This is a genomic window from Phyllobacterium myrsinacearum (genome assembly GCF_002980555.1).
Classification (GTDB): Bacteria; Pseudomonadota; Alphaproteobacteria; order Rhizobiales; family Rhizobiaceae; genus Phyllobacterium; species Phyllobacterium myrsinacearum.
The window spans coordinates 111,862-215,255 of sequence record NZ_PVBT01000010.1 but is presented as its reverse complement, the minus strand read 5'-3'; the positions used below and the strand labels follow the sequence as shown (position 1 = coordinate 215,255).

Genomic DNA, 103,394 nt, shown 5'->3' with positions numbered 1-103,394 from the left:
GGGGGTGAGAACACGATCCAATCTCAGCATGGCAGCATCACGTCCGGGTGAACCGCATCATCCAGTTGGTTTCCCAGGTTTCGCCGCCATCGCGGGAAAATGCCTGTTCCCAGCATGGGGTGTGCTGGCAGGGTTCCCAGAGAAACCGCACGCGCACCGGCCTGCCGTCATCGGTGTCGTCGCCGTAGAACAGGCCTTCATCCTGGTCGAACCGGCCGATAACCGGCGCAAACAGGCGGTTGCTCCGGCTGTCCGCCCAGTGCAGCGACCACGAGCCGTCGCGCGGGTTGAACAGGCGCAGCGTGATCCCGGCAAAGCCCTTGGCCGGAATGTCCATCTCTTCCAGATTGGCCGTGTCCTGCAACAGTTTGCGCACGCGCGACGTGGCGGGAAATTCATCCCAGTCGTCGCAACCGGCAAACCGCCGTTTCAGCCGCAGATTGCGGATGGTCCAGTCGCCGATGAGAAAATCGAAATCCGCTGCGCTGCCGGTTATCTGTTCCCTGCTTTCCATGATGCCCTCCCTCGCGCCTGTCTGCCGGGCGCGCGGTATAGCGCAGGGCTGCTGACAACCTTCTGTCAGGAGCAACCCTTGCCACGCCCGCAATTGCGTCTGGCTGTTGAGAGAGGAGAATGACGGGCGGTCCTTGGAACGCGGGTCTTGGGGTATGCTGTATGCGATGCTTGCGATCCAAGGACCACCCGCCCCGGCGTTTTCAGGTTTTTGCCCGATGGTCCACCACTGAGCCAAACCTCCCCGACCGCACGAGGTTTTTTCCCTCGTGAAGCCAAAGCGCCGATCCTTTCCCGACTTTCGAAGGTTTCCGGAAGCATTCCCGCCGGAAAGGACGAGGAGAAGGATAAGCGAGGTTGGGAGAACGTGGATAAGTTTTATCCAAATGACATTTCACCCCCCTCTGGGCTGCCGCCCATCTCCCCCACAAGGGGGGAGATCACATTGGCATCAACGGCTTTCCGTTGTCTTCAATGTTGAAGATTAGCTGAAGCAGCAATGACAGCTGATCTCCCCCCTTGTGGGGGAGATGTCCGGCAGGACAGAGGGGGGTGAAACCTATCCAACAGCATCCCAACACAACAGCTTACATCCCCAAGCGGAAATGCTAAGAAGCTCGGCATGACAACGAAACCGCGCATCACCATCCTTTACTGCACCCAATGCAGCTGGCTCCTCCGCTCCGCCTGGATGGCGCAGGAGCTGCTGTCCACCTTTGGCGCCGATCTCGGCGAGGTGGCCCTGATCCCCGGCACCGGCGGCGTGTTCGAAATCCGCGTCGAGGATGACCTGATCTGGGAGCGCAAGCGCGATGGCGGTTTCCCCGAAGCCAAGGTGCTCAAGCAGAAGGTGCGCGACATCGTCTGGCCCGAGCGCGATCTCGGCCATTCCGACGGGCACAAGACCGCTGTCGCCAGCGAAGCGCTTAAGGGCGGGGCAGATAATGGGGTCCCCGCCAGCAACGAGCGGAGCGAGGCGCTTAAGGGCGGGGCAGATAATTGAGTAAGCCGGAGATTACCACATCAAGGCTGGACGATGCGGCGCGGGCCGGCTGGCTCTATTACGTCGCCGGTAACACCCAGGACGAGATTGCCGCCAAGCTTGGCATTTCGCGCCAGTCGGCGCAGCGCATGGTGTCGCTGGCCGTGTCGGAAGGGCTGGTCAAGGTGCGGCTCGACCATCCCATCGCCCACTGCCTCGACCTTGCCGCGCAGTTGAAAAAGCGTTTCGGCCTCAAGATGGTGGAAGTGGTGCCGACCGATCCGGGCTCGACCTCTACCACGCTCGGCGTGGCCGATGCGGCGGCGGATGAAATGACCCGCTGGCTGAAATCCGAGGCGCCGATCGTCCTCGGCATCGGCACCGGCCGTACGCTGAAGGCCGCTATCGAGCGGCTGTCGCCGATCGAATGTCCGCAGCACAAGGTGGTGTCGCTCACCGGCAATATTTCACCGGATGGTTCTGCTGCGTATTACAACGTCATCTTCAACATCGCCGACAAGATCAAGGCGCGCTCTTTCCCGATGCCGCTGCCTGTCATCGCCTCCTCGCCGGAGGAGCGCGAGCTTTTGCATGCGCAGGCGATGATCCGCCCGGTGCTGGAATTGTCGGCCAAGGCCAATGTCGCCTTTCTCGGCATCGGCGACCTTGAGGACGACGCGCCGCTCTTCGTCGACGGCTTCATTTCACGCGATGAACTCCTGGCTTTGCGCCGGGCCGGTGCGGTGTGCGAGATCGTCGGGCGGGCGTTCGACCGCAACGGCGTGCCCATCGAGGGCCTCACCAATGATCGTGTGGCCAGTGCGCATATTCCCTCGCGCGAGACGGCGACGGTGATCGCCATCGCCATGGGCGCCAAGAAGCTGCCCGGTATTGTCGCTGCGATAAAGGGCAGTCTTATCAATGGCTTGATCACGGACGAACGAACCGCCGAGGCGCTGTTGGGGATAGTGAATAGAAAGTAGTCAGTTGTGAGTAGTTCGTTGTTGACCTGGCGTCCTGCCTGAAATCCACCACTCACCACTCACCACTCACCACTCACCACTCACCACTCACCACTCACCACTCACCACTCACCACTCACCACTCACCACTCACCACTCAATGCTGCAGCGCAGCATCGATTGCCTCTTGACTTGCTTCGGGATTGTGTGAGTATTTGCTCATAAGATAAGCAATTGCTCAAAACATTCACGGGAGGAATGAGATGTTAACGAGAACGCTTCTGCTCGGCGCTGCGTCAGCTCTGGCTATGGTAAGTTTTGCCAATGCTGAAACGCTGACCATTGCCACGGTCAACAATGGCGACATGGTTCGCATGCAGAAACTGACCGACGACTTCACCAAGAAAAATCCCGACATCAAGCTGGAATGGGTCACGCTCGAAGAAAACGTGCTGCGCCAGCGTGTCACCACCGATATCGCCACCAAGGGCGGCCAGTACGACATCATGACCATCGGCACCTATGAAGTGCCGATCTGGGCCAAGCAGGGCTGGCTGTTGCCGCTTGATGGCCTTGCCAAGGATTACAACAAGGACGATCTGCTGCCGGCGATCCGCGATGCGGTTTCGGTTGACGGCAAGCTCTATGCCTCGCCCTTCTACGGCGAAAGCGCCATGGTCATGTACCGCAAGGACCTGGCTGAAAAGGCTGGCGTGACCATTCCGGAAAAGCCGACCTGGGACCAGATCGCCGAAGCGGCGAAGAAGATGACCGATAAGTCCACAGAGACCTATGGCATCTGCCTGCGCGGCAAGGCCGGCTGGGGCGAGAACATGGCGCTCCTGACCGCAACTGCCAATTCCTTCGGCGCGCGCTGGTTCGACGAGAAGTGGCATCCGCAGTTCGACCAGCCGGAATGGAAGCATGCGCTGAAGTTCTATGTCGACCTGATGAAGGAAGCCGGACCTCCCGGTGCATCCTCCAACGGCTTCAATGAAAACCTCGCGCTGTTCCAGACCGGCAAGTGCGGCATCTGGATCGATGCGACGGTGGCCGCGTCCTTCGTGACCAACCCGAAGGAATCCAAGGTTGCCGACAAGGTGGGCTATGCGCTCTTCCCGACCGGCGGCGTTGAAAACCATGGCAACTGGCTGTGGGCCTGGAACCTCGGCGTTCCCGCCGGCACCAAGAAGGCGGAAGCCGCGCAGAAGTTCATCTCCTGGGCGACCGACAAGGCCTATACGGAACTCGTTGCATCCAAGGAAGGCTGGGCCAACGTTCCTCCGGGCACGCGCACCTCGCTCTATGCCAATGCCGAGTACCAGAAGGCCGCGCCTTTCGCCAAGATCACGCTCGATGCGATGACCGCCGCGAACACCAGCAAGCCGACCGTCAAGCCGGTGCCCTATACGGGCGGCCAGTTCGTCGCCATCCCTGAATTCCAGGGCATCGGCACCGCCGTGGGCCAGCAGTTCTCCGCTGCGCTCGCCGGTTCGATGAGCGTCGACCAGGCCCTGCAGGGCGCCCAGGCGCTGACCACCCGCGAGATGACAAAGGGCGGCTACATCAAGTAGAATCCTCCTGGCTCCGGACGGCATCCGACGCGAATGCCGGATGCCGCCCGGGCCTCCTTTTGCATTATCGTTTTTGATAATTACCGTATCGGAACCTGACCATGGCTACGCTTCAGACACGTGCAACGGCCCGTATCATGATGTCGCCCGCCGTCATCCTGCTCTTCCTGTGGATGATCGTGCCGCTTGTCATGACGCTGTACTTCTCGTTCCTGCGCTACAATCTGCTGATGCCGGGAACCGAGGAATATATCGGCTTTCTCAACTACCAGTATTTTCTGACCGACCCCGCCTTCTTCACCGCGCTGGCCAATACGCTCATTCTGGTGGGCGGCACGCTGCTCATCACCGTTATCGGCGGCATTCTTCTGGCGCTGGTGCTGGATCAGCCGTTCTTCGGCCAGGGCATCGTGCGGCTTCTGGTCATCGCGCCGTTCTTCGTCATGCCGACGGTGTCGGCGCTGGTGTGGAAGAACATGCTGATGCATCCGGTCAACGGCCTCTTCGCCTGGATTGCCCGCCTGTTCGGCTTCCAGCCGATCGACTGGTTCGCGCAGATGCCGCTGTTTTCGATCATTCTCATTGTCGCCTGGCAATGGCTGCCCTTCGCCACGCTCATTCTTTTGACCGCCCTGCAATCGCTCGACGGCGAGCAGAAGGAAGCCGCCGAAATGGATGGCGCCGGGGCGATCTCGCGCTTCATCTATCTGGTGCTGCCGCATCTGTCGCGGGCGATCACCGTTGTTATCCTGATCCAGACGATCTTCCTGCTCAGCGTCTTCGCCGAAATTCTGGTGACGACCAATGGCGGGCCGGGCATCCAGACGACCAATATCACCTATCTCATCTACATGCAGGCACTCCTGCAGTTCGATGTGGGCGGCGCATCCGCCGGCGGTATCGTCGCGGTGGTCCTTGCCAATATCGTCGCCTTCTTCCTCATTCGCCTCATCGGCAAGAACCTGGAGAGGTAGGATTATGGCCCGCGCAACCACGACACGCAGCAAAGTCATCTTCACCGTCATTGGCTGGACCATCGGTTTCCTGATCTTCTTTCCGATCCTGTGGACGTTCCTCACCAGCTTCAAGTCGGAGGGAGCCGCGGTGGCAACGCCGCCGCAGTTCCTGTTCTTTGACTGGACGCTGGAAAACTACCGCGAGGTGCAGAGCCGCTCCGACTACTTCAAGCATTTCACCAATTCCGTGGTGATTTCGGTGGGCTCCACCCTGATCGGCCTGGCGCTGGCCATTCCCGCCGCCTGGGCCATGGCCTTCTCGCCGACCAAGCGCACCAAGGACATCCTGATGTGGATGCTGTCCACCAAGATGATGCCGGCGGTCGGCGTGCTGGTGCCGCTCTATCTGATTTTCCGCGACTGGGGCCTGCTCGACACGCGTCTTGGCCTTGTCGCCGTGCTGACCATGATCAACCTGCCGATCATCGTCTGGATGCTCTACACCTATTTCAAGGAAATCCCCGGCGAGATTCTTGAAGCGGCGCGCATGGATGGCGCATCGCTGATGAAGGAGATCGTCTATGTGCTCACGCCCATGGCCGTTCCCGGCATCGCCTCGACCATGCTGCTCAACATCATCCTGGCATGGAACGAGGCCTTCTGGACACTGAACCTGACCGCCGCCAACGCCGCGCCGCTCACCGCCTTCATCGCATCCTATTCAAGTCCCGAGGGCTTGTTCTGGGCCAAACTCTCCGCCGCATCCACCATGGCCATTGCGCCCATCCTGATCATGGGCTGGTTCTCGCAAAAGCAGCTGGTGCGCGGCCTGACCTTCGGCGCAGTGAAATAGGTTTCAGCCTTTGGCGCAGCCAAAAGAGATGGGAAGAATATTATGGGAAGCATTACACTCGAAAAAGTATCCAAGTCATTTGGAACCACCTCGGTCATTCCTGAAATCGATCTTGAAATCAACGATGGCGAATTCGTCGTCTTTGTCGGCCCGTCCGGCTGCGGCAAGTCCACGCTGCTGCGCATGATCGCCGGTCTTGAGGATTTGAGCGGCGGGCGCATCATCATCGATGGCAAGGACATGTCGAGCGAGGCGCCGGCCAAGCGCGGTCTGTCCATGGTCTTTCAGTCCTATGCGCTCTATCCGCATATGACGGTCTACGGCAACATCGCCTTTCCCCTGAAAATGGACGGACAGGAAAAATCTGCCATCGACAAGAAGGTCAAGGACGCCGCGCATATCCTTAACCTCACCAATTATCTCGACCGGCGTCCGGGCCAGCTCTCCGGCGGTCAGCGCCAGCGCGTTGCCATCGGCCGGGCGATCGTGCGCCAGCCCAAGGCGTTCCTCTTCGACGAGCCGCTGTCCAATCTGGATGCGGCGCTGCGCGGCAATATGCGGCTGGAGATCAGCGACCTGCACCACCAGCTGAAGACGACGATGATCTACGTCACCCACGATCAGGTGGAAGCCATGACCATGGCCGACAAGATCGTGGTGCTGAATGCCGGGCGCATCGAACAGGTGGGCTCGCCCATGGAACTCTACCGCAGCCCGAAGAATGTATTTGTTGCCGGCTTCATCGGCTCGCCGCGCATGAACCTCATCGAAGGCGCGGAAGCCGCCAAGCACAATGCAACGACCCTCGGTGTCCGCCCGGAACATATCCGCATTTCCGCAACGGAAGGTGCCTGGACGGGCAAGGTCGGCGTCACCGAACATCTCGGTTCCGACACCTTCATCCATACCCAGGTCGACGGCATCGGTCAGGTGACTGTGCGCACCGACGGGGACTTTGACACGAAACATGGCCAGCCGATTTTCCTGACGCCGGATCCGGCGCGGCTGCATCGATTTGGCGCGGACGGACAGGTGATTTGACATGAGCAGACTGGCAGGCAAGACGGCATTCATCACAGGATCGGCACGGGGTATCGGCCGCGCCTTCGCGGAGGCCTATCTCAAGGAAGGCGCGGCCCATGTGGTGATTGCCGATATCGATCTGGCGCGGGCGCAGCAGACCGCGGCGGAACTCGGCAAGGGCGCGCATGCGGTCAAGCTGGATGTGACGGATCAGGCTTCCATCGACGCCGCGGTCAAGGAGGCGGTCGATCTGTTCGGCGGCATCGATATCCTCGTCAACAATGCGGCGCTGTTCGATATGGCGCCCACTGTCGAAATCACCCGCGCCAGCTATGAAAAACTGTTCGCCGTGAATTTTTCCGGCACGCTGTTCACGTTGCAGGCCGTGGCCAAAACCATGATCGCACGCGGCAAGGGTGGCAAGATCATCAATATGGCGAGCCAGGCCGGGCGCCGGGGCGAGGCGCTGGTTGCCATCTATTGCGCCACCAAGGCCGCCGTGATCAGCCTGACCCAGTCCACGGGCCAGGACCTGATCAAGCACGGGATCAACGTCAATGCGATTGCACCGGGTGTTGTCGATGGCGAGCACTGGGCCGGGGTCGACGCGCTCTTTGCCAAATACGAGAACCGGCCGCTTGGCGAGAAGAAGCGTCTGGTCGGCGAGGCGGTTCCCTATGGCCGCATGGGCACGGCGGAAGACCTGACCGGCATGGCGGTGTTCCTCGCCAGCAGCGACAGCGATTACGTGGTGGCGCAGACATACAATGTCGATGGCGGCAACTGGATGAGCTGAGCGAAAGCCCGGCTCCTGCTGCGCCCTGAAAACGGGCGCAGACGCAGCTTCATTTGAAAAAAGGGGTTAGGCCCGATGACTGTTAAACTTTCCAAAAGCGCGCTGTCGCAGCTTCCCGCCAATGTCGCCGTGCCGGGCTACAGGCAGGACGATCTGAAGGCCGGTATCATTCATTTCGGCATCGGCAATTTCCATCGCGCCCATCAGGCCGTCTATCTCGACGATCTTTTCAACGCGGGCAGCGATCATGACTGGGCCATTGTCGGCGCTGGCGTTCTGGCCTCTGACGAGACCATGCGCCAGAAGCTGAAGGAACAGGACTGGCTGACCACGGTGGTCGAACAGGACAGCGGCCATCGCACGGCGCGGGTGACCGCGTCGATGATCGACTATCTCAAGCCGGGCGAGACCGGAAACACCATCGCCCGCCTGGCCGATCCGAACATCCGCATCGTGTCGCTGACCATCACCGAAGGCGGCTATTTCATCGATCCGGCCTCCGGCGTCTTCAACCCGCAGCATCCAGCGATTGTGGCTGACGCCGCTGATATCGGCGATCCCAGGACCGTGTTCGGTCTCATTCTCGCCGGGCTGATGCGCCGCCGCGCGGAGGGCACCGCGCCTTTCACGGTGATGTCCTGCGACAACATTCCCGGCAACGGGCATGTCACCAGCGACGCCGTCAGCGGCCTTGCGGCGCTTGTCGATGCGGACCTGGCCAAATGGGTGAAGGACAATGTCGCCTTTCCCAACAGCATGGTCGACCGCATCACGCCCGCAACCTCCGACCGCGAGCGCGGCATGCTTGCCAGCGATTTCGGCGTCGAGGACAATTGGCCGGTGTTCTGCGAGCCGTTCAAGCAGTGGGTGCTCGAGGATCATTTCCCGACCGGCCGCCCGGCCCTGGAAAAGGTCGGCGTCACCTTCGTGCAGGACGTTGCGCCCTATGAGCTGATGAAAATCCGCATTCTCAATGGCGGCCATGCGACCATTGCCTATCCCGCGGCGCTGATGGACATTCACTTCGTGCATGAAGCCATGGAGGAACCGCTGATCCGTGGCTTTCTCGGCAAGCTCGAGCGCGAAGAAATCATCCCGGTTCTCCCGCCGGTGCCCGGCATCACCTTCGAGGAATATTATGATCTGATCGACCGGCGTTTCTCCAACCCGAAGATCGGCGATACCATCCAGCGCCTGTGTCAGGACGGGTCCAACCGCCAGCCGAAATTCATCCTGCCGACCACGGCAGACCGTTTGAGGGCGGGCAAGGGTATCACCGGCCTGTCGCTGGTTTCCGCACTCTGGTGCCGGTTCTGCGAGGGGACGACCGATAGTGGTAAGCCGACGAATTATCTTGACGCCAACGCCGAGCGGTTGAAGGTGGAAGCGGTGAAAGCCAGGAGCGATCCCCGGGCATTCCTGGCGATGGGCGATATTTTCGGCGACGTCGGCACGTCGCCTGTCTTCGCTGAATCCTTCTCGCGAATCTTGAAAACCCTTTGGGACAAGGGCACGCGCGAGACCTTGACACTTTACCTCGCAGACAAGCTCTGACGCCATGACCAAGCCCGCTCTTGTCATTTTCGATTGCGATGGTGTCCTCGTCGACAGCGAGCCGATCTCCATCGCGGTCCTGCTCGACATGATCGCCCGCAGCGGCACGACGCTGTCCGAGGAAGAAGCATATGAGATGTTTCTCGGGCGCAGCATGGCGACGATCAGCAAAATCCTGCATGAGGACTATGGTTTTGCCGCCAGCGCGGCCGACCTGGAAGACATGCGCGCCAATCTCTATGCGCGCTTCCGCGCCGACCTGAAGCCCATTCCCGGCATAGCCGAGACATTGCACCAGCTCGATCTGCCGCGCTGTGTTGCCTCGTCGAGCCAGCCGGACCGGATTCGGCTGTCGCTCAAGCTGACGGGGCTGCTTGATCTGCTGGAGCCGAATATTTTCAGCGCCACCATGGTCAAGCACGGCAAGCCGGCGCCGGACCTGTTCCTGTATGCGGCACAGGTCATGAACACGCCGCCGGAAGATTGCGTGGTCATCGAAGACAGCCCTGCGGGCATTGAAGCCGCCAAACGGGCGGGCATGCGTGTCTTCGCCTTCACCGGTGGCACCCATGCGCGCGGCGGCCGGCTGGAAGCGGCGCTTGCGTCTCTCGAGCCAGACCTTATATTCGGCGACATGCTGGAATTGCCAGGCCTGTTGTCATCGCTGCAGGCCCGAACAAACGTTCATTAGAGCGTTCCGGTTCACGACAAGCCGGAAGGTTCGAATGCCAGATTTCGTATGTGCTGTGGATGTGGGAACGGGAAGCGCCCGGGCGGGCATTCTTGATACCAGGGGCAATCTTTTGGGGCGGGTGGAACACCCGATCCTGATGAACCGCCCGCTGCCTGACCATGCCGAACACGATTCAGAAGACATCTGGAAATCGGTCTGCATCGCGGTGCAGGGAGCTATCGCGGCGTCCAAGGTCGATCCCTCCGATATTGTCGGCATCAGCTTTGATGCCACCTGCTCGCTGGTGGTACGCGACAGGGATGGCAAGCCGCTGACTGTCTCGACGGGGGGCGACAACCGCTGGGACACGATCGTCTGGCTGGATCACCGGGCGCTCAACGAGGCGGATGAATGCACGGCAACGGGCCACGACGTGCTCAAATATCTCGGCGGTGTCATGTCGCCGGAAATGCAGACGCCAAAGCTGATGTGGCTCAAGCGGCATCTGCCCAACTCCTGGGACAAAGCCGGATATTTTTTCGACCTTGCCGATTTCCTCAGCTGGAAGGCGTCGGGATCGCTCGCACGGTCGCAATGCACGATCACCTGCAAATGGACGTACCTCGCGCATGAAGAGCCGGGCTGGCAGAGCGATTATCTCAAGGACGTCGGCATCGCCGACATGGTGGAACGCGGCCATCTGCCGGAACGGGCAAGCCCGGTGGGCACCGATGTCGGACCGCTGACGCCCGAGGCTGCAAAGGCTCTTGGGCTCACCACCCGTTGCCGTGTCGGCGCCGGACTGATCGACGCCTATGCGGGCGCACTCGGTGTCCTCGGCGGCTTTGCCGGCGATCTCTCTGAAATCGACCGCCATCTGGCTTTGATTGCCGGGACCTCCAGCTGCCTGATGGCGCTGTCACTGGAGCCGATCTCGTTCAACGGCGTCTGGGGACCCTATTTCGGTGCGGCTTTGCCGGATTGCTGGCTGAGCGAGGGCGGGCAGTCGGTTTCCGGCGCGCTTCTCGATCATATCATCCGCTGGCACGGGGCTGCGGGCGAACCCAACGCTGCCCTGCACAAGAAGATCACCGACCGCGTCATGGAGCTGCGGGAAAAGGAGGGGCTTGATCTGGCCGGGCGCCTGCATGTCCTGCCGGATTTTCATGGCAACCGCTCGCCGCTGGCTGATCCGCATGCGGTCGGCGTCATCAGCGGGCTGACGCTGGACGCCTCCTTTGACAGCCTGTGCCGCCTCTACTGGCGCACCTCCGTCGGCATTGCGCTTGGCGTGCGGCATGTTCTCGATGCGCTGAACGAGCGCGGCTATGCCATCGACACCATGCATGTGACGGGCGGCCACACCAAAAACCCGCTGTTGATGGAACTTTATGCCGATGCGACGGGCTGCACGGTCATCACGTCGGCGGCCGAAGATGCCGTGCTTCTCGGCACGGCGATGGTGGCGGCAACGGCAGCCGGGCTTTATCCCGATCTGCCGGCCGCCAGCATGGCGATGAAGCAGGGCGGGCGGCCGCGCCAGCCCGAGCCAAAGGCGCGCCAGCGCTTCGACCGGGATTACCGCATTTTCCTCGAAATGCATGCCCAGCGCAAAGTGCTGGACACGCTGCAATAAGCCGAGGCTCCCGTCCTAGTGCGCTTCGTCCCAGTTGTTGGCGGCGCGCGCATCCACCTGCAGCGGCACGGACAGCGAAATTGCCGGCATCGCCGCATTTTCCATGACGTCGCGAATGATCGGAATGGTTGCGTCGACTTCGCCGTCGGCGGTTTCAAAGATCAACTCGTCATGCACCTGCAACAGCATGCGGGCCGACAGCTTTGCCGCGTTGAGCGCCGGTTCCATGCGCACCATGGCGCGGCGGATGATATCGGCGGCCGAACCCTGGATCGGCGCATTGATCGATGCACGTTCATTGAAAGCGCGCACCTGCGGGTTGGACGAGCGGATTTCAGGATAATGCGCCCGCCGCCCGAAGATGGTTTCGACATAACCGTTCTGCCGGGCAAAGGCCTTGGTCGCCTCCATATAGTCCTTGATGCCGGGAAAGCGCTCGAAATAGGTGCGGATATACTGGCTCGCTTCTTCGCGCGGAATTGACAGCTGGTTGGCAAGGCCAAAGGCGGAAATGCCGTAGATGATGCCGAAATTGATCGCCTTGGCGCGGCGGCGCACTTCCGAGGGCATGTCCTTGACCGGAACGCCGAACATTTCCGATGCGGTCATGGCATGAATGTCGATGCCATCGGCAAAAGCCTGGGTGAGCTGGGGAATCTCGGCGACATGCGCCAGGACCCGCAACTCGATCTGGCTGTAATCGGCGGAAATCAGCTTGTTGCCCGGTGCGGCGATGAAGGCTGTGCGGATCTTGCGGCCTTCGCTGGTGCGCACGGGAATGTTCTGCAGGTTCGGTTCCGACGAGGACAGCCGCCCCGTGGAGGTCGCGGCCATGGCGTAGGACGTGTGCACCCGCTTGGTATCGGGGTGGATATAGCCGGGCAGGGCGTCGGTATAGGTGGATTTGAGCTTGGTCAGCTGGCGCCAGTCGACGATCTTGCGCGGCAGTTCATGACCTTCCGCGGCGAGGTCTTCCAGCACCTGCGCCGATGTCGACCATTGCCCGGTCTTGGTCTTTGAGCCGCCGGGAAGGCTCATCTTGCCGAACAGGATGTCGCCCAGCTGTTTGGGCGAACCGATGTTGAGCTTTTCCCCGGCAAGCTGGTAAATTTCATGCTCGATGGCTGCCGCCGCCTGGGCCAGGTCGCCGGAAAGCCGTGACAGGATCTGCCGGTCGACGGAAATACCACGTTCTTCCATCCGCGCCAGTACCGCGACAAGCGGGCGCTCCAGCCGTTCATAGACCGAGACAAGCCCATCCTCGACCAGACGCGGCTTGAGCAGGCGCCACAGGCGCAGGGTCACATCCGCATCCTCGGCGGCGTAGGCGGTGGCGCGGTCGATATCGACCATGTCGAATGTAACCGATGACTTACCACTACCCGCCACGTCCTTGTAGGCGATGGGCGTATGGCCCAGCCAGCGCTCGGACAGGGCATCCATGCCATGGGTGCCTTCACCGGCGTCAAGCACGTAGGAGATCAGCATCGTATCGTCGAACGGGTGCGGATCGATGCCGTAGCGGTGCATGACCAGCCAGTCATATTTCATGTTGTGCGCAATCTTGAGCACCGAACGGTTCTCGAGCAGCGGCTTCAACACGCGCAAGGCGTCGTCGAGCGGGATCTGGCCTTCGACGGTGCCGCCGCCGAGGAGATCGCCATTGCCTGACTTGTGGTTGAGCGGGACATAGGCGGCATGGCCCGGCCGGATGGCCAGGGAGAAGCCCACCAGCTCGGTCTGCATCGGATCGAGCGACGTCGTTTCCGTGTCGAACGCCACCAGTCCGGCTTCCATTGCCTCGTCGATCCACAGTTGCAGCGTGGCAAGATCGCGGATGCAGGTATAGGCCGTCGTGTCGATCTTCGACGCCAGCGCTTCGTCGGCGCGTGCCTTGACCAGATCGGCGGGCAGCATGACACCACCATCTGGTTTGTTCTGTGGCTTTTCGGCCGTGGCAGCGGGAGCAGTTCCATCCGGGATTTCAACATCCGGTCCGTGTGCCTCGGCAACCGTGTCCACGGCTACCTCGGATGGTTCGATCGCGGCGGCATCGATGCCGGTCGCTTCCGCAGCGCGCCGGGTAAGGGAGGTGAACTCCATGGCCTTGAGAAAGGCGACGAGCTTCGGTCCATCCTGTGGCTCAAGCCCGAAATCGTCAAGCCCGGTATCGACGGGGGTGTCGGTCTTCAGCGTGACGAGCTGGCGCGAAATGCGCGCCTGTTCGGCAAATTCGATGATGTTTTCGCGGCGTTTCTGCTGCTTGATTTCACCGGCGCGTGACAGCAGCGTATCGAGATCGCCGAACTCTTCCAGAAGCTGTGCGGCGGTCTTCGGGCCGATGCCGGGGATGCCGGGCACATTGTCGGTGGAATCGCCGGTCAAGGCCTGCAGGTCGATCATCTTTTCCGGCGGCACACCCCATTTCTCGATGACGTCGGGAATGCCGATCTGCTTGTCCTTCATGCTGTCATACATCGACACAAGCGGAGTGACGAGCTGCATCAGGTCCTTGTCGGAGGAGATGATGGTGACTTCCGCGCCCACGGCTTCCGCCATGCGGGCATAGGTGGCGATGAGATCGTCCGCCTCGTAGCCTTCCTTTTCGATGCAGGGAAGGTTGAAGGCCTTGGTGGCCTGGCGGATCAGGCCGAACTGCGGAATGAGATCCTCCGGCGGGGCCGAGCGGTTTGCCTTGTATTCCGGATAGATTTCCTTGCGGAACGTGTTCGACGAATAATCGAAGATGACGGCGAAATGCGTCGGCGTCACCCGGACCGAGGTGTCCCTGGCTTCGCGCAGCAGCTTCCACAGCATGTTGCAGAAACCCGATACCGCACCAACCGGCAGACCATCCGACTTGCGGGTGAGGGGCGGCAGCGCATGATAGGCCCGGAAGATATAGCCGGAGCCGTCGACGAGAAAGAGATGATCACCTTTTTTCATGGTGCCTACGATTAAATGATCATCCATAAAAAGGAAATGATCTGTCTTTCCCATGCACCGAAAGATCGCGGGATAGCCGACTCCTCCTGACAAATCCGCCGGGCGGCCGCCGCTTACCGGGAGGGCTTGGCCTTCTGCGGATGGATGGTTTCACCGCGCGCCAGCATGGCCACGAATTTTTCAATGCGCTGCAGGCGCGTCTCGGGCTTCTTGGCGTCGTTGACACGGTAGATGATGGCGTAGCGGTTGACGCTGCTCAATGTCCCGAACATCTGCTTTGCTTCGGCGTTCGCATCGAGGGCCGCCTGCAGATCAGCGGGTATCATGGCCTTGCCTTGCGAAAGATAGGCCTTGTCCCAGCGTCCGTCGGCCTTGGCCTTCTCGATTTCCGCAAGGCCGGCCGGCGTCATGCGATCCTGGTCGATCAGCTCGAGGGCGCGCTTGCGATTGATGTCGGACCAGCGGCTTGCGGCCTTGCGCGATGTGAAGCGGATGAGCCAGTAGTCTTCATCGAATGCGTCGATCTGGCCGTCGATCCAGCCGTGGCAGAGCGCGCCATCGATCGCATCCTGTTTGGACAGGCTTTTGATGGTCGCCGTCTTCTTGGAAAATTTGAGCCATACGCCCGGCGATGCCGCGTGATTGGCCGCCAGCCAGGCTTCCCAGTCGGCGCCTGCCGGAAAGAACAGGACCGGCAATTCTATCGCTGCTTTCGTCATCGGATTCGCCTCCGTTCGAGAACGCTCTATGCCAGATCGGACGGGTCTTGAACATGTCACCTGCCCATCACGCGTTTGTTACAAAGATGTAATGTTCCGTGCCCTTGAATTGCCATGGTTTGAGACCCAAATCCACCTTGTCGACGTTAGATCGATGTCCGGGATTTCAGGCTCGTCCCCCGCCTGCCCCGGACTTGCGGTGGCCTCATCCCCCCTCTCCGGGTCGCCGCATCTGAGTGTAGTGATCTGGTCGCCTGTGGTCCCCCCGCCACGGCGGCCATTTCTTTTCCGGCTCCACTTTTTTTCTGCCGCTTTGCCGAAAATGGGCTAAGAAGAATTCCCTTCACGAATCCCGGTCCAACAAATTCAGGAATTACCATGTCAGCGCTTGAACCTGTCTTGAATGCCCTTGATGCCAATCTCGATAAAAGCCTGGAGCGTCTGTTCGAACTGTTGAAGATCAAATCCATCTCGACCGATCCGGCATTCAAGGCCGAATGCCGCAAGGCCGCCGAATGGCTGGTTGCCGATTTGAAAACCATCGGTTTCGACGCCAGCGTGCGCGACACGCCGGGTCATCCGATGGTGGTGGCCCATCATGAAGGTCCGAGTGCCGATGCACCCCATGTCCTTTTCTATGGCCATTACGACGTGCAGCCGGTTGATCCGCTCGAACTGTGGGAGAACGACCCCTTTGCCCCTGCCATCAAGGATATGGGCAATGGCCGCAAGATTCTGACCGGCCGCGGAACGGCCGATGACAAGGGCCAGCTGATGACCTTCGTCGAAGCCTGCCGCGCCTACAAGGACGTGCATGGCAAGCTGCCGGTCAAGATTTCCATCCTGTTTGAAGGAGAAGAAGAGTCGGGATCGCCATCGCTGAAGCCTTTCCTCGATGCCTGCAAGGACGAGCTGAAGGCCGACTTCGCCCTCGTGTGCGATACCGGCATGTGGGACAGGCAGACCCCGGCGATTTCCGTCGGCCTGCGCGGGCTGGTCGGCGAGGAAATCGTCATCAAGGCCGCCGATCGCGACCTGCACTCCGGTTCCTTCGGCGGTGCGGCGGCAAACCCGATCCACATTCTCACGAAGATTCTGGCCGACCTGCACGACGAAACCGGTGCCGTGACCATTCCCGGCTTCTATGACGGTGTCGAGGAAACCCCGACGCAGATCCTGCAGACCTGGAACGGGCTTGGCTGCACGCCGGAAAACTTTCTCGGTCCCATCGGTCTTTCCATTCCTTCGGGTGAAAAAGGCCGCTCCATCCTGGAACTGGTCTGGGCCCGCCCGACCGCCGAGATCAACGGCGTGATCGGCGGCTATACCGGGCAGGGCTTCAAGACCGTTATTGCCGCGCAGGCATCGGCCAAAGTGTCGTTCCGCCTCGTGCACAAGCAGAACCCCGCCAAGATCCGTGAAGCCTTCCGCGCCTTTGTCCGGGAACGCGTCCCTGCCGATTGCTCGGTGGAGTTCCATGAGCATGGCGGCTCGCCCGCCATCCAGCTGTCCTATGACTCGCCGCTTTTGGCCAAGGCCAAGACGGCCTTGAGCGACGAATGGCCAAAACCCGCCGTGCTGATCGCCATGGGCGGATCGATCCCGATTGTCGGCGACTTCCAGAACATGCTTGGCATGGAATCGCTGCTCGTCGGCTTCGGCCTCGAGGACGACCGCATCCATTCGCCCAACGAAAAATACGAGCTGAGTTCCTTTCACAAGGGCCAGCGTTCCTGGGCACGCATTCTTGACGTGCTGACGAAATAAACCGGAGAGATTTGATGACCATCCGCTTTCACCGCAATGATCTGCCCGACCTTGCAAACTATCAGGTCAATGCCGTTGCCATTGATACGGAGACGCTGGGGCTGAACCCCCATCGCGACCGGCTGTGCGTCGTGCAGATTTCACCCGGTGACGGTTCGGCCGATGTCATCCAGATCGACAAGGGGCAGACATCTGCCCCCAATCTGGTGAAACTTCTTGGTGATGCGGCCATCACCAAGATTTTCCATTTTGGCCGGTTTGATCTTGCGGTGCTCTACCACGCCTTCGGTGTGATGCCGCAACCGGTCTTCTGCACCAAGATCGCCTCGCGCCTGACCCGCACCTATACGGACCGGCATGGCCTGAAGGAGATCTGCAGCGAATTGCTGGATATCAACCTGTCCAAGCAGCAGCAGTCCTCGGACTGGGCGGCGCCGGAACTGTCGCAGGCTCAGCTGGAATATGCGGCATCCGACGTTCTCTACCTGCACCGGCTGAGCGCCATTCTGATCGAGCGCCTGAAGCGGGACGGGCGGGCGGAGGAAGCCGCCGCCTGTTTCCAGTTTCTGCCGACACGGGCCAAGCTCGATCTGATGGGCTGGGAGGAACAGGATATTTTTGCTCACAGCTAAACGGCAAAGCAGCCTCTGTTATTCGGCTGATGCCAGCGCGCCCCTGCCATGCGGTGTGGGCGCGCGGTCAATATGGGCCCATTGCGGCCGTTTGAACAGGAACCGGCCATAGCCGGTCCATTGCACCAGCCCATACAGGATCACCGGCCCCAGGACCCCGCTGACGACGGTCAGCAACGATATCGTGCCGATATCCGTGATGACACCTGATTTGAGCAGAATGGTTCGCGCCACGGCCATGGGCAGGAAGAACGCCAGATAAACCACAATGGAATGGCCGCCGAGCCAGCGCAGGGCGTGCACGGCCGAGCGGGCGACGGGCACCGAACCCAGCCGGGCGAGCAGCGCCGAGACGGAAACAATGGCCAATGCCCCGGCAAAACCGGCAAGCAGCGAGATGACGGGCACATTGCTCCAGCCGCCAAGACCGCCTGACGTATAGGCCTCCAGCGGTATCCAGGCGGCAAAGGGTTGCGACGCCGGGTGAAACACCAGCCAGCCATTGGCGAGCGCCCAGGCGCCGAGGATGGCAAGGGCGGTGCGCGGTCGCTGCCGCAGCCACTGAGCCAGGTCAAAAATAACAGGCGCAAAGGCATAGCCGGCAAAGAAGAAGACATAGCGGCTGCAGAATTCATCAAGGACCAGCCATCCCGTATGGATCGGGACGGTTTCAAGAGCGGCGGCGATGGCTAGGATGATCCAGACATTGACGGAGCGGACCAGCCGCGTGACAACAAAGAACACCGGCAGCAGGTAGATGAACCACAGGGTGCCGAAAGGCTGGACAAGGGCGAGGAGATAGGCGCTGAGAGCGCCGCCGGGGCCGCTTTCTGCGATAATGCCGGGTGCCTTGAACAGGAACTGGATCGTCAGCCACAGCAGGTAGAAATAGGCGAAATGGATGATTTTGCGGTCGGCGTAGCGCAGCCACGGCCGATCGATCACCAGTCCAAGGAACAGGCCCGAGATCAGGAAGAAGTCCGGCATGCGGAACGGTTGGGCGAAGGATACAACCGGGTGCATCCAGCCGCGGGCGCCGGCATCCTCTTCGACGCCAAGCACCGAATGCATCATGACCACGAAAATAATGCAGATGCCCTTGGCGATATCGACCCAATCGACACGTGTTTTTTCGCCCGTGCTCATCGTTGTGTTGTTTCCCCGCGTTTTACTCTCTTTGATACGCGATATTTCAAAACGGGAAGTAAAATTCAGGTGATGGGCTGCAAAAATGCCGCCTTGCCGCACGCGGATACAAAAATGCCGGGCAGGAGCCCGGCGAATTGTGAACGCAAATGCGTCCAGAGGGGAACACGTAACGAGCGAAAAAATGGGAGGAGAACCGCTCGTTACGCAACACCAAAATATGCCTGCTGTGTTCAATTTTCAAGGGCGCAAGAATAATAATCTTTTCGCGCGCCAAGATTTGACAGAAAACGACAGCGGCTTTGCGGCGGTTGCAAGCGCGGCGTCAGTTGACGGCGGCACCCGCCGCGACAGGAGCGCCTGTTGCATCGAGGGGTTCCTTGCACGTTCCGTGACCGCGCAGCTGGCAGCCGCCGAGGCGATATTGCGCTTCGGATTCAGGCGCGGGATTCAGTCTGGCAATGGCGCCGCCGCCACAGCCGCTGAGTATGATCGCAGTGCAGGCAAGGACCACAAATCGCATCTTCCACTCCATTTTCGACGAATGGGAAGCTAGCGGCCCGGCGCGGAATTCTCAAGCGTGAACCGCGCACGGTCACGCATGCGTCAGTTCGGTTCCATCGGCGGAATTTAACCGCACCTTAAATCGCCGCATTTACCCTGCAACGCGTCGCAAAAGATTTCGCGGCACCGATTGGGGCGGGTATTTCAGTCAATGGCACGACGTGACAAGGGCAGGCAACGCATCGAGCCGGGGTTCAGTTCGGACCGCCGTTCGGATGACGATGACATGCGTGCCGACCCGGAGGACAGACCCGTGCGAAGCCAGAAGCGCCGGACCTCATCGCGCAAGCCTGCCAAATCGCGGCGCGGCCGCTCCAGCCGCAGGCAGGGCGGCGGTCTCCTGGGCCTCATCCGCCGCGCCGTGTACTGGTCGTTTGTCCTGTGCATCTGGGGTGGTATCGCCGTGGCGGGCACGGTGATCTATTTCGCCGCCAAGATGCCGCAGACAACCACCTGGACCATCCCCGACCGGCCGCCCAACGTCAAAATTGTTTCGGTCGAAGGCGATCTCATCGCCAATCGCGGCGCCACCGGCGGCGAGGCGATCGGTCTGCATCAGATGTCGCCCTATCTGCCGCAGGCGGTGGTGGCGATCGAAGACCGCCGCTTCTACTCCCACTTTGGCGTCGATCCCGTCGGCTTCGTCCGCGCCATGGCGACCAACGTGATCTCGGGGCGCCTGGTACAGGGCGGCTCGACCATCACGCAGCAGCTGGCGAAGAACCTGTTCCTGACGCCGGACCGCACGCTGGAGCGCAAGGTCCAGGAAGTCCTGCTCGCCCTCTGGCTGGAGCAAAAATATTCGAAAGACCAGATTCTGGAAATGTATCTGAACCGGGTTTATCTCGGTTCGGGTTCCTACGGCGTAGCCGCGGCCTCGCGGCGCTATTTCAACAAATCGGCGCACGACGTCACGCTGTCGGAAGCCGCTGTCATCGCCGGTCTGCTCAAGGCGCCGTCGCGTCTGTCGCCTGCCCGCGATCCGAAAGCCGCCATCGAGCGTTCTCAGCTGGTGCTTGCAGCTATGCGCGACCAAGGCATGATCGGTGACAAGGAGCTGACCTTTGCCATGAAGCAGCCGGCGACCCGCGCGGCCGCCTATTGGAGCGGCTCCGAGCATTATGTCGCCGACCGGGTGATGGAGGAATTGCCCGAGCTGATCGGTGATGTGCGGGCGGATGTGGTTGTCGACACCACCGTCGATCTTGGCCTGCAGAAGTTGGGCGAGGCCTCGATCCGCGATCTGATCCAGAAAAACGGCGACCGGCTCAATGTATCGCAGGGTGCGCTGGTCTCCATCGACGGAACCGGCGCGGTGCGCGCGCTGGTGGGCGGTTATGACTATGCCAACAGCCAGTTCGACCGCGCCAGCGAAGCCAAGCGCCAGCCCGGCTCCACCTTCAAGCCTTTCGTGTACTTGTCGGCGCTGGAGCAGGGACGCACGCCGGAGACGGTGCGCAACGATGCGCCGATCCGGATCGGCAACTGGACGCCGGGCAACTACAACGGCAAATATTTCGGCAAGGTGACGCTGGCGGAGGCGCTGGCCCGGTCGCTCAATTCGGTCTCCGCCCAATTGGTCATGGAAGTCGGCCCCGGCACCGTTGTCGATACGGCCCATCGCCTGGGGATCGTTTCGACCCTCAACGCCAATGCCTCGCTGGCGCTTGGGACCTCGGAAGTGACGCTGCTGGAACTCACCGATTCCTTCGTGCCCTTTGCCAATGACGGCTACAAGGCGCCGGTCCATCTGGTTCGCCGCGTCACCACGCATGAGGGCAAGGTGCTGTATGAATACAAGAATCCCAAGCAGGAGCGGGTGATCAGCGAGCGCAATGTCGGCATGATGAATGCCATGCTGCGCCAGACCGTCGACAGCGGCACGGCGACGAAAGCCAAATTCGGCTGGCCCGCTGCCGGCAAAACCGGCACCAGCCAGAACTTCCGCGATGCCTGGTTCATCGGCTACACCTCGAACCTGACCACGGGCGTGTGGTTCGGCAATGATGACGGCAAGCCGACCAAGAAGGTGACCGGCGGGGCGCTGCCCGCACTGGCCTGGAAGGAATTCATGGTCGCCGCACACAAGGGTGTGCCGGTGGCCGAGCTTCCCGGCAATTACCGTGTCAATGAACCCGTCATCGATGGCAACGATGCCTTGCCCGGCGCGGATGTTCCGGCCGCTGAAGGTGTTCCGTCGGCCCAGCTCAATCCGGGCGGGCCGGTGGGGCTGGACGATCAAACCGGATCGACCCATCCGACGCCGCCGGCCGGCGTAGGCGGCAATGGCCAGAAGCCGCGCAAGACCACGCTCTTCGACCTGATCATGGGAAACTGACCGGCAAGCCGCCCGGTCCGTGCTTCCCCTCGCGCCCATACAGCTTCTGAAAACCCCCTGACGCGGCGATTCCAAATGTCGCTTGACAAGTCGCGGCTCTTGTCCTCGTATTATAAAAATCCATTATTAGATATTCTATTCTATAATAATGGATTAAACCATAATATTCGCTTGACGGATAGGGGAACGAAAAATGTCTAAAGGATTTTACGCGGCGGCCGTTGTGGCCGCGCTGCTCGCATTGCCGTTCAATCAGGCTGCCGCGCAGGACAGCAAAAGCAAGCTCGATGAGGTTCTGGCCCGCGGCCATCTGGTTGTCGGCACCGGCAGCACCAATGCGCCATGGCACTTCAAGGGCGCTGACGACACGCTGCAGGGTTTTGATATCGACATGGGTCATATCATCGCCAAGGCGCTGTTCAGCGATCCGAACAAGGTCGAGTTCGTCAACCAGTCGTCCGATGCCCGCATTCCCAACATCACCACCAACAAGGTGGATATCACCTGCCAGTTCATGACGGTCACGGGTGAGAGGGCACAGCAGATCGCCTTCACCATACCGTATTACCGGGAAGGTGTCGGGCTGATGCTGAAGGCCGACAGCAAATATGCCGACTACGCCGCACTCAAGGCGGCGGGTTCCGCGGTGACAATCTCGGTGCTGCAGAATGTCTATGCCGAATCGATGGTGCATGCGGCCCTGCCGGAGGCCAAGGTCGACCAGTATGAATCGGTCGATCTGATTTATCAGGCGCTGGAATCCGGCCGCGCCGATGCGGTCGCCACGGATCAGTCGTCGCTTGCCTGGTACATGACCCAGAACAAGGGCCGCTACAAGGATGCCGGCTATGGCTGGAATCCGCAGACCTATGCCTGCGGCGTCAAGCGCGGCGATCAGGATTGGCTGAATTTCGTCAACACGGCACTGCATGAAGCCATGACCGGCGTCGAGTTCGATACCTATGCGAAATCGTTCAAGACCTGGTTCGGCAAGGATCTGACGCCGCCGCAGATCGGCTTCCCCGTCGAATACAAATAGTCAAAGGGCGGCTCCAGATAATCTGGAGCCGTTTCGCCTTGTCTTGCGATCACGGGGACATTGTTCATGGGCTATACGCTGAATTTTGCTGCCGTCTGGCGCAGCTTCGATGATCTGCTGTTGGGGCTGGCGCTCAGCCTTGCTCTTGCCTTCGGCGCCATCCTCATCGGCGCGGTCATCGGGCTGTGCACGGCTTTTGGCCTGATATCCAGAAACGGCCTGATAAAGCGTCCGGCCGGGGCCTACGTCTCCATCATCCGCAACACGCCGATCCTCGTGCTCGTGCTGTTCACCTATTTCGCGCTGCCGCAATGGGGACTGCGTCTTGGCAAGATTGAAAGTTTTGTCTTCACGCTCGCTCTCTATTCCGGCGCCTATCTGGCCGAGGTGTTCCGGGCCGGACTGCTGTCGATCCCGGCCGGGCTGCGCGAGGCTGGTCTTGCCATCGGCCTGACGGAAATGCAGATACGCACGTCGATCATCGCGCCGCTGATGTTCCGCAATATCCTGCCGTCGCTCAGCAGCACGATCATCTCGCTGCTCAAGGATACGTCGCTGGCCGCGGCCATTGCCGTGCCGGAACTGACGTTTGAAACGCGCAAGATCAATGTCGAAACCTTTCGCGTCATCGAGACATGGATGGTGGCAAGCTGCCTCTATGTCTTTACCTGTTCGATCCTCGCCGCGTTGATGCGCATCGTCGAACGCCGTCTGGCCCTGCCGAGGTGATGTGATGGATATTGTTCATTTTGCCGATGTACTCTGGCTGGCGCGCTGGCCGATCCTCAAAGGTATCGGCGTCACCCTGTCGATTTCGCTGCTGGCGATCTGCTGCGGCACGCTGCTCGGGGTCGGCGTCGGTCTGGCCCTGACCTATGCCAGGGCACCGCTGCGCTGGATCGTGCGCGGTTATACGGATTTCATCCGCGGCACGCCGGTTCTGGTTCTGGTTCTCGCCAGCTATTACGTGCTCGGCACCATCGGCCTCGACCTCGGGCCGTTCCAGGCGGGCATTCTGGCGCTCGCCGTGTTCTGCAGTTCGCATGTGGGGGAAATTGTCCGGGGCGCATTGCAATCCATTCCGAAGGGGCAAACGGAAGCCGCCAAGGCCATCGGCCTGACCTTTCCGCAGACCTTCGCCTATGTGCTCGGTCCGCAGGCGCTGCGCCAGGTGCTGCCGGCCTGGGTCAACACCTCAGCCGAAATGGTCAAGGCCTCGACCCTTTTGTCCATCATCGGCGTGGCCGAACTGCTGCTGCGCACGCAGGAACTGATTTCCAGAACCTTCATGAGCCTCGAATTCTATTTCTTCGCCGGCTTCCTGTATTTCGTCATCAATTACGCCATCGAGCGTTTCGGCCGCTATGTCGAACGCAAGATGGCGGTTCCATCCTAAGGAGATTCCGGGATGCCAGACAATCTTCTTGAAATCCGCAACCTGCACAAAAGCTATGGCGAGGTGGAAGTCCTCAAAGGCGTCGACTGCAGCATGAAGCAGGGCGACGTGGTCAGCATCATCGGGTCGAGCGGCTCCGGCAAGACCACCATGCTGCGCTGCATCAACATGCTGGAAGAGTTCCAGGGCGGGTCGATCAGCATAGACGGTCAGGAGATCGGTTATGAGATGGCCGGCGGTCAGCGCCGGCGCAAGAAGGAGAAGGAAATCGCCCGCCAGCGCGCCCTGACCGGCATGGCTTTCCAGCAATTCAACCTGTTCCCGCATATGAGTGCCGTTCACAATGTCATGCTTGGCCTGGTCAAGGTGAAGAAGCTGGACAGGGACGAGGCGCGCACCATTGCGCTGAAATGGCTGGATCGTGTCGGCCTGCTCGCCCGTGCCGATCATTTCCCGGGGCAATTGTCCGGCGGCCAGCAGCAGCGTGTCGCCATTGCCCGTGCCATTGCCATGAATCCCCGGTTGATGCTGTTCGACGAAGTCACCTCGGCGCTCGATCCGGAACTGGTGAACGAGGTGCTGCAGGTGATCAAGACATTGGCGCAGGACGGCATGAGCATGCTGCTTGTCACCCATGAGATGCGCTTTGCCTACGAGGTCTCCAACCGGGTGATTTTCATGAACCAGGGGCTTATCGGCGAGGAAGGCAATCCGCGCGACATGTTCCACAAGCCGCAGAGCGAGCGCCTGGCCGAGTTTTTGAAGACGTCGGGTTTTTCCTGAAGTCCGGAATGTCCGTTTGCGGCACACGTCAAAATACCGGCGTGAACAGTTCCCTTTGGGCGGCGCTTGCTCTATGGCTCTAGTGGTCCGATTCTGACATTTGCACCCCGTTGATACAGGCCATTCAGGCAAATGTCAGAATCAAAGGACCACTAGCAACTATAAGATTCTAGTGGAACTTTGAATTTGACATTCGCATGCTGCGCGTCATGTCAAATGGGATGCGAATGTCAAATTCGTTCCACTTGCAAACGGAGTTTTCCCATGAGCAGCGATGAAGCACGCAAAGTCCTTGTCTTGACTGGCGCAAGCCGTGGCATCGGCCACGCCACGGTCAAGCGGTTTTCCCGCGCTGGCTGGCGCGTCATCACCTGTTCGCGCCAGGATTTTTCCGATGATTGTCCCTGGCCGGCCGGTCCCGACGATCATATCAAGGTGGATCTCGCCGATCCCGCCGATGTCGACCATGCCGTCCTGGAAATTCGCCAGAGGCTGGAGATCGAAGGCGGCAGGCTGCATGCCCTGATCAACAATGCCGGTATCTCGCCCAAGAATCCGGGCGGTGACCGGCTGGATTCGATCGAGACACCCATGCACACATGGTCGACCGTGTTTCAGGTGAATTTCTTCGCGCCCATCATGCTGGCGCGCGGCCTGTTCAAGGAGCTGGAAGCGGGCAAGGGCTCGATTGTCAACGTCACCTCCATCGCCGGAAGCCGCGTGCATCCCTTTGCCGGAACGGCCTATGCAACGTCAAAGGCCGCATTGGCATCCCTGACCCGGGAAATGGCCTCGGATTTCGGCCCGCACGGTATTCGCGTCAACGCGATCGCGCCCGGAGAGATCGATACGGCGATCCTGTCGCCGGGCACCGACAAGCTGGTGGAACAGCTGCCGCTGCGCCGTCTCGGCAAAACCGCTGAGGTTGCCGAGACGATATATTTCCTGTGCTCCGAGGCATCGTCCTATGTGACGGGCTCGGAAATCCACATCAATGGCGGCCAGCACGTCTGATGTTTGAGGGGGGCTTTGAACACCCCCCTCTGTCCTACCGGACATCTCCCCCACAAGGGGGGAGATCACATCGACATCGACATTTTTGCTTACTTTGCGATGTCTCAGAACTGGTCGAAATCTTAATGCAGGCTGATCTCCCCCCTTGTGGGGGAGATGGGCGGTAGCCCAGAGGGGGGTAAAAACTCTCCTCTAAACGTAGCGGTTGACCACGTTCTCCAGATATTCCTGGCGACCGGAGCGCGGCTGCGGCTGGATCTTCTTGTCCTCGACATGTTTGGCAATGTCTTCGAGCGACAGTTTGCCCGATAGCATGGCTTGCGCGTCCGGCTTAGCCCAGCCCGCATAGCGCTCGTCGACAAAGCCGGTGAGGGCCTTGTCCTCGACCATCTTCGCCGCTGCCTTGAGGCCGCGGGCACATGTATCCATGCCGCCGATGTGAGCGATCAGCAGGTCCTGCGGATCGAGTGACTGGCGGCGCAGTTTCGAGTCGAAATTGGTGCCGCCCGTGGTGAAGCCGCCTGCCTTGAGGATTTCGTAGTAGGCCAGCGCCACCTCGGGCACGTTGTTGGGGAACTGATCCGTATCCCAGCCGGACTGGTAGTCGTTGCGGTTCATGTCGATGGAACCGAAAATCCCGAGTGCCGCAGCGGTTGCCAGCTCATGTTCGAAGGAGTGACCGGCAAGAATGGCGTGGCCCTGCTCGAGATTGACCTTGACCTCGTTCTCCAGGCCAAAACGCTTGAGGAAGCCATAGACCGTCGCCGCATCGTAGTCATACTGGTGCTTGGTCGGCTCCTGCGGCTTCGGCTCGATGAGGATAGCGCCCTTGAAGCCGATCTTGTGCTTGTAGTCGACGACGAGGCTGAGGAAACGGCCCATCTGGTCGAGCTCGCGCTTCATGTCGGTGTTGAGCAGGGTTTCGTAGCCTTCGCGGCCGCCCCAGAGCACATAGTTTTCGCCCTTCAGCTTCTGCGTGACATCGATACAGGTTTTGACTGTCGCTGCCGCATAGGCGAAGACATCGGGATCGGGATTGGTGGCAGCTCCGGCCATGTAACGCCGGTTTGAGAACAGATTGGCGGTGCCCCAGAGCAGTTTTGTTCCGGTCTTTTCCATCTTGCCCGCGAAATAGTCCGCAATCTCGTAAAGGCGCTTGTTGCTTTCGGCAAGAGTCTCGCCCTCCGGGCGAACATCCGCATCGTGGAAGCAGAAATAGGGCGCGCCCAGCAGCGAGAACATCTCGAAAGCCACGTCGGCTTTCAGCTTCGCGCCCTGCATCGAGTCATTGAACCACGGGCGTTCGAAGGTCTGGCCGCCGAAGGGATCGCCACCCGGCCAGGTGAAGGAATGCCAGTAGGCCACGGCAAAGCGCAGGTGGTCTTCCATGCGCTTGCCGTTGATCAGCTCTTCGGGATTGTAAAAGCGATAGGCAAGCGGATTGGTGCTGTCCGGCCCCTCATATTTGACTGGTTTGATGTCACCAAAAAATCCGCTGCTCATGATTGAACTCCCTTTAATGCTGGATAGAGGTTGTGGTAGCGCCGGTAGGCGGCGTCAAAATCGGCAGTGAGTCCCTTGTCGGGCTCGATGGTCTTTTCCGTTGCGGGCTGCGTGCAGATGGCGCGCGGATCGGCGTTTTCCGCCGCGATCAATCCCAGCCTCGCGGCACCGAAGGCTGCGCCGAAATCCCCATCGGCAGGAATGTCGACGGGGATGCCGAGAGCCGTGGCGATGGTTTTCAGCCAGTAGATGGAGCGCGAACCGCCGCCGACGGCAGTCACCCGGTCAAGCCTGGTGCCGGCGCTGGCCAGTGCATGCAGGCAGTCGCGGAAGGCAAAGGCGACGCCTTCGAGGACGGCCTGGGTCAGGCTTGCCCTGTCGCTCGCATGCTCCAGTCCCTGGAACGAGCCGCGGATGGCGGAATCGTTGTGCGGGGTGCGTTCGCCGGAGAGGTAAGGCAGGAAGGTGACGCCGGAAGGGGCCCGCAGCGTATCGCCCAGCTCGCCGGTCAGTTCCGCCGGCTTGCGCGCGGTGATGCCCGCATACCAGTTGAGTGCATCGGTGGCGGAGAGGATCACGCCCATCTGGTGCCATGTATCGGGGAGGGCATGGCAGAACGTGTGAACGGCACTGGCCGGGTTGGGCAGATACGCATTGTTGGCAGCAAACAGCACGCCGGATGTGCCGAGCGAGACGAAGGCATGGCCTTCCGCCACGGTGCCCATGCCGCAGGCGGAAGCGGCATTGTCCCCGGCGCCCCCGGCAACAACCACCCCGTTGCCCATGCCCCAGCGCGCGGCCAGACCGGCTTTCAGCGTGCCGGAAACAGCGGTTCCCTCGACGAGGGACGGCATGTGGCTTCTGTCCAGTCCGGATGCGCCGAGCAGCTCGTCCGACCAGGCGCGTTTGCCGACATCCAGCCAGGAGGTTCCCGCCGCATCGGACATTTCGGAGACGTGCTCGCCGGTCAGCCAGAGCCGCAGATAATCCTTCGGCAGCAACACCCGCCGGAGTTTTGCGAAAATCTCCGGTTCGTTGTTCTTCACCCACATCACTTTCGGGGCGGTAAAGCCGGGAAAAACAATGTTGCCGCTGAGCGCGCGAAAGATCGGGTTGCCGTCGAGTTCGGCTGCTTCCGCATGGCTGCGCGTGTCGTTCCACAACATGCAGGGCCGCAGCACGCCGTCATTGCCGTCAAGCAGCGTTGCGCCATGCATCTGGCCGGAAAGACCGATGCCTTTCACAGCAGCCAATTCTTTGGGATGACTGGCCTTCAGTGCGGCAATGGCATCTTCCGTTGCGCCGATCCAGTGCGCCGGGTCCTGTTCCGACCAGCCGGAATGCGGCCGCGAGACGTCCAGCGATCCCGTGCCGGAACCGATGACGGATTGCTTGTCGTCAATCAACAGCGCCTTGACGCCGGATGTGCCTAGATCGAGACCGAGATACATGGAATATCCTTTGAAATATGGAGGCTAGATCGCACGCCGCAGCGGTGCTTCCCGCAGATCGCCGGGGGCGAAAAGCTGGGTATCGAGGTGCAGCAGGGAAGTCATCATGCAGCCCTGCAGGATGAGCGGATGCTCGTCGGGATAGCAGCGGATGGTCAGGTCGGGCTTGCCGCCCCAGCCGGTCGTGCCCGATACGATTTCCCGCAAATCCGGCTCGATGAGGTCGAAGACACCGGCACCGGGCCCGACAAGCGCGATGGGCACGGGGTCGATCAGCGAGAAAAGGCTGCGCAGACCGGAACCGATGGCCTGCCCTGCCTTGCGGAATGCCGCCCGCTCCGCGCCGTCGCGGCTGCGGGCACGGTCGGCAACGGCGTTGAACGACGCGGCGTCGACATCCTGGGCCGGCTGGGCCTGTTCATCCTCGCCGGCTGTGCGGCGCAGGATGGCATAGTCGCTGGCATAGGCCTCGATGCAGCCGTGGCGGCCGCAGCGGCACAGCGCGCCATTGGGAACATGCAGCATATGGCCGAATTCGGCACCGGAAGACTGGACGCCGAGAAACGGCTTACCCTTGAGATAAAGGCCCATGCCGATGCCGTGCGACAGGAGAATGGCGGCAAAGTCTTCGGTGTAGTGTTCCGGATCGGTCCAGCGCAGCGCCTCGGCGATCATGCTGCAATCATTGGCAACGGCAACGCTGACGCCATAGCGGGCGCAGAGGATGTCGCCGAATGCCACGTTGATGTCGGGTGTGATCGGCGACCAGAGCATGGTCGCGCTGGCGGCATCGGTGACACCCTGGACGCCCATGGAGATGTGCATGAGCCGGCCCGCGCTGCCCGGCATGCCGGCGAGCAGGCCGTCAAGCATTTCGCAGATCGCCCGGGTCAAGTCGCCGGCGGTTGCATCGAGCGTCGGGATGCGGCGGATTTCCTGCGCGATCACCTGTCCCTTGTAGTCGAACAGCACCGTGTGGGCGAGGTTGAGTGCCAGTTCAACCGTGGCGATTGTCGCAATTTCCGGGTTGAGCGTCAGCGCCACCTGCGGACGGCCTCGGCGATTGGCGGTAACATCGCCGTCGCGGCTTTCATTGACAATACCTTCGGCGATGAGTGCCGTGGTGATGGCCGAAACCGTCGATGCGCTGAGGCCGGTTTGCGCCACGATATCGGTGCGCGAGAGAAGATCATGGCCGCGCAATGCGGCCAAAACCAGCCTGCGATTCTGGCGCCGGACGTCGTCCGGACGGGCTATCTCGTCAACCAACAATCGATCTCCTCCCGAAGTCTTTTTTGATGCGATGCAAAAATATTGTTGCATCGCAATAACTTAGCAGATCAGATTCTATGTTGACATGGAAATCAAATTAAGTCACTATTTTTTTCGAGCCTCGAAATAAAGAGGTTTGGGTGCCTGGCTGGAGGTGAAAGGCCAGACATCTGACGGGATCAACGTGCCATGTGCACTGGGAGGATTATCATGAAAAAATACGCAACCGCTTTGGCGGGTGTTGCCCTTGCCGTTTCTTTGGCTGGCCCGGCGCTGGCGAAAGACAAGATCATTGGCGTATCCTGGTCCAACTTTCAGGAAGAGCGCTGGAAGACCGATGAAGCCGCCATCAAGAAGGCGCTTGAAGCCAATGGCGACAAGTATATTTCCGCCGATGCGCAGTCTTCCGCTTCCAAGCAGCTCACCGACGTTGAAAGCCTGATCTCGCAGGGCGCCAATGCCCTGATCATCCTTGCCCAGGATTCGAGCGCAATCGGACCTGCCGTTGAAAAGGCCGTGGCTGAAGGTATTCCGGTCGTCGGCTATGACCGCCTCATCGAAAACAAGGATGCGTTCTACATCACCTTCGACAACAAGGAAGTTGGCCGCATGCAGGCGCGCGGTGTCCTCGCCGTGAAGCCGGAAGGCAACTACGCCTTCATCAAGGGCAGCTCGGCTGATCCGAACGCCGATTTCCTCTTCTCCGGCGCGCAGGAAGTTCTGAAGGACGCCATTGCGTCCGGCAAGATCAAGAATGTCGGCGAAGCCTATACGGACGGCTGGCTGCCAGCCAATGCGCAGAAGAACATGGAACAGTTCCTGACCAAGAACGACAACAAGATAGACGCTGTCGTTGCCGCCAATGACGGCACGGCCGGTGGCGCCATCGCTGCCCTGCAGGCCCAGGGGCTTGCCGGTACGGTTCCCGTTTCCGGCCAGGATGCGGACTTTGCGGCGCTGAACCGCATCGCGCTCGGTACCCAGACCGTTTCGGTCTGGAAAGACTCGCGTGAGCTGGGCAAGGAAGCCGCCGGTATTGCCGCTGCTCTCGCCGACGGCAAGAAGATGACCGACATTCCCAAGGTCCAGAAATTTGCTGGCGGTGCCAACAAGGTCGAGGTCAATGCCGTGTTCCTGACGCCGGTTCCGATCACCAAGGACAACCTCAACGTCATCATCGACGCGGGTTGGGTGAAGAAGGATGTTGTCTGCCAGGGCGTCAAGGCCGGTTCGGTCGCGGCCTGCAAGTAAGTCCTGAATAATCTGCTAAACTTGAGCGCCGCTGGTCCACTGGATCGGCGGCGTTTTAAAAAGAACCTGAAACTGGGGAGAGATAAATGAGTGATCCGGCAGTCAGTCTTGACCGGGCCCGCGCCTCCGAACTTGGCTTTGTTGCCCGCTTCTTCAGAGCCACCGAACTTGATACCCGGCTTCTGGGCATGATCGGTGCGCTGGTTGTCATCTGGATCGCTTTCCAGATTCTCTCCGGCGGTCAGTTCCTCACACCGCGCAACCTGTGGAATCTTTCCGTCCAGACCTCATCCGTTGCCGTCATGGCGACCGGGATGGTGCTGATCATCGTGACGCGCAACATCGACCTGTCGGTCGGCTCGCTGCTCGGTTTCATCGGCATGATCATGGGTGTCATGCAGACGGAAATGCTGCCGAAACTCATCGGTTTCGAACATCCCGCCACCTGGATCATCGCGCTGGGCATCGGCATTGTCGCCGGTGCCGTCATCGGCGGCTTTCAGGGTTTTATCATTGCCTTCCTCGGGGTTCCCGCCTTTATCGTGACCCTTGGCGGTCTGCTCGTCTGGCGCGGCGCCGCCTGGTGGGTCACATCGGGCCGCACGGTTGCCCCGATGGACTCGACCTTCCGCCTGATGGGCGGCGGCCCGGAAGGATCCATCGGCTCCATGTGGAGCTGGATTCTCGGTATTCTCGCCTGCATTGCCATCGTCATCATGGTGGCCAACAGCCGCCGCCAGCGCCAGCGGTTCAATTTTCCGCGCCGTCCTGTCTGGGCCGAAGTGTTCATGGCCGCCATCAGCTGCGGTCTGGTGCTTGGGGCTGTCGCGATTGCCAATGCCTATTACTGGCCCATCGGCATCGTGCGTAAATATGCCGAGGCCAACAACATCACCATTCCCGACGGCGGCCTGTTCATCTCGCATGGCATTGCCATTCCGGTGCTGATTGCCGTGGCAACCGGGATCATCATGACATTCGTGACCACGCGCACGCGCTTTGGCCGCTATGTCTTCGCCATGGGCGGCAATCCCGAGGCTGCCGATCTCGCCGGTATCAACACACGCTGGGTTACCATGAAGATTTTCATCATCATGGGCATTCTCTGCGCCATCGCCGGTGCGGTCTCCACCGCCCGCCTCAACGCGGCAACCAATGCCCAGGGCACGCTGGACGAGCTTCTGACCATTGCTGCCGCGGTGATTGGCGGAACATCGCTGGCCGGCGGCGTCGGCACCATTGCCGGTGCGATGATCGGCGCGCTGCTCATGCAGTCACTGAGTTCGGGCATGGTGCTTCTCGGCCTCGATACGCCGCTGCAGAATATCGTTGTCGGTATCGTTCTGGTGATCGCCGTCTGGCTCGACACCATCTATCGCCGCCGCACCGCGTGAGGGAGGAAAGATCATGACCACTGCACAGACACCCCTCATCGACATGGACAATATTTCGATCGCATTCGGCGGTATCCGCGCGGTCGACGGTGCGTCCGTCAATCTCTACCCCGGCGAAGTCGTGGCCCTGCTCGGCCACAACGGCGCCGGCAAATCGACACTGATCAAGATCCTGTCCGGCGCCTACAAGCGCGACAGCGGCACGATCAAGGTCAATGGCGAGGAAGCCTCGATCGGCAATCCGCGCGATGCCAAGGCCTATGGCATCGAGACGATCTACCAGACGCTGGCGCTGGCCGACAATGTCGATACGGCCGCCAATCTCTATCTCGGGCGTGAACTGATGACGCCGTGGGGCACGCTCGATGACGTGGCCATGGAGCACAGCGCGCGCGAAGTGATGGGGCGGCTCAATCCACGCTTCCAGCGCTTCAAGGATCCGGTCAAGGCCCTGTCCGGCGGGCAGCGCCAGTCCGTGGCCATCGCCCGGGCGATCCTGTTCAACGCCCGCATCCTGATCATGGACGAGCCGACGGCGGCGCTTGGGCCGCAGGAAACCGCGCAGGTGGGCGAGCTGATCAAGCAGCTGAAGAGCGAAGGCATCGGCATCTTCCTGATCAGTCATGACATCCACGATGTCTTTCATCTCGCCGACCGGGTGGCCGTCATGAAAAACGGCCAGGTGGTTGGTACCGCCAAGGTAGGGGATGTCACCGAGGATGAAGTGCTTGGGATGATCATCCTCGGCAAATGCCCGCCCGGCGCGATACCCGGACCCGGCGCCGTCAACTGACAATTGCAACCGCTATAGGTGAATAATGAAAAGGCCGCATCAAGCGGCCTTTTCATTATCAATATCGGGAAGCGCGTTAGATCGCTTCGACCTGTTGAACTTCGGGCACGAAATGCTTCAGGAGGTTCTGGATGCCGTGTTTCAACGTTGCGGTTGACGACGGGCAGCCGGAGCAGGCGCCCTTCATGTGCAGGTAAACCGTGCCGTTCTCGAAGCCGCGGAACGTGATGTCACCGCCATCCTGCGCCACGGCAGGGCGTACGCGGGTCTCCAGCAGTTCCTTGATCGTATCGACGATCTCGGTGTCCGCCGTGTCGAAGAACTCGCCGTCGCCTTCGAGCTGGGCTGTCGCCGCAACCGATGTCGCGCTTGCCATGACAGGCGCGCCGGACATGAAGTGTTCCATGATCGCGCCGAGGATGGCAGGCTTCAGATGCTGCCATTCCGGGCCTTCGGCCTTGGTGACGGTAACGAAATCATAACCGAAGAACACGCCGGTTACGCCGGGAACGGCAAAAATCTTGGCGGCAAGCTGCGACGCTTCCGAAGCGGTTGCCGCATCGCGGAAGTCCGCCGTGCCTTCCTCAAGCACAACCTTGCCAGGCAGGAATTTCAAGGTCGCCGGGTTGGGCGTTGCTTCTGTCTGAATGAACATGGCGGATATCTCGCGTGTCTAGTTTAGAACGGTTCAAAGGCATATAGGCCTTTCGGCCAGTCTCTTCAAGGCAAGAGTGTATCACGGTTTCAAGATGCAATCATGTGATTGCATCAATATCCTCGTTTGAGAGATTGTAGGGCACAACGGTGACCGGAATGGAGAAGGATTCACGCCCGGCCAGGGTCTGGACCAGCGGGCCCGGGCCCTCCTTGCCGGAACCGGCCGCCAGAACCAGAATGGCGATATCCTGGTCTTCCTCGATGAGCTTCTGGATCTGTTCGGAGGTAATGCCTTCCCGCACCACAAGCTCGGATTCGATATTGATGGTTTCCCGCACCGAAGCGGCAAACTTGCTCAGTGTCGAATGCGCCCGTTCCTCGGCTTCCGCCCGCATGATCTGCTCGACCCCGAGAAACTGCTGGAAGTCGGCGGAATCGATGACAAACAGCAGGACCAGCACGCCGTTCGTGGTCTTGGCGCGGCGCGAGGCATAGGCAACCGCCCGCTCGCATTCCGGCGTTTCGTCGATGATCGCCAGAAACTTGCGGCGATGTCCTGCTTCGCGGCTGAGACGTCTTGATACCATCTGTTCAACCTGCCCTGACTGTTGAGCCTAATCCTGAAGGAATCCGACAATATCACGCACATTGCGCATCGTCTTCTCCGCCAATATAGCTGCACGCTCGCCGCCATCCTTGAGGACGGAATCGATATAGGCGGTATCGGCCGACAGACGGCGCATCTCGCTGGCAATCGGCGCGAGCTTCGCCACGGCCAGATCGGCCAGCGCCGGCTTGAACACGGAGAACTGCTGGCCACCGAAATCGCGGATGACGCCGGCCTTGTCCGTATCGGTCAGGGCGGCATAGATTCCGACGAGATTGTCGGCTTCCGGGCGGTCGTTCAGCCCCTCGATATCGGATGGCAAGGGCTCGGAATCCGTCTTTGCCTTGCGGATTTTTTTCGAAATCGTGTCCTCGTCGTCGGTCAGGTTGATGCGCGACAGGTCAGACGGATCGGATTTCGACATCTTCTTCGTGCCGTCGCGCAGGCTCATCACCCGCGCCGCCGGACCGCCGATGACCGGCTCGGTCAGCGGGAAAAAGCTGCGGATCGTTTCATCGCCGGACTGGGTCTCGATGCCAAGGCCGAGTTCCGCAATGCGATCGGAGAAGTCCGTGTTGAACTTCTGGGCGATGTCGCGCGTCAGCTCCAGATGCTGCTTCTGGTCTTCGCCCACCGGCACATGGGTGGCGCGGTAGACGAGAATATCAGCCGCCATCAGGTTGGGGTAGGCGAAGAGGCCGACCGAGGCGTTCTCGCGGTCCTTGCCTGCCTTGTCCTTGAACTGGGTCATGCGGTTCAGCCAGCCCATGCGCGCGACGCAATTGAACACCCAGGCAAGCTCGGCATGCTGACGCACGCGGCTCTGATTGAAGACAATATGCTTCCTGGCATCGATGCCGGCGGCAAGGAACGCGGCGGTTACTTCGCGCGTGTTGCGCTGCAGTTCAGCCGGGCCGCCCCAGACGGAAACCGCCTGCGTGATGGCATGCTGGTCGACCACGCAGTAAATGCAATTGTTGTTTTCCTGCAAGGCAACCCAACGCCGCACCGCTCCCAGATAATTACCGAGATGCAGATTACCGGTTGGCTGGACACCGGAAAAGACGAGCGGCTCAAACGTGCTCATGAACAGTCCTTGATCGTTCGGGGACCAGGCCGTTCCGGCCCGGTGGCAATGGAGAGGAGGTTTTGGCAGAGCAGGGCGCTCTATTCAAGCCCTATCGGGGCGGCGAAGGCTATTTGAGCTGCAAGAGATCCCAGGTGTTGCCATAAAGATCTTCAAACACCGCGACGCTGCCATAGGTCTCATGGCGCGGTTCCTCGAGAAAATGCACGCCGGCCCTGACCATCGCGGCGTGATCTGCGGCGAAATCGTCCGTATGGAGAAACAGCGCAACCCGGCCGCCGGTCTGATTGCCGATGCTGGCGGTTTGCGCAGGGTTATCGGCCCGTGCAAGCAGGATTTTTGCCCCGTCTTTTTCCGGCGCCACGACAACCCAGCGCTTGGCCGGGGACAGGGCGGTGTCGCTGATCAGGGAAAAGCCGAGTACCCCGGTGTACCAGGCAATCGCCTCGTCGTAATCGCGCACGACAAGCGTGACCATGCCGATGTGGCGGCTCATGCTGCGGGGCCCTCCGGCGGCGGTGGCGGCGCCTTGGAACCGCGTTTCACATTGCGGCGGATCATGCCGAAACTGGCGCCGCCGGTTGCAAAGGCCAACGCGAAGTAGACGACCATCGACAGAAGGATCAGGCCGAAGACGACCGGCGCCTGGATATGCACCGGCGTATGCGATGCGAGATAGGGTGCTGCCCAATGGATGGCGTAATACAGGGCAAAAGCCATGGCGCCCGCCGAAAAGATCAGGCGCGGAATACGCGTGAGCAGCGGAATATCGCGGCCCCAGTGCCCCCGCCACACCAGTGTTGCGAAGAGAAGAACGGCGTTGACCCACCCGGCCGTCACCTCAGCCGTGGCAATGCCGGTTTCGGCCATCAGCGGAAACAGCGTCAGTGCCATGCCGACATTGATCACCACGGAAACCGCCGCGTAGATCATCGGTGTCTTGGTGTCTTCGCGGGCAAAGAAGCCGGGAATGAACGCCTTGATCAGCACGAAGGCAGGCAGGCCAAGGCCATAGACGGCGAGAATGTTGGACACGCGCCGCGTCGATTCGGCGGTGAACTCGCCGCGCTCGAGCAGCAGGCGGATGATCGGTTCGGACATGACAAGCAGCGCCGCCGCCGCAGGGAGTGTCAGAAACAGGATGAACTCCACCGACCGGTTCTGCAGGCTGCCGGCCTCCCTGAGATTGCCGGAGCGCAATGCACGGGCAAGCTCGGGCAGCAGCACCGTTGCAACGGCAATGCCCACCACGCCGAGGGGCAACTGATAGACGCGGTCCGCATTGGCGAGCGAGGTTACCGCACCCTCCTTGCCGGAGGCGATGTTGGTGTTCACCAGAAGATTGATCTGGGTAATGCCGCCGGTGATGGCGGCGGGCAGGGCCAGCACCAAGAGGCGCCGCACATTCGGCGTGAAGTGCGGCAGCCGGAAGCCGATGGAAATGCCGGCATTGCGCACGGCAAACCAGACGATTGCCAGCTGCACCAGTCCGGCAGCCATGACGCCCCAGGACAGGCCGTAACCGATCTTGATGCCGTCATGGCCCTTGTACCAGGCATAGGCAAGCACGCCGATCAGGATGACATTGAGGAAAACCGGCGCGACGGCGGCTGCAAAATAGCGGTGCAGCGAATTCAGCATGCCGCTCATCATGGCTGCCAGCGACATGCAGGCGAGATAGGGAAACATGATGATCGCCATCGATACCGTATTGCCGAACTTCAGCGGGTCGTCGAGGAAGCCCGGCGCGATCACCGTGCGCACGATCAGCGGCATCGACAATTCCATCAGAATGGTCAGTGCCATCAGGACGGTGAACAGGACGCCGAACACTTCTTCGGAAAAGCGCTTTGCGCCTTCCATGCCGTTGGCTTCGATCTCCTTTGCAAACAGCGGGACGAAGGCGGCGTTGAACGCGCCTTCGGCAAACAGGCGGCGAAAGGTGTTGGGGAAACGGAAGGCGGCGTTGAAGGCATCGGCGACGGGGCCGGTGCCAAGGGCCGCTGCCATCAGCATTTCACGCGTCAGCCCGAAGACACGGCTCATCAGGGTGCCGGAGGCCACCGTCGCGAATTTTTTGACCAGACTCATATCTGTTCCAGATTCCGAATAAACATGGGTGCTGAACCTATTCTGCCGACATCAGGATGTTATGCCGCTGTGGCTGGGCCGTGGTGATATCGCCTTCGCCGAACAGGGCGAGCAGCTTCTTGCGGATGCGGTTCTGCCGCGCCCCATTGGTGACCTGGTGGCCGACAAGATCGGTCACGTAGAACACGTCGATGACCTTTTCGCCGAATGTCGTCACATGCGCCGAGGCGATGTCGAGCGACAGATCGGAAATGACGCCTGTTATCTCGGAGAGCAGGCCCGGACGGTCCAGCCCTTCGACCTCGATGACGGTAAACTTGTTCGACAGCGTGTTGTTGATTTCGACGCGTGGCGTGATGCGGAACGCCTTGACCGCGCGTTTCGGCTTGGTGCGCGACGCCAGCATCTCCGGCAGGTAGGATTTGCCGGACAGCACATCCTCGATCAGGCGCCCCACCCGCATGGCGCGGCGGCGCTCGTCGTCGTCGGTCGGAAATTCGCGGCTGATCAGGATCGTATCGAGCGCACGGCCATCACTGGTGGTGAAAATCTGCGCGTCGACAATATTAGCGCCGGCCGCAGCGCAGGCACCGGCAATGATCGACAGAAGGCGCGGATGGTCGGGCGAAAGCACGGTGATTTCGGTAACGCCCTCGAAGTCATGGGTTTTGACCATGGTCGCCAGCGTCTTTTCCGAACTGTCGGATTCGCGCACGAAAGTGGCATGGCGAATCTGGTCATCAAGACTGACCGTCAGCAAATAGTTCTGATAATGCAGGGCAAGATAGGACTGGCGCTCGACCTGCGGCCAGGATGACAGGGCGTGCTCCAACTGTGCACGGGCGTGGTCGGTGCGTTCCTTGCGCGACACTTCCGAGAAGCCGCCGGTCAGCATCAGTTCGGTTTCGTAGAACAGGGTGCGCAGCAGCTGGCCCTTCCAACCGTTCCACACGCCCGGCCCGACCGCCTTGATATCGCAGACGGTGAGGATCAGGAGCAGTTTCATCCGGTCAAGCGTCTGGACGATTTCAGCAAAGTCCTCAATGGTCTTGCGGTCGTTGAGATCGCGCGACTGGGCGACCATGCTCATGGTCAGGTGCTGTTCGACCAGCCACGACACGGTTTCCGTGTCGGACTTGGACAGGCCCAGGCGCGGACAGATGCGTTTGGCGATGCGCGCACCGGCGAGGGAGTGGTCTTCCGGCCGGCCCTTGGCGATATCGTGCAGCAGCAGGGCGACATAGAGGAGTTTGCGGTCCTTTTTCAGCGCCGGCATGATCTGGTTGGCCAGCGGATGTTCATTGCTGAGGTCGCCGTGATCAATCTCCGAAAGCACGGCGATGCAGCGCAAGAGATGCTCGTCGACCGTGTAGTGATGATACATGTTGAACTGCATCATCGCGACGACCTTGCCGAAATCCGGGATGAACTTGCCGAGAACACCGGATTCATTCATGCGCCGCAGGATAAGCTCCGGGTTGCGCTCGGAGGTCAGGATTTCAAGGAACAGGCGGTTGGCCTCGGGATTTTCGCGCAAATCCGCCTTGATCAGCGACAGGGACCGGGTCACCAGCTGCATCGCATCGGGATGAAGCTCAAGGCCATGCAGGTCGGCCAGATGAAACAGGCGGATAAGGTTGACCGGGTCTTTCTGGAAAACACCGTCATTGGCAATGGTGATGCGGTGGTTGTCGACGACGAAATCCGACGTTCCCGGCAGTTTGCGCTTGCGGCGCGAGAAGGTGAGGAAAATCCGGTTGAAACCGGGAACATGTTTTGCCTGCTCTTCTTCGAGCGCGGCGCAGATGATGCGTGTGAGGTCGCCCACTTCCTTGGCGACGAGGAAATAGTGCTTCATGAAGCGCTCGACATCGCGCTGGCCCGGATGTGCCGTATAGCCGAGCCGCTGGGCAATCTCGCTCTGGATGTCGAAGGACAAGCGCTCCTCTGCCTTGCCCGTGTAGAAGTGCATATGGCAGCGCACGGCCCATAAGAGGTCTTCGGCCTTGCGGAAAATATTGTGCTCGGCGCGCGACAGCACCCCGAGCTTGACCAGTTCGTCGCTGGTCTTGACGTGGTAATAATATTTGGCGATCCAGAAAAGCGTGTGCAGGTCACGCTGGCCGCCCTTGCCTTCCTTGACGTTCGGTTCGACGAGATAGCGGGTCGCACCGGCCTTGCGGTGCCGTTCGTTGCGCTCGGTCAGCTTGGCCTCGATGAAGGCCGGTCCCGTTCCCTTGACGACTTCCGTATCGAAGCGGCGCACCAATGTGGTGAAAAGCTCGTCATTGCCGCAGACATAGCGTGCTTCAAGGATGCTGGTGCGGATGGTCATGTCGGCGAGCGACTGGCGGATGGATTCATCGACATTGCGTGTGGCATGCCCGACCTTCAGGCCCATATCCCACAGCATGTAGAGGATATACTCGACCACCTGCTCACCCCACGGGGTCTGCTTGTAGGGCAGCAGGAACAAAAGGTCGATATCGGAACCGGGCGCCAGTCCACCGCGGCCGTAGCCGCCAACGGCCACCACGGTCATCCGTTCCGCCGTGGATGGATTGACCGAATGATAGACATGGGTGATCGCAAAATCGTAGAGCGCCGAAATGATCTGATCCATGAGATAGGACAGGCGCACGGAGCAGCGTGTGCCGCCGCCGTCCTTTTTCAGCATCTCCTCGGCGGTCTTGCGACCCGAACCAAGCGTCTCTTTCAGGAGCTGCAGCACGTCATTGCGATTGACGGAAGCGGCGCCTTGTGTCTTTGCCGCCTTGACCAGGTCTTCAAACTGACGATGAAGTTTGGCCGGACTGACGATCTGTTCCAGTTTCAGGTCTGCGCTCATGAACACGACTTTATGAATGATGGCCGCACGCTATAGCCTGTATTTGCCATAAACGAAATGCTTACCTTTGAAGACACTGTGTCCGCCAGGGGCAAGTGTGCCCCCAATACGTTCAGGATGTCGGGTTTGTGGCGAGGCCTTTCAACCGGTAGAGCGCATCAAGCGCTTCGCGCGGCGTCATTTCATCGGGATTGACTGTCGAAAGGGCCGCCAGCAGCGCGCTGTCCTTGCCCTTGGCAGGCGCTTTCGCCTCGTGTTTGACCTCAACCGAGAACAGCGGCAGGTCATCGATCAGCTTGTCGGCCTTCCCCGATGTCTCTCCGGCTTCCAGCTGATGCAGAACGTCGCGGGCACGATTGACCACGGCTTCCGGCAATCCGGCCAGCCGGGCCACCTGCACGCCGTAGGAGCGGTCAGCGGCGCCCTTGGCCACCTCATGCAGGAAGACGACGTCGCCGTCCCATTCCTTGACCCGCATGGTGACATTGCTCAGGCGCGTCAGCTTTTCCGAGAGTGAGGTCATTTCGTGGAAATGCGTGGCAAAAATCGCCCGGCACTGGTTCTTTTCGTGCAGATATTCCACCGCTGCCCAGGCGATGGAAAGACCGTCGAAGGTGGCCGTGCCGCGGCCGATCTCATCGAGAATGACCAGGGAATGGTCGCTGGCCTGATTGAGGATGGCAGCGGTTTCCACCATCTCCACCATGAAGGTCGAACGGCCGCGCGCCAGATCATCCGATGCGCCGACACGCGAGAACAGGCGGTCGACAATGCCGATATGGGCGGAACCGGCCGGAACGAACGACCCCATTTGCGCCAGAATGGCAATCAGCGCGTTCTGGCGCAGGAATGTCGATTTACCGCCCATGTTCGGGCCGGTCAGGAGCCAGATGGCCCCCTTGGCTGCACCCTCGGGCGTGAGATTGCAGTCATTGGCAACGAACGGGTTGGCGGCCTGACGGCGCAGCGACTGTTCGACAACGGGGTGACGCCCGGCAACGATCTCGAAGGCAAGACTGTTGTCGACCAGCGGGCAGCAATAGCCCTGCTCTTCGGCAAGGGCGGCGAGGCCCGCCGAGACATCGAGGGTTGCCAGCGCGGCGGCACCGGCGCGGATTGCATCGGCATTGGCAACCGTTTCCCCGGTCAGCACGTCGAAAATGCCAAGCTCGATCGACAGCGCCCGTTCGGCGGCATTGGCGATCTTGGTTTCAAGTTCGGCGAGCTCCGTCGTGGTAAACCGCATCGCATTGGCGATGGTCTGACGATGGATGAACTTGCCCTTGGCCTCGTCCGTGCCGGTCATCACGGATGCATTGTTCGCCGTGACCTCGATGAAATAGCCCAGCACATTGTTGTGCTTGATCTTGAGCGAGCGGATGCCCGTCAGGTCCATGTAATCGGCCTGGAGCCCGGCAATGATGCGGCGGGAGTGGTCGCGCAACGCGCGCATCTCATCGAGTTCAGCGTGATAGCCGGGCCGCACGAAGCCGCCGTCACGCTTGAGCAGAGGCAGTTCATCGTCGAGTGCGCGGTCCAGATGGCTGGCAAAATCGCCCGGCAGGCCGGCAAGACAATCGCGAACGGCAGAGAGTTCAGCAGGAAGCACTTCCCTGCCTAGGAATGAAGCGATCTGCGCTGCGGCTTCAAGGCCGCGTGCCAGCGCGCCGAGATCACGCGGGCCGCCGCGTCCCACGGCAAGACGCGACAGGGCGCGGGGCATGTCCGGCACGCCCTTCAACGCTTCGCGGGTCAGATCGGCGAGGGATTGGCCCGCGAGAAAGCAGGAGACAGAATCGAGCCGCTCGGCGATGGCGGCAGGATTTGTCAGCGGCGAGGTCAGCCGCTCGGCCAGCAGCCGCGCACCGCCGCCGGTAACCGTGCGGTCAATGGATTTGAGCAGGCTGCCGTCGCGATTGCCCGACAAGGTGCGCAGCATTTCCAGATTGGCGCGGGTGGCAGGGTCGATGAAAAGCGTGGAGCCTTCCGATTCCCGCTCGGGCCGCATCAGTGGCGGGCGTTCGGAAATCTGGGTCTTTTCCACATAGGCGATAGCGCCTGATATGGCGGACAGTTCGGCGCGCGAAAAGTGACCGAAGCCGTCGAGCGTGGCCACGTCGAAATAGCGCTGTATGCGGTTTTCCGCTGTGGCGCTGTCGAAAAGGCTTGGCGGCTGCGGGCTGACCGAGCGCCCGATGACATCAAATACCGGGCGCAGGTCCGGATCATGAAACACCGGATCGGCGACAATCAGTTCCCGCGGATCGACGCGCAGAATATCAGCCAGAAGCCGCGACGGATCGGTTTCGCTGACCCGGAAGGTGCCGGTGGAAATATCGATCCAGGCGAGGGCGAACTGCCCCTGCGCCGCGCCTTTCACCCGGCCCAGCGTCATGAGATAGTTCGCTTCGGAGGGGTCGAGCAGCTTTTCCTCAGTGAGCGTGCCGGGGGTGACCAGCCGCACGACATCGCGCTTCACCACGGATTTCGACCCGCGCTTGCGTGCTTCGGCCGGGTCTTCCACCTGTTCGCAGACCGCCACCCGGAAGCCGCGCATGATCAGCTTCTGCAGATAATCGTCCGCCGCGTGCACCGGCACGCCGCACATGGGGATATCTTCGCCCAGATGCTTGCCGCGCTTGGTCAGCGTGATTCCGAGTGCACGCGACGCAGCAATCGCATCGTCGAAGAACAGCTCGTAGAAATCGCCCATCCGGTAAAACAGCAGGCTGTCCGGATTGGTCGCCTTGATCTCGATATATTGCTCCATCATCGGCGTTGGGCGCGCCGGGCTGTCAGGCTCAAAGGATGGTGTTTCTGCGGTGAATGGCATGTCGGCCAAGACGTTCTCCTGATTTTGACCGATTCCGATCAGAAGACCAATCTATGCGCTATCGGAAATTTTACACACCGTGCAGGCGCATCATCGGCGGTTTTCTCCACAGATGATGTTCGTTCCGTATGAGGCGAAAGGAGAATTTCAGTCGAAACGCTTGGCGTTCGAGATGTAGTGGCTGACGTAGCGGGTGGAAATACGGCTGACCGGCAGAATGATCAGCACATCGGTGGTGCCGAAATCATGATCCACCACGGCACCGTCGCCAATCATGGCGCCAAGGCGCAGATAGCCCTTGATCAGGGGCGGCATGGCGAACAGGGCAACCTTCGGATTGACCGCTTCGCTGGGAACAAGATCCATCGGCTGATACAGCGAGGGCAGGGCCTTGACGTCCCAGTCCGGCGTTGCGCGGCAATTGTGATGCAGGAATGACAATGGCAGGGCATGCGCTGCTGGCACCGTTCCCTGGAAGGATGCGCAGCCGAACATCACATCGATGGAGTGATAACGGCAATAGCTCCAGATGCCCTGCCAGAGCAGTTCGACCGTGCGCTTCGAACGGTATTCCGGCAAAACACAGGACCGGCCCAGCTCAAGAAAGTGCATCTGCGGCTTGGCTGCCACCAGACTGTCGATCGTATATTCGCTAGCCGAGTAAAAGCCGCCAGTCTTGTGTGCAACTTCCGAACGCATCAACCGGTAAGTGCCGACGATCTGCTTGTGCTTGGGGCCGATGATCGAGGTGTCATAAACCAGGAGGTGATCGCATACGGGATCGAAGCGGTCTGCGTCGCGTTGTTCCAGGGAAGCCGAGCCCTTGGCGCCGAGTTCATCGAAAAATACCTTGAAACGCAGCTGCTGGGCAGAGACGATTTCGGCTTCGGTCTGCGCAAGGCAAACCTCCATCGTCCCAATGCGTCCAAGCACCGCGACAAGGTGTGGCGCCGTAAACGGCGAGGGTGTTGAATCAACCTGCGACATCGTGTGCTGATCTTTAAAGATAGACGCAGGTTCAAGCAAGGCGAAGCTCATAACGATTCGCTCTCATCATGGTTGATCGGCAATCACTAGATGCTTGAATACAACAATTGGATGACGAGCACATGACGCGGGACATGCCGCGGATGCTGGGTTTTCCTCAGTTTTCCCCAGCTTGCCCCTTCGGTGTCTTGCGCTCGCGCAGCCAGACAAAAATTTCTTCGAGCACCACCAGCGCTGCGCCGACGGAAATGTAGGCATCCGCCAGATTGAAGACGGCAAATGACCATGATGGCAGATGGAAAAGAATATAATCAACGACATAGCCAAGCAGGCTGCGATCGATCAGATTGCCGATGGCACCGCCGATGATCAGCGCAAAGCCGATGCGGGAGATCCAGCGTGCCGGTACGGTGCTCCACCAGAGATAGCTGACAAAAGCGATGACGACGACGGTCAGGCCGATCAGGGCGAGGTCGTGCATACCGCTGAGCATCGAAAATGCGATGCCATTATTGTGAACGCGGAACAGCGCCAGAAATGGCAGCAGATCAATCTGCTGCTGATAGTCCATGCCGGTCTCGACGAGATATTTGATGATCTGGTCGCTCGCCACGGCAAGCACCACGATTGCAAGCAGGCCGAAGAAGGATTTGCTTTTCATAGGGGTCATTTGTCCTGTTTGCCGCCATCGAGTGTCAACGCCTCGCGGCGGATCTCAAACAGCATGACGCCGGTGGCTATGGCGAGATTGAGCGAATCCGCCCGGCCTTCCTGGGGAATGCGGGCCAGCTTATCACAGGTTGATGCCAGCGTGTCGGGGAGGCCTTGCTGCTCATTGCCCATCAGCAGAATGACGGGCTTGCCCCCGTAGGGGATCGTCCGGTAGTCGACAGCGCCTTTCAGGTGCGTGCCGACGATGAGCCCCGAAAATCCCTTTCGCCAGGAAAGGAATTCCGTTTCGCTCGTGCGTATCAACGGCACGGCAAAAACCGAACCCATGGTGGCGCGCACGGTTTCGAGCGAAAACGGGTCCGTCGTGTCGCCGATCAGGATGATGCCTTTTGCGCCGGCCGCGTCGGCCGTGCGGATGATGGTGCCGAGATTGCCCGGATCGCGCACCCGGTCGAGTGCCACGTAAACGTCGTTGCCTTGCGCTCGCGTGGCCGACAGGGGCTGCAGCTGCTGTTCGAACACGCCGACGACCATTTGCGGGTTGTCGCGCCTCGTGATGGCGGAAATCACCTTCTCATTGACCTCAAGCACGTCGCCGCCCTTGGCAATCGTGCGGGCCGCCACCTGCTCGACAAGGGAATTGCCCTTGCCGGCCTTGGAATAGACCAGAGTCTTGATAACCCAGCCGAGATCGAGCGCATCGATGACGAGTTTGAGGCCTTCCGCCAGGAACACGCCCTGCTGGTCGCGGAACTTCTTGAGCGCCAGGGACCGCAGATCCTTGACGATCGGATTGGTCAGGCTGGTGACTTCCTTGACCTTGCCGGGGCGGGCGATGGAGCTGCCGTGCTGGCGGTCGTCATGTCTGGTCATTTGGCACCCCAGCGGCTGAACAGGGACGTGGAAAGGGCGCGCCCGGAAGACCGTTCGCGCAGGATCAGTTCACCCGACTGCACTTCGCCGCCAAGGCCGGTAAAGGCGTCGCGCATCAGCTCGTGAATGGCGAAGAACGATGCACGGATGGAGTAGGCGGTCAGCACCACGGCGAGCGGATCGGGTGTGAGGATCGACCGGCACAGATCGACCATGTCGGGCAGATTGTCGAACAGCTGCCAGACCTCGCCATTCGGGCCGCGGCCATAGGCGGGCGGATCCAGCAGGATGATGTCATAACCGCTGCCGCGCCGCTCTTCGCGGGCGACGAATTTCATCGCATCCTCGCAAATCCAGCGGATGGGCTTGCCGGAAAGGCCGGCCATTTCCTGGTTTTCGCGTGCCCAGACAATGGCCTTTTTCGAGGCATCGACATGGGTCACCTCGGCGCCAGCGCGGGCGGCAACGAGGGAGGCGACGCCGGTATAGCCGAAAAGATTGAGCACCTTCACCGGGCGCTTCGCGCTGCGAATAAGCGCATCCATATGCGACCAGTGCGTTCCCTGTTCGGGAAACACGCCCACATGCCGGAAGGAGGTGAAACGGCCGAAGAAGGGAATGCCGTCATAGGCCATCGGCCATGTCTCGCCGAGCGGTACGTTGGGGAAATGCCAGCGGCCGACACCTTCTTCGTCCGTATTGCCGGTGAAAATGGCGTCCGCCTTGTCCCATTCCGCCTTGCTCCAGGCCGGGAGCCAGATAGCCTGGCCTTCCGGGCGGATGATCCGGTAGGGGCCGTACTGTTCGAGTTTCAGGCCATTGCCGCTGTCAAGCAGGGCGTAGTCATCGGAAGGCAGCGTTTCGAGGATGAGCCCGGTCTTTTCCGCCGGGCGCGCGCCAGTCCGTCTGGTCAGGACCCGCTTGGGCAGCGGTTCGGAACGCGGTGCTGGCTTTACGCGCGCGTCACTGTCCGCCGGGGTGGAGGGCTTGGCAAATTGCGGGCGGGGCTTTGTTGCCTGCTGCCTGTGCGGCGCAGCTTTTGGTCCTGCGCCTTTCGGGCCAGTGCCCTTGGCCTTCCTGATTTTTCCGCCAGACGATTTCAAACCGTTATGCCCTCATATGCCCTTGGCCATCGTTCAATGGTGGTTTCCTATGCCAAGATGAGGAAAGGCGAAAGCAAAAACACTCAGGCAGAGGCTGCAATCGCCTTTTCATAGATCAGAATGCCTCCGGCCAGGTCTTCGAGCGCCGCACCGACCGACTTGAACAGGGTGATTTCATCGGGCGACTCGCGCCCTTTCACCGTTCCGCGGGTGAGATCGAAGAGGTCGCCGATCACGTGGCTGTCGCTGATCACGCCTGCCTTGATTGGCTGGACGAGATCGCCGCCTTCCTTCAGCGCACCATCCCTGGTGTCGACAAACACCCGCGCGCGCTTGACGCACTCATCGTCGCTTTCCCGCATGGTGGGGGTAAAGGCACCGATGAGATCGACATGGGCGCCCTTCTTCAGATGTCTGCCAAGAATGAGCGGTTCGGTCGAAAGTGTGCCCGCGGCGACAATGTCGGCATCGGCGATGGCCGCGTCCTTGTCGGTGACGGCCTTGGCATTGAAGCCATCGGCAACAAGGTCCGCCGCTACTTTGCGCGCATTGTCGATGTTGCGGTTCCAGATGGAAATCTCGCGGATCGGCCTGACGGCGCTGTGCGCGCGGGCGAGGAAACCCGAGAGCGCGCCGGCGCCGAGGATAACGAGTTTGGAGGCATCGTCGCGGGCGAGATAGCGGGCGGCAAGAGCGGACGCGCCTGCGGTGCGCCATGTGGTCAAACGCTGGCCATCGATGAGAGCCTTGGGTTCCCCGGTCTTGCCGTCGAGCAGCAGATAGACGCCCATGACAGCCGGTTTCGCAATGGCTCCATTGTCAGGCGATACCGTGACGATCTTGACGCCCATATAGCCTTTCGACGAATCGCCGAGCGCGTCGAAATCCGACCAGGCTGGCATCAGCAGAAGCGTCGATGCGGCGCCATCGGGGCGATCGACCGTGTGATGGTGGCGCACCGGCTGGATAACACCCTGACGGAACGCCGTTTCAATAGCGTTGATCATGTCCGGCCAGTTCAGCAGCCCGTCGACATCAGCCGGAGAGACCAGTTTCATTGCAAATCCTTGAAAATATGCCGCTTAATGCAGGGATGGGAGATTGGGAGTGGACTGTGTGGCTGCCGATTTCCGCGCCTCCATGCGCAGAAGCTCGGTTTCCTGCTTGCGCTGGCGTGCCAGCTTGCGGTGCCTGCCCTGGTTGATCCAGGTGGCGAAACTGCCAAGGATCAGCCCGACGAAGAGGGCAAGAAACAGCCAGACGAAGAGGGGCGCGGCATAGGAGAGGCCGGGATTGCCCGGATTGAACGGATCAATCGTAAAGGTCACCAGCCCGCGATTGGCCACGGACAACGCAATCAGGATGACTGCCAGCGGCACGAGAATGAGGACGACAACGACGCGATTGATCATATCTCTCTCCAGGGTAACGGCACTTCATGTATCATCAGGCTATGAAGCCGCCCCGGCTTGTGACAGCGCTCAGTCGGCGTTCAGCCGGTCGCGCAATTCCTTGCCGGTCTTGAAAAATGGCACCCACTTTTCCTCGACCTCGACACTGTCGCCGGTGCGGGGATTGCGGCCGCTGCGGGCGGGACGGTTTTTCACCGAGAAAGCCCCGAAGCCCCGAAGCTCGACCCGGTTTCCTTCCGCAAGGGCGTCGGTGATCTCGTCAAAAATGGCGCCGACGATATTCTCGACATCGCGTTGAAACAGGTGCGGATTGCGGTTGGCAATGATCTGGACGAGCTCTGATTTGATCACGGCATAATCCCTTCTGGTTCAGGTTCGAGCGACACGGCCATCATGACTATGTCACTGATCCTGTAAGCTTAAATATTCTATTGCGCCCCTACCGGCCTGCCGTCAACGTGCCAAACAGAAACGAGCCCGTCAAGGAAGATGCGATCACCGGTCAAATCGCGCAGCAACCCCGTGCTTTCCTGCGGAATACCGAGATATTGTGCCAGCATTTTCAATGCGGATTGGGACAGAAGCGAGCTGAAGGCTGTCTTTTGTGCGGGTTTCCATTCAATGACCGGTAATTTCTCATCAATTCCCTTGGTTTTCAGCCAGGCAATCGACTTGTCTTCCCCGCCAAGTTCATCAATGAGTTTGTTGGCCAGGGCCTGCCTGCCGGTGAAAACCGATCCATCCGCCAGGGCAAGCGTCTGTTCGCGGGTGAATTTCCGCCGTTCCTGAACGATACCGACAAACCAGTCATAGGAATCCATGATCATGCGATGGATCATGGCTTTGGCTTCGTCGCTGGCGGGGTTGAAAAAGTTCGGTTCGGCCTTCAGCGGGCTGGATTTGATGGTTTCCACCTTGACGCCGACCTTTGTCAGCAGCTCCGAAATATCGGGATACTGGAACAGCACGCCGATGGACCCGACGATGGAGGATTGGCGTGCGACAATATGGTCTGAACCGCTGGCAATCATGTAGCCTGCCGAGGCTGCCAGTGTTCCAACCTGTGCAACGACAGGCTTTTTCATCGCAATCTTGCGCACAGCCTCATAGATGGCTTCCCCGCCCGCCGTGGTGCCGCCGGGTGAATCCACCGAAAGAATAACGCCTTTCACCGCGGTGGAATCGGCGACCTCGCCCAGACGCTTGATGAGTTCGTCGTTCTCGAAAATCGTGCCTTCGACGCGGATCTTGGCAATATGCGCCGCGGTTTTGCCGGAAAGACGGTCGGAACCGGCGAGAAATCCGTAAAGCCCGATCAGGGCAAGCGCCACAACCAGAAGGGAAAGGATACGCCAGAACGTCAGCTTGCGCCGGAGACGCCGCCTGTCGATGATTGCGTCAGCTGTGTTTGCCATCGTATCGTCCATTTCCTGTCCAATTCAGTGCAAGCATTCTTCTGCGGCAACATTCAGACGAAGTCCAGACCCCTGGGCTTCAACACATGACCCCCATATAGGCAATCGGCACTGCACCTTGTATATGGGGGGATGACGGCATATTTGTTCGGTCAAATGCAACTTGTCCCAGGGGCTCTGGTTCATTTCATCGAAAAATAACCATATTGGCGTTTAACTAACAGGGCGCCAACAGATCGTAATCGGTAGCATAGCCAATACATGTCCATTGAATTGAAACATTCGCATCCAAACGGTGATGCAACAGCGGCTGCTGCGCAGCATGCGGAAGTTGCGCGGCAATTTTCTGCCACCGAGAAGGATTCGCACGTTTTTCGCGCAGCGGAACGCCATTCGCGGCGCGTGCGCTTCATGAAATTTGCCCTGCCTGCCGTCGCCGTCATCGGTGCTGCGGTTTTCTCGTGGTTCACGTTTTTCTCCACGACGAACATCCCGAGCAATATCACGTTGGACAGTGCCGGCATTCAGGATGGCAAGCTGGTCATGACCAATCCCAAGCTGGACGGCTTTACCAAGGATAAGCTCCCCTACAAGATGAGTGCGGAACGGGCATTGCAGGATGTCGGCAACAGCTCGCTGATCACGCTGGAGAACATCAGCGCGGAAATTCCGGTTGGCCAGGATCTGCGGGCGCAGGTCAAAGCCAAGGGCGGCCTTTACGACAATGCCAACCGTCAGTTGAAGCTGGACAATGACATAACGCTGACAACCTCGGACGGCATGAAAGCACAGTTGAAATCTGCGGATATCAATATACAAGAAAATTCGGTATCGAGCGATCAGCCGGTCAGGATCGAGAATAGCAGCGCCAGTATCGTCGCAGACAGTATGAAAATTACTCAGAGTGGCAAAGTAATGGTCTTTGAAAAGGGTGTCAGGCTTGTCATTCAGCCCGCAAAGCTGCATGAAGGTCGCAACGAAGCCAAATCACCGCAGTGATTGCCGGCCAGGTGGGGATATCCCGGATTTAGGAGATTGAGACAATGTCGCGCGGGACAAGACTGATCAGCATTTCGACTGTTGCATTGGGTATTTGGGCATCCTCCATGATTGGTCCTGTCGCAGCGCAGGATGCGAGCAAGGCCGGCGCCCTGAACAACGGCATGAAACTGTCGAGTGATCAGCCCATTCAGATCGATTCCGATCGCCTCGACGTGCATAACGATGTGGGAACCGCCACCTTCACCGGCAATGTAACGGTCACCCAGGGAACGACGCTGATGAAGGCGGGTTCCATGATCGTCTACTACGTCAAGAAGCCGGAAAAGACCGACGCGGAAAAAGCCGCCGACAAGGCCGCTGCCAAAACGGAGGCCAAGTCAGCCGGACCTGCCGGGGCAGGCGCCCAGGACATCGACCACATCGAGGTCAACGACAAGGTTTACGTAAAGTCCGAAGATCAGGTTGCCACCGGCGACCACGGTACCTTCGACATGAAGACGCAGGTTCTGGTCCTGACCGGCAGCAAGGTTGTTCTCTCGCAGGGCGATAATGTTGGTGTTGGCTGCAAGCTGACTGTCCAGATGAAGAGCGGCCAGGCACAGCTGGAAAGCTGCAAGAACGGACAGACAGGCCGTGTCTCTATCGTTGTTGCGCCAAAGAGCGCTCCGAAGAACTAGGCCGGCGGTATACGTGTCCCTGTTTTCCCGTCGATCCACCAAGACTCCCACGTCGCCAGACGCGCGCATTTCGCAGGAGATGCGCGCCGCCGACCCGTTGGCAACGGACCGGATGAAAGGCACGCTGGTCGCCCGCGGTATCACCAAGAGCTATAATGGCCGCCAGGTGGTCAATGGCGTTTCCTTCGGCGTGCGCGCCGGCGAGGCGGTTGGTATTCTCGGCCCCAACGGTGCCGGCAAGACCACCTGTTTCTACATGGTCACCGGCCTGGTGCCGGTCGACAAGGGCAATATCGAAATCGATGGCTTTGACGTGACGACGATGCCGATGTATCGCCGCTCGCGCCTCGGCATCGGCTATCTGCCACAGGAAGCGTCGATTTTCCGCGGCCTGTCCGTGGAAAACAACATCAAGGCCGTGCTCGAAGTGGTCGAGAAGGACCGCACCGCACGGGCGCAGGAACTCGATTCCCTCCTGGAAGAATTCCATATCGCCCATCTGCGCAAGGCTCCGGCGCTTTCGCTCTCCGGCGGTGAACGCCGACGGCTGGAAATTGCCCGGGCTTTGGCCTCGCGGCCCAATTTCATGCTGCTCGACGAACCGTTTGCCGGCGTTGATCCCATTGCGGTCTCCGACATCCAGCAGCTCGTCCGTCATCTGACCAGCCGCGGCATCGGCGTGCTGATCACGGACCACAATGTGCGCGAAACGCTGAAGCTGATCGATCGCGCCTACATCATTCATGCAGGGCAGGTCCTGACCCACGGCCGTCCGGACGAGATTATTGCCAATCCGGATGTCCGGCGTCTCTACCTCGGTGACCAGTTCAAACTGTGATTTTGTCAATTTCTGGCAAGTTTTTGCCAGAAATTGCTTTCCCTCCGTTCAATCCAGATGAATCTTGCCCAAAAGAGTCGTTTTTTGCCCTGCTGGAATTGACAAGCAAGGATTGGGCCATTTCTGTACATTGAGAAGAATTTCGTACAGGAGTACCCGCGTTCACCATGGCCCTGTCGCCAAAACTCGATTTGAGACAAACCCAGTCTCTGGTGATGACGCCGCTGCTCATGCAGTCGATTCGGCTGCTGCAATTGTCCCATGTCGAACTTGAGCAATTCATCGAACAGGAGATAGAAAAGAATCCGCTGCTGGAACGCGACGAAGCGTCGGGAGACGGTTTTTCCTTTGAGGGCAGGGATATTTCCGATGGGCGCGGGCCGGTGGATGGTGGCGATTTCCCTCGCAATGCCGGCATTGATGACGGCCCGGACGATTCGGGCGGCAATGAACAGAACGACCATTGGCTTGTCAGCGGCGAGTCGACCAGTTCCGGCTCCATGTCCGAGACGTTCGACAGCTCGCTGGAAAACATTTTCCCGGACGATCCGGGAACGCATGACTTCATTGCCGGCGATCTTGCCTCGCAATGGAAGTCTTCCTCGGGCGATGGCTATGTGTCGACCGGCGGCGAGGGCTTCAATCTTGAACAGGTGACCGCATCGCCATTGACGCTGCGCGATCATGTCGGCGAGCAGATCATTTTCGCCTTCGAAAATGCCGCGGACCGCCTGATTGCCGCGGAGCTTGCCGATCATCTCGACGAGATGGGCTATCTGCGCGTCGATGCTGATGAGATTGCCACGCGGCTTGGCACCGATACGGCCCATATCGGGAGGCTGATTGCCGTGTTGCAGACGTTCGAACCGGCGGGCCTGTTTGCCCGTGATCTGGCTGAATGCCTGGCTCTGCAGCTGCGCGCGAAAGACCGGCTTGATCCGGCAATGGCGATGCTTCTGCAGAATCTGGAGCTCCTGGCGAAGCGTGATTTTCAGAGCCTGAGAAAGCTGTGCCGCGTCGGCGATACCGATCTTCTCGATATGCTGCAGGAGATTCGCCTGCTTGATCCAAAGCCCGGAACGGCCTTCTCCTCGGGTGTGGCCGACAGCATCATCCCGGACGTGCATGTCGATAGGGCGCCGGACGGGACGTGGAATATCGAGCTTAATCCGGATGCGCTGCCGCGGGTCCTCGTCAACAACATCTATTATGCGACCATTGCAAAGGTAACGGCATCCCCCGCCGAAAAGGGGTTTCTCAGCGAATGCCTGCAAAACGCCAACTGGCTGACGCGCAGCCTGGATCAGCGCGCCCAGACGATCCTGAAGGTGGCGACGGAAATCGTGCGCCAGCAGGCGGAGTTCCTGCAGCTCGGCGTCGCCCATCTGAAACCGCTCAATTTAAGGAATGTGGCCGACGCCATCGGCATGCACGAATCGACCGTCAGCCGCGTCACCGCCAACAAATACATGCTGACGAAGCGCGGTGTGTTCGAGTTGCGCTATTTTTTCAACGCGGCGATTTCGGCCACCGAAGGTGGCGAGCAGCACTCTTCGCAGTCTGTACGGCATCAGATCAAGCTGCTGATCGACAATGAAAAGCCGGACGATGTTTTATCGGATGACACGATCGTGGATCTTTTGAAGGGCCAGGGCGTTGATATTGCACGGCGCACCGTCGCCAAGTACCGCGAGGCGATGAACATCGCGTCCTCAGTGCAAAGGCGCCGGGAGAAAAAAGCGGAGGCTTCTGCTCGCAAGGGCGACGGAAACTCTGGATTCATCCGGCGCACAGGTGTAGAATCCGGGCGAGTGGGTAAATGAACCGGGCCATAGAAGCTTGGTCAAGGGAGAGTGAAGCGCCGGTAATTTGCATCGATTGAAGCGAAAGCGCGCCTTTGGAGATGAAGAATCAGAAAGTGAAATGTGATGGATCGCTCGCATGGAATGTGCGGGATGTCTTTGCTCGTCTCTCAACAACAGTGTAGATTGGCTCGGGCAATGAAAAGTCACAACGAAGGTGAGGTATCATGAGTCTGCGTGTATCTGGGAAACATATGGACATTGGTGACGCTTTCCGCATTCGCATTGACGAACGGATCGGTGAGATGGTGACCAAGTATTTCGATGGCGGATATACAGGCCACGTCACAGTGGAGAAACAGGGGTCGCGCTTTATCGCCGATTGCCTGATCCGTCTCGATACCGGCACGGTGCTGCAGGCGGCGGGCGAGGCACAGGATCCTCAGCTTGCTTTTGATGCAGCCGGAGAACGCGTGGACAAGCGCCTTCGCCGTTACAAGCGGCGTCTGAAATCGCATCAGGCGCCCGGCTCGAACGGTGTTTTCGACGATATTTCCTACCGGGTCGTAGCCCCTGTACCGGATGAAGATGAGGATATTCCGGAGGATTACGCGCCGACAATCGTGGCCGAGACATCGATGGCGCTCAGGAGCATGAGTGTCGCATCCGCTGTGGTTGAGCTCGATCTGAAAGATAGTCCAGTGGTTGTCTTCCGCAACTCTGGCAGTACGCAGGTGAATATCGTATACCGCCGCGCTGACGGCAACATCGGCTGGATCGATCCATCGGCCGTGGCCGGTCAGAACGGCGCCGGGTCTTAGGCGAAATTTGAACTACCGTCCGCGCCCCCAAAAGCGCGGACGGTAACAGGAAGGAAGAGAATAATGGATCTGGGTGACCTCATTCAGCCCGACGCTGTCCTGCCCGCATTGAAAGTCAATTCCAAAAAGCAGCTTTTGCAGATCATGTCGGAGAAGGCTGCCGCCTTGACCGGTTTGACGGAGCGGGAGGTGTTCGACACCGTCCTGCAGCGCGAACGCCTTGGTTCGACTGGCGTTGGCAATGGCATTGCCATTCCGCATGGCAAGATCAACAGCGTCAAACGCATCACCGGGGTCTTTGCGCAGCTCGAAACCCCCGTGGATTTCGAAGCGCTGGACGATCAGCCCGTTGATATTGTTTTTCTTCTGCTGGCGCCGGAGAATGCTGGCGCCGATCATCTGAAGGCCTTGTCGCGGATTGCCCGCATGCTGCGCGATCCCGAGCGGATTGCCAAACTGCGCACCGCCCATGATGCGACCCTTATCTATGAATTGCTGACGGCGCAGCCGGCTTCCAACGCCGCCTGATTCTTTTGCATCCTTTGACGAAAGAGCCGCCTCCGGGCGGCTTTTTCATGTGTTGGGGGAGTCAGGCCGGCGAAGTCCGCCGCCAGGGAATCTGCCATCCGAGCCGCACGCCCAGCGTCCCGCAGGCAATCAGCAGCATGCCGGCGGCTTGCGCCATTCCCAGGGGATGCGCGTAAATCGCCCAGTCCACGATGATGGCGACGATGGGGTAAATGAAGGTCAGGACGCCGATGACCGGTGTCGACAGGCGGGGATAGGCGGAATAGATCAGGATATAGGCAATGCCCGTGTGGAGGATGCCGATACTGGCCAGCCAGCCCCAGGACGCCAGCGGCACGGGCTCCGCCCAATTGGCAAAGGGCGCGAGCATGACGATGCCGACGATGGTCTGGCAGAGCACCGTGATTTCCGGCCGTTGCTCGCCGAGGCCCTTGGCGAGAATAGTAGCGGCGGCATAAAGCACCGCTGCGCCGAGCGACATGACGATCCCAAGAACCCATAGCGTGCTGACCGGTGCCGCCGCGCCGACAAGGCCGCTGGCCAGGACGACGCCGAGAAAGGCGCCGAGCATCCAGATGATCTGATCGACGGTGATGCGCTCCTTCAAAAGGGTCGCGCCGATGAGAACAACGAAGAACGGCTGGATGTGGTAGATGATGGTGGTGGTCGCAATCGACGTCATGCGGAAGCCGGCAAAAAACGACACCCAGCTGAGCACCATGCAGATGCCGCCGAGCGCTGCCCGGCCCAGCCGCGGCCAGGAGAGCGTCCGGTCGGGGAGATAACCGCGCAGGAAACACCATGCGGCGAGGAAGACCGTGCCGAAAACACAGCGCCAGAAGACGATCGTGACCGGATCGAGCCGGGTCTCCGTTGCAAAGGCACCGACGGTCCCGATGATGGCCATGGCAACGGCCAGCCGTGCTGCCGGAAAACGTTCCGAAATGGGTTCGGTCATGCGGGCGTCCCTGTATGTAAAGAGCATTCAGTTAGCGCCATTGATTGCCAGCAAACAAACGAATAGATTTGGAATGAACTATTCGCTATGTTGATGGCATTATGGCTGCACCCCTCGACCTCGATCTCTTGCGGACGTTTGTAACCGTCATTGAAACCGGCAGCCTGTCGGCTGCCGCCCCGCGCGTCGGCCGCAGCCAGTCGGCCGTCAGCATGCAGATGCAGCGGCTGGAACAGGCGGTGGGCAAACAGCTCCTCATTCGCAATCCCCGCTCCGTCGAGCCGAATCTGGCCGGTGAGAATTTTCTCAATTATGCGCGGCGGTTGCTGCGGTTGTCCGATGAGGCCTGGGCCAATGTCACTCGCCCCGAGGAAACTGGCAGTGTGCGGCTTGGTGTGCCCGATGACTATGCGGCGTTCCTGCTGCCGCCTGTTCTGTCGCGGTTTGCCGAGGAGCATCCGCTGGTCACTGTCGAACTGGTCTGCGAGCAATCGACTTCGCTGGTCAAGGCGATCGATGAGGACCGTGTCAACCTGGCGATTGTCACCCGCGGGGCCACCCAGCCGCTGGAGGTGATCCGCCGGGAGCGTTTGATCTGGGTTGCATCGCCAACCCACGTTGCCTGGGAAAACGATCCGCTGCGCATTGCCCTGTTTGAGCCCGGTTGTGCCGCGCGCATGAATGTGCTGGACGCGCTGGGGGATGCGGATCGCAGCTATCGCTGCACCTATTCCAGCGCCAGCCTGCTCGGATTAATCGCTGTGGTGCAGGCCGGGCTGGCTGTGGCAGCGCTTGCCGCCTGCAGCGTGCCGTCGACCCTGCGCATTATCGGTGAGAATGAGGGCCTGCCGCCGCTGCGTGATCTGGAAATCGGCATCATGCGCAGCCCGGTGTCGTCCAGCCCGGCCATTGACCGGCTGAACGATTTTCTGCGCCGCGAATTGGCACAGATTGCGTAAGAGCTGTTAGACCCACACGTCGTTCTGTGCTGTCCGCTCACCGCCCTCATGGCCGGTATTGAGAACCCCGCGCGGCTCAATCAGCATCAGTCTGACTTCCGTTTCGGCATAGGGCTTGTGCGCAACCCCTTTGGGGACGACATACATTTCACCCGGCTTGATCGTCACGAACCCGTCGCGGAAATCGATGCGCAGTTCCCCGTCCAGGACAATGAATGCCTCATCGGTTTCCGGATGATCGTGCCAGACGAAGTCGCCTTCGATGCGGACGATCTTGAATTGATAATCGTTGAGTTCCGCCACCACTTTGGGTGTCCACTGTTCAGAAAACAGCTTGAACTTTTCGGAGAAATTGATGGCCTTGTAGGATTTCGATTGGACCGTTTGCATGCATAACTCCCTCGGGCAAATGCCAGCGGAAGTTATGCTTCACGCGAAAGCAGACGTCTTGGACGTTTGTGCGCAAAGATGCCAGCTATTCCGGCCGCTTGGATTTCCGCCCATAAAGTTCGAGCCGGTGATGGATGATGTCATAGCCAAGCGCGCGGGCAATCTCTTCCTGCAGCTTTTCGATCTTGTCCGACTGGAATTCGATCACATCTCCCGTATCGACGTCGATCAGGTGGTCGTGATGCTCGCCATGCGCCTGTTCGAAGCGCGACGGGCCGCCATTGAAGGCGTGGCGATGAATGGCGCCCATTTCTTCGAGGAGATTCATGGTCCGGTAGACGGTCGAGAGCGAAATGCTGTCATCGATCTCGATGGCGCGATGGAAAATCTTCATCGCATCCGGGTGGTCTTCCGTGGAGGTCAGAATATCGAGAATGATTCGGCGCGGACGGGTGATGCGAACGCCTGCCTTGCGCAGTTCCTTCTCGTAATCCGGCTTCTGATTGAGAGCATGTTTCATAGACGGGATTATGCGCCAGAACGCGCTCAGTTGCAAAGATTCTCAACTGGCCTCGGGAAATACGCGCATTGGTACACAGAATTTCAGCGCCGGACCTTCCGCATACTGCGGGAAACCGGAATGGATTTCTTTTTGCAAATCATTCGCATTTGCATTGACGCGCCTCCCGCGAGCCGTTATGGAGTAACAATGGTGACGAAAAAGCTCACCATTTTCCCGGTTTGCTGGAGGCGATATGAGATTTTCCCGACTGTTGATTGCTGTTTTTGCTCTATTGACGATCCTTGGCCCGGCGTCCGCCGCCGATGGCAAGAAATTCAAGGTGGTCACGACCTTTACGATCATCGCCGACATGGCCCGCAATGTTGCGGGGGACGCGGCGAATGTGGATTCGATCACCAAGCCCAATGCGGAAATTCATGATTATCAGCCGACACCCGGTGACATCCTGAAGGCGCAGGATGCCAATCTTGTCCTGTGGAACGGCCTGGGTCTGGAACGCTGGTTCGAGAAATTTTTCGGCAACGTCAAGAATGTTCCGAGCGCCATCGTCAGCGAGGGTGTGGAGCCGATGGGCATTTCGGAAGGCCCCTACGAGGGCAAGCCGAACCCGCATGCCTGGATGTCGCCCAATGCCGCGCTGGTGTACGTGGAAAATATCCGCAAGGCGCTTGGCAAATATGATCCGGCCAATGCCGCCATCTATGACCGCAATGCCGCCGCCTATGCGGAAAAGATCCGGGCAACGGTTGCGCCTATCCGCGAAAGCCTGGCGGCTGTTCCCGCAGAGCGCCGCTGGCTGGTGACAAGTGAAGGCGCCTTCAGCTATCTCGCGCGCGATTTCGACATGAAGGAGCTTTATCTCTGGCCGATCAATGCCGATCAGCAGGGTACACCCCAGCAGGTTCGTAAAGTGATCGACAAGGTTCGCGCCGAGAAAATCCCGGTGGTTTTCAGTGAAAGCACGATTTCCGCTTCGCCCGCCAAACAGGTCGCCCGCGAGACCGGTGCCAAATATGGCGGTGTTCTCTATGTCGATTCGCTCAGCGATCCCGATGGTCCGGTGCCCACCTACCTCGATCTCCTGCGCGTCACGGCACAAACCGTTGCCAAAGGCTTTACCCAGTGAGCGCGTCCTCCCAAGCGCTCGCCGGCCCCTCCGCTGCAAAGCGGGGGGCTGGTCTTTCCGTGCATGACGTGACCGTGACCTATCGCAATGGCCACACGGCCCTGCGCAATGCCAGCTTCGATATCCCGCGCGGGTCCATAACCGCGCTGGTCGGCGTCAACGGCAGCGGCAAGTCCACCCTGTTCAAGGCCATCATGGGTTTCGTGCCCCTCGCCAGGGGATCGGTGTCGATTCTGGGTGAACAGGCGGGACGGGCGCTCAAACGCAATGTGGTGGCCTATGTGCCGCAGAGCGAGGATGTCGACTGGAATTTTCCGGTTCTGGTCGAAGACGTCGTGATGATGGGACGATATGGCCATATGAATTTTCTGCGCATGCCGAAAAAGCGCGACCAGCACATGGTGACGGCCGCGCTGGAGCGGGTCGGCATGACGGATTTCCGCAAGCGCCAGATCGGCGAGCTTTCGGGCGGTCAGAAGAAGCGTGTCTTCCTTGCCCGCGCGTTGGCGCAGGAAGGCGATATCATTCTTCTGGATGAGCCTTTCACCGGCGTCGACGTGCGCACGGAGGAGGCCATTATCGGCCTTTTGCGATCCCTGCGCGATGACGGCAAGGTCATGCTGGTCTCCACCCACAATCTCGGCAGCGTGCCCGAATTCTGTGACCGGGCCGTGCTGGTCAACCGTACCGTCCTGGCTTCCGGTCCGACCGCGGAGGTATTCACGCAGGCCAATCTGGAAATGACCTTCGGCGGCGTGCTGCGGCACTTCATCCTCGGTGGCGTTGATCTGCATGCCGACGCGGATCCGCGCAGCGTGACGGTGCTCAGCGACGATGAACGCCCCTTCGTGATCTATGGCGAACCCAAGGGGAAAGGTAAGCCGCAATCATGATGCAGCTGCTTCTCGAACCCTTTTCCTACAGCTACATGATCAATGCCATGTGGGTCAGTGCGCTGGTCGGCGGCGTCTGCGCCTTCCTGTCGGCTTATCTGATGCTGAAGGGCTGGTCGCTGATCGGCGATGCGCTCTCCCATTCCATCGTGCCCGGTGTTGCCGGCGCCTACATGCTCGGCCTGCCGTTTTCCATCGGCGCGTTCTTTTCCGGCGGTCTCGCCGCAGTCGCCATGCTGTTTCTCAACCAGCGGACAAAGCTGAAGGAGGACGCCATCATCGGCCTGATCTTCACCTCCTTCTTCGGGCTCGGCCTGTTCATGATGTCGCTGTCCCCCGCCTCGGTGAATATCCAGACCATCGTGCTCGGCAATATCCTGGCGATCACGCCGGAGGATACGCTGCAGCTGGTAATTATTTGCGGGGTGTCGCTGGCCGTCCTCCTGGTCAAATGGAAGGATTTGATGGTGACATTCTTCGACGAAAATCATGCCCGTTCCATCGGGCTCAATCCGCCATTTTTGAAAATCCTGTTCTTTACGCTGCTCAGCGCGTCGACGGTGGCTGCCATGCAGACGGTGGGGGCGTTTCTGGTGGTGGCGATGGTCGTCACCCCCGGCGCAACAGCCTACCTCCTGCATGACCGTTTTCCACGCCTGATCCAGACCAGTGTGCTGATCGGTACCTCGACCAGTTTCATCGGCGCCTATCTCAGCTATTTTCTCGACGGGGCGACGGGCGGCATCATCGTGGTGCTGCAGACGCTCGTCTTTCTCACCGCCTTTGTTTTCGCGCCCAAGCACGGAACGCTCGCCGCGCGCCGCCGCGCCCGCCTGGCACTGGAGGAGGGACTATGAGCGACCTGATCCAGCTTTTGCTGCAGCCGTTCAGCTTCGGCTTCATGCAGCAGGCCTTTGTCATCACGCTTCTCGTGGCAATTCCCATGGGTCTGCTCTCGCCCTTTCTCGTCCTGAAGGGCTGGTCGCTGATGGGAGATGCGATCTCGCATGCGGTGCTGCCCGGCGTGGTGCTCGCCTATATCGCGGGTATCCCATTGGCCATCGGGGCCTTTGCGGCAGGCATGATCTGTGCGCTCGCCACCGGCTTCCTCAAGCAGAACAGCCGGGTGAAGGAAGACACGGTCATGGGCGTAGTGTTTTCCGGCATGTTCGGCCTTGGCATTGTGCTCTACACCAAAATCCAGTCCGACGTGCATCTCGACCACATCCTGTTCGGCGATATGCTCGGCGTGGCATGGCGCGATGTCGCCGAAACCGGGGCGATAGCAGCCGTGACCTTGCTGGCACTTGGCATCTGGCGGCGGGATTTGCTGTTGCATGCCTTTGATCCGCAGCACGCGCAGGCCATCGGTCTGCCGGTCAAATTCCTGCATTATGGCCTGCTGTGCATCCTGTCGCTGACCATCGTCGGCGCGCTCAAGGCCGTTGGCATCATCCTTGCCGTCGCCATGCTGATTGCGCCAGGCTCCATCGCCTTCCTCTTGACCAAACGGTTCGAGCGGATGCTGCTGGTCTCGGCACTTGTCGCGGTGGCAACCTCCCTGGCCGGCATCTATCTGAGTTTCTTCCTCGACAGCGCCCCGGCGCCGACCATCGTGCTTTTGCTGACGGCAAGCTTCATCCTGGCCTTTGTCTTCTCCAGAAAAGCAACCGCCGCCAGCGCGCAAGCACAGGCGGCGGAATAAGATGGCTTATTCAGTCAGCGGCCAGTTCGCCGCTGGCTATTTTCCCGGAACGACCTCGACGAGCACCGTGTGTTCGCCCGATGTCTCGAGCGGAATGCCCGCATCGGCCTTGGCCAGTTTCTTGCCGTCGACAGTGATCTTCCTGCCGCCCTTGGCGGCCGGTTTCACCTCGACGGTATAGCGCGCCTTGCCGTTGCGCAGCACGAAGCTGAAGCCGCCGGTCCACGCAGTGGGCAGGGCAGGATCGACGAACAGCCGGTCATTCCTGCGGCTGATGCCGAGAATGCCTTCCGTTGCCACGCGGTAGAGCCAGCCGGCAGAACCCGTGTACCAGGTCCAGCCGCCGCGCCCGCGCATCGGATCAACCGAATAGACATCAGCAGCAACCACATAGGGCTCAACCCGGTAGGACTCGGCCTTGCCGGCATCCAGTGAATGGTTCACCGGATTGAGCTTGCTGAACCAGCGATAGGCTTCGTCGGCATTGCCAAGCTTGGCCATGGCCAGCACGGCCCAGGTTGCCGCGTGGGTATATTGCCCGCCATTCTCACGCACACCCGGCGGATAGCCCTTGATGTAACCGGGCTCATGCCGCGTTTTGTTGAACGGCGGTGTGAACAGTTTGATGATATCAACCTCGTCATCGACGAGATGCGTCGCCACGGACTGCATGGCCTGCTTGGCGCGATCAGGATCACCATAGCCGGAGAGAACGCTCCAGGACTGGGCGATGGAGTCGATCCGGCACTCGTCGCTGGTCTTGGAGCCCAGCGGCGACCCGTCGTCGAAATAGCCGCGGCGATACCATTCGCCGTCCCAGCCATCCTTTTCCAATGCCGCCTTGAGGCTTTCGATATGGGCTTCCCAGCGCTTGATGCGGTCGCCATCCTTGCGCTGGCGGGCAAGCGGCAGGACATCGCGCAGGGTGCTGATCAGGAACCAGCCCAGCCAGATGCTTTCGCCCTTGCCCTCTTCGCCGACGCGGTTCATGCCGTCGTTCCAGTCGCCGGTGAGCATGAGCGGAAGCCCATGCGCGCCGGTGCGGGCGATCGCCAGATCGAGCGCGCGCGCCGCATGTTCGTATACGGTGACGTTCTCCGTCGTGATTGCCGGCTGGTAGAACGCATCGTGCTCGCCGTTTTCAAGAGCCTTGCCTTCGATGAAGGCGATCTGCTCATCGAGGATGCTCATATCGCCGGTTACCGAGGTATAGTGGGCAATGGCATAGCCGAGCCATACCACGTCGTCGGAGATCATCGTCCGTACACCGGCGCCCGATGTCGGCAGCCACCAGTGTTGGACATCGCCCTCCTTGAACTGGCGCGCGGCGACATTCAGGATCTGATGCCGGGCCAGCGACGGGTCGAGCACCAGCATGGACAGCGTGTCCTGCAGCTGATCGCGGAAGCCGAAGGCACCGCTGGCCTGATAGAAGGCCGTGCGTGCCCAGATGCGGCAGGCAAGGCTCTGATAGGGCAGCCAGCGGTTGACCATCACGTCGAATGCATCGTCAGGCGTATCCACCTGCAGGCCATCGAGGAAGCCGGTCCAGATCGCCTTGGAGGCCGCAAGCGTCTTTTCAAACGGGCGCTTGAGTTGTTCTGCGAGAACACGCCGTGCCTCGGTGGCACCGGCGGTATCGCCGATATAGAACAGGATTTCCCTGGTTTCACCCGCCGCGATCTCCACATCGACGGCAAGCGCCGCGCAGGGATCGCCCCCCGCTTCAACGACGTTGGAGAGGGTTTTTGCCTGCAGGACGGCAGCCGGCTGGTCCACCGAGCCCAGAGGGCCGAAGAACTCGGTCCGGTCCGATGTCACCGATTGCGGTTTCACGTTTGCGGCGAAGAATGCCACGTGATCCTTGCGGTCGGTGCCATAGGGATTGCGGGCAAAAAGCGCGCCGCTTTCCGTATCATGCGACGGCACGATGAACGGCGCCGTCTTGGCGCGGGAATTGCCGAGCATCCATTCGACAAAACCATAGACACGCAACTGCTTGGCCGTCCCGCCATGGTTGGTGATCTTGAGGCTGGACACGCGCACCGGCATGTCCGTATCGATGGTATGGGTCAGTTCAAGGCCGACATTGCCGTGGCGGGACAGGAACGTCGAATAGCCCTGGCCGTGGCGGGTTTCGTACTGAACCGATGGATCGCGCAGCACCGAAGCGGTCGGGGAGAACGCTGTTCCCTTGTCCAGATCAACGACATAGAGCGCTTCGCCGGACCGGTTGATCACGGGATCATTCGACCACTGGGTCAACTGATAGTCGCGGCTGTTGCTCGACCAGGTGAAACCCGCACCCTCCGCCGACACGTGGAAGCCAAAGCCCGCATTGGAGATCACGTTGATCCAGGGCTGCGGCGTGGTGGTCCGGTCGGCAAGACGGACGATATATTCACCGGTCTTCATGTCAAACCCGCCAAAGCCGTTCCAGAAGGCCAGTTCATTGCCCTCGGTCTTTTGGCGGCGCTTGCCCACCAGCTGCGTCGGCGCTGGTGCGATGCTGCGCATCTCGTCAAGGCCGGTATCGCCTGAGGCGAGAGCCTTGCCGGATGGTATGGCGGCAACCGGCTGCAGGTCGGCGGCCAGTTCCTCCATGCGCTTCAACTGTTCGACCAGCGTGCCGTTCTGCGCATGCATGACGATACGGGCAGAGGCGAGCAGGGTATTGTAGCTCGCATCGCTCATCTGGTCCTTGCGCACGGTGAAGATATGGACGCGCGGGCCATACTGACCGCCGCGGTTGCGGCTGTTCTCGCAGATCGCCTCAAGTCCGCGCTGGAAGTCCTGTGCATAGGAGAAGGAGCGTTCGTTGATGACGACGACGTCAACCACAAGCCCCTTCGCCCGCCAGTATTCCTGCGCCTTCAGCACGTTCTTCAGCGTTTCCATATCGGCTTCATCATCGATGCGCAGGGCAAGGATGGGGAAGTCGCCGGAGATCGACATCGGCCACAGCTCTGACTGGCTGCCAAGGCCGGAAGCGATGCTTTCGGAGGGCATGCGCAGGGCCTTGTCCGGATAGATCAGACTGGTGGCGACGCGCTGGAAATCAGCGGCCTCGTCCGGATTGATCTCGATGTGATGCAGCCGCACCTGCGAACTTGTCCAGGACAGCGAGAATTCGCGGGCGAAGCAGTCGGGATGGCGGAAGCGGGAAACGACTTCTTCCAGCTCGTGCCGGTCCGGGCCGACAAGGGTCCAGAAAACCAGCGTGACGCGCTTGTGTGCGGGAACGCGGACGCGGCAGCGCAGTGACGCGATGGGGTCGAGAACAAAGCCCTGGCTGCCGTTGAGGGTGACGCCCTCATCGAAGGCGGCCGGGTTGCGCAGGTTGCGGCCGCGACCGATGAAGGCCCGGCGGTCGGTTTCCGCCTGGATTTCGCGCATGGCGCCCGATCCGTCCGTGACCACATGTGCCACGTGAATATCCGGTTCGCTGCTGGCGCGTTTGCGGCGCGTGGCATAGATCGTGTCGCCGCGCGGATCGATCTCGGTTTCCACGAACATCTTGGCAAATGCCGGATGCGCCGTGTCCGTATCGTCTGCGGTGAGCACCAGTTCGGCATAGGACGTCACTTCAATGATCCGGTCTTTCGTACCGGTATTGGTGATGACGATGCGGCGGCCCTCGCCGTCGGAATCCGAAGCGACGATGGTCTCCACCGTCGACTGGATCGTGCCGTTTTCCTTGACGAACTCGGCCTTGTAGTCGGCGAAGATCGTCGTGCTCTTTTCGCCGGCTGCCCGCACGGGGTCGCCGGTCGCAGACCACCATTCACCGCTGTCGAGATCGCGCAGGAACAGGAATGTGCCGTAGCCGCTTTCCAGCGGATCGGGCTGGAAGCGGGTGATCGCCAGGCCATTCCAGCGGCTATAGCCGCCGCCATTGGCGGTGACCATGACCGAGTAATGGCCGTTCGACATGATCTGGGTCGCGCGTGGAGCGGCGAGCGGATTCTTGATGAAACGGATGGAGGCCGTTTCTTCGCCGCTTTCGACAGCCTTGCGCATCGGATTGTCAGCCTTGGCCTGCAGGACCGGGATTTCGCGCGGTGCCTTTTCCTGCAGCAGCAGTTCGGCGGCCTCGATGACTGGATCCGAGTGGAAGCGGTCGCGCATGCGGCCTTCGAACACCACATTGTTGACGGCAACGATCGACATGCCGTGATGGTGCGCCATGTAGTTGCGCACGACGGCATATTCCTCGTCTTCGCGCACGCGGGAGCGGGTGAAGTCGACGGCATCGTAGAAACCATACTGACCGAGCGCACCCATCTCGCGCAGGCGTTTCAGATTGGCCACAGCTTCCGCCGGGCGATATTGGCTGGCCATGATGCTGGCGTAGGGCGCGACCACATAGTTCTTGGACAGGCCGCGCTTCAGTCCCAGCGTCGGGACACCGAAATTGGTGTACTGGTAGTTCATCTCCGGGTCGCGCGCATTGTAGGCGGCTTCGGAAATGCCCCACGGCAGGCCCTTGGAATCGCCATATTCGATCTGGCGCTGGACGATCAGCTTGTTGGTCTGATCGAGCATCGAGCCCAGCGGTTCGATCATGACCAGCGGCGGCATGAGATATTCGAACATGGAGCCAGACCAGGAGATCAGCGCACCGCGCCAGCCGACCGGCACCAGGAGGCGGCCGAGACGGAACCAGTGATCGACCGGGATGTCGCCCTTGGCGATGGCAAACAGGCTGGCCAGACGCGCTTCCGAAGCGAGAAGATCGTAGCAGCTCGCATCAAGCTCGTTGGTATCGACGCGGAAACCGATCGACAGAAGACGCCGTTCCTTGCGTTCAAGGAAGGTGAAGTCGGTGTCGAAGGCCAGCTGGCGGGCGCGGGTTGCCAGCGAAACCAGCCGCTCGCGCAGGCTGTCCGTTCCCTCGTGGGTACCAATGGCGTCATCCGTATGGGCCTGACAGGTCTTGACGAGAATCAGCGCCCATCCGTTTGCGGTGGTGCTGAGCGGGCTTTCGAGTTCGCCATGCAGCTCTTCCGTCAGACGCTGGATGTCACCGGCGAACAACGAAAGGTTGATGGTGCGCAGCGATGCGGTTTCCGGCTCCTCCTTGATCGTCGTGATGGCGCGGCGGAAATTGGCCACCCGCTCATCCAGGCGGCGGCGCAGGGGCCGCAGGACGCGGCGTTCATCGGGAATGTCGTTGATCGCCTCTTCAAGAATATCGCTGACATCGAGAATGCCGTCGAGATCGCTTTGCAGATAGACGGACGGCGCCTCCGCCCATTTTTCCAGCGCGGAAGACAGCGCCACCAGATGGCCGGCAAGATTGCCGCTGTCCACCGACGAGACGTAGAGCGGCAGAAGCGGCCGCAGCGTGGTTGTTTCATACCAGTTGTAGAGATGGCCGCGATACTTCTCCATCTTTTCCAGCGTGGAGAGCGTGTCGTCGATACGGGTCAGCGTTTCGTTGAAACCGATCCAGCCGAAATCCCGGGCCGCCACGGTCGACAGCAGGTACATGCCGATATTGGTCGGCGATGTGCGTGTCGCGATAACCGGATGCGGGTCTTCCTGGAAGTTATCAGGCGGAATGAAATTCTGTTCCTTGGTGACGAACGTGTCGTAGTAGTGCCAGGTGCGGCGGGCGAAGCGGCGCAGCTCGCTCTTGTCCGAAGAGCGGACATTGAGGTCGTCGAGCGGCTTGGCTGAACGGCTGACCAGCCAGGCAATGATCGGCGAGAAGAACCAGATCACGGCGAAGGGCACCGCCAGATACCAGGCGCGGCTGTGGGTGACCAGCGGCAGGGCGATGGCGACGGCGGCCACGATGATCGCAGGCCACATCAGGCGGGTATAGTACTGCAGCGTATCGGGGGCGCTGGCTTTCGCCTGTGCCGCTGCACGCCATTCCAGCAGGTTCTTGCGCGATATGAAGACGCGGTAGAGCGTGCGCGCAATGGCGTCGGCCATCAGGCAAGCCATATTGGCAATGAACGTGATGCGCAGGGCGATATCGGCGGCGCCGGAGAAAATGTCGGTGAGGATCGCCTGGAAATGGCCCTTCAGCGACAGGTTCATGTTTGTCGGGACCAGATTGGTGAACAGGATCATCGTCGGGACGATGAACATGCTGAAGATCATGAAGAATTGCCAAAGCGCGGCAACGCCGGGTGGCAGCAATGTCCAGCCGGCGATCGAAGCGATGATCCAGAAGACCGGCGTCAGTGAGCGGCGCAGATTGTCGGTCATTTTCCAGCGCGTGACGGCGGTCACACCCGGCTTTGTGCTGAACAGGTAAGGCAGGAGCTGCCAGTCGCCGCGTGTCCAGCGGTGATGGCGCGAGATATCGACATTGTAGCCTGTCGGATAATCTTCGACCACCTCGACGTCGCTGACGAGCGCCGCGCGGGCATAGCCGCCTTCGAGAAGATCATGGCTGAGAACGGTGTTCTCATCGATCTTGCCGTCGAGCGCCAGCTCGAAGAAATCGACATCGTAAAGGCCCTTGCCGGTGAATGTCCCTTCACCCAGCACGTCCTGATAAACGTCCGAGACGGCAAAGACGTAAGGGTCGATACCGCGGTTGACCGAGAAGACGCGCTGCAGGAACGAGGCGTCGTCACCGGTGGTCAGCGAGGGGGTGACGCGCGGCTGCAGGATCGCATAGCCGCTGGTCACGCGGCCGGATTTTTCCTTGTAGATCGGGCGGTTGAGCGGATGGCTCAGCTTGCCTGCCAGGCGGTTGACCGAATCCGGCGTGAGGCGCGTATCGGAGTCGAGCGTCATCACGAACTTGATGTCGCCGGGCACTTCCTCATTGCTGGGGAAATAGGTTGTATCCTTGTCGCCGCGCAGCAGGAGGTTCAGCTCATGCAGCTTGCCGCGCTTGCGCTCCCAGCCCATCCAGCGGCCTTCCTGCGCATTGTACAGGCGCTTGCGGTGAAGGAGGAAGAAACGCGGGTTGCCGCCCTGCGTATAGTGCAGGTTGAGCGCAGTGACCTTTTCCCGGGCATAGTCGAGAATGTCGAGATCGTTCTCGTTCTGCTCGACCTTGCTGTCCGCCCAGTCGGTGAGCAGGGCAAAATAGATTTCGCCGCGCGGATTGGTCAGGTAGTGCACTTCGAGGTTGCGGATATGCTCGTCGACGGAATCGCGCGAGGTGATCAGCGTCGGCACCGCGACGAGGGTTTTCGCCTCTGGAGGCAGGCCGTTCTTGTATTCGAAGCCGATCAGCCGTGTCGGCGGCATGAACATGGGAATGATCCAGTTGACGAAACCATTGGCGGTTTCCATCGTCGGAAACACGGCCAGGACCGTCAGCAGCAGAACCGTATCGCTCGGCAGGCCGTAGCGGCGCAGCCAGTAATGGATCAGGAACAGTATCCCGATGGAAATGACCGACGCCGGAATCCACAGGCCGGCAAGGCCGAGGGTCTTGTAGAACCGGACCCAGCGCTGCAGCACGGTTGGGGTCGAGCCGCAGGTCTCTTCCAGCTCCGAGCGGCCGTCGCCGGCGAGGTAATAGCCGACGTCGCGCTTGCGCTGCACGGTAACGCTCTTCTCGTCCCCCTTGGTTTCCGCGCTGTGATGGGCAAGATCCAAGGCAGCCTGCGTGATGTCCTGCTCGCTCTTGCCCGAGCGGCGGGCAATCTTTTCAATCGCCACGCGATAGGCATTGCGGGAATGGAAATCGAGCGCGTCGAAATTGGAGTGTTCGCGCAGCACCGCATCGACGCCGCTGACCGTCTCGAACCAGGTGATCCAGTCGACGTCGTCGATAGCCTTCAGGCTGCGGATGAGATTGCCCATGGTGACGCCGCCGGTGGACTGGCGCGTATGTTCCTGGATAATGGCGTCTTCGGCGTCGCTGCCGTTCTTTTCCAGCTCTTCTTCAAGCCAGGCGACAGCCGCACCGGAGTGCATGGCGCCGCCGCGCAGGCGGTAAAGCAGATGCGTGGCGAAGGTGCTGTCGCGCGCGGCTGTGGTGTACTGGGCCAGAAGCTGCGGCAGGGTATCCTTGTCGGCGTTCAGCGTGATCTCGTCGGCCACGCTGTTGGCGTAGGCGCGCATGCGCCGGGCACGTTCGACCCGCAGCGACAACCGGCGGGCATTTTCGATGAGAATGAAGCGCACGGCGGAGGGCAGGGCCCAGAGTTCGCCGATATGCAGGGGCGAAACCGTCTGGAATCCTTCGACCATCGCCGTTAGGCTGTTGAGCGAGAACTGGCTGTCCGTATGCGCCGCATAGAGCCAGGCCAATGCCATGACGCGCGGGATTTCCGGCTTGCCCGCCAGCGGCGGCAGCTGGCGGAAAAACTTCTTCGGAAGATCGCGCTCCACCTGCTGGATGTTCTGGTCAACGAGGTAGTAATTGTCGAGAAGCCACTGGGCCGCTGGCGTTATCGTCTCACCCTTGCGTGCAGCCGCATCGGAGGAGCGATAGGAATGAAGGATCAGCCGGGCATTTTCCACCGTGCGCTGCTCGAACACCATGGGTTCATAGTCGGGCAGGCGGATATCTTCGCCGCGCGCCACGCGCGCGCCCAGCTCCCGCAGGTCATCAATGGATTTGTAGTGGGCTCTGATCGGATTGGGCTGGGCCGAAAAAATCTGACCAACGGCATTCTTCTGTGGTGTGAAAGATTTAAAAAAAGACAGTAGGGCCATTTGCCTTCGTTTCGGTTGTGAAGAAAAACTCTTCAGGGCTGCAACACTGACGATAATAACGGGTCGACCGACCCATGGAGAAGTTTACGATCTAATCGGGTACGATCAACTAAGCTACCATCACTTTTATCCTTGCCGATCAGTTTTGATGAAAATGAGTCAGATTGCCATTTGTTTATCTTAAGCAATTCGTAGCGGGCTGCACAGGGGGACAGCACGCAAACCGCTTCGTCACCGTTTGCGAAATGGCATAGGCTTTGTGAACAGACTGTTTCTGTTTTAGCAATTGGGCGGCTGACGGCGGGCATGCAAAAGCCGGAGCTCATGGAACTCCGGCTTCAGGTACAGGGGCGAAAGGGTCAGACCTTGGGAAAGACCCGCCAATGCTTGGGCCGGAAGGCGATGCGGCTCTTTTCCCGGGCCGGATGATCGGCTGGAATTTCAATCTCGACACGTTCCGCCGCACCGCCGATTTCGAGCTCCACACGCCTTGTCGCACCGACACGGCGGCTGGCAATGACGGTTCCGGCAATACAGCCGCCGCAGCCATCGACCAGCTCGACATCGTGCGGACGGAAATAAAGCGCAGCGTCACCGTCGGGTGCGTCACTCTTCAGGCCCAGCGCGCGATCCGCAAGCCATACCTCGCCATCGTCGATGCGCACGCTCAGCGAACTTGATTCGCCGATGAAGCCATAAACGAAGGGTGAATTGGGCGTGTCATAAACCTGATCGGGTGTTCCGATCTGCTCGATCTTGCCCTGGCTCATCACCACAACACGGTCCGCGAGCTCCAAAGCTTCGTCCTGGTCATGGGTCACGAAAACCGTCGTGTGCATGGTCTTGTCGTGGATTTCCCGCAGCCAGCGGCGCAGTTCCTTGCGCACTTTCGCATCCAGCGCGCCGAACGGTTCGTCGAGCAGCAGCACCCGCGGTTCGATGGCCATGGCACGGGCCAGGGCGACGCGCTGGCGCTGGCCGCCGGAAAGCTGCGCCGGATAGCGCTTTTCCAGGCCGCCAAGCTGGACGAAATCGAGCAGCTCGGACGAGCGGCGGCGGATTTCCTCATTGCTCGGCCGGCTTGCCGAGGGGCGAACCTTGAGCCCGAAGCCGACATTGTCGATCACGGTCATGTGGCGGAACAGGGCATAGTGCTGGAACACGAAGCCGACATTGCGCTCCTGCACGGATTTCAGCGATGCATCCTCGTCGCCGAAAAACACCTTGCCTTCAGTCGGTGTTTCCAGGCCGGCAATCAGGCGCAGCAGCGTCGTCTTGCCCGATCCGGAAGGGCCGAGCAGGGCAATGAGTTCACCCGAACTGATATCGAGCGATACGTCGTGCAACGCCGGGAAGCGATCAAATTCCTTGCGTACACCACTAACGCGAACGTCCATCTTTATTCCTCTCAATGTCCGCCATTGGCAGCCAGCTCCGCACCGTATTTCAATTCCAGCAAGGTCTTGAGAACGAGCGTCACCAGCGCCAGAAGCGCCAGAAGCGAAGCCACTGCAAAAGCAGCGACCGTATTGAATTCATTATAGAGAATTTCGACCTGCAGCGGCATCGTGTTGGTCAGGCCGCGAATATGGCCTGAAACGACGGATACCGCGCCAAACTCCCCCATGGCCCGGGCGTTGCACAGAAGCACCCCGTAGAGCAAGCCCCATTTGATGTTGGGGAGGGTGACATGCCAGAAGGTCTGCCAGCCATTGGCGCCAAGGGAAAGCGCCGCTTCCTCGTCGGTTGTGCCCTGTTCCTGCATCAGCGGGATAAGCTCGCGCGCCACGAAGGGAAACGTTACGAATACCGTGGCGAGGACGATACCGGGAACGGCGAACAGGATCTCGATACCCTGCGATTTGAGCCAGGGTCCAAGCGCGCTGTGCGTGCTGAACAAGAGCACGTAGACGAGCCCCGATATCACAGGGGAAACCGAGAACGGCAGGTCGATCAGCGTCGTCAGGAACGCCTTTCCCTTGAACTCGAACTTGGCAATGGTCCAGGCTGCCACCACCCCGAAGACGAGATTGAGCGGAACGGCAATGGCCGCCACCAGCAGAGTGAGGCGGATCGCGGCAAGCGCATCATGGTCGGCAAAGGCGGCGAAGTAGGCCGCGGGGCCCTTGCGGAAAGCCTCGAAGAAAACCGAGATAAGGGGCAGGAGCAGGAACAGGCCGAGAAAAACCAGCGCCACGCTGACCAGGATGAAACGCGCCGTCCGGCTTTCGGTGGTTGCCGGATGCCAGGAACCGGCTGCGGCTTGCGGCGGTTGCGGCAACTCATGTCGCATAGCCATACCTCCTGCGGCTCCAGGCCTGGATGAGATTGATGACAAAGAGCATCGTGAACGAGATAAGCAGCATGATGGCGGCAATCGCCGTCGCGCCGGTATAGTCGAATTCTTCCAGGCGGATGACAATCAAGAGCGGCGCGATTTCCGAGATGTAGGGAAGGTTGCCGGCGATGAAGATCACCGAACCATATTCCCCGACCGCACGGGCAAAGGCGAGGGCAAAACCCGTCAGGATTGCCGGGGTCAGGCCGGGCAAAAGCACGCGCGAGATGGTCTGGAAGCGGGTCGCGCCGAGAGTAGCGGCCGCCTCCTCCACCTCTTTGCGGATTTCTTCCATCACCGGCTGCACCGTGCGCACGACGAAAGGCAATCCGATAAAGATCAGCGCGATGGTGATACCAATAGGCGTGAAGGCGACCTTGATGCCCAGCGGATCGAGCCAGCGGCCGATCCAGCCGTTCTTTGAATAGAGCGCCGTCAGGGCAATACCGGCAACGGCGGTGGGCAGGGCGAAGGGCAGATCGACGATGGCATCGATGATCCGGCGGCCGGGAAAGCGGTAGCGCACCAGAACCCATGCTACGATAACACCGAACACGACGTTGATCAGCGCGGCGACCAGCGATGTGCCGAAGCTGATTTTCAAGGCGTTCAGCGTGCGCGCGTCCGTCGCGACGTGCCACATGCCGCCCCAGCCGAGCGAGGCGGAGCGCCAGACCAGCCCAGCCAGCGGAATAAGAACAATGAGGGTCAGGTAGGCAAGAGTGAAGCCGAGCGTCATTCCGAACCCTGGAATTACACTCGGCCTCTTAAACCGCCAACCTGCCTTGGCAAGGTTGGAGATCATGCTGTTACTTTTTCGGCTTGTAAATCTGGTCAAACGTTCCGCCATCTCCGAAGTGATAGGGCTGTGCTTTTGCCCATCCGCCGAAGATTGGATCATCGATCGTCACCAGTTTCAACTCCGGCAGTTTTTTCAGGAGATCTGCAGGCACCAGCTTGGGTTCCGACGGGCGGTAGAAATGCTTTGCGGCGATGGTCTGGCCTTCCGCGGAATAGAGATATTGGAGGTAGGCCTCAGCCACTTTGCGCGTGCCTTTGGCATCGACATTGCCGTCGACAACGGCAACAGGCGGCTCGGCAAGGATGGATTGCGGCGGCACGACGATGTCGAATTTGTCGGCACCGAATTCATCAGAGGCGAGATAGGCTTCGTTCTCCCAGGCAAGCAGCACGTCGCCGAGTTCACGCTGGGCAAAGGTCGTGGTCGATCCGCGTGCGCCGGAGTCAAGCACCGGGACATGCTGGAACAGATTGCCGATATACTCCTTGATCTTGGCTTCGTCGCCGCCGTACTGGCCATTGGCCCAGGCCCAGGCAGCAAGATAATTCCAGCGTGCGCCGCCCGATGTCTTGGGGTTCGGCGTGATGACTTCGACGCCATCCTTGATCAGGTCGCCCCAGTCCTTGATGCCTTTCGGATTGCCCTTGCGTACCAGGAAGACAATGGTCGATGTGTACGGTGCGGAATTGTGCGGAAACTTGGTACGCCAGTCAGGATTGATTTTCTTCGTCGCCTTGACGATGGCGGAGATGTCGCTTTCAAGCGCCAGTGTCACCACATCGGCATCGAGCCCGTCAATCACCGAACGGGCCTGCGCACCGGAACCGCCATGCGACGTCTGGATGGTCAGCGTTTCCCCGGTATCCGCCTTCCATTTCGCCGCAAAAGCCGCGTTGTAGTCCTTGTAGAGCTCGCGGGTCGGGTCATACGAGACGTTCAGCAGCGTCGTATCCGCATGGGCTGAAGACAGCGATTGAAAGGAAACTGTAGCGGCAAATAATGCAGCCGCAAGCGATAGGGATATACGGGAATGTTTCATGCCTGCCTCCGTGTAGTGTGACCTAAAGCGTAGCAGAGCGCCCCGCAGAGCGGGCGTTGGAAAGAATTCCTTTTATATCGATAAATTAGAAAATTCTACCTGAATACCATAGTCTACAGAAATGGTAGTCTATTGGGGATCAGTGGCGGAATTTGACCGCAGCAGGATTCTTTCCCGGCGGCAAGAAAGTGGTACCGGCACGCGGCCGGTACCGGGCTGGAGGCCCCTATTTGCGTATCAGCAGGTCAACCGGTGTGATCTCGGCGACTTCGGTATATGTGCTGTTCACTGTCTTGGCTTCGATCGAGGCGCGCACCGTCAGTGGCGTGACAAAGATCGCCAGTGTCAGCAATGCGGTGGCGGCGATTGAAAGGCGTCGTTCCATGCGTGCGTTGATGATCATTGGTTTTCCCCTTCGTCCTAGTGGTATTTTGCCCGCAGCGGGCGGGAAATGATGTCGTCAATGGCAAATTTCGGGATCGGCAAAAGCACCTGATCCAGCTCGGCCAGGGTTTCGGCAAAACCGATGGCTGCATTCTCCACCTCTTCCTGGCGGGAGGGGCATGCCATGGCATTGAGGCAGGTTCGTGCCGCAAGCATGTCGCAATTTTGAAGTCCGGCGATCAGCCCCAAAGTCAGGCACTCTTCCTTGCACACATGGTGCGAGCCGAATGGAAACGTCTTCAGCGGGCACAGGGCGCAGTGGCGCAACGTACGGATGAAGAACGAGAGTTCCGCCAGGGCGCGGTTGCCTTCGCGGCTGCCGAGAATGTCGCTGTACAGGCCGAAAGCCATTTCCCAGGCAATGACCGAGCCGGTTTCAAAACCGGCGGTCCACCGGCGATAGCCCTCCAGCACGAGCTTTTCAGGCGTCCGGTCGAAATAGCAGCCTGTCCCTTGCCCGGTTTCAGATGTGCGTGGATACATGCCCGCTCCCATCCTGTTCATTGTTGCGGACGAGGGCAAAGAGCCCGTTGCGGCGTGTGCGGCTGGCACGCTGCATCAGCCGGCTCGGGCCGGGTGCGGGAGAGGCAAGCTGCATATGCAGCAGAGAAACCACGCGCAGGCGTGGCAGAAAAAGACCAATCATAGGGTCCTCCAATCGAACGGGTTCAAGGCCCAGACATCAAAGGTATGCACTCTTGTGCTCATGCATAAAGGCAATGGATCATTTCAAAGTCAAATGATAATTTTCAGAAAGTTCGAAAAAAATCAATAGCTTAGAATGATTCTAGGAAATTATGAGTATTTTAGTAGACAATTGTTCTGGCAAGCTGACAAAACATCGCACCACGGCGGTGCGCCAAGCTCGCGAATCCCGCGCCACTATGGCCGGAAAATGCCCTAGAGCTGCGTGACCATGCGGTGCGAGGCGGGGTGGATCATCCGCACGAATGTGATCGGCTTCTGCGGCACGAAGGTGACGCGTTCGACAATGAACACGGCGTCCTTTTCGCTGACTCCGAGAATATCAGCCTCCTGCGCACTCGCTACACCGGCGTGAAAGACGATCTCGGCCTGCGAGAACGGTGAGTGGGTCACCAGCCATTCATTGGGGCTGATGGTCTCGAACGTCTCGCCGCGAATGGAAGGCACCGCGTCGAGATTGACCCAGCGGTCTTCATACTGGTACGGCGTGCCATCGGAGAGGTGCAGGCAGCGCACGTGCAGCATGTCCTTGGCCTTGGCGAGGCCCATGCGCCGGGCAACGTCTCCCGGTGCCTTCTCCACCTGGTTGGAAAGCAGCCTGAACTGGTAGGCGCCGCCCTTCGTCTCGATTTCCTGCCGGACGATGGGAATGACGAAGCGGGCTTCCCGCATCGGATGCAGGGCAACCCGGGTTCCGGCCTTGCGCTTGCGCACGAGGACGCCGCCCCGCGCCAGTTCCTGCAATGCGCGGTTGACGGTGGCACGGGCGCAGCCGAACTCGATGGACAGCACTTCCTCTCCGGGAATTAGCGCGCCGGGCGCCCAGACCCGCTCAGCGATGCGCCGGGCCATTTCCGCTTTGATGGCATGAAAGGATTTTCGCGCTGTTGCTGTCACACCCGCTCCAGAATCGACGCAAGCCGCGTCTTGTAGGTTGCAAAGATTTGGTCCCGCGCCCAATGGCGTCCCTCATGCACCACATGGCGGCCCGCCGACCACACATCGGTCACCGCGTGTCTGTCGCCCGCAAAAATCCAGCCGTCAAGCAACCGGTCATCCCGGAGGCCGAGGATCGCTGGATTGTCGGCATCGAGCGCCACCATGTCGGCCCATTGTCCGGCGGCAAGGCTGCCGCCATTGCGGCCCAATGCCTGCATTCCGCCCGCAAGCGCCGTGTCGTAAAGCGTGCGCCCGTTGGATTTGCCGTCAACGGAAAGCGTGACCCGCGAGACATCGCGCAAACGCTGGCTGTATTCGAGCTGCCGCAGCTCTTCCGACGGCGAGATGCGGATATTGGAATCCGATCCCGTGCCGAACCGTCCGCCCGCAGCGAGGTAGCGCACGCCATCAAAAATGCCATCGCCAAGGCTGGCCTCGGTCAGCGGACAGAGGCCGACCACCGCGCCGCTGGCGGCAACGCGCACCGTCTCTTCCGGGGTCATGTGCGTCGAATGAATGAGGCACCAGCGCTCATTGACGGGCAGATGGTCCAGCAGCCAGCTCATGGAGCGCTGGCCATAGGCTGCCTGTACCTCCTCCAGTTCCGGCAGCTGTTCGGCGATGTGGATATGGAAGGGCATTGCGGCGAACCGGCGCTCAAGCTCCAGAAGGTCGCGTTCGCTGACGGCGCGGATCGAATGTGGCGCGATGCCGAAACCCGCATCGGGACCTGTTTGCCGCGCGGCTTTTTGCGCGGCCTCCGCCAGTTTGGAAAAGCGCTCGACGTCATTGCCGAAACGCAATTGTCCGCCCGCGAGCGCGCGTTCGTCGACGCCGCCCTGTGCATAGGCAACGGGCAGCAGTGTCAGGCCGATACCGCTCGCGCTGGCCGCCGCGGCGATGCGCTCCGACAACTCGCCAAGGCTGGCATAAGGCGTGCCGCCCGGCTGGTGATGGACATAGTGAAATTCGGCCACGCTGGAATAGCCGGATTCGAGCATTTCGACGAAGGCAAAGGCGGCGATGGCTTCGATGTCGTCTGGATCGAGAATGTCGAGGAAACGATACATGATCTCGCGCCAGGTCCAGAAACTGTCGCGGCCTGCCGGACTGCGCGCTTCGGAAAGACCGGCCATGGCCCGCTGGAACGTGTGGCTGTGCAGATTGGCCTGCGCCGGAAGGAGAACGGCAGTGCGATGGCTGTCACCGGGCGCAGTGCTGTTTGCGTCCACCGACACGATCTGCCCGCGCGCGCCGATCTGCACCAGAACGTCGCGTTCCCAGCCTTTTTCCGTGAGGGCCGTGCCCGCAAAAACAGATTTTTTGGCTTCGCTCATTTCTTCTCTCATCCCCGGATTGACATAATATGTATATACATAATAACGTCATGAGCAAGCGCTAATGGGGATGGTATCAAGGCCGATGAGGAAAATTCTGTCCGGATTGAGGATCGCGACGCTGGAGAAGACCGGCGCACCCTATGGCCTGATCGACGCGGGTGCGATCGGTATTGAAGGGGATCGTATTTCCTGGGTCGGAACGACGGTTCCGGATGATTGGAAATCTGCCGAAGTGCAGGATTTTGGTGGCCGCCTGGCGACGCCGGCACTGATCGACTGCCACACCCATCTGGTGTTCGGCGGCAACCGCGCCCGCGAGTTTGAAATGCGCCTCGAGGGCGCAAGCTATGAGGAAATCGCCCGGGCTGGCGGCGGCATCGTTTCCTCGGTGAAATCAACCAATGGCCTTTCGGAAGATGAACTTGTTGCGCAAAGCCTGCCGCGGCTCGACACCCTGCTGGCGGAAGGCATTGCCACCGTTGAAATCAAATCCGGCTACGGCCTCAACATCGAGGCGGAGCTGAAAATGCTGCGGGTGGCGCGCCGACTCGGCACGCTGCGTCCCGTGCGCATCCGCACCAGCTATCTCGCTGCCCATGCGGTGCCGCCGGAATATCGCGGCCGCGCGGATGACTATATCAGCGAGGTTGTGCTGCCGGGTCTCGACGCTGCCCATGCGGAAGGTCTGGTCGACGCGGTCGATGGATTTTGCGAAGGCATTGCCTTCTCACCGGCCCAGATCACGCGTGTGTTCGACCGGGCGAAAGCCCTTGGCATTCCGGTCAAGCTGCATGCGGAACAGCTGTCCAATCTCGGTGGCGCCAAACTCGCCGCCTCCTATGGTGCGCTGTCTGCCGATCATCTTGAATATCTCGACGCAGACGGTGCCGGGGCCATGGCCGCCGCAGGCACGGTGGCGGTGCTTTTGCCGGGTGCCTTCTATGCGCTGCGCGAAGAGCAGGCCCCGCCGGTCAAAGCCCTGCGGGCCGCCGGTGTCCGCATCGCCATTGCCACGGACTGCAATCCCGGCACATCGCCGCTGACATCGCTGCTCCTGACCATGAACATGGCCTGCACCCTGTTCCGCCTGACCGCCGAAGAAGCGCTGGCGGGTGCAACGCGCGAGGCAGCGCATGCGCTTGGACTGCAAAACGAGCTTGGCACCATTGCGTCCGGAAAACGCGCCGAAATCGCCATCTGGAACGCCGCGCAGCCCGCAGAGCTCTGCTACCGCATCGGCTTCAATCCCCTCCATCAGCTCATCTTGAAGGCTTGACCATGACTGTCGTCCTCCACCCCGGTTCCGTTCCTCTGGCTGAACTGGAAAAAATCTATTGGCAGGGCACGCCTGTCCGGCTCGATGCCTCGTTTCACAAGGGGATTGCAGCGGCGGCTGCGCGCATCGCCGAAATCGCCGCCGGCAACGCGCCGGTCTATGGCATCAACACCGGCTTCGGCAAGCTGGCGTCGATCCGCATCGACGCCGCCGATGTGGGAACGCTCCAGCGCAATCTGATCCTGTCGCATTGCTGCGGTGTCGGCAACGCGCTGCCGGAGAACATTGTCCGCCTGATCATGGCCCTGAAGCTGATCTCGCTCGGCCGCGGCGCGTCGGGCGTACGCCCGGAACTGATCAGCCTCATCGAAGCGATGCTGGCCAAGGGCGTCATCCCAGTCATTCCCGAGAAAGGTTCCGTGGGCGCTTCCGGCGATCTGGCGCCGCTGGCGCATATGGCTGCGGCGATGATCGGCGAGGGTGACGTGACCTTTGGCGGCACGCGGATGCATGCCGGCGAAGGCCTCGCCAAGGCCGGCCTCACGCCGGTGGTGCTTGCCGCCAAGGAAGGGCTTGCACTCATCAATGGCACGCAGGTTTCAACGGCGCTGGCGCTCGCGGGCCTGTTCCGGGCGCATCGCTCTGCGCAGTCGGCGCTGATCACGGGCGCATTGTCCACCGATGCGGCGATGGGCTCCTCCGCGCCGTTCCATCCTGATATTCACACCCTGCGCGGCCATCGCGGCCAGATCGATACGGGCGCCGCGCTGCGCCGCCTGCTTGAAAATTCACCGATCCGTGCCAGCCATATTGAGGGCGACGAGCGCGTTCAGGATCCTTACTGCATCCGCTGCCAGCCGCAGGTCGATGGCGCCTGTCTCGATCTCTTGCGCATGGCGGCGCGCACGCTGGAGATCGAGGCCAACGCGGTCACCGACAATCCGCTGGTTCTCAGCGACGGCTCGGTGGTGTCGGGCGGCAATTTCCATGCGGAACCCGTTGCTTTCGCCGCCGACCAGATCGCCATTGCCATCTGCGAAATCGGCTCGATCGCCCAGCGCCGTATCGCACTGCTGGTCGATCCGGCGTTGAGCTACGGCCTGCCCGCCTTCCTTGCCCGCAAACCGGGTTTGAATTCCGGCCTGATGATCGCCGAGGTGACGTCGGCCGCGCTGATGTCGGAAAACAAGCAGATGTCGCATCCGGCTTCGGTTGATTCCACGCCGACCTCGGCCAATCAGGAAGACCACGTGTCCATGGCCTGCCACGGCGCGCGGCGCCTGTTGCAGATGACGGACAACCTGTTCTCCATTATCGGCATCGAGGCATTGACGGCCGCGCAGGGCATTGATTTGCGCAGCCCGCTGCAGACGAGCCCGGAACTTACCCGCGCCCATGCAGCCATCCGTTCCGTCGTGCCCACGCTGGACGAGGACCGCTATATGGCGCCGGATCTGAAGGCCGTGTCCGATCTCATTGGTTCCGGCGTGCTCAATGCTGCGATTTCCCCCGACATCCTGCCAGCACTGGATACCGCCCTATGAGCGTTGTCGACGTCAAACAGGGATCGTCCCCGGTCATTCTCGGCCTGCCGCACACGGGCACGGAGGTTCCCGCCGATATCTGGGCGCGGCTCAATGAGAACGGACAGCTGCTGGCCGATACGGACTGGCATATCCACACGCTTTATGACGGACTCCTGCCGGAAGCGACGACCGTGCGCGCCACCTTCCACCGCTATGTCATCGATGCCAACCGCGATCCGGAGGGCGTCAGCCTCTATCCTGGACAGAATACCACCGGTCTCATCCCGGAAACGGATTTCGACGGCAAGGCAATCTGGCGCAATGGCGAAAAACCCGCTGCCGCCGATACGCAGAAGCGGCTTGAGCATTTCCACAAGCCTTATCACGCCGCCCTGGCGGCCGAGATCAAGCGTGTACAGGATATTCACGGCCTCGCCATTCTCTATGATTGCCACTCTATCCGCTCGCACATCCCGTTTCTGTTTCAGGGCAAGCTGCCGGATTTCAACATCGGCACCAATCAGGGCACGAGCTGTGCGCCCGAAGTGGCTGCCGCAACCGGCCGGTTTGCCTTTGCGGCACCCGGCTATGACGGGGTGATGAACGGGCGCTTCAAGGGCGGCTGGACAACGCGCCATTACGGCAAGCCGGAAAAGGGTGTGCATGCCATCCAGATGGAGCTGGCGCAGTCCACCCATCTGCAGACCGAAGCGCCGCCCTTTGCCTATGATGAGACGAAGGCCGAGCGCCTGCGCAAGCATCTCAAGGACATTCTCGAAAATCTCGAACAAACCGCTTTCAAGCTGGGGAGCTTAAAATGAACAATCCACGTCATAACATCCGTGAAATCCGCAGCCCCCGCGGTCCGGAACTCAATACCAAATCCTGGATGACCGAAGCGCCCCTGCGCATGCTGATGAACAATCTCGACCCGGATGTGGCCGAAAACCCCAATGAGCTGGTGGTCTATGGCGGCATCGGCCGTGCCACCCGCACATGGGACGATTTCGACAAGATCGTCGCAACCCTGAAGACCCTGAACGAGGACGAGACCCTGCTGGTGCAGTCCGGCAAGCCGGTCGGCGTGTTCCGCACCCATGCCGATGCGCCGCGCGTCCTCATCGCCAATTCCAACCTCGTTCCCCATTGGGCGACATGGGATCATTTCAACGAACTGGATAAGAAGGGCCTGGCCATGTACGGCCAGATGACCGCCGGTTCGTGGATTTATATCGGCACGCAGGGCATCGTACAGGGCACCTACGAGACCTTCGTCGAGGCGGGCCGCCAGCATTATGGCGGCAATCTCAAGGGCAAGTGGATTCTCACCGGCGGCCTTGGTGGCATGGGCGGCGCGCAGCCGCTGGCAGCTGTCATGGCAGGCGCCTGCTGCCTCGCCATCGAGTGCAATCCCGATTCGATCGATTTCCGCCTGCGCACCCGTTATGTCGATGCCAAGGCCGAAACGCTGGATGAAGCGCTTGCAATGATCGACCGCTGGACCAAGGCCGGTGAAGCCAAGTCCGTAGGTCTCCTCGGCAACGCTGCGGATATCCTGCCGGAACTGGTGCGCCGCGGTGTGCGCCCCGACATTGTTACCGACCAGACCTCGGCGCATGATCCGATCAATGGCTATCTGCCAAAAGGCTGGTCGATCGCCGAATGGAAGGCCAAGCGCGAAAGCGACCCCAAGGCTGTCGAGAAGGCTGCCCGCGCGTCGATGCGCGAGCATGTGGAGGCGATGATCGCTTTCTGGAACGCCGGCGTGCCGACGCTCGACTATGGCAACAATATCCGCCAAGTCGCCAAGGACGAAGGGCTGGAAAATGCCTTCGCTTTCCCCGGCTTCGTGCCCGCCTATATCCGTCCGCTGTTTTGCCGCGGCATCGGTCCGTTCCGCTGGGCGGCGCTGTCGGGCGATCCCGAGGATATCTACAAGACCGATGCCAAGGTGAAGGAACTCACCCCCGGCAATACCCATCTGCACAACTGGCTCGACATGGCACGCGAGCGCATCGCGTTCCAGGGCCTGCCGGCGCGCATCTGCTGGGTTGGTCTGGGCGACCGTCACCGCCTTGGTCTTGCCTTCAACGAAATGGTGCGCAATGGCGAACTCAAGGCGCCCATCGTCATCGGCCGCGATCATCTCGATTCCGGTTCCGTCGCCTCGCCGAACCGCGAGACGGAAGCGATGAAGGACGGGTCGGATGCCGTTTCCGACTGGCCGCTGCTCAATGCGCTGCTCAACACGGCATCGGGCGCCACATGGGTGTCGCTGCATCATGGCGGCGGCGTCGGTATGGGCTTCTCGCAGCATGCGGGCATGGTGATCTGCGCCGATGGCACGGACGATGCCAAACGGCGGCTTGAACGGGTTTTGTGGAACGATCCGGCCACCGGCGTCATGCGCCATGCGGATGCGGGCTACGAGATCGCCATCGATTGCGCCCGGGAGAAGGGCCTCAACCTGCCGGGTATTCTCGGCTGATGCGCATCCTGCGTTCGGCCGGGCACCGGCAGATGCCTTGGAAAAACGGCAAGGGTGTTACCACCGAGATTGCGGTTTTTCCCGAGGGCGCGCCGGTCGACGGCTTCGACTGGCGCATCAGCATGGCAAAAGTTCCGGAGTCGGGCCCGTTCTCGGCCTTTCCCGGCGTCGACCGGGTGCTGGCCGTGCTGGACGGCGAGATGGTGCTGACCGTGGATGGCCAATTGCCCGAAACACTTGGTCCGTCATCTCGTGCCATCGCCTTTCCCGGCGATATTCCGACGCATGCGGTGGTGCTGCATGCGGTCACGGACCTTAACGTCATGGTCCGCCGCGGAAAATTTTCGGCGCGGGTCAAAAGGTGTGACGACCCGATAGTTGCCGGCAAGGGCAGCCATACATTTCTGGTCCTGCGCAGCGCGGCGAAGCTCGCAACCGGCGAAAAACTTGGCGCAAATGACGTATTGCACCTCACCAACGCCGAAACGGTGACGTTCGCAGATGTGCCTTCGGGCGCATGGCTGGTGGAGATTGATGGTCTTTCCGCCTAGACGATCCAGCATTTGTCGCTTTGCCGCATAGATTTCCCGCGCAAGCTGCGTTATCTGGTTAGCCGGAAACGCAAAACGGGGATGTGATGCGCAAATTCGGATACGATTGGCAACTGGCGGTGCGCATGCTGTGCGCGCTGGCGCTTGTCTTCGTCGCCTTTGCCCATCAGCCTGTCATCGCAGCATCCAATGATCAGATTGATCTTGCCGCCTATACGCTCCCCGATGGCACCGTTCCTGTGCTCTGCCTTCCCGGCAGCGGCGACCAGGACCCGCATAAGAACGCATGGCACGGCACGGGCTGCGAGGCCTGCCGCCTGTCCGCTTCGTTCATTCTCCCGGTTCCGCCTCACACCGGCGGTCAGCGCGTGGAACCGGCGGTATCGCTCGCCATCAAGCGCGAAGCGGTGCTGATTGCCCGCAGCCTCTATCCTCCGGCAGCGCCGCCCCAGGCTCCCCCTCTCGTCTGACACCAGACTTTTCGAACGCTGGTCCTCCATCGCTCGGAAAGGCCGCGCCATCTGGCGCCCTCATTGGTCTTTCACAGGCCAATCACTATTGCTGTCAGACGATTGGAACACGCATGAGCGTCTCAAGCATGGCTTCGGAGAAGCCCAAGGACATCAGTCAATCCCTCTACCGCGCCATCTGGCGCTGGCATTTTTTCGCCGGCCTTCTGGTCATTCCCTTCATGCTCAATCTCGCCATCACCGGCGGGCTCTATCTTTTCAAGGATGAAATCGACAATACCGCCTTTGCCTACCGCAATGTCGTGACGCCGCGCAGCGAGGTGCTCGCCCCGTCGCTGCTGATCAGGAACGCCGAGGCTGCCGTTCCCGGCGCAACCATCCTGCGCTATCGCGACCCGTCCGCACCGACCCAATCCGCCCGGGTCATCCTCGGTACGGATGCCGGGAAGGTCCTCGTTTTCGTCGATCCCTATACCGGCTCGGTGCTGGGCAAGGTTGCCGAGAAGCAGGAATTCAATTGGGTTGTGCGCAAGATTCACAGCCTTGTCTATTTCGGGCTGGCGCTTGACCGGGTGGTCGAGGCGGTTGGCGGTCTTGCGCTGATCCTTGTCGTCACCGGCTTTTATCTGTGGTGGCCGCGCAAGCAGAAGGGTGGCGTCATCACGGTTCGCGGTACGCCCGACAAGCGCATCTTCTGGCGTGACCTGCATGCGGTGACCGGCGCGGTGGCCGGGGCTTTGATCTTCTTTCTCGCCATTACCGGCATGCCGTGGTCGGCCTATTGGGGCGACAAGCTCAATACCACCCTGGCGGACAAGGGGCTTGGATACCCCACGCTGCTCTGGAACGACGTTCCGGTGTCGAAAATTCCGACAAAGGATGTGCTGACAGAGGCTGGCTGGACCGTCGAAAACGCCCCTGTCCCGACCTCGACAGCTGATGGGGCCGTCAAAAGTGTCGGCCTTGACCGGATCGTGGCGTCCGCCAGGGCCGAAGGCATCACGCCGGGCTTCGAGGTGTCGTTGCCGTCGGGACCGGACGGCGTCTATACGGCGGCGATTTTCCCGGACGATATCGCCAGGCAGCGGACGATCCATTTCGATCAGTATACCGGCAAGCCGCTGGTTGATCTGAAGTTTGCCGATTATGGCGCCGGTGCCAAGGTGATCGAGTTCGGCATCGGCGTGCATATGGGGCAGTATTGGGGCCTTCTCAACCAGATCGTCATGCTTGTCACCTGTTTCGCCATCATCCTTGCAGCGGTTTCCGCCGTGGTCATGTGGTGGAAACGCCGTCCGTCCGGGCGTCTGGGGGTGCCGCCCATGCCGTCGCAAAAGAGCGTCTTTGCCGTGTTGACCCTGGTCATCCTCGGCTTCGGTGTCCTCTTCCCGCTCACGGGTTTTGCCATTCTCGCCATGCTGGTTCTCGATCAGTTGATCCAGCGTGTTCCTTCCCCGCTCAAACGCGTATTCTCATAAACAACGGAACTGGAGAACGTCCATGAAATCCACTCTCAAATTTGCAATGTTTGCATTGCTGGCCACCTCGGTTGCCTCGCCTGTATGGGCCCATGACCATGCGGCCATGAGCAAGGGCGATGCAGCCAAGATGCAGAAACACGAAGCCACGGATGCGGTCAAAGTCGGCAATCTCGTGTTCACCGATGCCTTCACCCGCGCCACATTGCCGGGTGCCAAGGTTGGCGGCGGTTATATCTCGATTACCAACGAGGCCAAGGAGGCGGACCGCCTGCTTGGCGGTTCCAGCCCGGCCGCCGCGCGCGTCGAAGTCCATGAAATGAAGATGGATGGCGAGGTGATGAAAATGCGCAAGCTCGCGGACGGCGTGGAAATTCCTGCCGGCGGAACCGTAGAGCTTGAGCCAGGCGGCATGCATCTGATGCTGCTGGAGATCAAGCAGCCCTTGAAGAAGGGCGAAGATGTCCCGGTAACCCTCGAATTCGAGAAAGCCGGCAAGGTTGAAATCAAACTGAAAGTGGAAGCCGCCGGTGCGACCTCCACGGGGCATGGCCAGTAATGAACGTCCGCAGCGTCCGCATCGCACTCTGGTCGGTCATCGCGGTTCTGATGATCTTCCTGGCCTTTACCTATTACAGCGCCCGCAAGGGCAATGAGATAGAACCGGTGAAGCTGGGCGTGCCATTTTCGCTGATCGACCAGAATGGTGCGCCGATCACCGAAGCGGCATTCCAGGGACATCCGACAGCCCTGTTCTTCGGCTTCACCCATTGCCCCGAAGTCTGCCCGACAACACTGTTTGAAATGGCGGGCTGGCTCAAGGCATTGGGCGACGAAGGCAAGGACTTGCGCGTCTTCTTCATCTCTGTCGATCCCGAACGGGACACGCCCGAGGTGATGAAGGGCTACACGGCGGCCTTCACCGACCGGATCACCGGCATCACCGGCGATCCCAAGGAAATGGAAAAGGTCATCAAGGGCTGGAAGATCTATGCCCGCAAGGTGCCGACGGAAAATGGCGACTACACCATGGATCACACGGCATCGGTGATGCTGCTCGACCGGGATGCCCGCCTGAAGAGCACCATCGACTACAAGGAAACCACAGATGTAGCCCTGAAGAAGCTGCGGCTTCTCCTTGGCTCCTGAGTTTCATCTGCCAGGAACGGGGCCGTACGCGGCCCCGTTCACGCGGGAAGGTGCGCTTTGCCCCATTGGCGTTTCTGCTCAACTGCACTATGTGAAGCGGTAAGAAACAAAAGGGACAAAAAGCATGGCAGGCGTGAGCAAGGATCAGGTTCTCGATCAGCTGAAGACGGTGACCGGGCCTGATTTCAACAGCAATATTGTCGATCTGGGACTTGTCTCGGATATTTTCATTGCTGACAACAAGGTGTTTTTCTCCATCACTGTGCCGGCTGCGCGGGCACAGGAACTGGAGCCGTTGCGCGCCGCTGCCGAACGCGTTGTCAAGAATATGCCGGGTGTCGCCGGAGCCATTGTCGCCCTGACCGCCGAAAAGCGCGGCGGCCCGACCAGTGATGACGCGGTGCCGCGTCCCGCACCGGCAGCGCCGCAACGCCCCGCACAGCGCCCGGCACCGGCTGGTGCAGTCCCGCCGCCACGTGTTGCGGCCCAGCCGCAGTCCGGGCACGGTCATGCCGCCGCCCCGGTCAAATCGGGCGTTCCCGGCGTTGGCGCGATCATTGCCGTCGCCTCGGGCAAGGGCGGCGTCGGCAAGTCGACGACCGCGGTCAATCTGGCGCTCGGTCTGCAGGCCAACGGCCATCGTGTCGGCATTCTCGATGCGGATATCTATGGGCCGTCCATGCCGCGCCTGCTGCATCTCTCCGGCCGCCCGGAAGTCGTTTCCGGCCGTGTGCTCAAGCCCATGGAGGGCTATGGCCTGAAGGTCATGTCGATCGGTTTCCTGGTCGACGAGGAAACCCCGATGATCTGGCGCGGCCCGATGGTGATGTCCGCGCTGACGCAGATGCTGCGCGAGGTGCAGTGGGGTGAACTTGACGTGCTGGTGGTCGATATGCCGCCCGGCACCGGCGACGCCCAACTGACCATGGCGCAGCAGGTACCGCTTGCCGGGGCTGTCATCGTCTCGACACCGCAGGATCTGGCGCTGATCGATGCGCGCAAGGGGCTGAACATGTTCAAGAAGGTCGATGTGCCCCTGCTCGGCATTGTCGAGAACATGAGCTATTTCATCGCGCCCGATACCGGCAACCGCTACGACATTTTCGGCCATGGCGGCGCCAAGGCTGAAGCCGAACGGCTCGGTGTTCCCTTCCTTGGCGAAGTGCCGCTGGTGATGGAAATCCGGGAAATGTCGGATGCCGGCAAGCCGGTCGTCATCAGCAATCCGGAAGGGCCGCAGGCGAAGGTCTATCGCGAGATCGCCGCCAGGGTCTGGGACCAGCTGCAGGCGGCAAAGGCCGATCCCGGACGGACGGCGCCAGCGATTGTTTTCGAGTAGCAGGACGTTTTCCCTGCGCTCTGACAAAGAAAAGCCCGCCTCTTTGGCGGGCCCTTCGTTTTAAGGGAAGCAGTTCTCAGGTAATGACGCTCGGCTTGTCGCGGCCGGTGCGTGTCTTGATTTCGGTGAGCTCATCGGCGGCGCGGATGAGGTCGGCAAGCGCGCTTTGCGTTTCAAGATCGTGGCGCTTGGGGTCGGCCTCGTAGCGTTCGATATAAAGCCGCAGCGTTGCGCCCGACGTGCCTGTCCCGGAAAGACGCAGGACAATGCGCGATCCGCCGTTGAAGAGAATACGGATGCCTTGATGCTCACTCACCGATTTGTCGACGGGGTCATGATAGGCAAAATCATCGGCCTTGGTGATCGTCAGTCCCTGCACAGTCTTGCCCGCAAGCGTCGGCAGCTTGGCCCGCAAGGCGTCGATCAGGCTGTTGGCCGCGCCTGAATCCACCTCCTCGTAATCGTGGCGGGTGTAGTAGTTGCGCCCATAGTCGGCCCAATGTTCCCGCGCGATCTGCTGGACGCTCTCCTTGCGCACGGCGAGGATATTCAGCCAGAGCAGCACGGCCCACAGGCCATCCTTTTCGCGGACGTGATTGGAGCCGGTGCCCGAGCTTTCCTCGCCGCAGATCGTTGCCATGCCGGCGTCGAGCAGGTTGCCGAAGAATTTCCAGCCCGTCGGTGTCTCATACATGCCGATCTTCAGCTTTTCGGCCACGCGGTCGGCGGCGCCGCTGGTCGGCATGGAGCGGGCAATGCCCTTCAGCCCGGCCTTATAGCCTGGCGCGAGATGCGCATTGGCCGCCAGCATCGCCAGCGAATCGGACGGGGTGACGTAGATGCCCTTGCCGATGATCAGGTTGCGGTCGCCATCGCCATCGGATGCGGCGCCGAAATCCGGACCATCCGGCGACATCAGGAGGTCATAGAGATCCTTGGCATAGACGAGATTGGGATCGGGATGATGCCCGCCGAAATCCTCCAATGGTACGAAGTTCACGCAGGTTCCGTCCGGTGCCCCGAGGCGGTGCTCAAGGATTTCCTTGCCATAGGGGCCGGTCACCGCATGCATGGAATCGAACCGCAGGGTGAAGCCCGACTTGATCAATGCGCGGATCGCATCGAAGTCGAACAGCGTTTCCATCAGTTCGGCATAATCAGAGACGGAATCGATGATTTCGACATCCATGCCGGCAAGCTGCTGCTTGCCAATGGTGTCGATGTCGATATCGGCGGCGTCAGCGATCAGATAGCGGTCGATGACCTTGGAGCGGGCGAATACCGCCTCCGTGATTTTTTCCGGGGCGGGGCCGCCATTGCTGATATTGTACTTGATACCGAAATCTTCGGTTGGCCCGCCGGGATTGTGGCTGGCGGACAGAACGAGTCCGCCGAAGGCCTTGTACTTGCGGATGACATTGGAAGCCGCCGGAGTTGATAGAATGCCGCCCTGGCCGACGAGAACGCGTCCAAATCCGTTGGCAGCGGCCATTTTCACGGCAATCTGCACGACATCGCGATTGTAATAGCGGCCGTCGCCGCCGATCACCAGTGTCTTGCCCTTGAAGCCGTCGAGGGAATCGAAGACCGACTGGATGAAATTCTCGACGTAATTGGGCTGCTGGAATTCGGGAACCTTCTTGCGCAGGCCGGACGTTCCCGGCTTCTGGTCATCGAACGGCGTGGTGGCGATGGTTTTGAACATGTGGACCTTCCCGGTTATGCGCATCGGCAGCAATCTATGGGTGCCATGTCGATCAGGTCAACACGGCAAAAATCAGTTCGGCAAATAAATCAGATTGCGGTAACCGGATGATGTTTGCCCGCAGTTCCGGTTTGTAGTAACGTATCTACAATTTAAAGAGGTGCATTGTGGGCATTACAACTGTTTCGAGCAGAGAATTCAATCAGCATGCCAGTGACGTCAAAAAGGCGGCAAACAATGGCCCCGTATTCATCACGGATCGGGGCAGGCCTGCCCATGTCCTCCTGAGCATGGAAGAATATCTGAAGCTCACCGGAGGACAGGAGAGCCTCGCCGATGTGCTGGCGCAACAAGAGCCTTCGGATTTTGATTTCGACATACCCAGTCTGAATATACGGTTTCGTCCAGCCGATCTGTCCTGATGTTTATTCTGGATACCAATTTCATTTCCGAAATGCGCCGGCCGGACAGAGCCGATGCGAACGTCATGGCATGGGCGTCGACCATACCATTCTCTCATTTTTTCATCTCGGCAATCACGATACTGGAAATTGAACAGGGTCTGCTGCTCGTGGAGCGGCGTGATATGCAACAAGGAGCGATCCTGCGCCTGTGGCGGGACAATTGGGTGTTGCCGCGGTTCGAGGGAAGAGTTCTCGCAGTGGACACGGCTGTCGCACAACGCTGCGCGCACCTTCACGTCCCTGATCCTCAATCGGAGCGCGATGCGCTTATCGCTGCAACGGCCCTGGTCCATGGCATGGTTGTGGTAACCCGCAACATTGCGGATTTTGCATCGGCAGGGGTCCGGACCCTCAATCCCTGGAACATATGAAAAAGGCCGCCTTGCGGGCGGCCCTTTCATGCAAATCGTCGATCGGCAAATTACAGCACGACCACTTTCGCACCCACCTCGGCACGGTTGAAGAGGTCGATGATGTCCTGATTCATCAGGCGGATGCAGCCCGAAGACATGGCCTTGCCAATGGACCACCATTCCGGCGTGCCGTGCAGGCGATAGCCGGTATCGCCGCCCTTGTTGAAGAGGTAGAGCGCACGGGCGCCGAGCGGATTCTGCAGGCCCGGGTCCATGCCGTCGCGGAACTCAGCCAGCTCAGGCTTGCGCTTGATCATTTCCTTCGGCGGCGTCCAGGTTGGCCATTCGCGCTTCAAGGCAACGCGTGCCGAACCATGCCATTCAAAGCCCTGCTTGCCGACGCCGATGCCGTAGCGCATGGCGCGGTCGTCACCGAGGACGAAGTAAAGGAACTTTGCCTTGGTATCGACAACGATTGTCCCTGGGGCTTCACCGCCATCATAGCGAACTTCCTGACGCAGGAACTGCGGGGAAATCTTGGCGCGGGGAATGGCAGGAAGCACATAACCGGCGTCGGTCACGGAGGAGTAGGAGGCAGTGGAATAGTTGAAGCCGATCGTGGAACAGCCGGTCAGAGCAGTTGCACCCATCAGCCCAACTGCCAGGACGATTGTCTTGAGTTGCATAGTCACCCCATCAAGTATTAGCCGAATCTAAGGCGATTCAGTTGTCTTCCCTCATTACTGCCATTATTGTTAATGCTTGATTAACCGTAAAGCGTAGTTTTCTGTTAACCATACTTATCCTCAACCAAGTGGTGCATTTTTGCCGTATTCGGTTGTAGCGATCTCAGCGATACTTGCACCATGCCCCTTGTGATTCCCGGTCAGACCAGCCCACTCATCGATGGTCGTCAGTCAGAGAACGCCATGCTGGTGCGCCGCGGTGTGCAGCGGCTGTTTCTTGACCTTGGTCTGGCGGTGATGCCGGAACTGCCGCTGGCTTCGGGACGGCGCGCCGATCTGGTTGCCGTGTCGCGCAGCGGTGAGATCTGGATTGTCGAGATCAAATCATCGATCGAGGACTGGAAGGTCGACAAGAAATGGCCGGACTACCGGGCCCATTGCGACCGGCTGTTCTTTGCCACCCATCCCGGCGTTCCCGCTGATATTTTCCCGCAGGACTGCGGGTTCATCCTGTCGGATGGCTATGGCGCGGAAATCCTGCGTGAGGCGCCCGAGCACAAATTGTCCGGGGCGACGCGCAAGGCGATGACCCTGCGCTTTGCGCGGGTCAGCGCGGCGCGCATGACACTGGCCGAATTGTCCGGAATTCACTTGCCCGAAACGGATATGGAATAGGTCAGCGCGGGGCGCGCTTTGCAAGGATGCGCTGCAGGGTACGCCGGTGCATGTTGAGACGGCGGGCCGTTTCGGAAACATTGCGGTCGCACATTTCATAGACGCGCTGGATATGTTCCCAGCGGACACGATCGGCCGACATCGGGTTTTCCGGCGGGGCAACCTTGGCGCCGGAGCGGCGGGTCAGCGCGGCAAACACCTCATCGGCATCGGCGGGCTTGGACAGGTAGTCGATGGCGCCGAGCTTGACGGCATTGACCGCTGTCGCGATGTTGCCGTAGCCGGTCAGGACAATGGCGCGGGTGTCTTCGCGGCGCGCCCGGATTGCCTCGATGATATCAAGGCCGTTGCCGTCGCCCAGCCGCATGTCGACCACCGCATAGGCCGGCGCATGTGTCTTGACGCTGGCAAGTCCCGCCTCGACCGATTCAGCGGTTGCAACGGTGAAACCGCGGGATTCCATGGCGCGCGCCAGGCGCTGCAAAAAGGGCTTGTCGTCGTCGACCAGCAACAGTGTCCGATCGCCGCCTATGGCCGCAATATCGTCCTGATCCGTGTGTTCCATCAGGGTTTCCTGCTCATTTCTTATAAATATACTCCGTTAATGGTTCGCAATGAACAAAAAGTCAAAGGTTATCCGTTTTGTTCATCAAGTTGATTGCGCGGCCATGTCACGACAACTTCTGCGCCTTGCCCCGGATCATTGCGATTACGGAAGGTGATGGCGGCGCCGGAACGCTCCAGCAGGGTTTTGGCGATGAACAGCCCCAGGCCGAGGCCGCCGCCATGTTCATTGCTCTCGCGGTCGCGCCCGGTGGTATAGGGCTCGCCGATTCGGTCGAGAATATCAGCCGGGAAACCTTTGCCGTCATCGGCAACGACGATCTGCACGGTCTTGTCGGTCCAGCCCCAGGAGACCTGGATGGTTTCGCGGGCAAAGTCCACTGCGTTCTCCACCAGATTGCCAAGACCGTAAATGATTCCCGGATTGCGGCGGATGACCGGCTCGTTGCCTTCGCCGCGCAGTTTCGTCACCTCGATGCCGATACCGAAATTGCGGTTGGGCTCGATGACTTCCTCGATCAGCGAGGAAATCTTCAGCCGCGACATGTGTTCCTCGCTTTCGGAGGACAGGCTGGTCAGCCGTTTCAGGATTTCCCGGCAGCGGTCGGTCTGCGAGCGCAACAGCTCGATATCCTCGGCGAAGCGATCGTCCTGCGCCAGCGCCCGCTGCATTTCCTTGGCGACAAGCGCAATGGTTGCAAGCGGTGTGCCCAGTTCATGCGCCGCCGCCGCGGCAAGGCCATCGAGCGCGGAAAGATGCTGCTCGCGCTGCAGGATGAGTTCAGTCGCCGTGAGCGCATCCGCCAGAAGCCGGGCTTCCTCGGCAACGCGGTAGGCATAGACGGCGGTGAAGACCAGCGCCGAAACAACGGAACACCACACCCCTGCAATCAGCACGAACGGCAGCTGCAAGGTCTGGTCGGGATACCAGGGCAGGGGCAGGTGGAAATAGGCAAGGGCCGTCGCGCAGACCGTCACGAGGACACCGAGCGTTACGGTCGACGAGGCGGGCAGGGAGGTTGCGGAGATGATGACCGGGACGATCATCAGCACGGCGAAGGGATTTTGCAGCCCGCCGGTCATGTAGAGCAGGCCCGCCACCTGCAGGATATCGAAGGCGAGAACGGTGATGGCCGCGCGCGGTTCAAGCCGGTGGTTGATCGGGTAGCGAAACGACAAAAGGAGGTTCAGCCACGCCGAGCAGGCAATCAGCGCAAAGCAGATGCTGACCGGGAACGGAAATTTCAGATAGAGCGCGACGAAGAGAACCGCGATGCTCTGGCCCGCCACGGCCAGCCAGCGCAGGCGGATCAGCGTCGTCAGCCGCAGCCGCCGCGACAGGTATGAGGAACGTATGCTGAATTCTTGAACCATGGGCGAGCTTTAGAACAAACCCGATGCAAAGGGAATTCTCGTTTTGCATCGTTTGCCGCGCGCCTATGTGCCGCGCGGTTTGGCCCGGGCCGTGGGCAGCGCCTGCGCCGGGTCTTCCGGCCAGACATGCCGGGGATAACGCCCGCGCATGTCGCTGCGCACATCGGCCCAGGAGCCTTTCCAGAAGCCCGGCAGGTCACGGGTGATCTGGATCGGCCGGTGCGCCGGGGAGAGAAGTTCGAGCAGCAGCGGGATGGTTCCGCCGGCGATGGCAGGATGAACCCCGAGCCCGAACAGTTCCTGCACGCGCACCGCGAGAACCGGGTCATCCGCATCGTAGCGGATGCGAATGTTCGAGCCGGTCGGCACCGCGAAATGCGTCGGAGCCAGTGCATCGATCCGGCGCTGCAGGTCATGGGGCACCAGCGCGCGCAGCCCTTCGACAAGCACATGCGCCGGGATCTGGTTGAGATTGGCCGTGCCGGGCAGGAACGGCAGCAGCCAGTCGTCGAGCGCGGCGATCAGGTCGGCATCGGCCATCGACGGCCAGGGCGCGCCGAGGCCCTTGTGCAGCCAGGCAAGCCGGCGGCGCAGGATCGTCGCCTCCTTCGGCCAGGGCAGGATATCAAGACCATGGCTGCGCACCGCCTCGACGACGCCCTGATTGGCCTGATCGCCGCTGGGGGCGGGCAGCGTCTTTTCCGCCAGGGCAATGGCGCCGATGCGGGTGGCATCGCGCGCCTGCAGCGCATTGCGGTTTGCGTCGTAGGTGACCTGCCGGCCGCTGACGATGCGATCGCCGAGCGCGTCGCGGATCTCGGCTTCGGTTGTCTCCGCCGCTGCCAGTATCCGCGCCTTGCCGGCCCGGCCCGCCAGATCGGCGACGACGAGCCACGGCGCGCGCGCCAGCGAGGTCGCCGCATCCATGTCGCCGCCGCGGCCGTTGGCCAGCGTGAACTGGCCGTTGCCGCGCGCCTTGGCAATGCGGTCGGGATAGGCATCGATCAGCAGGCGCCCGGCACTTTCCGGCTCCGTGCCCTGCACGGCATCCCGCCCGGCGAGCCGCTTTGCCAGCCCGCGCGCCCGCGTTGCCCGCTCGCCGCGTTCGCGCTGAAAACGTGCCAGTCGCACGTCGAGGTCGATGTCATTGCCGCCCAGTCCGCGTTCGGTGAGGAGCACGGCGAGGTCCGCCGCGCGCCCGCCCTGTCCGCGTTCCCGCGCGGTCAGCACCATATGGGCAAGGCGGGCCGGCAGGGCGAGGGCGCGCATGGCGTGGCCCATCGGGGTGATGCGGTCGCCATCGAGCGCCCCGAGATTGTCGAGCAAGACCTTGGCTTCCCGGATGGCGGGGGCGGGCGGCGCATCGAGAAAGGCCAGGCTGCGCGGGTCGGCAACGCCCCAGGCAGCGCAGTCGAGCACGAGGCCGGTCAAATCAGCCTCGAGAATTTCCGGCGGGGCAAAGGCCTCCAGCGCCGCCGTCTGTTCGGCGCGCCACAGGCGCAGGGCAATGCCGGGCTCCGTGCGTCCGGCACGGCCCGCGCGCTGGTCCACCGCCGCGCGCGCCGCCCGCACCGTCTCCAGCCGGGTCAGGCCGGTGGCCGGTTCGAATTTCGGCAGCCGCGCCAGGCCGCTGTCGATGACGACGCGCACGCCGTCAATAGTGATTGAGGTCTCGGCGATGGATGTCGCCAGCACCACCTTGCGCCTGCCCGGCGGCGCCGGGCGGATCGCCGCATCCTGGTCGCGGCCCTCCAGCGCGCCGTAAAGCGGCACGATCAGCGTATCGGCGCCCACGCGCCCCTCCAGCGCTTCGGCGGTGCGCTCGATCTCGCGCTGCCCGGGAAGAAAGGCCAGAATGCTGCCCGTTTCCGTTGCCAGCGTATCGCGGATCGCCCGCGCCATGGCCTCTTCGATCTTCTCATCCGGCCTGCGCTCGCGATAGCGCGTTTCGATGGGAAAGGAGCGGCCCTTGCTTTCCAGCACCGGCGCATCGCCGAGAAGCTGCGCCACGCGTGCGCCGTCGAGCGTGGCCGACATGACGAGAAGCTTCAGGTCCGGGCGCAGCGCCGCCTGCACGTCGAGCGCCAGCGCCAGGCCGAAATCGGCATCGAGGCTGCGCTCGTGAAATTCGTCGAACAGCACGGCGGCGACACCGGCAAGATCGGGATCGTCGAGGATCATGCGGGCGAACACGCCTTCGGTCACCACGAGGATGCGCGTCCTCGCCGACACCCTGTTTTCCAGCCGCATGCGGTAACCGACGGTGGCACCCACCTCCTCATCCAGCAGGCTGGCCATGCGGCTGGCGGCAGCGCGGGCGGCAAGACGGCGCGGTTCGAGGAGGATGATGGTCCGGTCGCCGCGCCATGGCGCATGGAGGAGATGCAGCGGAATGAGCGTGGTCTTGCCGGCGCCCGGCGGCGCCACCACAACCGCCGCCGTGCCGCCCGCCAGCGCACCGTCCAGCGCGGGAAAAATCTCGGTCACGGGCAGGAGGGGCAGGTCAGGCACGGCAAAATCCAGTGGTGAAATCTCCGGCCGTTTTGACAAGGTTTGTGGCGTTAAGTCCATCCTTTTCTCTGTGGTGACGGAGGGATGCGGGCGGTCACAACCTCTCAACGTTTCTCCGGTTGTTGAGACTTTCGCTCAATTGACAGCACCTCATCCCATTTGACAGCTTGGCCTTTTTCAAAAGCATTTTTAAAACTGGGGAATTTTTCACACATGAAATTACGAATTCTCTCGCTGTCAATGCTGGCTGCATTGGCCGCCTGCAACAACAGTGCCGACAGTCCCGTTTCCGAAAGCACGTTTGCGTCCGAAGCGGTGCCCGTTGCTGCTGTGGAATCGAATGAAGCGCCCACAGCTAAAATCCAGCCCGAAGCAGTATCGCTTGAAACTGCTCATATTCGTGCCGACGATCTGATCGAAGCGGGACATTTTATCGACGCTGCCAAAATTTTCGAAGCCGCTGGTCTGACTGTGGAAAATAGCTTGCTGCGTACGGTTGAGGCCTTCCTGGTTGAGGGCAAGATTGCGGAGGCGGCCGGTGAACTAACGAAGATTGCGCCTAAAAAGGCCGTGGCGGCGCTCTATGCAAGAGCTGGTCTGGACGAGGAAGCGTACAAGCTCTACGCGCCCGCGGACTATGTGCTCGAAGACAACGCCAAATATAGCGGCCTCCCGCGTGCTTATCTTGCTGCAGCTATCGATGAAAAACCCGCTGTGATGCACCATAAGATGACGCTGAACGGGCAAAGCTTCTGGTACACCGCGTCGGCCGGTCATCTGACCGCCTATGCCAAGAATCCGGAAAAGCAGTATCCACAGGCGTCAATCTTCTACACAGCCTATACGCGCGACGATTTGTCGAAGGAAAATCGTCCTGTCACCTTCTTCTTCAATGGTGGGCCGGGCGCTTCATCAGTCTATCTGCATCTCGCCTCGTGGGCACCCAAACATGTTGTCATCGATGCGCTCAACGTGCCGGATGTGTGGGCCGACGGGCGGCCGCAGGAATTTCCCTTCATCGACAGTCAGGAGTCGCTGATCGACAGGACCGATCTCGTCTTTGTCGACATTGTTCCGGGCAGCGGATTTTCCGAAGCCATCGCCCCAAATACCAATCTGACCTTCTGGGCGACTGACAAGGACGTTGAACTTTCCAGGCAATTCATCACGCGCTACATCAATTTCAATCGTCGGCAGGAATCGCCGAAATATCTCTATGGCGAATCCTATGCCGGCGGCATCCGCGTGCCCAAACTCACCCTGGCATTGGTGGATGCAGGCACTGACGGTTATGAGAAGGCCGAAGGTGCCGACAAATCCAAATTCAAGGCCCTCTCTGGATCTGTGTTCCATTCACCTGTGTTCGACTACAGCAGTGCGGATCAGATCGACGGCGACTTTCCCACCTTTGCCATGGTCGCCGACGCTCTGGGAAAATCCACCGCGCGCAGCAAAGAGACCTCGCTTGAGTCTTACGCCGCAACCCTCGGGGATATTGCCGCAAAATACGCCCGCGACCTAACTTTTATCGCCTCGCCCTATACAGGCCTTCCGAAGCGAATACCCGCCTACTCCGGGGGCGAACTAAATTTCAAACCGTACGCTGCAGCCTTGATGCCCGGCTATGATTTCAATGCCTATGATGGGCGAATGCATGTAAAACTAAAAGAATTAAATCCGAAATATCCGAAGTTGGGCTTTAAGGCATTGAAGTATAATTTCGATCACTTCGAAGAAGATGCCTTGAACAACAGGATCACCAGTTACCTGCCGGCACATGTCAACTACAAGCCGCGCGCGCGCTATATCAATGCGTCCTGGCAGACGCCGGATCCGGATGCGGTGAAAGGACCAGAGCTGGCATTCGAGCTTTGGCAAGACAAGGCTGGTGCAACTGGTTTGCCCAATATCGTGGCGGCCATTGCGCGCGATCCTTCGCTCAAGCTTTTGACCGTGCATGGTTACTACGACACAATAACGCCTTTCCATCGCTCAGAGCTTGACCTTAAAGATGCTGCTCTCGACAAACGGGTTCCGGTAAAGAATTTCGTGGGTGGGCACATGATCTATTATGCCCAGGAATCGCGGCCATCGCTGATAAAGGCGCTCGATGAATTCTACGACGCGCCGCCCTATGGCACCGGGCCGACGATTGCCAAAGCTCAATCCTTGCGTCCTGCATTGTCGCAAGACGCCGCACCCATCCCCGCTGCAGCCCTCAAATAGGAGAGCGATCCATGTCCCGCATAATCTTCATTTCGCTCCTCCTGACCTCGCTGGCTGGTGGGTCAGCCCAAGCCGGTGATCGTGTCTGGCGTCCTGAGCCAGGCACAAAATCAGTCAAGCAGGATGCAATCTCGATCCAGAGGCAGCTTGATCAGGAACTGCGAGCCAAGTTCGATGCAGTTGCATCGTCCAATCATCTTCTGACTGCGCAAGCGGCAGGCAACGCCGGCTGGGGCTTCATCGCCGAGCATTTTGCACAGATCGACAAGGACCGGGACGGTTACATTACCTTCGATGATGTGCAGACCTTCCTTGATGCGCGTTCGCCCCTCCCGGCAGCAAGAGCAAGGGCTGCAAAGAAGGTGCAGGTGGTCGAGTAAGAGAAAGCCGCTGCGGGAGCAAGGCGCGTCAAGAAGCGCCTTCCCCGACCAGAAATGTCGCCGATTTGATTGACGATCCCCGGTGTGATCCTGATAGTGCACAACTGCAAATCAGTAGACCGCACTTTGAAAGACGCATCAGGGAGAATCCGCATGAAATCGCGCGCCGCCGTTGCCTGGGAAGCCAGGAAGCCACTGACCATCGAAACCATCGAGATCGGCGGGCCGAAGCCGGGCGAGGTTCTGGTGGAGGTCATGGCCACCGGCGTGTGCCATACGGATGCCTACACGCTCTCCGGCCTTGATTCCGAAGGCAAATTTCCCGCCATTCTCGGCCATGAGGGCGCGGGCATCGTGCGCGAGCTTGGCGCCGGCGTCACCTCGCTGAAGGTCGGCGACCACGTCATTCCGCTCTACACGCCCGAATGCCGCCAGTGCAAGACCTGCCTGTCGCAGCGCTCGAACCTGTGCACCTCCATCCGCTCGACCCAGGGGCAGGGCGTCATGCCCGACGGCACCAGCCGCTTCTCCTGCGACGGCGGCGAAGTCTTCCATTACATGGGCTGCTCCACCTTTTCCAATTTCACCATCCTGCCTGAGATCGCGCTGGCCAAGGTGCGCGAGGACGCGCCCTTCGACAAGATCTGCTATATCGGCTGCGGCGTGACCACGGGCATCGGCGCCGTCATCTATACCGGCAAGGTCTGGCCCGGCGCCAATGTGGTGGTGTTCGGTCTCGGCGGCATCGGCCTCAATGTCATCCAGGGCGCCCGCATGGTCGGCGCCGACAAGATCATCGGTGTCGATCTCAACCCCGCCAAGGTCGAGATGGCGAAAAGATTCGGCATGACCCATTTCGTCAATCCCAATGAGGTCGGCAACGACAAGGTGGTGCAGGCCATTCAGGATCTGACCGATGGCGGCGCGGATTTCTCCTTCGATGCAACCGGCAACACCAATGTCATGCGCCAGGCGCTCGAATGCTGCCATCGCGGCTGGGGCACCAGCATCGTCATCGGCGTGGCCGAAGCCGGCAAGGAAATCGCAACGCGGCCGTTCCAGCTCGTTACCGGGCGCAACTGGCGCGGCACGGCTTTTGGCGGCGCGCGCGGGCGCACCGATGTGCCGAAAATCGTCGACTGGTACATGGAAGGCAAGATCGAGATCGACCCGCTCATCACCCACACCATGCCGCTCGAGGACATCAACACCGCCTTCGACCTGATGCATGAGGGCAAATCGATCCGCTCGGTCGTGGTCTTCTGATGGCCGGTGACGGCTACAGGGTGGATGTGCGCGGGATGGATGCGTTCAGCCCGCGCGATCTCTATGCCATGCTGCGCCTGCGGGTCGATGTCTTCGTGGTCGAGCAGAAATGCCCCTATCCGGAACTCGACGGCAAGGATGGCGAAGCGCTGCACCTGCGGCTTCTCCAGGGCGATGCGCTGGTGGCGAGCGCCCGCCTGCGCCCGCCGCATGGCGGCATGGATGCGGCGCGCATCGGCCGGGTCGTCGTTTCGCCCGCGCATCGCGGCCAGCGGCTCGGCGAGACGCTGATGGCAGAGGCCATTGCCGCCTGCGAAACCCGCTTTCCCGGCCGCCCCATCGCGCTGTCGGCACAAAGCCACCTGCAGCGGTTTTATGAATCCTTCGGCTTTCTGCCGGTATCGGGCGAATATCTGGAAGACGGTATTCCCCATGTCGACATGCAGCGGCCCGTGACGGCCCAGACATCGCGGTAGACGGCCGATGCTGCGCCGGCACAACCCCTTTTATATCGCCGCCATCGCCGGTCTCGCCGCGCTGGCGCTTGCCCTGATGTTTTATCCGCATCTTGCCTATGTGCTCGGGGCAAACACCTTCTTCATCGTCTATCTCATCCTGACGGCGTTCAAGATCCGCCGGCTGACGGCGGATTTTCTCCGGAAGAATGCCGCCCGTTCCGACGAACCCATGGCGATCATCTTTGCCGTTACCCTCGGCACGGTTGTCGTGGCGGTGGGCTCGCTTTTCGTGCTGATCAACAGCGGCAAGAACCCGCAGCTGATCAATCTTGTGCCCGCGCTGGCCGCCGTGCCGCTGGGCTGGGCGACCATCCATGCCATGGCCGCCATCCATTATGCCCATCTCTACTGGCAGCCGGATGAAACGGTAGAGGGCACCAAGGACAAGCCGCGCAAACATGTGGGCGGGCTGGATTTCCCCGGCGAAAAGGAGCCGGGCGGCATCGAGTTTCTGTATTTCTCCTTTGTTATCGGCATGACCGCGCAAACCTCCGATACGGCGGTCACCAGCACCGAAATGCGCAGGGTCAACCTGCTGCACGCCATCGTTTCTTTCTTCTTCAACACGGTGCTTGTCGCAGCGGCGGTCAATGTCGCTGTCGCGCTCGGCCAGTAATCAGCTCAAAAAACCACGGGAATTGTCATGGAAACGCTATCGATCGCCAGAAGTTTTGACGGCACGCAGGGTGTCTACCGCCATCGCAGCGATGTCTGCCAGTGCGACATGACTTTTGCGGTGTTCCTGCCGCCGCAGGCCAAGGATGGCCCGGTGCCGGTGCTGTGGTATCTCTCGGGCCTCACCTGCACCCACCAGAACGTCATGGATAAAGGCGAATACCGCCGGGCGGCGGCCGCGCACGGCGTTGCCATCATCTGCCCGGATACCAGCCCGCGCGGCGATCACGTGCCGGATGAAAAGGACAATTGGCAGTTCGGGTCCGGCGCCGGATTTTATCTGGATGCGACCGAGGCGCCCTATGCCGCCAACTACCGCATGGCGAGCTATATCGCGCAGGAGCTGCCGGCGCTGATCGGCGCCAATTTTCCCGTCGATATGGCGCGGCAGGGTATTTTCGGTCATTCCATGGGCGGGCACGGCGCCATCACGCTGGCGTTGAAACACCCCGGCCGTTACCGTTCGGTTTCCGCCTTCGCCCCGATCGCCCGGCCGGGTGTCGCGGGCTGGTCGCGTCCGGCCTTTGAAAAATATCTCGGCACCGATGAGGCGGCCTGGCGCGCCTATGACAGCGTGCTTTTGATCGAGGACGGTCACCGCGTGCCGGAACTGTTGGTGGATCAGGGCAAGGCCGACGGCTTTCTCGATGACGGCCTGCGCCCGTGGCTCCTGGAAGAGGCGTGCCGGCATGCCAACATTCCGCTGACGCTCCACATGCGCGATGGCTACGACCATTCCTATTTCTTCATTTCCACCTTCATGGCCGATCATATCGCCTGGCACGCCGTGCGGCTCGGTTCGTCTTAACGGCGCAGCACCCCGGCCATGCGCGGGTCGCGGGCAAAGATCGCGCGGCTGAAACCCAGCCGGATGTCCGGCTGGTCGCAGATGGCCTTGACGCCGTAATCGGAAAACACCAGCCGCCACGTGGTCGTATGCGTGGGGCGCGGCATGGCAAAGGCGCCGCATGTGAGCAGGGCCAGATTGGCGCCGCCCGCGGGGTCGCGCACCGACTGGTAGCGGATGATCTCGATGCCTGCCTGATGCGCCGCGTCGGCCAGCGCAAGGCAGGCCGAATAGTCGGTCAGGTGGGTCCAGTACTCCGCATGCCGGGCAAAGGGGGCTGCCGTCAGAT

The 103,394-nt window shown here is 60.5% G+C and carries 91 protein-coding genes and 2 pseudogenes (1 of these 93 running past the window's edge); 51 read left to right on the top strand and 42 right to left on the bottom strand.

The window, feature by feature from the left end; genetic code table 11:
* Positions 1-37: 37 nt before the first annotated feature.
* Positions 38-514 carry a hypothetical protein gene (locus C5750_RS25530; RefSeq protein ID WP_105738116.1) on the bottom strand — a complete coding sequence of 159 codons (477 nt, stop codon included), beginning with the start codon at positions 512-514 and terminating at the stop codon, positions 38-40.
* A gap of 621 nt (positions 515-1,135) precedes the next feature.
* Between C5750_RS25530 and C5750_RS25520 the strand changes: the two are divergent.
* The 10 genes and pseudogenes from C5750_RS25520 to C5750_RS25475 form a co-directional block, all read left to right on the top strand.
* A pseudogene (locus C5750_RS25520) lies at positions 1,136-1,408 on the top strand (Rdx family protein); the annotation flags it as partial.
* A gap of 104 nt (positions 1,409-1,512) precedes the next feature.
* Positions 1,513-2,478: a sugar-binding transcriptional regulator gene (locus tag C5750_RS25515; RefSeq protein WP_105738112.1), complete on the top strand. Its 966-nt coding sequence runs from the start codon at positions 1,513-1,515 to the stop codon at positions 2,476-2,478.
* 242 nt (positions 2,479-2,720) lie between these two features.
* Entirely contained in the window at positions 2,721-4,031 is a 1,311-nt protein-coding gene (locus C5750_RS25510; protein WP_105738110.1) for an ABC transporter substrate-binding protein, read from the top strand.
* A 101-nt stretch (positions 4,032-4,132) separates the two neighbouring features.
* Entirely contained in the window at positions 4,133-5,005 is an 873-nt protein-coding gene (locus C5750_RS25505) for a carbohydrate ABC transporter permease (RefSeq protein ID WP_105738108.1), read from the top strand.
* A gap of 4 nt (positions 5,006-5,009) precedes the next feature.
* Positions 5,010-5,840, top strand: coding sequence for a carbohydrate ABC transporter permease (locus C5750_RS25500; RefSeq protein WP_105738106.1), 831 nt, complete (start codon positions 5,010-5,012; stop codon positions 5,838-5,840).
* A 42-nt stretch (positions 5,841-5,882) separates the two neighbouring features.
* Positions 5,883-6,881 carry an ABC transporter ATP-binding protein gene (locus C5750_RS25495; protein WP_105738104.1) on the top strand — a complete coding sequence of 333 codons (999 nt, stop codon included), beginning with the start codon at positions 5,883-5,885 and terminating at the stop codon, positions 6,879-6,881.
* A gap of 1 nt (position 6,882) precedes the next feature.
* Positions 6,883-7,659: an L-iditol 2-dehydrogenase gene (locus C5750_RS25490; RefSeq protein ID WP_105738102.1), complete on the top strand. Its 777-nt coding sequence runs from the start codon at positions 6,883-6,885 to the stop codon at positions 7,657-7,659.
* 75 nt (positions 7,660-7,734) lie between these two features.
* Complete coding sequence (locus C5750_RS25485) at positions 7,735-9,213, top strand: mannitol dehydrogenase family protein (protein WP_105738100.1); 1,479 nt, start codon at positions 7,735-7,737, stop codon at positions 9,211-9,213.
* A 4-nt stretch (positions 9,214-9,217) separates the two neighbouring features.
* Entirely contained in the window at positions 9,218-9,904 is a 687-nt protein-coding gene (locus C5750_RS25480) for an HAD family hydrolase (RefSeq protein WP_105738098.1), read from the top strand.
* A gap of 34 nt (positions 9,905-9,938) precedes the next feature.
* Entirely contained in the window at positions 9,939-11,522 is a 1,584-nt protein-coding gene (locus C5750_RS25475; RefSeq protein ID WP_105738096.1) for an FGGY-family carbohydrate kinase, read from the top strand.
* A gap of 15 nt (positions 11,523-11,537) precedes the next feature.
* Here the strand turns inward: C5750_RS25475 and polA are convergent, their stop codons facing one another.
* Both polA and C5750_RS25465 read right to left on the bottom strand, forming a co-directional pair.
* The gene (gene polA, locus C5750_RS25470) at positions 11,538-14,468 is read right to left on the bottom strand and encodes a DNA polymerase I (protein ID WP_105738152.1); all 2,931 of its coding nucleotides are present in this window, start codon (positions 14,466-14,468) and stop codon (positions 11,538-11,540) included.
* A gap of 113 nt (positions 14,469-14,581) precedes the next feature.
* Positions 14,582-15,187 carry a YdeI/OmpD-associated family protein gene (locus C5750_RS25465; protein WP_105738094.1) on the bottom strand — a complete coding sequence of 202 codons (606 nt, stop codon included), beginning with the start codon at positions 15,185-15,187 and terminating at the stop codon, positions 14,582-14,584.
* Positions 15,188-15,565: 378 nt separating this feature from the next.
* Here C5750_RS25465 and C5750_RS25460 point away from each other — a divergent pair, with 378 nt between their 5' ends.
* Together C5750_RS25460 and C5750_RS25455 are read left to right on the top strand one after the other, a co-directional pair.
* Complete coding sequence (locus C5750_RS25460; protein WP_105738092.1) at positions 15,566-16,954, top strand: M20/M25/M40 family metallo-hydrolase; 1,389 nt, start codon at positions 15,566-15,568, stop codon at positions 16,952-16,954.
* Between the two features lie 14 nt (positions 16,955-16,968).
* Positions 16,969-17,586 (top strand): ribonuclease D, encoded by a 618-nt coding sequence (locus C5750_RS25455; protein ID WP_105738090.1) that lies wholly within the window; start codon positions 16,969-16,971, stop codon positions 17,584-17,586.
* 18 nt (positions 17,587-17,604) lie between these two features.
* Here the strand turns inward: C5750_RS25455 and C5750_RS25450 are convergent, their stop codons facing one another.
* Positions 17,605-18,732 (bottom strand): acyltransferase family protein, encoded by a 1,128-nt coding sequence (locus C5750_RS25450; RefSeq protein ID WP_105738088.1) that lies wholly within the window; start codon positions 18,730-18,732, stop codon positions 17,605-17,607.
* A gap of 325 nt (positions 18,733-19,057) precedes the next feature.
* Entirely contained in the window at positions 19,058-19,255 is a 198-nt protein-coding gene (locus C5750_RS26450; protein ID WP_130502075.1) for a hypothetical protein, read from the bottom strand.
* Between the two features lie 192 nt (positions 19,256-19,447).
* Here C5750_RS26450 and C5750_RS25440 point away from each other — a divergent pair, with 192 nt between their 5' ends.
* The 6 genes from C5750_RS25440 to C5750_RS25415 all read left to right on the top strand — a co-directional run bounded on the left by C5750_RS25440 (position 19,448) and on the right by C5750_RS25415 (position 25,866).
* Positions 19,448-21,634, top strand: a complete 2,187-nt coding sequence (locus C5750_RS25440; RefSeq protein WP_105738084.1) for a transglycosylase domain-containing protein — start codon at positions 19,448-19,450, stop codon at positions 21,632-21,634.
* A 193-nt stretch (positions 21,635-21,827) separates the two neighbouring features.
* A complete protein-coding gene (locus C5750_RS25435) occupies positions 21,828-22,673 on the top strand; it encodes a transporter substrate-binding protein (RefSeq protein WP_105738082.1) in 846 nt (281 codons plus the stop codon).
* Between the two features lie 66 nt (positions 22,674-22,739).
* Positions 22,740-23,402 (top strand): amino acid ABC transporter permease, encoded by a 663-nt coding sequence (locus tag C5750_RS25430; RefSeq protein WP_105738080.1) that lies wholly within the window; start codon positions 22,740-22,742, stop codon positions 23,400-23,402.
* Positions 23,403-23,406: 4 nt separating this feature from the next.
* Entirely contained in the window at positions 23,407-24,069 is a 663-nt protein-coding gene (locus C5750_RS25425) for an amino acid ABC transporter permease (RefSeq protein ID WP_105738078.1), read from the top strand.
* 12 nt (positions 24,070-24,081) lie between these two features.
* A complete protein-coding gene (locus C5750_RS25420; protein WP_105738076.1) occupies positions 24,082-24,852 on the top strand; it encodes an amino acid ABC transporter ATP-binding protein in 771 nt (256 codons plus the stop codon).
* Positions 24,853-25,116: 264 nt separating this feature from the next.
* Positions 25,117-25,866 carry an SDR family NAD(P)-dependent oxidoreductase gene (locus C5750_RS25415; protein ID WP_105738074.1) on the top strand — a complete coding sequence of 250 codons (750 nt, stop codon included), beginning with the start codon at positions 25,117-25,119 and terminating at the stop codon, positions 25,864-25,866.
* A gap of 192 nt (positions 25,867-26,058) precedes the next feature.
* Here the strand turns inward: C5750_RS25415 and xylA are convergent, their stop codons facing one another.
* The 3 genes from xylA to C5750_RS25395 are packed head-to-tail and all read right to left on the bottom strand — an operon-like array spanning position 26,059 to position 30,089.
* Complete coding sequence (gene xylA / locus C5750_RS25405) at positions 26,059-27,369, bottom strand: xylose isomerase (protein ID WP_105738072.1); 1,311 nt, start codon at positions 27,367-27,369, stop codon at positions 26,059-26,061.
* A complete protein-coding gene (gene xylB / locus C5750_RS25400; protein ID WP_105738070.1) occupies positions 27,366-28,820 on the bottom strand; it encodes a xylulokinase in 1,455 nt (484 codons plus the stop codon). The genes xylA and xylB overlap by 4 nt, the downstream gene beginning before the upstream one ends.
* Before the next feature lie 24 nt (positions 28,821-28,844).
* On the bottom strand, positions 28,845-30,089 hold the full coding sequence (locus C5750_RS25395; RefSeq protein WP_105738150.1) for an ROK family transcriptional regulator: 1,245 nt from the start codon (positions 30,087-30,089) through the stop codon (positions 28,845-28,847).
* 213 nt (positions 30,090-30,302) lie between these two features.
* Between C5750_RS25395 and xylF the strand changes: the two genes are divergently transcribed.
* The 3 genes from xylF to C5750_RS25380 all read left to right on the top strand — a co-directional run bounded on the left by xylF (position 30,303) and on the right by C5750_RS25380 (position 33,530).
* A complete protein-coding gene (gene xylF, locus C5750_RS25390) occupies positions 30,303-31,343 on the top strand; it encodes a D-xylose ABC transporter substrate-binding protein (protein WP_105738068.1) in 1,041 nt (346 codons plus the stop codon).
* Positions 31,344-31,429: 86 nt separating this feature from the next.
* Positions 31,430-32,737, top strand: a complete 1,308-nt coding sequence (locus tag C5750_RS25385; protein WP_105738066.1) for a sugar ABC transporter permease — start codon at positions 31,430-31,432, stop codon at positions 32,735-32,737.
* A 13-nt stretch (positions 32,738-32,750) separates the two neighbouring features.
* Positions 32,751-33,530, top strand: a complete 780-nt coding sequence (locus C5750_RS25380) for an ATP-binding cassette domain-containing protein (RefSeq protein ID WP_105738064.1) — start codon at positions 32,751-32,753, stop codon at positions 33,528-33,530.
* Positions 33,531-33,606: 76 nt separating this feature from the next.
* Here the strand turns inward: C5750_RS25380 and C5750_RS25375 are convergent, their stop codons facing one another.
* The 15 genes from C5750_RS25375 to sppA all read right to left on the bottom strand — a co-directional run bounded on the left by C5750_RS25375 (position 33,607) and on the right by sppA (position 50,115).
* Complete coding sequence (locus C5750_RS25375) at positions 33,607-34,185, bottom strand: NifU family protein (protein WP_105738062.1); 579 nt, start codon at positions 34,183-34,185, stop codon at positions 33,607-33,609.
* Between the two features lie 100 nt (positions 34,186-34,285).
* Positions 34,286-34,774, bottom strand: a complete 489-nt coding sequence (locus tag C5750_RS25370) for a universal stress protein (protein ID WP_105738060.1) — start codon at positions 34,772-34,774, stop codon at positions 34,286-34,288.
* Between the two features lie 27 nt (positions 34,775-34,801).
* Positions 34,802-35,881 (bottom strand): tryptophan--tRNA ligase, encoded by a 1,080-nt coding sequence (gene trpS / locus C5750_RS25365; protein WP_105738058.1) that lies wholly within the window; start codon positions 35,879-35,881, stop codon positions 34,802-34,804.
* 109 nt (positions 35,882-35,990) lie between these two features.
* Positions 35,991-36,377: a VOC family protein gene (locus tag C5750_RS25360; protein ID WP_105738056.1), complete on the bottom strand. Its 387-nt coding sequence runs from the start codon at positions 36,375-36,377 to the stop codon at positions 35,991-35,993.
* A complete protein-coding gene (gene murJ / locus C5750_RS25355) occupies positions 36,374-37,927 on the bottom strand; it encodes a murein biosynthesis integral membrane protein MurJ (RefSeq protein WP_425350522.1) in 1,554 nt (517 codons plus the stop codon). The genes C5750_RS25360 and murJ overlap by 4 nt, the downstream gene beginning before the upstream one ends.
* An 82-nt stretch (positions 37,928-38,009) precedes the next feature.
* Positions 38,010-40,820, bottom strand: a complete 2,811-nt coding sequence (locus C5750_RS25350; protein WP_105738052.1) for a [protein-PII] uridylyltransferase — start codon at positions 40,818-40,820, stop codon at positions 38,010-38,012.
* Positions 40,821-40,932: 112 nt separating this feature from the next.
* Positions 40,933-43,653, bottom strand: a complete 2,721-nt coding sequence (mutS, locus tag C5750_RS25345; RefSeq protein WP_105738148.1) for a DNA mismatch repair protein MutS — start codon at positions 43,651-43,653, stop codon at positions 40,933-40,935.
* 147 nt (positions 43,654-43,800) lie between these two features.
* Positions 43,801-44,640 carry a l-ornithine N(alpha)-acyltransferase gene (olsB, locus tag C5750_RS25340; protein WP_105738146.1) on the bottom strand — a complete coding sequence of 280 codons (840 nt, stop codon included), beginning with the start codon at positions 44,638-44,640 and terminating at the stop codon, positions 43,801-43,803.
* A gap of 157 nt (positions 44,641-44,797) precedes the next feature.
* Positions 44,798-45,301 carry a signal peptidase II gene (lspA, locus tag C5750_RS25335; protein ID WP_105738051.1) on the bottom strand — a complete coding sequence of 168 codons (504 nt, stop codon included), beginning with the start codon at positions 45,299-45,301 and terminating at the stop codon, positions 44,798-44,800.
* A 5-nt stretch (positions 45,302-45,306) separates the two neighbouring features.
* Positions 45,307-46,185 (bottom strand): TrmH family RNA methyltransferase, encoded by an 879-nt coding sequence (locus tag C5750_RS25330; protein ID WP_105738049.1) that lies wholly within the window; start codon positions 46,183-46,185, stop codon positions 45,307-45,309.
* A complete protein-coding gene (locus tag C5750_RS25325; RefSeq protein ID WP_425350519.1) occupies positions 46,182-47,288 on the bottom strand; it encodes a class I SAM-dependent rRNA methyltransferase in 1,107 nt (368 codons plus the stop codon). The genes C5750_RS25330 and C5750_RS25325 overlap by 4 nt, the downstream gene beginning before the upstream one ends.
* 83 nt (positions 47,289-47,371) lie before the next feature.
* Positions 47,372-48,346 (bottom strand): bifunctional Delta(1)-pyrroline-2-carboxylate/Delta(1)-piperideine-2-carboxylate reductase, encoded by a 975-nt coding sequence (gene lhpI / locus C5750_RS25320; RefSeq protein ID WP_105738047.1) that lies wholly within the window; start codon positions 48,344-48,346, stop codon positions 47,372-47,374.
* Positions 48,347-48,370: 24 nt separating this feature from the next.
* Positions 48,371-48,700: a LapA family protein gene (locus tag C5750_RS25315; RefSeq protein ID WP_105738045.1), complete on the bottom strand. Its 330-nt coding sequence runs from the start codon at positions 48,698-48,700 to the stop codon at positions 48,371-48,373.
* A gap of 69 nt (positions 48,701-48,769) precedes the next feature.
* Positions 48,770-49,051 carry an integration host factor subunit beta gene (locus C5750_RS25310; RefSeq protein ID WP_091878879.1) on the bottom strand — a complete coding sequence of 94 codons (282 nt, stop codon included), beginning with the start codon at positions 49,049-49,051 and terminating at the stop codon, positions 48,770-48,772.
* A gap of 77 nt (positions 49,052-49,128) precedes the next feature.
* Positions 49,129-50,115, bottom strand: coding sequence for a signal peptide peptidase SppA (sppA, locus tag C5750_RS25305; RefSeq protein WP_105738142.1), 987 nt, complete (start codon positions 50,113-50,115; stop codon positions 49,129-49,131).
* Positions 50,116-50,376: 261 nt separating this feature from the next.
* Between sppA and lptC the strand changes: the two genes are divergently transcribed.
* From lptC to ptsN, 6 genes and pseudogenes are all read left to right on the top strand, one after another.
* Complete coding sequence (lptC, locus tag C5750_RS25300) at positions 50,377-51,114, top strand: LPS export ABC transporter periplasmic protein LptC (protein WP_105738043.1); 738 nt, start codon at positions 50,377-50,379, stop codon at positions 51,112-51,114.
* Positions 51,115-51,158: 44 nt separating this feature from the next.
* Entirely contained in the window at positions 51,159-51,794 is a 636-nt protein-coding gene (locus C5750_RS25295) for an LptA/OstA family protein (protein ID WP_105738041.1), read from the top strand.
* Between the two features lie 109 nt (positions 51,795-51,903).
* A pseudogene (lptB, locus tag C5750_RS25290) lies at positions 51,904-52,632 on the top strand (LPS export ABC transporter ATP-binding protein); the annotation flags it as partial.
* 167 nt (positions 52,633-52,799) lie between these two features.
* Entirely contained in the window at positions 52,800-54,455 is a 1,656-nt protein-coding gene (gene rpoN / locus C5750_RS25285) for an RNA polymerase factor sigma-54 (protein WP_105738037.1), read from the top strand.
* Positions 54,456-54,661: 206 nt separating this feature from the next.
* Entirely contained in the window at positions 54,662-55,255 is a 594-nt protein-coding gene (gene hpf / locus C5750_RS25280) for a ribosome hibernation-promoting factor, HPF/YfiA family (RefSeq protein WP_091878871.1), read from the top strand.
* Positions 55,256-55,318: 63 nt separating this feature from the next.
* A complete protein-coding gene (gene ptsN, locus C5750_RS25275) occupies positions 55,319-55,783 on the top strand; it encodes a PTS IIA-like nitrogen regulatory protein PtsN (protein ID WP_105738035.1) in 465 nt (154 codons plus the stop codon).
* A gap of 61 nt (positions 55,784-55,844) precedes the next feature.
* Here ptsN and C5750_RS25270 read toward each other — a convergent pair whose 3' ends face one another.
* Entirely contained in the window at positions 55,845-56,741 is an 897-nt protein-coding gene (locus C5750_RS25270) for a DMT family transporter (protein ID WP_105738033.1), read from the bottom strand.
* 101 nt (positions 56,742-56,842) lie between these two features.
* Here C5750_RS25270 and C5750_RS25265 point away from each other — a divergent pair, with 101 nt between their 5' ends.
* Positions 56,843-57,700 carry a LysR substrate-binding domain-containing protein gene (locus tag C5750_RS25265; protein ID WP_105738031.1) on the top strand — a complete coding sequence of 286 codons (858 nt, stop codon included), beginning with the start codon at positions 56,843-56,845 and terminating at the stop codon, positions 57,698-57,700.
* Positions 57,701-57,706: 6 nt separating this feature from the next.
* Here C5750_RS25265 and C5750_RS25260 read toward each other — a convergent pair whose 3' ends face one another.
* Together C5750_RS25260 and C5750_RS25255 are read right to left on the bottom strand one after the other, a co-directional pair.
* A complete protein-coding gene (locus C5750_RS25260) occupies positions 57,707-58,090 on the bottom strand; it encodes a cupin domain-containing protein (RefSeq protein ID WP_105738029.1) in 384 nt (127 codons plus the stop codon).
* Between the two features lie 85 nt (positions 58,091-58,175).
* Positions 58,176-58,610, bottom strand: a complete 435-nt coding sequence (locus tag C5750_RS25255; protein ID WP_091878862.1) for a Fur family transcriptional regulator — start codon at positions 58,608-58,610, stop codon at positions 58,176-58,178.
* A 235-nt stretch (positions 58,611-58,845) separates the two neighbouring features.
* Here C5750_RS25255 and C5750_RS25250 point away from each other — a divergent pair, with 235 nt between their 5' ends.
* Genes C5750_RS25250 through C5750_RS25235 form a run of 4 tightly spaced genes read left to right on the top strand, consistent with a single transcriptional unit; the run spans position 58,846 to position 62,337 of the window.
* Entirely contained in the window at positions 58,846-59,739 is an 894-nt protein-coding gene (locus tag C5750_RS25250) for a metal ABC transporter substrate-binding protein (RefSeq protein WP_105738027.1), read from the top strand.
* On the top strand, positions 59,736-60,632 hold the full coding sequence (locus C5750_RS25245) for a manganese/iron ABC transporter ATP-binding protein (RefSeq protein WP_105738026.1): 897 nt from the start codon (positions 59,736-59,738) through the stop codon (positions 60,630-60,632). The genes C5750_RS25250 and C5750_RS25245 overlap by 4 nt, the downstream gene beginning before the upstream one ends.
* Positions 60,629-61,489 carry a metal ABC transporter permease gene (locus C5750_RS25240; RefSeq protein ID WP_105738024.1) on the top strand — a complete coding sequence of 287 codons (861 nt, stop codon included), beginning with the start codon at positions 60,629-60,631 and terminating at the stop codon, positions 61,487-61,489. The genes C5750_RS25245 and C5750_RS25240 overlap by 4 nt, the downstream gene beginning before the upstream one ends.
* Positions 61,486-62,337, top strand: a complete 852-nt coding sequence (locus C5750_RS25235) for a metal ABC transporter permease (RefSeq protein WP_105738022.1) — start codon at positions 61,486-61,488, stop codon at positions 62,335-62,337. The genes C5750_RS25240 and C5750_RS25235 overlap by 4 nt, the downstream gene beginning before the upstream one ends.
* A 36-nt stretch (positions 62,338-62,373) precedes the next feature.
* On the opposite strand, the gene C5750_RS25230 is transcribed toward C5750_RS25235, so the two are convergent.
* From C5750_RS25230 to C5750_RS25190, 10 genes are all read right to left on the bottom strand, one after another.
* Complete coding sequence (locus C5750_RS25230) at positions 62,374-70,977, bottom strand: glycoside hydrolase family 94 protein (protein ID WP_105738020.1); 8,604 nt, start codon at positions 70,975-70,977, stop codon at positions 62,374-62,376.
* A gap of 359 nt (positions 70,978-71,336) precedes the next feature.
* Positions 71,337-72,374, bottom strand: coding sequence for a sulfate/molybdate ABC transporter ATP-binding protein (locus C5750_RS25225; RefSeq protein ID WP_105738018.1), 1,038 nt, complete (start codon positions 72,372-72,374; stop codon positions 71,337-71,339).
* Positions 72,375-72,385: 11 nt separating this feature from the next.
* On the bottom strand, positions 72,386-73,276 hold the full coding sequence (gene cysW / locus C5750_RS25220) for a sulfate ABC transporter permease subunit CysW (RefSeq protein WP_170111940.1): 891 nt from the start codon (positions 73,274-73,276) through the stop codon (positions 72,386-72,388).
* Positions 73,260-74,120, bottom strand: a complete 861-nt coding sequence (gene cysT / locus C5750_RS25215; RefSeq protein ID WP_105738014.1) for a sulfate ABC transporter permease subunit CysT — start codon at positions 74,118-74,120, stop codon at positions 73,260-73,262. Before cysT ends, cysW begins: the two co-directional genes overlap by 17 nt.
* A 4-nt stretch (positions 74,121-74,124) precedes the next feature.
* Positions 74,125-75,156, bottom strand: coding sequence for a sulfate ABC transporter substrate-binding protein (locus tag C5750_RS25210; RefSeq protein ID WP_105738012.1), 1,032 nt, complete (start codon positions 75,154-75,156; stop codon positions 74,125-74,127).
* Between the two features lie 226 nt (positions 75,157-75,382).
* Positions 75,383-75,559, bottom strand: a complete 177-nt coding sequence (locus C5750_RS26710; RefSeq protein WP_158531255.1) for a hypothetical protein — start codon at positions 75,557-75,559, stop codon at positions 75,383-75,385.
* Between the two features lie 17 nt (positions 75,560-75,576).
* Positions 75,577-76,095, bottom strand: coding sequence for a hypothetical protein (locus C5750_RS25205; protein WP_425350521.1), 519 nt, complete (start codon positions 76,093-76,095; stop codon positions 75,577-75,579).
* Positions 76,064-76,246, bottom strand: coding sequence for a hypothetical protein (locus C5750_RS26445; RefSeq protein WP_114949229.1), 183 nt, complete (start codon positions 76,244-76,246; stop codon positions 76,064-76,066). The genes C5750_RS25205 and C5750_RS26445 overlap by 32 nt, the downstream gene beginning before the upstream one ends.
* A 254-nt stretch (positions 76,247-76,500) precedes the next feature.
* Positions 76,501-77,202 carry a histidine utilization transcriptional repressor HutC gene (locus C5750_RS25195; protein WP_245421251.1) on the bottom strand — a complete coding sequence of 234 codons (702 nt, stop codon included), beginning with the start codon at positions 77,200-77,202 and terminating at the stop codon, positions 76,501-76,503.
* The gene (locus C5750_RS25190; protein ID WP_105738006.1) at positions 77,199-78,581 is read right to left on the bottom strand and encodes a formimidoylglutamate deiminase; all 1,383 of its coding nucleotides are present in this window, start codon (positions 78,579-78,581) and stop codon (positions 77,199-77,201) included. The genes C5750_RS25195 and C5750_RS25190 overlap by 4 nt, the downstream gene beginning before the upstream one ends.
* An 85-nt stretch (positions 78,582-78,666) precedes the next feature.
* Here C5750_RS25190 and hutI point away from each other — a divergent pair, with 85 nt between their 5' ends.
* The 10 genes from hutI (at position 78,667) to C5750_RS25140 (ending at position 88,861) form a co-directional block, all read left to right on the top strand.
* A complete protein-coding gene (hutI, locus tag C5750_RS25185; protein WP_245421250.1) occupies positions 78,667-79,860 on the top strand; it encodes an imidazolonepropionase in 1,194 nt (397 codons plus the stop codon).
* A 2-nt stretch (positions 79,861-79,862) separates the two neighbouring features.
* Positions 79,863-81,404: a histidine ammonia-lyase gene (hutH, locus tag C5750_RS25180; RefSeq protein WP_105738003.1), complete on the top strand. Its 1,542-nt coding sequence runs from the start codon at positions 79,863-79,865 to the stop codon at positions 81,402-81,404.
* Entirely contained in the window at positions 81,401-82,207 is an 807-nt protein-coding gene (gene hutG / locus C5750_RS25175) for an N-formylglutamate deformylase (protein ID WP_105738001.1), read from the top strand. Before hutH ends, hutG begins: the two co-directional genes overlap by 4 nt.
* The gene (gene hutU, locus C5750_RS25170) at positions 82,204-83,874 is read left to right on the top strand and encodes a urocanate hydratase (protein ID WP_105737999.1); all 1,671 of its coding nucleotides are present in this window, start codon (positions 82,204-82,206) and stop codon (positions 83,872-83,874) included. The genes hutG and hutU overlap by 4 nt, the downstream gene beginning before the upstream one ends.
* Positions 83,874-84,425: a HutD/Ves family protein gene (locus tag C5750_RS25165; RefSeq protein WP_105737997.1), complete on the top strand. Its 552-nt coding sequence runs from the start codon at positions 83,874-83,876 to the stop codon at positions 84,423-84,425. Before hutU ends, C5750_RS25165 begins: the two co-directional genes overlap by 1 nt.
* A gap of 86 nt (positions 84,426-84,511) precedes the next feature.
* Positions 84,512-84,895 carry a hypothetical protein gene (locus C5750_RS25160; RefSeq protein WP_105737995.1) on the top strand — a complete coding sequence of 128 codons (384 nt, stop codon included), beginning with the start codon at positions 84,512-84,514 and terminating at the stop codon, positions 84,893-84,895.
* Positions 84,896-85,008: 113 nt separating this feature from the next.
* Positions 85,009-86,373: a PepSY-associated TM helix domain-containing protein gene (locus C5750_RS25155; RefSeq protein WP_105737993.1), complete on the top strand. Its 1,365-nt coding sequence runs from the start codon at positions 85,009-85,011 to the stop codon at positions 86,371-86,373.
* A gap of 22 nt (positions 86,374-86,395) precedes the next feature.
* The gene (locus tag C5750_RS25150) at positions 86,396-86,932 is read left to right on the top strand and encodes a copper chaperone PCu(A)C (protein WP_245421249.1); all 537 of its coding nucleotides are present in this window, start codon (positions 86,396-86,398) and stop codon (positions 86,930-86,932) included.
* Entirely contained in the window at positions 86,932-87,522 is a 591-nt protein-coding gene (locus tag C5750_RS25145) for an SCO family protein (protein WP_105737991.1), read from the top strand. Before C5750_RS25150 ends, C5750_RS25145 begins: the two co-directional genes overlap by 1 nt.
* A gap of 124 nt (positions 87,523-87,646) precedes the next feature.
* Positions 87,647-88,861: an Mrp/NBP35 family ATP-binding protein gene (locus C5750_RS25140; protein WP_105737989.1), complete on the top strand. Its 1,215-nt coding sequence runs from the start codon at positions 87,647-87,649 to the stop codon at positions 88,859-88,861.
* Positions 88,862-88,937: 76 nt separating this feature from the next.
* Here C5750_RS25140 and C5750_RS25135 read toward each other — a convergent pair whose 3' ends face one another.
* A complete protein-coding gene (locus C5750_RS25135) occupies positions 88,938-90,566 on the bottom strand; it encodes an alpha-D-glucose phosphate-specific phosphoglucomutase (protein WP_105737987.1) in 1,629 nt (542 codons plus the stop codon).
* 167 nt (positions 90,567-90,733) lie between these two features.
* Here C5750_RS25135 and C5750_RS25130 point away from each other — a divergent pair, with 167 nt between their 5' ends.
* The gene (locus tag C5750_RS25130) at positions 90,734-90,988 is read left to right on the top strand and encodes a type II toxin-antitoxin system Phd/YefM family antitoxin (RefSeq protein WP_105737985.1); all 255 of its coding nucleotides are present in this window, start codon (positions 90,734-90,736) and stop codon (positions 90,986-90,988) included.
* Complete coding sequence (locus tag C5750_RS25125) at positions 90,988-91,401, top strand: type II toxin-antitoxin system VapC family toxin (RefSeq protein ID WP_199537977.1); 414 nt, start codon at positions 90,988-90,990, stop codon at positions 91,399-91,401. Before C5750_RS25130 ends, C5750_RS25125 begins: the two co-directional genes overlap by 1 nt.
* 50 nt (positions 91,402-91,451) lie before the next feature.
* Here C5750_RS25125 and C5750_RS25120 read toward each other — a convergent pair whose 3' ends face one another.
* Complete coding sequence (locus C5750_RS25120) at positions 91,452-92,069, bottom strand: L,D-transpeptidase (RefSeq protein ID WP_105737981.1); 618 nt, start codon at positions 92,067-92,069, stop codon at positions 91,452-91,454.
* Between the two features lie 180 nt (positions 92,070-92,249).
* Between C5750_RS25120 and C5750_RS25115 the strand changes: the two genes are divergently transcribed.
* Positions 92,250-92,744, top strand: a complete 495-nt coding sequence (locus tag C5750_RS25115; RefSeq protein ID WP_105737979.1) for an MmcB family DNA repair protein — start codon at positions 92,250-92,252, stop codon at positions 92,742-92,744.
* Position 92,745: 1 nt separating this feature from the next.
* Here C5750_RS25115 and C5750_RS25110 read toward each other — a convergent pair whose 3' ends face one another.
* From C5750_RS25110 to hrpB, 3 genes are all read right to left on the bottom strand, one after another.
* Positions 92,746-93,309, bottom strand: a complete 564-nt coding sequence (locus C5750_RS25110; protein ID WP_105737977.1) for an ActR/PrrA/RegA family redox response regulator transcription factor — start codon at positions 93,307-93,309, stop codon at positions 92,746-92,748.
* A 68-nt stretch (positions 93,310-93,377) separates the two neighbouring features.
* Complete coding sequence (locus C5750_RS25105) at positions 93,378-94,682, bottom strand: ActS/PrrB/RegB family redox-sensitive histidine kinase (RefSeq protein ID WP_105737975.1); 1,305 nt, start codon at positions 94,680-94,682, stop codon at positions 93,378-93,380.
* 63 nt (positions 94,683-94,745) lie between these two features.
* Positions 94,746-97,193, bottom strand: coding sequence for an ATP-dependent helicase HrpB (gene hrpB / locus C5750_RS25100; RefSeq protein ID WP_105737973.1), 2,448 nt, complete (start codon positions 97,191-97,193; stop codon positions 94,746-94,748).
* Positions 97,194-97,406: 213 nt separating this feature from the next.
* Here hrpB and C5750_RS25095 point away from each other — a divergent pair, with 213 nt between their 5' ends.
* From C5750_RS25095 to fghA, 6 genes are all read left to right on the top strand, one after another.
* Positions 97,407-99,419: a S10 family serine carboxypeptidase-like protein gene (locus C5750_RS25095; RefSeq protein WP_105737971.1), complete on the top strand. Its 2,013-nt coding sequence runs from the start codon at positions 97,407-97,409 to the stop codon at positions 99,417-99,419.
* Positions 99,420-99,430: 11 nt separating this feature from the next.
* Complete coding sequence (locus C5750_RS25090) at positions 99,431-99,799, top strand: EF-hand domain-containing protein (RefSeq protein ID WP_105737969.1); 369 nt, start codon at positions 99,431-99,433, stop codon at positions 99,797-99,799.
* Positions 99,800-99,952: 153 nt separating this feature from the next.
* A complete protein-coding gene (locus C5750_RS25085) occupies positions 99,953-101,065 on the top strand; it encodes an S-(hydroxymethyl)glutathione dehydrogenase/class III alcohol dehydrogenase (RefSeq protein ID WP_105737967.1) in 1,113 nt (370 codons plus the stop codon).
* Complete coding sequence (locus C5750_RS25080; protein WP_105737964.1) at positions 101,065-101,541, top strand: GNAT family N-acetyltransferase; 477 nt, start codon at positions 101,065-101,067, stop codon at positions 101,539-101,541. Before C5750_RS25085 ends, C5750_RS25080 begins: the two co-directional genes overlap by 1 nt.
* Positions 101,542-101,548: 7 nt before the next feature.
* Positions 101,549-102,199 carry a DUF1345 domain-containing protein gene (locus tag C5750_RS25075; protein ID WP_105737962.1) on the top strand — a complete coding sequence of 217 codons (651 nt, stop codon included), beginning with the start codon at positions 101,549-101,551 and terminating at the stop codon, positions 102,197-102,199.
* Between the two features lie 27 nt (positions 102,200-102,226).
* Entirely contained in the window at positions 102,227-103,066 is an 840-nt protein-coding gene (gene fghA / locus C5750_RS25070) for an S-formylglutathione hydrolase (protein WP_105737960.1), read from the top strand.
* Here fghA and C5750_RS25065 read toward each other — a convergent pair.
* Positions 103,063-103,394, bottom strand: partial view of an RES family NAD+ phosphorylase gene (locus C5750_RS25065; protein ID WP_105737958.1) — the final stretch only. It continues 430 nt past the right edge of the window; 332 of the gene's 762 nt are visible here — the last part of the coding sequence; the start codon falls outside the window, past its right edge — the gene reads right to left on this strand; the stop codon is at positions 103,063-103,065. The genes fghA and C5750_RS25065 overlap by 4 nt on opposite strands.

Coding starts and splice junctions, on each gene's coding strand:
- ptsN (WP_105738035.1), top strand. CDS start 55,319: ATGGATCTGGGTGACCTCATTCAGCCCGACGCTGTCCTGCCCGCATTG.
- C5750_RS25350 (WP_105738052.1), bottom strand. CDS start 40,820: ATGAGCGCAGACCTGAAACTGGAACAGATCGTCAGTCCGGCCAAACTT.
- C5750_RS25450 (WP_105738088.1), bottom strand. CDS start 18,732: ATGAGCACGGGCGAAAAAACACGTGTCGATTGGGTCGATATCGCCAAG.
- C5750_RS25485 (WP_105738100.1), top strand. CDS start 7,735: ATGACTGTTAAACTTTCCAAAAGCGCGCTGTCGCAGCTTCCCGCCAAT.
- C5750_RS25465 (WP_105738094.1), bottom strand. CDS start 15,187: ATGACGAAAGCAGCGATAGAATTGCCGGTCCTGTTCTTTCCGGCAGGC.
- C5750_RS25385 (WP_105738066.1), top strand. CDS start 31,430: ATGAGTGATCCGGCAGTCAGTCTTGACCGGGCCCGCGCCTCCGAACTT.
- hutI (WP_245421250.1), top strand. CDS start 78,667: ATGAGGAAAATTCTGTCCGGATTGAGGATCGCGACGCTGGAGAAGACC.
- polA (WP_105738152.1), bottom strand. CDS start 14,468: ATGAAAAAAGGTGATCATCTCTTTCTCGTCGACGGCTCCGGCTATATC.
- C5750_RS25360 (WP_105738056.1), bottom strand. CDS start 36,377: ATGAGCCGCCACATCGGCATGGTCACGCTTGTCGTGCGCGATTACGAC.
- murJ (WP_425350522.1), bottom strand. CDS start 37,927: ATGAGCCGTGTCTTCGGGCTGACGCGTGAAATGCTGATGGCAGCGGCC.
- C5750_RS25375 (WP_105738062.1), bottom strand. CDS start 34,185: ATGTTCATTCAGACAGAAGCAACGCCCAACCCGGCGACCTTGAAATTC.
- C5750_RS25250 (WP_105738027.1), top strand. CDS start 58,846: ATGAGATTTTCCCGACTGTTGATTGCTGTTTTTGCTCTATTGACGATC.
- C5750_RS25420 (WP_105738076.1), top strand. CDS start 24,082: ATGCCAGACAATCTTCTTGAAATCCGCAACCTGCACAAAAGCTATGGC.
- C5750_RS25295 (WP_105738041.1), top strand. CDS start 51,159: ATGTCGCGCGGGACAAGACTGATCAGCATTTCGACTGTTGCATTGGGT.
- C5750_RS25435 (WP_105738082.1), top strand. CDS start 21,828: ATGTCTAAAGGATTTTACGCGGCGGCCGTTGTGGCCGCGCTGCTCGCA.
- C5750_RS25415 (WP_105738074.1), top strand. CDS start 25,117: ATGAGCAGCGATGAAGCACGCAAAGTCCTTGTCTTGACTGGCGCAAGC.
- C5750_RS25105 (WP_105737975.1), bottom strand. CDS start 94,682: ATGGTTCAAGAATTCAGCATACGTTCCTCATACCTGTCGCGGCGGCTG.
- C5750_RS26710 (WP_158531255.1), bottom strand. CDS start 75,559: ATGATCATCAACGCACGCATGGAACGACGCCTTTCAATCGCCGCCACC.
- C5750_RS25225 (WP_105738018.1), bottom strand. CDS start 72,374: ATGGACGTTCGCGTTAGTGGTGTACGCAAGGAATTTGATCGCTTCCCG.
- C5750_RS26450 (WP_130502075.1), bottom strand. CDS start 19,255: ATGCGATTTGTGGTCCTTGCCTGCACTGCGATCATACTCAGCGGCTGT.
- olsB (WP_105738146.1), bottom strand. CDS start 44,640: ATGTCGCAGGTTGATTCAACACCCTCGCCGTTTACGGCGCCACACCTT.
- C5750_RS25135 (WP_105737987.1), bottom strand. CDS start 90,566: ATGTTCAAAACCATCGCCACCACGCCGTTCGATGACCAGAAGCCGGGA.
- C5750_RS25255 (WP_091878862.1), bottom strand. CDS start 58,610: ATGAAACATGCTCTCAATCAGAAGCCGGATTACGAGAAGGAACTGCGC.
- trpS (WP_105738058.1), bottom strand. CDS start 35,881: ATGAGCACGTTTGAGCCGCTCGTCTTTTCCGGTGTCCAGCCAACCGGT.
- C5750_RS25090 (WP_105737969.1), top strand. CDS start 99,431: ATGTCCCGCATAATCTTCATTTCGCTCCTCCTGACCTCGCTGGCTGGT.
- C5750_RS25115 (WP_105737979.1), top strand. CDS start 92,250: ATGCCCCTTGTGATTCCCGGTCAGACCAGCCCACTCATCGATGGTCGT.
- C5750_RS25510 (WP_105738110.1), top strand. CDS start 2,721: ATGTTAACGAGAACGCTTCTGCTCGGCGCTGCGTCAGCTCTGGCTATG.
- mutS (WP_105738148.1), bottom strand. CDS start 43,653: ATGCCATTCACCGCAGAAACACCATCCTTTGAGCCTGACAGCCCGGCG.
- C5750_RS25145 (WP_105737991.1), top strand. CDS start 86,932: ATGAACGTCCGCAGCGTCCGCATCGCACTCTGGTCGGTCATCGCGGTT.
- C5750_RS25455 (WP_105738090.1), top strand. CDS start 16,969: ATGACCATCCGCTTTCACCGCAATGATCTGCCCGACCTTGCAAACTAT.
- xylB (WP_105738070.1), bottom strand. CDS start 28,820: ATGTATCTCGGTCTCGATCTAGGCACATCCGGCGTCAAGGCGCTGTTG.
- lspA (WP_105738051.1), bottom strand. CDS start 45,301: ATGAAAAGCAAATCCTTCTTCGGCCTGCTTGCAATCGTGGTGCTTGCC.
- C5750_RS25495 (WP_105738104.1), top strand. CDS start 5,883: ATGGGAAGCATTACACTCGAAAAAGTATCCAAGTCATTTGGAACCACC.
- C5750_RS25085 (WP_105737967.1), top strand. CDS start 99,953: ATGAAATCGCGCGCCGCCGTTGCCTGGGAAGCCAGGAAGCCACTGACC.
- C5750_RS25460 (WP_105738092.1), top strand. CDS start 15,566: ATGTCAGCGCTTGAACCTGTCTTGAATGCCCTTGATGCCAATCTCGAT.
- xylA (WP_105738072.1), bottom strand. CDS start 27,369: ATGAGCAGCGGATTTTTTGGTGACATCAAACCAGTCAAATATGAGGGG.
- C5750_RS26445 (WP_114949229.1), bottom strand. CDS start 76,246: ATGATTGGTCTTTTTCTGCCACGCCTGCGCGTGGTTTCTCTGCTGCAT.
- cysW (WP_170111940.1), bottom strand. CDS start 73,276: ATGGCTATGCGACATGAGTTGCCGCAACCGCCGCAAGCCGCAGCCGGT.
- C5750_RS25490 (WP_105738102.1), top strand. CDS start 6,883: ATGAGCAGACTGGCAGGCAAGACGGCATTCATCACAGGATCGGCACGG.
- C5750_RS25160 (WP_105737995.1), top strand. CDS start 84,512: ATGCGCAAATTCGGATACGATTGGCAACTGGCGGTGCGCATGCTGTGC.
- hpf (WP_091878871.1), top strand. CDS start 54,662: ATGAGTCTGCGTGTATCTGGGAAACATATGGACATTGGTGACGCTTTC.
- C5750_RS25230 (WP_105738020.1), bottom strand. CDS start 70,977: ATGGCCCTACTGTCTTTTTTTAAATCTTTCACACCACAGAAGAATGCC.
- C5750_RS25370 (WP_105738060.1), bottom strand. CDS start 34,774: ATGGTATCAAGACGTCTCAGCCGCGAAGCAGGACATCGCCGCAAGTTT.
- C5750_RS25315 (WP_105738045.1), bottom strand. CDS start 48,700: ATGATCAATCGCGTCGTTGTCGTCCTCATTCTCGTGCCGCTGGCAGTC.
- hutG (WP_105738001.1), top strand. CDS start 81,401: ATGAGCGTTGTCGACGTCAAACAGGGATCGTCCCCGGTCATTCTCGGC.
- C5750_RS25240 (WP_105738024.1), top strand. CDS start 60,629: ATGATGCAGCTGCTTCTCGAACCCTTTTCCTACAGCTACATGATCAAT.
- sppA (WP_105738142.1), bottom strand. CDS start 50,115: ATGGCAAACACAGCTGACGCAATCATCGACAGGCGGCGTCTCCGGCGC.
- C5750_RS25075 (WP_105737962.1), top strand. CDS start 101,549: ATGCTGCGCCGGCACAACCCCTTTTATATCGCCGCCATCGCCGGTCTC.
- C5750_RS25260 (WP_105738029.1), bottom strand. CDS start 58,090: ATGCAAACGGTCCAATCGAAATCCTACAAGGCCATCAATTTCTCCGAA.
- cysT (WP_105738014.1), bottom strand. CDS start 74,120: ATGATCTCCAACCTTGCCAAGGCAGGTTGGCGGTTTAAGAGGCCGAGT.
- C5750_RS25165 (WP_105737997.1), top strand. CDS start 83,874: ATGCGCATCCTGCGTTCGGCCGGGCACCGGCAGATGCCTTGGAAAAAC.
- C5750_RS25270 (WP_105738033.1), bottom strand. CDS start 56,741: ATGACCGAACCCATTTCGGAACGTTTTCCGGCAGCACGGCTGGCCGTT.
- lhpI (WP_105738047.1), bottom strand. CDS start 48,346: ATGAAACTGGTCTCTCCGGCTGATGTCGACGGGCTGCTGAACTGGCCG.
- C5750_RS25440 (WP_105738084.1), top strand. CDS start 19,448: ATGGCACGACGTGACAAGGGCAGGCAACGCATCGAGCCGGGGTTCAGT.
- C5750_RS25125 (WP_199537977.1), top strand. CDS start 90,988: ATGTTTATTCTGGATACCAATTTCATTTCCGAAATGCGCCGGCCGGAC.
- C5750_RS25210 (WP_105738012.1), bottom strand. CDS start 75,156: ATGAAACATTCCCGTATATCCCTATCGCTTGCGGCTGCATTATTTGCC.
- C5750_RS25475 (WP_105738096.1), top strand. CDS start 9,939: ATGCCAGATTTCGTATGTGCTGTGGATGTGGGAACGGGAAGCGCCCGG.
- rpoN (WP_105738037.1), top strand. CDS start 52,800: ATGGCCCTGTCGCCAAAACTCGATTTGAGACAAACCCAGTCTCTGGTG.
- C5750_RS25140 (WP_105737989.1), top strand. CDS start 87,647: ATGGCAGGCGTGAGCAAGGATCAGGTTCTCGATCAGCTGAAGACGGTG.
- C5750_RS25150 (WP_245421249.1), top strand. CDS start 86,396: ATGAAATCCACTCTCAAATTTGCAATGTTTGCATTGCTGGCCACCTCG.
- C5750_RS25120 (WP_105737981.1), bottom strand. CDS start 92,069: ATGCAACTCAAGACAATCGTCCTGGCAGTTGGGCTGATGGGTGCAACT.
- hutH (WP_105738003.1), top strand. CDS start 79,863: ATGACTGTCGTCCTCCACCCCGGTTCCGTTCCTCTGGCTGAACTGGAA.
- C5750_RS25530 (WP_105738116.1), bottom strand. CDS start 514: ATGGAAAGCAGGGAACAGATAACCGGCAGCGCAGCGGATTTCGATTTT.
- fghA (WP_105737960.1), top strand. CDS start 102,227: ATGGAAACGCTATCGATCGCCAGAAGTTTTGACGGCACGCAGGGTGTC.
- C5750_RS25155 (WP_105737993.1), top strand. CDS start 85,009: ATGAGCGTCTCAAGCATGGCTTCGGAGAAGCCCAAGGACATCAGTCAA.
- C5750_RS25380 (WP_105738064.1), top strand. CDS start 32,751: ATGACCACTGCACAGACACCCCTCATCGACATGGACAATATTTCGATC.
- xylF (WP_105738068.1), top strand. CDS start 30,303: ATGAAAAAATACGCAACCGCTTTGGCGGGTGTTGCCCTTGCCGTTTCT.
- C5750_RS25080 (WP_105737964.1), top strand. CDS start 101,065: ATGGCCGGTGACGGCTACAGGGTGGATGTGCGCGGGATGGATGCGTTC.
- C5750_RS25110 (WP_105737977.1), bottom strand. CDS start 93,309: ATGGAACACACGGATCAGGACGATATTGCGGCCATAGGCGGCGATCGG.
- C5750_RS25330 (WP_105738049.1), bottom strand. CDS start 46,185: ATGACCAGACATGACGACCGCCAGCACGGCAGCTCCATCGCCCGCCCC.
- C5750_RS25095 (WP_105737971.1), top strand. CDS start 97,407: ATGAAATTACGAATTCTCTCGCTGTCAATGCTGGCTGCATTGGCCGCC.
- C5750_RS25505 (WP_105738108.1), top strand. CDS start 4,133: ATGGCTACGCTTCAGACACGTGCAACGGCCCGTATCATGATGTCGCCC.
- hutU (WP_105737999.1), top strand. CDS start 82,204: ATGAACAATCCACGTCATAACATCCGTGAAATCCGCAGCCCCCGCGGT.
- C5750_RS25265 (WP_105738031.1), top strand. CDS start 56,843: ATGGCTGCACCCCTCGACCTCGATCTCTTGCGGACGTTTGTAACCGTC.
- C5750_RS25500 (WP_105738106.1), top strand. CDS start 5,010: ATGGCCCGCGCAACCACGACACGCAGCAAAGTCATCTTCACCGTCATT.
- C5750_RS25235 (WP_105738022.1), top strand. CDS start 61,486: ATGAGCGACCTGATCCAGCTTTTGCTGCAGCCGTTCAGCTTCGGCTTC.
- C5750_RS25190 (WP_105738006.1), bottom strand. CDS start 78,581: ATGAGCGAAGCCAAAAAATCTGTTTTTGCGGGCACGGCCCTCACGGAA.
- C5750_RS25480 (WP_105738098.1), top strand. CDS start 9,218: ATGACCAAGCCCGCTCTTGTCATTTTCGATTGCGATGGTGTCCTCGTC.
- C5750_RS25205 (WP_425350521.1), bottom strand. CDS start 76,095: ATGGGAGCGGGCATGTATCCACGCACATCTGAAACCGGGCAAGGGACA.
- C5750_RS25425 (WP_105738078.1), top strand. CDS start 23,407: ATGGATATTGTTCATTTTGCCGATGTACTCTGGCTGGCGCGCTGGCCG.
- lptC (WP_105738043.1), top strand. CDS start 50,377: ATGTCCATTGAATTGAAACATTCGCATCCAAACGGTGATGCAACAGCG.
- C5750_RS25430 (WP_105738080.1), top strand. CDS start 22,740: ATGGGCTATACGCTGAATTTTGCTGCCGTCTGGCGCAGCTTCGATGAT.